This is a genomic window from Rummeliibacillus pycnus (assembly GCF_044359855.1).
GTDB lineage: Bacteria > Bacillota > Bacilli > Bacillales_A > Planococcaceae > Rummeliibacillus > Rummeliibacillus pycnus_A.
In genome coordinates this window covers 2,941,246-3,056,588 of sequence record NZ_CP132291.1, presented here as the reverse complement: position 1 = coordinate 3,056,588, position 115,343 = coordinate 2,941,246, and the positions used below count along the sequence as shown (strand labels likewise).

General features: G+C 36.8%; 111 protein-coding genes, 2 pseudogenes and 3 riboswitches (1 of these 116 running past the window's edge). Of the genes and pseudogenes, 20 read left to right on the top strand and 93 right to left on the bottom strand.

Annotated features, from left to right (window positions below):
- Together Q8X41_RS15040 and Q8X41_RS15035 are read right to left on the bottom strand one after the other, a co-directional pair.
- Window positions 1-1,032: the 5' portion of a S8 family serine peptidase gene (locus tag Q8X41_RS15040; RefSeq protein WP_397537076.1), read on the bottom strand. 3,390 nt of this gene lie to the left of the window's left edge; the window shows 1,032 of its 4,422 coding nt (coding positions 1-1,032); it begins with the start codon at window positions 1,030-1,032; the stop codon falls past the left edge of the window.
- 1,499 nt (window positions 1,033-2,531) lie between these two features.
- Window positions 2,532-2,999, bottom strand: coding sequence for an IDEAL domain-containing protein (locus tag Q8X41_RS15035; protein WP_397537075.1), 468 nt, complete (start codon window positions 2,997-2,999; stop codon window positions 2,532-2,534).
- Window positions 3,000-3,224: 225 nt separating this feature from the next.
- On the opposite strand from Q8X41_RS15035, the gene Q8X41_RS15030 reads away from it, so the two are divergent.
- Complete coding sequence (locus Q8X41_RS15030) at window positions 3,225-4,796, top strand: hypothetical protein (protein ID WP_397537074.1); 1,572 nt, start codon at window positions 3,225-3,227, stop codon at window positions 4,794-4,796.
- Window positions 4,793-7,567, top strand: coding sequence for a DEAD/DEAH box helicase (locus Q8X41_RS15025; RefSeq protein WP_397537073.1), 2,775 nt, complete (start codon window positions 4,793-4,795; stop codon window positions 7,565-7,567). Before Q8X41_RS15030 ends, Q8X41_RS15025 begins: the two co-directional genes overlap by 4 nt.
- A gap of 552 nt (window positions 7,568-8,119) precedes the next feature.
- Here the strand turns inward: Q8X41_RS15025 and Q8X41_RS15020 are convergent.
- A complete protein-coding gene (locus Q8X41_RS15020; RefSeq protein ID WP_397537072.1) occupies window positions 8,120-8,584 on the bottom strand; it encodes a single-stranded DNA-binding protein in 465 nt (154 codons plus the stop codon).
- A 250-nt stretch (window positions 8,585-8,834) separates the two neighbouring features.
- Here Q8X41_RS15020 and Q8X41_RS15015 point away from each other — a divergent pair, with 250 nt between their 5' ends.
- Window positions 8,835-9,287, top strand: coding sequence for a YwpF family protein (locus Q8X41_RS15015; protein WP_397537071.1), 453 nt, complete (start codon window positions 8,835-8,837; stop codon window positions 9,285-9,287).
- Window positions 9,288-9,340: 53 nt separating this feature from the next.
- Here Q8X41_RS15015 and Q8X41_RS15010 read toward each other — a convergent pair whose 3' ends face one another.
- From Q8X41_RS15010 to Q8X41_RS14810, 41 genes are all read right to left on the bottom strand, one after another.
- The gene (locus Q8X41_RS15010) at window positions 9,341-9,724 is read right to left on the bottom strand and encodes a hypothetical protein (protein WP_397537070.1); all 384 of its coding nucleotides are present in this window, start codon (window positions 9,722-9,724) and stop codon (window positions 9,341-9,343) included.
- Between the two features lie 210 nt (window positions 9,725-9,934).
- Window positions 9,935-10,381, bottom strand: a complete 447-nt coding sequence (gene fabZ / locus Q8X41_RS15005) for a 3-hydroxyacyl-ACP dehydratase FabZ (protein ID WP_397537069.1) — start codon at window positions 10,379-10,381, stop codon at window positions 9,935-9,937.
- A 33-nt stretch (window positions 10,382-10,414) separates the two neighbouring features.
- Window positions 10,415-10,714 (bottom strand): DNA-directed RNA polymerase subunit beta, encoded by a 300-nt coding sequence (locus Q8X41_RS15000; protein ID WP_397537068.1) that lies wholly within the window; start codon window positions 10,712-10,714, stop codon window positions 10,415-10,417.
- A 27-nt stretch (window positions 10,715-10,741) separates the two neighbouring features.
- On the bottom strand, window positions 10,742-11,581 hold the full coding sequence (locus Q8X41_RS14995; RefSeq protein ID WP_397537067.1) for a flagellar hook-basal body protein: 840 nt from the start codon (window positions 11,579-11,581) through the stop codon (window positions 10,742-10,744).
- Between the two features lie 281 nt (window positions 11,582-11,862).
- Window positions 11,863-12,702, bottom strand: coding sequence for a flagellar hook-basal body protein (locus Q8X41_RS14990; protein WP_397537066.1), 840 nt, complete (start codon window positions 12,700-12,702; stop codon window positions 11,863-11,865).
- Window positions 12,703-12,829: 127 nt separating this feature from the next.
- Window positions 12,830-13,828 carry a rod shape-determining protein gene (locus tag Q8X41_RS14985; RefSeq protein ID WP_397537065.1) on the bottom strand — a complete coding sequence of 333 codons (999 nt, stop codon included), beginning with the start codon at window positions 13,826-13,828 and terminating at the stop codon, window positions 12,830-12,832.
- Between the two features lie 267 nt (window positions 13,829-14,095).
- A complete protein-coding gene (locus Q8X41_RS14980; protein ID WP_397537064.1) occupies window positions 14,096-14,377 on the bottom strand; it encodes a sporulation transcriptional regulator SpoIIID in 282 nt (93 codons plus the stop codon).
- Between the two features lie 83 nt (window positions 14,378-14,460).
- A complete protein-coding gene (locus Q8X41_RS14975) occupies window positions 14,461-15,123 on the bottom strand; it encodes a peptidoglycan DD-metalloendopeptidase family protein (RefSeq protein WP_397537063.1) in 663 nt (220 codons plus the stop codon).
- 10 nt (window positions 15,124-15,133) lie between these two features.
- Entirely contained in the window at window positions 15,134-16,141 is a 1,008-nt protein-coding gene (gene spoIID / locus Q8X41_RS14970; RefSeq protein WP_397537062.1) for a stage II sporulation protein D, read from the bottom strand.
- A 145-nt stretch (window positions 16,142-16,286) separates the two neighbouring features.
- Window positions 16,287-17,585 (bottom strand): UDP-N-acetylglucosamine 1-carboxyvinyltransferase, encoded by a 1,299-nt coding sequence (gene murA / locus Q8X41_RS14965; RefSeq protein ID WP_397537061.1) that lies wholly within the window; start codon window positions 17,583-17,585, stop codon window positions 16,287-16,289.
- A 473-nt stretch (window positions 17,586-18,058) separates the two neighbouring features.
- Window positions 18,059-18,304 (bottom strand): DUF1146 family protein, encoded by a 246-nt coding sequence (locus Q8X41_RS14960; protein ID WP_397537060.1) that lies wholly within the window; start codon window positions 18,302-18,304, stop codon window positions 18,059-18,061.
- A gap of 73 nt (window positions 18,305-18,377) precedes the next feature.
- Window positions 18,378-18,785, bottom strand: coding sequence for a F0F1 ATP synthase subunit epsilon (locus Q8X41_RS14955; protein ID WP_397537059.1), 408 nt, complete (start codon window positions 18,783-18,785; stop codon window positions 18,378-18,380).
- Between the two features lie 24 nt (window positions 18,786-18,809).
- Window positions 18,810-20,225 (bottom strand): F0F1 ATP synthase subunit beta, encoded by a 1,416-nt coding sequence (gene atpD, locus Q8X41_RS14950; protein ID WP_397537058.1) that lies wholly within the window; start codon window positions 20,223-20,225, stop codon window positions 18,810-18,812.
- Window positions 20,226-20,275: 50 nt separating this feature from the next.
- Window positions 20,276-21,136, bottom strand: a complete 861-nt coding sequence (gene atpG, locus Q8X41_RS14945; RefSeq protein WP_397537057.1) for an ATP synthase F1 subunit gamma — start codon at window positions 21,134-21,136, stop codon at window positions 20,276-20,278.
- A gap of 53 nt (window positions 21,137-21,189) precedes the next feature.
- A complete protein-coding gene (atpA, locus tag Q8X41_RS14940) occupies window positions 21,190-22,710 on the bottom strand; it encodes a F0F1 ATP synthase subunit alpha (RefSeq protein ID WP_397537056.1) in 1,521 nt (506 codons plus the stop codon).
- 28 nt (window positions 22,711-22,738) lie between these two features.
- Complete coding sequence (locus tag Q8X41_RS14935; RefSeq protein ID WP_397537055.1) at window positions 22,739-23,275, bottom strand: F0F1 ATP synthase subunit delta; 537 nt, start codon at window positions 23,273-23,275, stop codon at window positions 22,739-22,741.
- On the bottom strand, window positions 23,272-23,796 hold the full coding sequence (gene atpF, locus Q8X41_RS14930; RefSeq protein ID WP_397537054.1) for a F0F1 ATP synthase subunit B: 525 nt from the start codon (window positions 23,794-23,796) through the stop codon (window positions 23,272-23,274). Before atpF ends, Q8X41_RS14935 begins: the two co-directional genes overlap by 4 nt.
- Window positions 23,797-23,968: 172 nt before the next feature.
- Entirely contained in the window at window positions 23,969-24,181 is a 213-nt protein-coding gene (gene atpE / locus Q8X41_RS14925; RefSeq protein ID WP_397537053.1) for a F0F1 ATP synthase subunit C, read from the bottom strand.
- A 78-nt stretch (window positions 24,182-24,259) separates the two neighbouring features.
- Window positions 24,260-24,973, bottom strand: coding sequence for a F0F1 ATP synthase subunit A (atpB, locus tag Q8X41_RS14920; RefSeq protein ID WP_397537052.1), 714 nt, complete (start codon window positions 24,971-24,973; stop codon window positions 24,260-24,262).
- 18 nt (window positions 24,974-24,991) lie between these two features.
- On the bottom strand, window positions 24,992-25,372 hold the full coding sequence (locus Q8X41_RS14915) for an ATP synthase subunit I (protein ID WP_397537051.1): 381 nt from the start codon (window positions 25,370-25,372) through the stop codon (window positions 24,992-24,994).
- 651 nt (window positions 25,373-26,023) lie between these two features.
- Window positions 26,024-27,142 carry a non-hydrolyzing UDP-N-acetylglucosamine 2-epimerase gene (gene wecB, locus Q8X41_RS14910; protein ID WP_397537050.1) on the bottom strand — a complete coding sequence of 373 codons (1,119 nt, stop codon included), beginning with the start codon at window positions 27,140-27,142 and terminating at the stop codon, window positions 26,024-26,026.
- A gap of 25 nt (window positions 27,143-27,167) precedes the next feature.
- A complete protein-coding gene (upp, locus tag Q8X41_RS14905; RefSeq protein ID WP_397537049.1) occupies window positions 27,168-27,797 on the bottom strand; it encodes a uracil phosphoribosyltransferase in 630 nt (209 codons plus the stop codon).
- Between the two features lie 205 nt (window positions 27,798-28,002).
- The gene (gene glyA / locus Q8X41_RS14900; protein ID WP_397537048.1) at window positions 28,003-29,265 is read right to left on the bottom strand and encodes a serine hydroxymethyltransferase; all 1,263 of its coding nucleotides are present in this window, start codon (window positions 29,263-29,265) and stop codon (window positions 28,003-28,005) included.
- A 20-nt stretch (window positions 29,266-29,285) separates the two neighbouring features.
- Window positions 29,286-29,834: a TIGR01440 family protein gene (locus Q8X41_RS14895; RefSeq protein ID WP_397537047.1), complete on the bottom strand. Its 549-nt coding sequence runs from the start codon at window positions 29,832-29,834 to the stop codon at window positions 29,286-29,288.
- A 24-nt stretch (window positions 29,835-29,858) separates the two neighbouring features.
- Window positions 29,859-30,302 carry a ribose 5-phosphate isomerase B gene (rpiB, locus tag Q8X41_RS14890; RefSeq protein ID WP_397537046.1) on the bottom strand — a complete coding sequence of 148 codons (444 nt, stop codon included), beginning with the start codon at window positions 30,300-30,302 and terminating at the stop codon, window positions 29,859-29,861.
- Window positions 30,303-30,625: 323 nt separating this feature from the next.
- Window positions 30,626-31,776, bottom strand: a protein-coding gene (locus Q8X41_RS14885; RefSeq protein WP_397537045.1) for an IS3 family transposase whose coding sequence is annotated in 2 segments (ribosomal slippage) — window positions 30,626-31,503 and window positions 31,503-31,776 — 1,152 coding nt in all. Because the reading frame shifts where the segments join, the coding sequence is not laid out codon by codon here.
- A gap of 119 nt (window positions 31,777-31,895) precedes the next feature.
- Window positions 31,896-33,188, bottom strand: coding sequence for a methyl-accepting chemotaxis protein (locus Q8X41_RS14880; protein WP_397537044.1), 1,293 nt, complete (start codon window positions 33,186-33,188; stop codon window positions 31,896-31,898).
- Window positions 33,189-33,190: 2 nt separating this feature from the next.
- Complete coding sequence (locus Q8X41_RS14875; RefSeq protein ID WP_397537043.1) at window positions 33,191-33,631, bottom strand: low molecular weight protein arginine phosphatase; 441 nt, start codon at window positions 33,629-33,631, stop codon at window positions 33,191-33,193.
- Between the two features lie 55 nt (window positions 33,632-33,686).
- Complete coding sequence (locus Q8X41_RS14870; RefSeq protein WP_397537042.1) at window positions 33,687-34,184, bottom strand: manganese efflux pump; 498 nt, start codon at window positions 34,182-34,184, stop codon at window positions 33,687-33,689.
- Between the two features lie 154 nt (window positions 34,185-34,338).
- Complete coding sequence (locus Q8X41_RS14865; protein ID WP_397537041.1) at window positions 34,339-35,379, bottom strand: L-threonylcarbamoyladenylate synthase; 1,041 nt, start codon at window positions 35,377-35,379, stop codon at window positions 34,339-34,341.
- Between the two features lie 101 nt (window positions 35,380-35,480).
- Window positions 35,481-36,092, bottom strand: a complete 612-nt coding sequence (locus Q8X41_RS14860) for a stage II sporulation protein R (protein WP_397537040.1) — start codon at window positions 36,090-36,092, stop codon at window positions 35,481-35,483.
- A 45-nt stretch (window positions 36,093-36,137) separates the two neighbouring features.
- Window positions 36,138-37,004: a peptide chain release factor N(5)-glutamine methyltransferase gene (prmC, locus tag Q8X41_RS14855; protein WP_397537039.1), complete on the bottom strand. Its 867-nt coding sequence runs from the start codon at window positions 37,002-37,004 to the stop codon at window positions 36,138-36,140.
- Window positions 36,988-38,067, bottom strand: coding sequence for a peptide chain release factor 1 (gene prfA / locus Q8X41_RS14850; protein ID WP_397537038.1), 1,080 nt, complete (start codon window positions 38,065-38,067; stop codon window positions 36,988-36,990). The genes prmC and prfA overlap by 17 nt, the downstream gene beginning before the upstream one ends.
- Before the next feature lie 541 nt (window positions 38,068-38,608).
- Window positions 38,609-39,205 carry a thymidine kinase gene (locus Q8X41_RS14845; RefSeq protein WP_397537037.1) on the bottom strand — a complete coding sequence of 199 codons (597 nt, stop codon included), beginning with the start codon at window positions 39,203-39,205 and terminating at the stop codon, window positions 38,609-38,611.
- A 211-nt stretch (window positions 39,206-39,416) separates the two neighbouring features.
- Window positions 39,417-39,617: a 50S ribosomal protein L31 gene (gene rpmE / locus Q8X41_RS14840; protein ID WP_397537036.1), complete on the bottom strand. Its 201-nt coding sequence runs from the start codon at window positions 39,615-39,617 to the stop codon at window positions 39,417-39,419.
- 226 nt (window positions 39,618-39,843) lie between these two features.
- On the bottom strand, window positions 39,844-41,127 hold the full coding sequence (gene rho, locus Q8X41_RS14835) for a transcription termination factor Rho (RefSeq protein WP_397537035.1): 1,284 nt from the start codon (window positions 41,125-41,127) through the stop codon (window positions 39,844-39,846).
- 135 nt (window positions 41,128-41,262) lie between these two features.
- Entirely contained in the window at window positions 41,263-42,231 is a 969-nt protein-coding gene (glpX, locus tag Q8X41_RS14830; protein WP_397537034.1) for a class II fructose-bisphosphatase, read from the bottom strand.
- 94 nt (window positions 42,232-42,325) lie between these two features.
- Window positions 42,326-43,618, bottom strand: a complete 1,293-nt coding sequence (locus tag Q8X41_RS14825) for a UDP-N-acetylglucosamine 1-carboxyvinyltransferase (protein ID WP_397537033.1) — start codon at window positions 43,616-43,618, stop codon at window positions 42,326-42,328.
- Between the two features lie 14 nt (window positions 43,619-43,632).
- On the bottom strand, window positions 43,633-44,280 hold the full coding sequence (fsa, locus tag Q8X41_RS14820) for a fructose-6-phosphate aldolase (RefSeq protein WP_397537032.1): 648 nt from the start codon (window positions 44,278-44,280) through the stop codon (window positions 43,633-43,635).
- Between the two features lie 89 nt (window positions 44,281-44,369).
- Complete coding sequence (locus Q8X41_RS14815) at window positions 44,370-45,224, bottom strand: class II fructose-bisphosphate aldolase (RefSeq protein WP_397537031.1); 855 nt, start codon at window positions 45,222-45,224, stop codon at window positions 44,370-44,372.
- A gap of 97 nt (window positions 45,225-45,321) precedes the next feature.
- Window positions 45,322-45,681, bottom strand: a complete 360-nt coding sequence (locus Q8X41_RS14810) for a response regulator (RefSeq protein WP_397537030.1) — start codon at window positions 45,679-45,681, stop codon at window positions 45,322-45,324.
- 144 nt (window positions 45,682-45,825) lie between these two features.
- Here Q8X41_RS14810 and Q8X41_RS14805 point away from each other — a divergent pair, with 144 nt between their 5' ends.
- Complete coding sequence (locus Q8X41_RS14805) at window positions 45,826-46,344, top strand: DUF2529 family protein (protein WP_397537029.1); 519 nt, start codon at window positions 45,826-45,828, stop codon at window positions 46,342-46,344.
- A gap of 121 nt (window positions 46,345-46,465) precedes the next feature.
- Here Q8X41_RS14805 and Q8X41_RS14800 read toward each other — a convergent pair whose 3' ends face one another.
- From Q8X41_RS14800 to Q8X41_RS14695, 22 genes are all read right to left on the bottom strand, one after another.
- On the bottom strand, window positions 46,466-48,058 hold the full coding sequence (locus Q8X41_RS14800; RefSeq protein WP_397537028.1) for a CTP synthase: 1,593 nt from the start codon (window positions 48,056-48,058) through the stop codon (window positions 46,466-46,468).
- 167 nt (window positions 48,059-48,225) lie between these two features.
- Window positions 48,226-48,789, bottom strand: a complete 564-nt coding sequence (rpoE, locus tag Q8X41_RS14795; protein ID WP_397537027.1) for a DNA-directed RNA polymerase subunit delta — start codon at window positions 48,787-48,789, stop codon at window positions 48,226-48,228.
- Between the two features lie 697 nt (window positions 48,790-49,486).
- Complete coding sequence (gene icmF / locus Q8X41_RS14790; RefSeq protein WP_397537026.1) at window positions 49,487-52,735, bottom strand: fused isobutyryl-CoA mutase/GTPase IcmF; 3,249 nt, start codon at window positions 52,733-52,735, stop codon at window positions 49,487-49,489.
- Between the two features lie 112 nt (window positions 52,736-52,847).
- Window positions 52,848-53,474 (bottom strand): TetR/AcrR family transcriptional regulator, encoded by a 627-nt coding sequence (locus Q8X41_RS14785; protein WP_397537025.1) that lies wholly within the window; start codon window positions 53,472-53,474, stop codon window positions 52,848-52,850.
- Between the two features lie 3 nt (window positions 53,475-53,477).
- On the bottom strand, window positions 53,478-54,614 hold the full coding sequence (locus Q8X41_RS14780; RefSeq protein ID WP_397537024.1) for an acyl-CoA dehydrogenase: 1,137 nt from the start codon (window positions 54,612-54,614) through the stop codon (window positions 53,478-53,480).
- Between the two features lie 256 nt (window positions 54,615-54,870).
- Window positions 54,871-56,001 (bottom strand): acyl-CoA dehydrogenase, encoded by a 1,131-nt coding sequence (locus Q8X41_RS14775; protein ID WP_397537023.1) that lies wholly within the window; start codon window positions 55,999-56,001, stop codon window positions 54,871-54,873.
- A 91-nt stretch (window positions 56,002-56,092) separates the two neighbouring features.
- On the bottom strand, window positions 56,093-56,944 hold the full coding sequence (locus tag Q8X41_RS14770; RefSeq protein WP_397537022.1) for a 3-hydroxybutyryl-CoA dehydrogenase: 852 nt from the start codon (window positions 56,942-56,944) through the stop codon (window positions 56,093-56,095).
- The gene (locus tag Q8X41_RS14765) at window positions 56,941-58,149 is read right to left on the bottom strand and encodes an acetyl-CoA C-acetyltransferase (RefSeq protein WP_397537021.1); all 1,209 of its coding nucleotides are present in this window, start codon (window positions 58,147-58,149) and stop codon (window positions 56,941-56,943) included. Before Q8X41_RS14765 ends, Q8X41_RS14770 begins: the two co-directional genes overlap by 4 nt.
- A 202-nt stretch (window positions 58,150-58,351) precedes the next feature.
- On the bottom strand, window positions 58,352-60,496 hold the full coding sequence (locus Q8X41_RS14760; RefSeq protein ID WP_397537020.1) for a (Fe-S)-binding protein: 2,145 nt from the start codon (window positions 60,494-60,496) through the stop codon (window positions 58,352-58,354).
- 295 nt (window positions 60,497-60,791) lie between these two features.
- Entirely contained in the window at window positions 60,792-61,472 is a 681-nt protein-coding gene (locus tag Q8X41_RS14755) for a hypothetical protein (RefSeq protein WP_397537019.1), read from the bottom strand.
- Window positions 61,473-61,955 carry an ECF transporter S component gene (locus Q8X41_RS14750; protein ID WP_397537018.1) on the bottom strand — a complete coding sequence of 161 codons (483 nt, stop codon included), beginning with the start codon at window positions 61,953-61,955 and terminating at the stop codon, window positions 61,473-61,475.
- A 7-nt stretch (window positions 61,956-61,962) separates the two neighbouring features.
- Complete coding sequence (locus Q8X41_RS14745; RefSeq protein WP_397537017.1) at window positions 61,963-62,559, bottom strand: cob(I)yrinic acid a,c-diamide adenosyltransferase; 597 nt, start codon at window positions 62,557-62,559, stop codon at window positions 61,963-61,965.
- A gap of 15 nt (window positions 62,560-62,574) precedes the next feature.
- The gene (locus Q8X41_RS14740) at window positions 62,575-62,973 is read right to left on the bottom strand and encodes a bifunctional adenosylcobinamide kinase/adenosylcobinamide-phosphate guanylyltransferase (protein WP_397537016.1); all 399 of its coding nucleotides are present in this window, start codon (window positions 62,971-62,973) and stop codon (window positions 62,575-62,577) included.
- Complete coding sequence (locus tag Q8X41_RS14735) at window positions 62,925-63,524, bottom strand: histidine phosphatase family protein (protein WP_397537015.1); 600 nt, start codon at window positions 63,522-63,524, stop codon at window positions 62,925-62,927. The genes Q8X41_RS14740 and Q8X41_RS14735 overlap by 49 nt, the downstream gene beginning before the upstream one ends.
- Window positions 63,497-64,273 (bottom strand): adenosylcobinamide-GDP ribazoletransferase, encoded by a 777-nt coding sequence (cobS, locus tag Q8X41_RS14730; RefSeq protein ID WP_397537014.1) that lies wholly within the window; start codon window positions 64,271-64,273, stop codon window positions 63,497-63,499. Before cobS ends, Q8X41_RS14735 begins: the two co-directional genes overlap by 28 nt.
- Window positions 64,274-64,289: 16 nt before the next feature.
- On the bottom strand, window positions 64,290-64,868 hold the full coding sequence (locus Q8X41_RS14725) for a bifunctional adenosylcobinamide kinase/adenosylcobinamide-phosphate guanylyltransferase (protein WP_397537013.1): 579 nt from the start codon (window positions 64,866-64,868) through the stop codon (window positions 64,290-64,292).
- Window positions 64,841-65,929, bottom strand: a complete 1,089-nt coding sequence (locus Q8X41_RS14720) for a pyridoxal phosphate-dependent aminotransferase (protein ID WP_397537012.1) — start codon at window positions 65,927-65,929, stop codon at window positions 64,841-64,843. The genes Q8X41_RS14725 and Q8X41_RS14720 overlap by 28 nt, the downstream gene beginning before the upstream one ends.
- Window positions 65,916-66,872 carry an adenosylcobinamide-phosphate synthase CbiB gene (cbiB, locus tag Q8X41_RS14715; RefSeq protein ID WP_397537011.1) on the bottom strand — a complete coding sequence of 319 codons (957 nt, stop codon included), beginning with the start codon at window positions 66,870-66,872 and terminating at the stop codon, window positions 65,916-65,918. Before cbiB ends, Q8X41_RS14720 begins: the two co-directional genes overlap by 14 nt.
- A 1-nt stretch (window position 66,873) precedes the next feature.
- Entirely contained in the window at window positions 66,874-68,349 is a 1,476-nt protein-coding gene (locus Q8X41_RS14710; RefSeq protein WP_397537010.1) for an adenosylcobinamide amidohydrolase, read from the bottom strand.
- Between the two features lie 4 nt (window positions 68,350-68,353).
- Window positions 68,354-69,349, bottom strand: a complete 996-nt coding sequence (locus Q8X41_RS14705; RefSeq protein WP_397537009.1) for a FecCD family ABC transporter permease — start codon at window positions 69,347-69,349, stop codon at window positions 68,354-68,356.
- Entirely contained in the window at window positions 69,346-70,317 is a 972-nt protein-coding gene (locus Q8X41_RS14700; RefSeq protein WP_397537008.1) for an ABC transporter substrate-binding protein, read from the bottom strand. The genes Q8X41_RS14705 and Q8X41_RS14700 overlap by 4 nt, the downstream gene beginning before the upstream one ends.
- A 100-nt stretch (window positions 70,318-70,417) precedes the next feature.
- Window positions 70,418-70,613, bottom strand: a riboswitch (cobalamin riboswitch).
- A 160-nt stretch (window positions 70,614-70,773) separates the two neighbouring features.
- Window positions 70,774-71,313 (bottom strand): NADPH-dependent FMN reductase, encoded by a 540-nt coding sequence (locus tag Q8X41_RS14695; protein WP_397537007.1) that lies wholly within the window; start codon window positions 71,311-71,313, stop codon window positions 70,774-70,776.
- 773 nt (window positions 71,314-72,086) lie between these two features.
- On the opposite strand from Q8X41_RS14695, the pseudogene Q8X41_RS14690 reads away from it, so the two are divergent.
- Window positions 72,087-72,464 (top strand): annotated as a pseudogene (locus Q8X41_RS14690) (DUF4822 domain-containing protein); the annotation flags it as partial.
- Between the two features lie 447 nt (window positions 72,465-72,911).
- Here the strand turns inward: Q8X41_RS14690 and argS are convergent.
- Both argS and Q8X41_RS14680 read right to left on the bottom strand, forming a co-directional pair.
- On the bottom strand, window positions 72,912-74,579 hold the full coding sequence (gene argS, locus Q8X41_RS14685; RefSeq protein ID WP_397537006.1) for an arginine--tRNA ligase: 1,668 nt from the start codon (window positions 74,577-74,579) through the stop codon (window positions 72,912-72,914).
- On the bottom strand, window positions 74,576-75,016 hold the full coding sequence (locus tag Q8X41_RS14680) for a DUF1934 domain-containing protein (protein ID WP_397537005.1): 441 nt from the start codon (window positions 75,014-75,016) through the stop codon (window positions 74,576-74,578). Before Q8X41_RS14680 ends, argS begins: the two co-directional genes overlap by 4 nt.
- Window positions 75,017-75,320: 304 nt before the next feature.
- Between Q8X41_RS14680 and Q8X41_RS14675 the strand changes: the two genes are divergently transcribed.
- Together Q8X41_RS14675 and Q8X41_RS14670 are read left to right on the top strand one after the other, a co-directional pair.
- Complete coding sequence (locus Q8X41_RS14675) at window positions 75,321-76,322, top strand: GGDEF domain-containing protein (RefSeq protein WP_397537004.1); 1,002 nt, start codon at window positions 75,321-75,323, stop codon at window positions 76,320-76,322.
- Window positions 76,323-76,600: 278 nt separating this feature from the next.
- On the top strand, window positions 76,601-78,655 hold the full coding sequence (locus tag Q8X41_RS14670; protein WP_397537003.1) for a transglycosylase domain-containing protein: 2,055 nt from the start codon (window positions 76,601-76,603) through the stop codon (window positions 78,653-78,655).
- Between the two features lie 356 nt (window positions 78,656-79,011).
- On the opposite strand, the gene Q8X41_RS14665 is transcribed toward Q8X41_RS14670, so the two are convergent.
- Window positions 79,012-79,524, bottom strand: coding sequence for a YwhD family protein (locus Q8X41_RS14665; RefSeq protein WP_397537002.1), 513 nt, complete (start codon window positions 79,522-79,524; stop codon window positions 79,012-79,014).
- 67 nt (window positions 79,525-79,591) lie between these two features.
- On the opposite strand from Q8X41_RS14665, the gene Q8X41_RS14660 reads away from it, so the two are divergent.
- Entirely contained in the window at window positions 79,592-79,777 is a 186-nt protein-coding gene (locus tag Q8X41_RS14660; protein ID WP_397537001.1) for a 2-hydroxymuconate tautomerase, read from the top strand.
- A 144-nt stretch (window positions 79,778-79,921) separates the two neighbouring features.
- On the opposite strand, the gene Q8X41_RS14655 is transcribed toward Q8X41_RS14660, so the two are convergent.
- The 3 genes from Q8X41_RS14655 to Q8X41_RS14645 all read right to left on the bottom strand — a co-directional run bounded on the left by Q8X41_RS14655 (window position 79,922) and on the right by Q8X41_RS14645 (window position 82,264).
- Window positions 79,922-80,428, bottom strand: a complete 507-nt coding sequence (locus Q8X41_RS14655) for a YwgA family protein (protein ID WP_397537000.1) — start codon at window positions 80,426-80,428, stop codon at window positions 79,922-79,924.
- A gap of 24 nt (window positions 80,429-80,452) precedes the next feature.
- On the bottom strand, window positions 80,453-81,751 hold the full coding sequence (locus tag Q8X41_RS14650; RefSeq protein WP_397536999.1) for an HD domain-containing protein: 1,299 nt from the start codon (window positions 81,749-81,751) through the stop codon (window positions 80,453-80,455).
- A gap of 252 nt (window positions 81,752-82,003) precedes the next feature.
- Complete coding sequence (locus tag Q8X41_RS14645; protein WP_397536998.1) at window positions 82,004-82,264, bottom strand: DUF1450 domain-containing protein; 261 nt, start codon at window positions 82,262-82,264, stop codon at window positions 82,004-82,006.
- Window positions 82,265-82,430: 166 nt separating this feature from the next.
- Between Q8X41_RS14645 and Q8X41_RS14640 the strand changes: the two genes are divergently transcribed.
- The gene (locus tag Q8X41_RS14640) at window positions 82,431-83,075 is read left to right on the top strand and encodes an RsfA family transcriptional regulator (RefSeq protein ID WP_397540280.1); all 645 of its coding nucleotides are present in this window, start codon (window positions 82,431-82,433) and stop codon (window positions 83,073-83,075) included.
- Between the two features lie 236 nt (window positions 83,076-83,311).
- Here the strand turns inward: Q8X41_RS14640 and Q8X41_RS14635 are convergent, their stop codons facing one another.
- Window positions 83,312-84,145: a biotin/lipoate A/B protein ligase family protein gene (locus tag Q8X41_RS14635; protein ID WP_397536997.1), complete on the bottom strand. Its 834-nt coding sequence runs from the start codon at window positions 84,143-84,145 to the stop codon at window positions 83,312-83,314.
- 165 nt (window positions 84,146-84,310) lie between these two features.
- On the opposite strand from Q8X41_RS14635, the gene hemQ reads away from it, so the two are divergent.
- Entirely contained in the window at window positions 84,311-85,078 is a 768-nt protein-coding gene (gene hemQ, locus Q8X41_RS14630; RefSeq protein ID WP_397536996.1) for a hydrogen peroxide-dependent heme synthase, read from the top strand.
- 47 nt (window positions 85,079-85,125) lie between these two features.
- Here the strand turns inward: hemQ and Q8X41_RS14625 are convergent, their stop codons facing one another.
- The gene (locus Q8X41_RS14625) at window positions 85,126-85,890 is read right to left on the bottom strand and encodes an HAD-IIB family hydrolase (protein ID WP_397536995.1); all 765 of its coding nucleotides are present in this window, start codon (window positions 85,888-85,890) and stop codon (window positions 85,126-85,128) included.
- Window positions 85,891-86,166: 276 nt separating this feature from the next.
- Here Q8X41_RS14625 and Q8X41_RS14620 point away from each other — a divergent pair.
- Together Q8X41_RS14620 and Q8X41_RS14615 are read left to right on the top strand one after the other, a co-directional pair.
- Window positions 86,167-86,409 (top strand): annotated as a pseudogene (locus tag Q8X41_RS14620) (cell wall hydrolase); the annotation flags it as partial.
- 20 nt (window positions 86,410-86,429) lie between these two features.
- Window positions 86,430-86,810 carry a spore coat protein GerQ gene (locus Q8X41_RS14615; protein WP_397536994.1) on the top strand — a complete coding sequence of 127 codons (381 nt, stop codon included), beginning with the start codon at window positions 86,430-86,432 and terminating at the stop codon, window positions 86,808-86,810.
- 112 nt (window positions 86,811-86,922) lie between these two features.
- Here the strand turns inward: Q8X41_RS14615 and Q8X41_RS14610 are convergent, their stop codons facing one another.
- The 4 genes from Q8X41_RS14610 to Q8X41_RS14595 form a co-directional block, all read right to left on the bottom strand.
- Window positions 86,923-87,303 carry a DUF423 domain-containing protein gene (locus Q8X41_RS14610; protein ID WP_397540279.1) on the bottom strand — a complete coding sequence of 127 codons (381 nt, stop codon included), beginning with the start codon at window positions 87,301-87,303 and terminating at the stop codon, window positions 86,923-86,925.
- 17 nt (window positions 87,304-87,320) lie between these two features.
- The gene (locus tag Q8X41_RS14605; RefSeq protein WP_397536993.1) at window positions 87,321-87,611 is read right to left on the bottom strand and encodes a YwdI family protein; all 291 of its coding nucleotides are present in this window, start codon (window positions 87,609-87,611) and stop codon (window positions 87,321-87,323) included.
- 306 nt (window positions 87,612-87,917) lie between these two features.
- A complete protein-coding gene (locus Q8X41_RS14600) occupies window positions 87,918-88,595 on the bottom strand; it encodes a uracil-DNA glycosylase (protein WP_397536992.1) in 678 nt (225 codons plus the stop codon).
- Window positions 88,596-88,601: 6 nt separating this feature from the next.
- Complete coding sequence (locus Q8X41_RS14595; protein ID WP_397536991.1) at window positions 88,602-89,345, bottom strand: DUF4230 domain-containing protein; 744 nt, start codon at window positions 89,343-89,345, stop codon at window positions 88,602-88,604.
- Between the two features lie 155 nt (window positions 89,346-89,500).
- Here Q8X41_RS14595 and Q8X41_RS14590 point away from each other — a divergent pair, with 155 nt between their 5' ends.
- Together Q8X41_RS14590 and thiD are read left to right on the top strand one after the other, a co-directional pair.
- Complete coding sequence (locus Q8X41_RS14590) at window positions 89,501-89,770, top strand: hypothetical protein (protein WP_397536990.1); 270 nt, start codon at window positions 89,501-89,503, stop codon at window positions 89,768-89,770.
- Window positions 89,771-89,939: 169 nt separating this feature from the next.
- The gene (thiD, locus tag Q8X41_RS14585; RefSeq protein WP_397536989.1) at window positions 89,940-90,773 is read left to right on the top strand and encodes a bifunctional hydroxymethylpyrimidine kinase/phosphomethylpyrimidine kinase; all 834 of its coding nucleotides are present in this window, start codon (window positions 89,940-89,942) and stop codon (window positions 90,771-90,773) included.
- A gap of 119 nt (window positions 90,774-90,892) precedes the next feature.
- On the opposite strand, the gene Q8X41_RS14580 is transcribed toward thiD, so the two are convergent.
- Window positions 90,893-92,338 carry a hypothetical protein gene (locus Q8X41_RS14580; protein WP_397536988.1) on the bottom strand — a complete coding sequence of 482 codons (1,446 nt, stop codon included), beginning with the start codon at window positions 92,336-92,338 and terminating at the stop codon, window positions 90,893-90,895.
- Between the two features lie 486 nt (window positions 92,339-92,824).
- Here Q8X41_RS14580 and Q8X41_RS14575 point away from each other — a divergent pair, with 486 nt between their 5' ends.
- Complete coding sequence (locus tag Q8X41_RS14575) at window positions 92,825-93,178, top strand: YojF family protein (RefSeq protein WP_397536987.1); 354 nt, start codon at window positions 92,825-92,827, stop codon at window positions 93,176-93,178.
- A gap of 15 nt (window positions 93,179-93,193) precedes the next feature.
- Window positions 93,194-93,886: a bacillithiol biosynthesis deacetylase BshB2 gene (gene bshB2 / locus Q8X41_RS14570; protein WP_397536986.1), complete on the top strand. Its 693-nt coding sequence runs from the start codon at window positions 93,194-93,196 to the stop codon at window positions 93,884-93,886.
- A gap of 164 nt (window positions 93,887-94,050) precedes the next feature.
- Here bshB2 and Q8X41_RS14565 read toward each other — a convergent pair whose 3' ends face one another.
- Window positions 94,051-95,229, bottom strand: coding sequence for a M20 family metallopeptidase (locus Q8X41_RS14565; RefSeq protein WP_397536985.1), 1,179 nt, complete (start codon window positions 95,227-95,229; stop codon window positions 94,051-94,053).
- A gap of 280 nt (window positions 95,230-95,509) precedes the next feature.
- Window positions 95,510-97,672 carry an ATP-dependent helicase gene (locus Q8X41_RS14560; protein ID WP_397536984.1) on the bottom strand — a complete coding sequence of 721 codons (2,163 nt, stop codon included), beginning with the start codon at window positions 97,670-97,672 and terminating at the stop codon, window positions 95,510-95,512.
- A gap of 181 nt (window positions 97,673-97,853) precedes the next feature.
- On the opposite strand from Q8X41_RS14560, the gene ilvA reads away from it, so the two are divergent.
- Entirely contained in the window at window positions 97,854-99,116 is a 1,263-nt protein-coding gene (gene ilvA / locus Q8X41_RS14555) for a threonine ammonia-lyase IlvA (RefSeq protein ID WP_397536983.1), read from the top strand.
- 305 nt (window positions 99,117-99,421) lie between these two features.
- Here the strand turns inward: ilvA and Q8X41_RS14550 are convergent, their stop codons facing one another.
- The 4 genes from Q8X41_RS14550 to Q8X41_RS14535 form a co-directional block, all read right to left on the bottom strand.
- The gene (locus Q8X41_RS14550) at window positions 99,422-99,928 is read right to left on the bottom strand and encodes a hypothetical protein (protein ID WP_397536982.1); all 507 of its coding nucleotides are present in this window, start codon (window positions 99,926-99,928) and stop codon (window positions 99,422-99,424) included.
- A 413-nt stretch (window positions 99,929-100,341) separates the two neighbouring features.
- On the bottom strand, window positions 100,342-101,139 hold the full coding sequence (locus tag Q8X41_RS14545) for an ABC transporter ATP-binding protein (protein WP_397536981.1): 798 nt from the start codon (window positions 101,137-101,139) through the stop codon (window positions 100,342-100,344).
- Window positions 101,132-102,157: an ABC transporter permease gene (locus tag Q8X41_RS14540; RefSeq protein WP_397540278.1), complete on the bottom strand. Its 1,026-nt coding sequence runs from the start codon at window positions 102,155-102,157 to the stop codon at window positions 101,132-101,134. Before Q8X41_RS14540 ends, Q8X41_RS14545 begins: the two co-directional genes overlap by 8 nt.
- A gap of 29 nt (window positions 102,158-102,186) precedes the next feature.
- On the bottom strand, window positions 102,187-103,194 hold the full coding sequence (locus Q8X41_RS14535) for an ABC transporter substrate binding protein (RefSeq protein ID WP_397536980.1): 1,008 nt from the start codon (window positions 103,192-103,194) through the stop codon (window positions 102,187-102,189).
- A 539-nt stretch (window positions 103,195-103,733) separates the two neighbouring features.
- Window positions 103,734-103,778, top strand: a riboswitch (PreQ1 riboswitch).
- Window positions 103,779-103,785: 7 nt separating this feature from the next.
- Between Q8X41_RS14535 and Q8X41_RS14530 the strand changes: the two genes are divergently transcribed.
- Entirely contained in the window at window positions 103,786-104,274 is a 489-nt protein-coding gene (locus tag Q8X41_RS14530) for a QueT transporter family protein (protein ID WP_397536979.1), read from the top strand.
- Between the two features lie 286 nt (window positions 104,275-104,560).
- Here the strand turns inward: Q8X41_RS14530 and Q8X41_RS14525 are convergent, their stop codons facing one another.
- On the bottom strand, window positions 104,561-106,168 hold the full coding sequence (locus tag Q8X41_RS14525; RefSeq protein WP_397536978.1) for a long-chain fatty acid--CoA ligase: 1,608 nt from the start codon (window positions 106,166-106,168) through the stop codon (window positions 104,561-104,563).
- 288 nt (window positions 106,169-106,456) lie between these two features.
- Here Q8X41_RS14525 and Q8X41_RS14520 point away from each other — a divergent pair, with 288 nt between their 5' ends.
- Window positions 106,457-106,783, top strand: a complete 327-nt coding sequence (locus Q8X41_RS14520; RefSeq protein ID WP_397536977.1) for a general stress protein — start codon at window positions 106,457-106,459, stop codon at window positions 106,781-106,783.
- A gap of 133 nt (window positions 106,784-106,916) precedes the next feature.
- On the opposite strand, the gene Q8X41_RS14515 is transcribed toward Q8X41_RS14520, so the two are convergent.
- On the bottom strand, window positions 106,917-107,864 hold the full coding sequence (locus tag Q8X41_RS14515) for an L-threonine 3-dehydrogenase (RefSeq protein WP_397536976.1): 948 nt from the start codon (window positions 107,862-107,864) through the stop codon (window positions 106,917-106,919).
- Window positions 107,865-108,109: 245 nt separating this feature from the next.
- Between Q8X41_RS14515 and Q8X41_RS14510 the strand changes: the two genes are divergently transcribed.
- Window positions 108,110-108,745 carry a hypothetical protein gene (locus Q8X41_RS14510; protein ID WP_397536975.1) on the top strand — a complete coding sequence of 212 codons (636 nt, stop codon included), beginning with the start codon at window positions 108,110-108,112 and terminating at the stop codon, window positions 108,743-108,745.
- A 121-nt stretch (window positions 108,746-108,866) separates the two neighbouring features.
- Here Q8X41_RS14510 and Q8X41_RS14505 read toward each other — a convergent pair whose 3' ends face one another.
- The 6 genes from Q8X41_RS14505 to Q8X41_RS14480 all read right to left on the bottom strand — a co-directional run bounded on the left by Q8X41_RS14505 (window position 108,867) and on the right by Q8X41_RS14480 (window position 115,272).
- The gene (locus Q8X41_RS14505) at window positions 108,867-109,706 is read right to left on the bottom strand and encodes a MetQ/NlpA family ABC transporter substrate-binding protein (RefSeq protein ID WP_397536974.1); all 840 of its coding nucleotides are present in this window, start codon (window positions 109,704-109,706) and stop codon (window positions 108,867-108,869) included.
- Between the two features lie 15 nt (window positions 109,707-109,721).
- Window positions 109,722-110,414 carry a methionine ABC transporter permease gene (locus Q8X41_RS14500; protein WP_397536973.1) on the bottom strand — a complete coding sequence of 231 codons (693 nt, stop codon included), beginning with the start codon at window positions 110,412-110,414 and terminating at the stop codon, window positions 109,722-109,724.
- Window positions 110,404-111,417 carry a methionine ABC transporter ATP-binding protein gene (locus Q8X41_RS14495; protein ID WP_397536972.1) on the bottom strand — a complete coding sequence of 338 codons (1,014 nt, stop codon included), beginning with the start codon at window positions 111,415-111,417 and terminating at the stop codon, window positions 110,404-110,406. Before Q8X41_RS14495 ends, Q8X41_RS14500 begins: the two co-directional genes overlap by 11 nt.
- 128 nt (window positions 111,418-111,545) lie before the next feature.
- A riboswitch (SAM riboswitch) is annotated at window positions 111,546-111,645 on the bottom strand.
- Window positions 111,646-112,326: 681 nt separating this feature from the next.
- Window positions 112,327-112,662, bottom strand: a complete 336-nt coding sequence (locus Q8X41_RS14490) for a YolD-like family protein (protein WP_397536971.1) — start codon at window positions 112,660-112,662, stop codon at window positions 112,327-112,329.
- A 191-nt stretch (window positions 112,663-112,853) separates the two neighbouring features.
- The gene (locus Q8X41_RS14485; protein WP_397536970.1) at window positions 112,854-114,080 is read right to left on the bottom strand and encodes a DNA polymerase thumb domain-containing protein; all 1,227 of its coding nucleotides are present in this window, start codon (window positions 114,078-114,080) and stop codon (window positions 112,854-112,856) included.
- Between the two features lie 403 nt (window positions 114,081-114,483).
- On the bottom strand, window positions 114,484-115,272 hold the full coding sequence (locus tag Q8X41_RS14480; protein WP_397536969.1) for a carbon-nitrogen family hydrolase: 789 nt from the start codon (window positions 115,270-115,272) through the stop codon (window positions 114,484-114,486).
- Window positions 115,273-115,343: the final 71 nt, after the last annotated feature.

The following is a 115,343-nucleotide window of genomic DNA, read 5'->3' as shown; positions in this document are numbered from 1 at the left end:
CCATTGAGCCGCTTCTAAAAGATCAGCGTCAGTTCCACCGTTTGAGGTAAATGCTTTTACAGAGATGAACTTTGCACCTGGAGCAACACCAATTTGGTTAGATCCATTTGGTTCGCTCCCTACCATTGTTCCCGTTACATGTGTTCCATGTCCAATATCGTCATATGGTGTAGCTCGTCCTGCTGATGTGGCATCATACCAGTTGAAATCATTCGATACTTGTCCAGTCGATGCATTATAGCCACGATATTTTGCTTTTAGTGCTGGGTGATCCCATTGAACACCTGTATCAATACTTGCGACAACGGTTCCTGTTCCATCAATTCCCATACCCCAAACTTCTGGGGCTTTCACTCGTTCAACATTCCATTCGATACTTGAAGTTTTAGCCTTTTCCTCAACTGCATTTTTTGCTTTGTTGTTACCGGCAGATTGAGTTTTAGGCTCAACAACAGTTTTTATTTTTGATTCATCTTCAGTACTTGTCTTTGTTGTATAGAGTTGACGGGTTTCATTTGGCAAAACTTTTTCTACTTCATCAAATGTTGCAACCTTTTCAGCCACTTCTTTAGTAGCTGTAACAGCCATACCATTTACGATAAAGTATGATTCAATGTCTTTTGCATTACCCTTATCTTCTTCTTTTTCGAGGTATTGTTTTACAGATTCCTGTGATTCAAGGGATGTTGCCTTTAAATCTGATACCACTGCAGAACGCTGAACAAATTTCGTTTGCTGTGCTGATAACTTGTCCTTCTCTGCACTTTTTCTAGCTTCTGCTGCGACTTTATTTGCAGATGCCTTTTCTTTGAATTTGATCAAGAAAGTTAATTTTTCGTCCTTTTTAAAATCTTCAAGTAGACTACTGCTCACTTTGTCCTTCACAACAATTGCATTTTGGCTAGAATCTCTAAAAGACTGGTGGAGATCACTTGCTTTTGCCCCAGCGATATTCGGAGAAATCAGTGAAATCGCCATAAGTGCAGATGTCGCAATGCTAAATGCTTTGACAGTGCCTTCTTTCTTTCTCATTTACATTCCTCCCTCTTCATTTTTTTAGATGTTCCTACTTTGCTTGCAGCTAGCAATTTTTTAGATAAAGTTAATAAGTCCAAAGAAAAACACCTTTCCCCCTTTCCCAAAATGACATTTGGCAACAGAATCAAAGGTGCTAAAGAAAATCTCTAGTTGTTATAATTACTATAAATTAGCAGAATTAAAAACTTTGCTACATTGTGTCGAAAATTTTTTGCTCTTTTCAAATTAATCGTTATTTCCTAATAATGCCAAGGACTTTAGTATTTAAAAATGCACTCTAAGATTCATTGCAAAATATATTAATATAGCCAGAACCCTTGATATTAGTAGGATTATGCGGAAGATGAAAAAATAATGGTAAAATTACCTTCTATTCCATTTGTTTGAAAATGCATATATACACCCATAAAATGAAAAAGGAGGTAATTTGTCTATTGAAATTATTGTTTGTGAATAAGGTCAATAGAACTAACATAGATTTCTCTTTTTTAAGTAAACGGATTGATTTAAATTGGCGCTCTTATTATCTAAAATTCATATTTACTAGGTTGAATGCAAAAACATCCTATGTATTCATAAGAAAAAAGGCAATGACACTACTTCATACGTGTATAGGTAAAATTGAATATTGGTATTTTTAGATTAATAGGATTAATTATCTATTCGGATATTTTCATGGGGATTCGTATCTATTCAACCCAAAAAATACTCTAGTTCATTTTTATTTTAAATTTGAATTTAAGAATGAGATTTTAGAGGTGTGGCGATTAGTTAATGATAGTTCTTGGGGCTTTGTTGCGCGATTTTGTTCGCTTGTTAAATGGGTGCTTGTTTTATGTTGAGGGAATAAAAAATAATAAGCCTTTGCTTGAGTACAGGCTTAAGGGATGATTGTTGAGAAGTGGCCTTCATCTTTAGCTAAATTTATGATCAAAAAGGTTTATCTCTGCATATCTTTGGGTAAAGTTGAATATGAGATGATGGGAGGGTCGCGATGAGAGGACTCTGGAAGCGAATAGGATTGGACTTTTTTGATGCAGTGATTTGGATTTATGGGAGTTGTATTGCCTTATTGCTGATCGTGCTGTTTGCGTTTTTCTGGGGTAAATAAACCTGACTATGAATACAAAGGTATTATCCCGCATTAACGGGCAGTAATATCCCCACCTCTAGATTGAGAGAGCAGCAAAGAAGATAGGTGGGGGATAACTGCCCGTAAAAGCCCGATTGGTTCAACTAACCATCAGTGGGATGAAGAAAACCCACACTGATGGAAGTTTCACTTTATTGTGTATTTACTCATTCGTTCTGTGTAGTTAGTCATATTTTTTTATTTTTTGTGATAAATTGCTTGGTACTGAGCATATTATTTTTATTGTCTTATATGGAATTTCTGAGAAGGTGTCATGATTGTGCTATATCTTTTTGGTTGTGGATACACCGAAAGCACCTAGTCATATTCGCGATGAATAGGTGCTTTCTATAGGTATTGCTTATTCAACTTGTGGGTCCTCCGTAGGTTTCAACTCTTTTGCTAGTTTGTAGAATAAATCTTCGTCACGGGCAGCTAATGCGTGATCGATTAGGCGTAAGCGATTCCAATCTTCTAGTTCTTCAATCAGTACATCGATTTCTGAAGGTGCACTCAATAACCGTTCGCCTCGTTTCAATTCAAGTTCGTCTAGGATGAGTTCAAGATGATCGTGAATATTTGAAACTAGGAGCAATTGATATAATGGTAGGCGGATAAAACGACTGCCTTTTTGGAATACAAACACTTCAGATAAGTTTTCAATTTGTAATGATGATAGATTTATCACAATTTCTTTTCCTTCTACAGGGATGAAATGGAATAGTTCTTCGTCCTTTATAATGGAGAAGTATTGATAGGCAAAAACCATTTTAAGTCGCCCTCCATCTCGTTTCGTGTAGAATGGTTCCATTCTTTTCACTTCTAACATTAAAGCCCCCTCCTTTGAAGGAATATTCTGATTATTAATATAATATCACGAAATACCGTTTATTGACACAAAAATATTTGTCGCCTTTTCTGAACTCTTCCCCAATATTCATCAAATTAGCTCAATGTAAAAAGGCTTTCTAGCGAAATATTTCCTTATACATTTACGGATGGTATCAAAAAGTTTTATAATGAAAGGAAAGTTTTTTTTGCAGGAGAGAATGTTATGAATACGAATATTTCTGATATCGCCAAAAGTTACGAGGATTTTATTCGTAATCAAATGGCTCAAATTGGTTTAGATCTTCATGCTTCAAATCCTGAAGATGAAGAGTTGGTACGGCGTGCTGCATTTTTGGCTCGTCACAACTATGTGAAAATTAGTGCTTATAGTGAAGAACGGAATGTCATTTCGTTTGTTGTACAAGATGCGACTCCTACGAATGTTACATTTCATATAAATGCTGGCAATCTTTCTTGTGATTGCCCAAAAGAACATTGGTGCCGTCATAAGCTGGCGGCTTTGTTTGTTCTATATCAATATATTGATTCTTTAGCAACATGGCTTGAAAGTTTTCGTTCGAAAAAGGCTACGCAGATGAATTTGTTGAAAGATGAGCGCTCACCAGAAGCATGGTTGCGTCTTGTGCAAAATGTCTATAAAACCAATTTATACAATCAGCCTGTGTTAAATCCATATCTGGTTGAAAGCATTTTCGCAGATATGGAACGGCAAATTTTCCAACATACACCTCTTGAGCGTGAATGGCAAAGTTTGTATAAACTATTTACTCATTTAGCGCTACTATCTCATACATGGAAGCATTTGAAGCCGACAACGGAATCTTATAAGACCTATTTCAATAATTTTATCGAACATGAAGCCGAGAAAGTGAAAGAACATATTCGATTAACCTCTTCGAAATCACGTCTTTTTGCGACAGATCCTTTTTATGATACATTGCAAAAAATGGTTAATTATTTTCTTTTGCACCAAAGCGGCTATTTTGAGCAACGTTTATACATTTACACATTTTTCTGGGAATCAATGTTCAATGAAAAGTCTCGCCGTGAATCAGAACTAGCTTCAATCAAAAATGATCGTCATATTGCAGATGATGTTAAAATTGCAAGCATCGAATCCATGTTTTTTATTATGCTGAAAAAATATGATGAACTTGAACAAGAGTTAGCTGATATCAATGACCCAGATATGTTAATTTGGATGGATTTGGCGCATTTTGCAGATCGAAATGAAGATGACAAGGCTCTTTCAATGATTATCCGTGCAATGCTACCTTGTTTAGATTCTTTTATCAACACATGGCTATCCACTCGATATCGTTCAGCCTTTGTGAGCGCTTTCAATAAACTATGTTCGAAAATCGATCTTAATGACGAGGAAGCGGAAGTTTTATTTTCATCCTCCGGTATGTATGGCATGCAACCTTATTCACTGTTTTTAATAGAAAGAGGACGTTATATGGAATGGACTGCCCTTCACCATCGCTTCCCTTCTTCACTCGCCTATTTAGAGCTTTGTGGATTAAAAACCGTATTAGAAGAAAAACCGGATGCCCTTTTACCGTTATATCATGCACTTGCTATGTCCGAACTCAATCAAAAATCAAGACAGCATTATAAACAAGCTGTACGTGTTTGGAAAAAAATGAAGACGGCTGCTAAAAAGAGTGGGAAAAATGAATTTTGGAATAATTATGTCGATCAAACTCGGCAACAATATAAACGTCTTCGTGCATTACAAGAAGAAATTGAGAAAGGAAACTTGATGCTATGACAATCAATGCAAAAGTACCCGACACCTTTTTGAAGTCAATCCTACTCGATATCGAAACTGAAACGGGACAATCCTTTTCTTTGCAAGCACATGAGCAAAGTGGCGAACCCATGCTTGTGAATGAATGGCTCTCATTTCTCTTCTTTCAATATGAGCCAGCTTTTTATGGTTTAACGGCAAATCATTCGTCTCACCATATTTCTCTAACTCCACTTGAAATGGTCGAGTTGTTTTCAAAGGATCAAAAGCATCCATTTATTACTTATGTGGGAATAGATGAAAATTCAAGCCATTGGCTAGAGGCTGCTTCAAATGCTTCTACATATTGGTATAGTGAAGATTTATGGAATGATATTACTGTTGGTAAAGATGATTTTACGCTAGACTTGCCAATTGATGATCAAACAAAAAAACTTCTTCAAATGGCATTAACACAAAAGTTAATTGAAGCAGGCTTAACAATTAGTGACCTTCCTTCATTACTACCTTTCTTCCGCAATGGCGGATGGCCAATTAAATCAAAAACAGTAGATGATGAAATTTACGTTGGATTACGCCTTCGGGAACCAGCAGAAGATAGCGATGAATGGATTCTTGAAACAGTAATCCGAAATAAGAAAAGCGTAAACTTTTGGGCTCCTCCTATGCGAAAACGTACACTACAAATTGAACATGCACTACCAGATAAATGGAAGCACCATTCCACTGGTATTAAAAATTTACAACAACAAATGGTTGAATTATTGCATACACAAGATTATATGCAAAATATCGATTCAAATAACTTCCTTTCAATGCATTTAAAAGATCCAGATGTACGTGAATTTTTGCGTGCAGATTTTGCACGTTTGCAAGCGCTTGGCTTTGAAATTGTCCTTCCTGCATGGCTTAAGGATTTAAAAGATTCTCGCATAAAAGTTCGTGCTAGTGCGGGTACAGCATCAAATTATAAATCTGCAGCGGGGCTCCAAGAAATTTTGACATTCGACTGGAAGCTTTCTTTAAATGGACAAGATATTCCTATTGAAGAATTCCAAAAAATGGTCAATGATAATCGTGAATTTATCCGTGCAGGTACGGAATGGGTACGTGTAGATGCTGCATGGATGCAAGAAATCCGCAAATTAATGGATAAAGCAGAAAATGAAAATTGGACCGTTCGTGATTTATTATTCCAAGAGTTGCCGGAAGAACTAATTATCCCTGACGAAGAAGAGGATGACGAAAATCGTGATGATCCATTCTTCCAATTTGAGATGCAAAAATCATTGCGTGATTATGTACAAAAATTGGTCGATAAAAAAGGGCTGCCCCCTGTACAAGTTTCTGATCGCTTACAAGCAACTTTGCGCCCTTATCAACAAGAGGGGTTTGAATGGCTTGTCTTTATGCGTGAACAAAACTTTGGAGCTTGTCTGGCCGACGATATGGGGCTTGGGAAAACAGTTCAGCTAATTTCTTATTTACTACATGTTTATGATCAAGAAACAGATGCACAACCAACTTTAATCATCTGCCCAACTTCTGTACTTGGTAACTGGCAAAAAGAATTAGAACGTTTTGCCCCGTCTTTAAAAGTTTATTTGCACTATGGTTCTAATCGTTTAAAAGATTCAGCTTTTGATGCTTACATCGATAAGGAAAAACCTCAAGTTATGTTGTCTACTTATGGAACGATTACGCAAGATGTTGAAATGCTTGAAAATCGCAATTGGGCAAATATTACACTTGATGAAGCACAAAATATTAAAAACATGCATACGAAGCAATCGAAAGCGATTCGTAAATTACATGGCGGGCATCATATTGCGTTAACCGGTACACCTGTAGAAAATCGTTTATCTGAGTTATGGGCAATTTTTGACTTTAGCTATAGAGGCTATCTTGGTAGTTTCTCTCGTTTTCAAGAAGAATTTATCGCACCAATTGAACGTGATGAATCAGAAAATCATAAGAACCGTCTACGTAAGAAGATTCAACCTTTCTTATTGCGTCGTACGAAGCAAGACCCTGCGCTTATGCTTAATCTTCCCGATAAACTGGAGCAACGCGAATATTGCCCGCTTACAGAGGAACAAGCTGTTTTATATGAAAGCTTTATCCAAGAAACAATGCATAAACTAGAGACATTATCTGGCTTTGAGCGAAAAGGTCTGATTTTGAAAATGCTTAGTAAGTTAAAACAACTGTGTAATCACCCTGCCCTTTATTTGAAGGAACCATTTGAAAATGCTGAAGATATGTTAAGTCGTTCTGAAAAGCTAGATCGTATCGTGACACTTGCTGCTGATATTGCGAATAATCAGGAGCAATGCTTAATCTTCACACAATATATTGGCATGGGGCATCTATTACAACACTGCCTATCTGAGCTATATGATATTGATGTGCCATTTTTAACAGGTAGTATGCCAAAGCAACAGCGTGACTATTTCGTGGAGTCTTTCCAAAATGGAGAGTTTCCGATTTTCATCCTGTCTTTAAAAGCCGGAGGTACCGGTCTGAATTTAACAGCAGCAAATCATGTTCTTCATGCTGATCGTTGGTGGAATCCGGCTGTTGAAAACCAAGCTACAGACCGTGCGTATCGAATTGGTCAAACACAATTTGTACATGTTCATAAGTTCATCACAACCGGTACCGTAGAGGAGAAGATTGATACATTACTTACTGAAAAACAAGCATTGTCTGAAGACCTAATACAATCTAGTCAATGGATTACTGAATTAAAAGACGAAGAAATTATGGATTTACTGTCATTTAGTTTTTAGTTTGAGTTGAAAAACAATCTACTATTTTTCTGCTAAGCACCCCTGCTAAACGTGAAGGCCGGGGTGCTAATTTTATCGCTTCAACTATTTTTAAGGACTTATTAGGAGACCCTTTATCTATTTTTTGATTCTGTGAGCGCCCCTATATGATGGACGCCTATATGTACAGATAAAGCCATGCTACGATGACTTCATCCGCTGTCTTCCCCATTGACAGTTTTTAAAACGCTTTTCAAACTTCGTATAGAAATTCCCCACAAATTTCTATTCTCTTTTACAATTTAACAACCTTAACTATTTAATTATTTTCTTCGTTATGTATGCTGTACACAACGAATCTTATTCATACAGCTATTTTGAATTGTTCCAATGGATGATCGTTTGGTTGATTTTATTTGGATCAATTCATCAAACCTATTGGTGCGGTCTTTCCAATAGGACTGCTGTTATCAACTAAATTTCGGCGTAATTGCGTCTGGATTTTGAATTAATTACTTTCAAAATCTGTGACGTTTGCCTGAGGCTTTAACTTCTTTCAACTGCGGAAAGAAATTAAACCATTGGTAATCCTTCTGTTTCTTCTTTCGGTAGTACAAAGCCTGTTGGTACTGCTTGCGTTTGCCCTGACGCTGTTTGAGCAATTGGCGGATTCATTTTTTCTGATTGATTTGATTGTCTTTGGAACGTTTTTCCTTCGCGCTCTTTTAGAGCTAAGAAACGTACTTCATCTGCAACCACTTCAACAACATAAACTCTTTTTCCGTCATCACGTTCATAGGATCTTGATTGCAGTCGGCCACCAACCCCAATTAATGAGCCTTTACCACAATATTTCACCACATTTGTAGCGAGTTTGCCCCAAACAGAACATGATACAAAATCTGCATCTACGTCACCATTTGCATTTTTAAAATTCCGATTGATCGCAATGATAAAATTTGTTTGTACTCTCCCTTCTGAAAGTTGTCGTAATTCAGGATCTTTTGTAATCCTCCCTACAAGAGCAACTTGATTCAAGCCTTCACCTCCTCCCATTTGAATTATCCATATCATAATGGGATTCCAAATTTTGTGCAAAACAGCGAAATGAAGGTTTTAAGCTTGTTTGTATGTACGAAATTCAATTTTGAAAACACTCAATTTTGTACAAATAGCGTCACTGTGCATTTCCTTATTTTTTAAAAATCATGCGAAATATTTTTTTAGCTGATTTTTTAATGTTATAATTACCGTACGAAATTCGTCGAAAGATAGGTGATAAATTTCCGTGAAAACATTCAAAATGTTGTCGTTGGAATTATTGAAAGATGAACAATTAACATCATATCCGCTTACAGATGGAATTATTATTAATCAAGAAAACAGCCATAAATCCTGGATTTTAGAAATGTATATGGATCGACAATATGCATCAGATTTTGCTCCTTATTTAGGTACCGATACGATATTAACTGTCCGTGCTGTGATTTCTTATCCAGATAATGAGCCTGCTTCTTTCCGAGTCGTTGTGCAAGATATTGTACAGATGCCTGAAGAGAATTATGTTTCAGTATTATTAAAAGGCACATTAAATTCTGGTCGCCGACAGTATGCTGAACAATTGCTTTTAGAGCTTGTTGAAGAAGGATTAACTGGTAATGCATTGCTTGAAAAGTTTAAAGCAGATATGCGTACTAGACCACGCTTAAAAAATTCTGCTAATCAGAATAATTCCATCTAACTTCAGTTCAGCAATAAAAAAACGGCATACCCTAAAGGATATGCCGAGCTTTGTTATTTATTGTCATCTCTATCGTGAGGAACATAGTGACCGTTTCCTACATTATTATCTATGACTGTGTTATCAGTTGTCTGTTTGCTGGTTCCTGGCGTAATATTATTGATACCTTCTTCAACGGCTCCTGTAGCCTTGTTTACGCCACGTTCTACGGCATTAATACCACTGTTTACGCCTCTTTCAACATCAGTAACGCCATTATTAGCAGCATTATTAACACCATCGTTTGTAATACCGTTGTCAGTTACACCAGTATTGACGTTTCTATTCACGTCCTCCATTGGTGTTTCAGTACGAGTTGGTTCGATTGCCTTATTGGTATTACAACCAACTAATACAAGTGCTGAAAAAAGTAAGATCGCAGCTGACTGCTTCCACATTTTTTTATTTCCTCCTTCCACCATTAATTTAACCATCACACTGTGTGCGATTTAAAAGTAGGATGCACTGAAAAAGTGAATCTATCCTTTGATTTAAAAAATGATTTCGATTGATTTTTATGAATGTGGAGATAATAACTTTGAGTAATAAGACAACAAAAAAAGCACTCCTATCGCAGTGATTTGGAGTGCCTTATTCATTTATGCTACTTATTCTTCTTCGCTTTTTTGGTTTGGTCCAATAGCAAATAAAATATCTGCTTCGCTGACAAGTTCGCCGTCTACTGTTACTTTTCCGTGTCCTTTGCCCATTACGCCACGAAGTTTTGTGAATTCAACTTCGATTTTAAGTTGGTCACCAGGGATGACTTGACGTTTAAAACGAGCATTATCAACACCTGTTAGAAAAGCTAAGTGACCTTTGAATTTTTCGGATTTTAGCAGCGCTACACCGCCTACTTGTGCCATTGCTTCAATAATTAGTACACCTGGCATTACAGGGTAACCTGGAAAATGACCCGTGAAGAATGGTTCGTTAATGGAGACGTTTTTTAAGCCTACAGCACGTTTACCTTCTTCTACTTCTGTAATACGATCCACTAAAAGAAATGGATAACGATGTGGTAATATTTGTTGAATTTGATCTGCAGTTAACATACTATATCCCCCTATTGTAAATGTGTGAAAACCCTATTTGGATTCTACTCCATTCATAATATCCAATACATGATTCCATGTTGATGGATTTAGAACTCCAAGTGGATTTCCATCACCGATTACGCCGTACCCAATCATTGAGCCTGCGATTGCTGCAACGACAAGTAAAACAACAACAATGATGATTCTGAGCCCGATTGAAAATGAACCTGTAGAATTCCACTTTCTTTCTACGCGATCATTTGCTGTTTCTCTATTTTGTTTTGCTTCCTTACGAGTAGTTGGCTGCGGAGTCGGGTTATCAGTTCTCTGATTAGTTGAATTATTTGCCATTACTTGTTCTCCTCTACTAACAATTACTTATCTTATACCATTAACTAGCCCCATCATTTGATCGGCTAAAGTTATTGTTCTCGCATTAAATTGATATGAACGCTGTGTGCTAATAAGATCTGTCATTTCTTTTGAAATATCAACATTCGATAATTCAAGTCCACCATTTTGCATAGCCACTTGGTTTCTGTTTGCACCTTGTAAGTTTTGTAAAACTGCACCTTGTGCTACACCAAGCTGATTGAAATTTTTAGGTAAACCAATGTACGTATCTGATATATGTTCCATTAGTTGCGGCTTTTGAATCTCTGTAACACCCATTTCAATTTTAGCGCTCGTATTATCATTATACTTAACATTTAATGTTCCGTCTGCTGTCACTGAAAAGTCTTTTGCACCATCTTTTAATAAAATGGCATTACCATTGGCATCTGCAACTGGATATCCATCTGTATTCACTAGCATTGTATTGCCGTTTTTCATAGGTGAAAGGTAGAAGTCCCCTTGACGTGTATATGCTGTTTTCGTGCCGTTCTTACCATCTGGCATTAAGATATTAAAGTACTGTTTTGGTTTGGTGAATGTGAAATCCAGTGAGCGATTCGTTTGTTGAATGCCACCTTGTTTCCAGTTTGTTTGTGCCTGTGCTAGACGAGCACCTACACCAATGCGTATACCAACTGGCGATTGACGTTTTACTTTGTCTTGTTTGTCATTTTCAAATTGTTGATAGAGTAACTCGTTGAAATTCGCTTCTTTTGTTTTGTAACCATGTGTATTACTATTCGCCATGTTATTACTTATAATATCTAACTGATCTTGAAGTTGAGACATCGTATTGGCTGCAGAAATCATAGTTCGTATCATCTAGTATACCTCCTAAGTATCCAAAAAATACCTAAATCAATTACATCTCGGCATAATTGCGTCCAGATTTTGTTTTATTTTGGCCTGGGTAAAACAGGTCAGTTAGACTTAGTTGCATGGTTGTGACGTACTAGTCTTCTTTTTTTACTTTTTTAAAATCTATGACATCTGCCGAAGGTTTTACCTTCTTTCAGTGAGTGTTTGGATTCCAGCTTAACGTAAACCAAAATCTTTATTCATCTCACCACCTAAAAGAGGTGGTAGACTTCTACTGAAAGAAATTATACTTTTCCAATTTCATTTACAGCCTTGTCCATGCTTCTGTCGTATGCTTGAAGTATTTTTTGATTGGCTTCAAAGGCTCTGTAAGCTGTCATCATATCTGTCATTGTACGAGCTGCGTCGACATTTGAACGTTCGATATAACCTTGTTTCATTGAAAAGCTAACGTTGTTTACATTGTATGCAGATGGTAGGTCTTTACCATCACTTGTGTAATATAAGCCCGTATCACGTTTAGCTAGTGTATCTGGCTGTGCTGAGTAAGAAACGCCTAAACGTGCCACTTGTTTACCATTCTCGATAATAGCGCCATCTTCAGTAAGTTGGAAATCATCACTTTGTAATGTAATTTTCTTACCTTGATCTGAAAGAACATAAAATCCTTGGGCATTCACTAAGTTTCCTGCTGCATCTAATGTAAAGTTTCCATTACGAGTGTATGCTTCTCCACCTGTCGGATTTTGCAGACGATAGAAGATAGCTCCTGGTTTTCCCGTTCCCTTATCAATCGGCAGATTGCCATCTACTAAGGCAATATCTGTGGGCAACTCAGTTGCAGTAATTTGACCTTGTGAATAGTCAGGTAAAGTTTCTTGCATGTAAACACCTGTGCCAAGTGTTCCTATTTGCTTTGCTGAACTTCCTTCAAAACCATTTTGAACATCAGGAAAACCACTTTTTGTAATACGCGACATTAGCATATCTGGAAATGAGCGAATCGTCGATTGATCTGCTTTATATCCAGGTGTATTTGCATTTGCAATATTGTTTGATAAAAGTTCTGTGCGACGTTGTTCAGTAATCATGCCTGAAGCAACTGTATAAAATCCACGAAACATCGATTTCACCCTTTCAATAAAAAATGTAATTAGTTTTTGATAAAGTAACTTTTTATTAATTTTTAGATAGAGAATTGGTTGCAAAAAGTATTTTTCAAAATTTTTATTACTTATTTTATTTCGGCTATTATTTCCGACGTTTTGGTACTCTATCGATATTTTCTAGCATAATGCCAGTTCCTTCAGCTACACAGTTCATTGGATTTTCTGCGATAAATACAGGTACTTTTAGTTCTTCTGTTAATAAATGATCTAAGCCATGTAATAACGCGCCGCCACCTGTAACCATTACTCCACGATCAATAATATCTGCAGATAGCTCTGGTGGCGTTTTTTCAAGTACGTTTTTAGCAGATTGTACGATTAAAGAAACAGATTCATGTAATGCTTTTTCTATTTCGTGAGAATGAATTTCGATTGTTCTTGGTAGACCAGACACTAAATCACGACCACGAATTTCCATTCCCTCATCTCTGCCTTCAGGATATACTGTACCAATTGTAGTTTTAATATTTTCAGAAGTACGTTCCCCAATTAATAGCTTGTACTCTTTTTTTATATATTGGAGGATATCATTATCAAAAACATCTCCAGCAACTTTAATGGATTCAGATGTTACGATATCGCCCATTGAAAGTACAGCAACATCGGTTGTTCCACCACCGATATCAATCACCATATTCCCGCTTGGTTGGAAAATATCCATACCTGCGCCAATTGCTGCTACTTTTGGTTCTTCTTCTAAGTATACATTGCGACCACCTGATTTTTCGGCTGCTTCACGAATCGCTTTTTGTTCAACACTTGTAATATTTGTAGGACAACAAATCAAAATTCGAGGCTTAGCCATAAAACCTGATATATTTAACTTATTGATAAAATAACTTAACATTGATTCTGTTACGTCAAAATCAGCGATTACGCCATCTTTTAATGGACGAATAGCAATAATATTACCGGGTGTTCTACCGACCATTTTGCGTGCTTCTTCACCAACGGCTAATACTTTCTTCGTATTTTTGTCGATTGCAACAACGGATGGCTCGTTTAATACGATGCCTTTGCCCTTTAAATGAATAAGTACATTCGCTGTTCCTAAATCGATTCCTATATCTTTAGAAAACATGTTGTTTCCCCTTTCCTCATATCTCAATAATCGTCATAAAATATATATATGTATCTAGAATATTTTAACATAGCAACGAGTTAATTACATCTAATTATTTCAATGAGACCTAGGCAAATTAGGTCATTAAACGTGACTTTACACACAATACTTTTATCATTATTATTCCTTATTATTTACTCTTATTTGCTCTTTTAAACTAAGGATTTGAGTTATTAATCTTTCAATTCATTCTTTTAAAATAAAAGATAGAAAAAGACACCCTCGCTAATCATAATGCGAAGGTGTCTTTTTTTCTGCATTGCGTGTTAGCCATTTCTGGCGCGTTGCTTCTCCACCTCGAATATGACGGATGGATTTGTGATAAGCTAAAATTTCGCTTACCTCTTTCGCTAATTCCTCATTTACCTGAGATAACCTCTCGGTGAGATCCTTATGAATGGTACTCTTAGAGTAACCTGTCTTTTGAGCTAAGGCTCTCACAGTTTGTTGCGAATCTTTAAGCATAAAACCAAGTTTTAGACATCGATTGCGAATATGTTCGTGCACATTCTCTTCCTTTCCACAATGTACGAACGTTTCTTCACATTATGTCTAAAACCTTTTGCTTAGAACCTTGATGCGAGAATTATCTAAAATGCAAGTAAACTTTTTGGATTGATGTGTTTACCTTCTTGCATTACTTCAAAATAAAGATGTGTACCAGCTGTTGGATTAAATTCATTTGAGATAGCTTTTCCAAGTTTTTGACCTTGGTCTACTTTATCCCCTTTTTTAACAGTAATTTCACCAACAGAGCTGTATTTCGTTGTCATACCATTAGCATGAGATATAGTAATCTCGTTCCCAACGAATGGATCATTCTTTACTTCTTCAACTGTTCCACTAAGTGCAGCAAGAACATCGAAACTTTCACCTTTTACTGCAATGGCAATGCCATCACTTGTAGTGAAGGTTTGGTTGAATACGAGTAATGCACCTTCTCTAGATTCTTCACTCGCTTCAACATCATAATAGTCCTGTAATACTTTTGCATCTTTTAAGAGTGCTTCTTTAAATGGATACTTCAATGATTCTGCAGTTGCGTTTGTTTCAACAGACGGACTGGTTGGACTATTAGTAGCTGTTAAATTACTAGTACCTGTCTCTTTAGGCGAGTTCGTAAATGCCGAGTATCCCCAAACACCTGCAACTAAAAGAATTGAAAAACTTGCGTAAATTACTGGCCAGAACCAGCGTTGTTTTGTAACATTTGATTTTTGTGGAGTAGGTTTTTGTTTATTTTCCTCTCTCATTTTCATCACCTCATTTGCTATTGTTGTCAATAGCTTGAGAGTTTAAACATAGAGAAGAAGATTTTTTTAATTTTTCTATTTTTACTTGTTGATAGAAATGTTGTAAGATTTCTTTCGCATTAGCCCCCTTTTCTGCGAGTGCCGTTGCACCGTATTGGCTCATTCCTACACCATGACCATATCCTGTTGTTTTTACTTGTATTATTTTCTTTTTAGCATCCCATATAATAGTGAAATCTGTAGATGCTAGTTGAAGCTTTTCTCGTACTTCTCTACCTGACCAATGAAAGTCTCCTGTTTTAATTGTTTCAACTCTTCCTGAATTATTACGATAGATTTTAACATTTTGTATTTGTGCTATTGTCCATTGTTGATTGAATATTGCATTCCACTGTTGTAACGTAAAGCTGTAGCTCGTGTGATATCTTGGAGATTTTTTTTCATTCGATGGGACAGAAACAGATTGTAGATATGGAATTGTTTGTCCACTATAGCTTTTTGCACTTTCAGTTTGTCCATTACTCGTTGAAAAGAACATAGCTGTGATAAGTTCATCTTTGTAAACTAATACTTGTCCTTTTGTTGCTTGTACAGCTTTACGAATTTTATTTTCATTTTTCTTAAAGCTTATACCCCAGTCTTTTTTTCTTTGTTCCTCGTCCGCAAAGGCCTGAGCCGAAACATTTGGCTCTATGGCATTTTCGCCAAAATTCGTACGTTTTAAGGCGAATGTACGTGAAGCAATAGATTGTGCTTTAAGAGCTTCTAAATCGAAGGAAACGGGCATTTCAGCAGCGACAACCCCAACAATATACTCTTCAAGCGGGTACTTTTTATCTTCTCCTTGAATTGAAATTTGGATATCACACTCTTCATCCTTTGACTTTTTTTCCTGTGGCTGTTTTACTGCGGTATCTGAAGTGGGCACTACTTTTGATTCCTTGTACTTCGTAACAAATGTTGGCAATGTGAATAAGACGACAATAATAAGTAGAATATAGAGATGTATTTTTTTCATATTCAAGAATATGTAAGGAAATCGGTATTTATGCTTTATAGGAACAGTCCTTTTCTATAAATTTTAAAAATTTTTGTAAATAAAAACCCATTGCATACATAAGTATGTAATGGGTTAAATTTATTATAAACATTAAAGTTTATCATTAGTTTGTTTGAAGCTCTTTTTCGAATACTTCTTCAGAAGAGATACGTTCGATATCAGCACCTAAAGCTGCTAATTTATTATGGAAATTGACATATCCTCTGTCTAGATGTTTAAGTTCAGAAACGCGTGTAATTCCCTCTGCAACTAATCCAGCAAGAATTAGTGCAGCTGCTGCACGTAAATCAGTTGCAGCGACTTCTGCACCTTGCAATTTGCAAGGGCCATCAATAATAACAGAGCGTCCATCGATTTTTGCATTGGCATTCATGCGTCGAAACTCTTCAACATGCATAAAACGATTTTCAAACACTGTCTCTGTTATCACACTTGCACCCTGAGCTACAAGCATTAAAGACATCATTTGAGATTGCATATCGGTCGGGAATCCGGGATGTGGCATTGTTTTGACGTCTACTGCTTTTAAAGGATGAGTTGCACGAATACGTAAGCCGGCATCTTCTTCTTCGATCTCAACACCCATTTCACGCATTTTAGCAATAAGAGCTGTCATATGTTCAGGTACAGCATTTTCAATTAAGACATTTCCACCTGTAATTGCCGCTGCAACCATAAATGTCCCCGCTTCAATTCGATCAGGAATAATTGAATGTGTTGTGCCATATAATTTCTCAACACCTTCAACACGAATGGTATCAGTTCCAGCACCAACAACTTTACCGCCCATTTCGTTAATGAAGTTTGCTAAATCCACAATTTCAGGTTCTTTTGCAGCATTTTCAATAATTGTTGTACCTTCTGCCAGAGCAGCACCTGTAAGAATGTTTTCTGTAGCTCCAACACTTGGGAAATCCAGATAAATTTTAGCACCTTTCAATCGACCTTCAGTTGATGCTTCTACATAACCATGGCCTGTAGAAATTTTCGCTCCCATTAACTCAAAGCCTTTTAAATGTTGGTCAATTGGTCTAGAGCCAATTGCACACCCACCAGGCATGGCAACACGTGCATAACCATTTCGTGCTAAAAGTGGCCCCATTACTAAAATGGATGCACGCATTTTACGTACATATTCAAATTGAGCTTCAGATGATAATTGTCCAGATGCATCAATTTCGACAATATTTTCTTCAGCGGAGAATGTTAAATGTACGTTTAAACTTTTTAACACCTCGTCTATCGTATATACATCTGCCAAGTTCGGCACGTTTTTTATTGTATTTTTTCCTTCAGACGCTAATAATGATGCTGCAAGAACTGGTAGAACTGCATTTTTTGCTCCTTCTACTTTTACATTTCCGTGTAAAACCTTGCCGCCTTTTACAACAATTTTCTCCACAATATGTCCCTCCGAACTTATTCTAAATTAAATCTTTTATATTTCAGTCCATAAAATTCATGTATTTATTCATTCAATGCCAATAATTAGTAACAAAGCAACTTACATAATACCTTTTTTTCATGATGTTGACAAGAACCGATTACACTATTTTAGTTTTCTACGAATAAATAACTATAGTAATACTATATTACGTCAAAATGCTAGAAATGTGTTATAAAATTTCCATTTCTATTCGCTAACATAGGTACCCAAGCTTTGAGGAAAATAAACAAGTTTCAACAAATTATTTCCTGGGTAATGGTTACTCTATATGCAAAAGAAATAATGTAAAACATTTAATGCAAATGATTTAAATAATGACTAAAAGCACATATCTCTATTGTAATATAAATCGTGCTTAAGTGCTGAACAATATACTAACGTTTGTACAATAAGTTTGTGCCATTATTTCTTTTGCATACAGAATACATTTAATTAAATAAAAATGGTAATTGTCTTGACCAAGTTGAAATTGTAATAAAGAAATTTGACACCGTTGATCCAATTGCAATACTCAATAAAATAAATAAAAGTTGAATTTGAAAAACATGGTTTTTCTTGAAAACCTTTTCATAAATTAATGACTGTAAAGCATAAAACGTTATTCCTATGAAGAAAATATGAGAAATAATACCAATCAGTGCGTTTTGTCCAATTAAAGATGATACTGAATCCATGCTTTCCCTCCATTTTCACTTTTAAAAAGCGAGCAGAAAAACAATTCTGCTCGCTTTAAAATTAACCTATTGCTTAGATGTTACCCTCTTTAACGTTGATACGATTCATCGCGCGTTTTAAAGATAATTCAGCACGTTTGAAATCAATGTCATCTTGCTTATTTTGAAGTCTTTGTTCAGCACGCTTAACAGCTTCTTTTGCACGAGCAAGATCGATTGAATCAGCTCGTTCTGCTGAAGGAGTTAAGATTGTAACTTTGTCAGAACGAATTTCAACAAAGCCACCACTTACTGCAACTATATCAGTTTTGTTGTTGTCTTTTTTAAGACGAACAGCGCTTACTGTTAAAGGAGCAACTGTTGGAATATGACCAGGCAGAATACCCATTTCACCAGTTACAGTTTTTACAATAACCATGCTAACTTCTGAATCGTATACTGGACCGTCAGGAGTGACAATGTTGACTACAGTTGTCTTCATATTTTTTCCTCCTAGTCCTTAGTATTAAAGTTCTACGCCCATTTCTTTTGCTTTAGCAACAACTTCTTCGATTGTACCTACAAGACGGAATGCATCTTCTGGTAATTTATCGTATTTACCTTCAAGGATTTCTTTGAAGCCACGTACTGTATCTTTTACATGAACATAAGAACCTTTTTGACCAGTAAATTGTTCAGCAACATGGAAGTTTTGTGATAAGTAGAATTGGACACGACGAGCACGACCTACTACCAATTTATCTTCATCAGATAATTCATCCATACCTAAGATAGCGATGATATCTTGTAATTCGTGGTAGCGTTGTAATGTAGCTTGTACTTGACGAGCAACTTCGTAGTGTTCTTTACCCACGATTTCAGGTGATAAAGCACGAGAAGTTGAAGCCAATGGGTCAACTGCTGGGTAGATACCCATTTCAGAAAGTTTACGTTCAAGGTTAGTTGTAGCGTCTAAGTGAGCAAACGTTGTAGCCGGAGCCGGGTCAGTGTAGTCATCGGCTGGTACATAAACTGCTTGGATAGATGTTACAGAACCTTTGTTTGTTGAAGTGATACGTTCTTGTAATTTACCCATTTCAGTAGCAAGTGTTGGTTGGTAACCTACGGCAGAAGGCATACGACCTAGTAACGCAGATACTTCAGAACCTGCTTGAGTGAAACGGAAAATGTTATCGATGAATAATAGAACGTCTTGTCCCATTTCATCACGGAAGTATTCAGCCATTGTAAGACCAGATAATGCTACACGCATACGAGCACCTGGTGGCTCATTCATTTGACCGAATACCATTGCTGTTTTTGCAATAACGCCTGAATCGCTCATTTCATAGAATAGGTCGTTACCTTCACGAGTACGTTCACCTACACCAGAGAATACGGAAATACCACCGTGTCCTTGAGCGATGTTGTTGATTAATTCTTGGATTAAAACGGTTTTACCTACACCGGCACCACCGAATAGTCCGACTTTACCACCTTTGATATATGGTGCTAATAAGTCTACTACTTTAATACCAGTTTCAAGTACTTCAACATTTGTTGAAAGTTCTTCGAAAGTAGGAGCTTCACGGTGAATTGGGTCACGGCGAGCTTCTGCTGGGATTGGATCTGCTAAGTCGATTGTATCACCTAATACGTTGAATACACGACCTAATGTTACTTCACCGACTGGTACTGAGATTGCAGCACCTTTGTCAGTTACTACTGAGCCACGTTGTAAGCCATCTGTTGATGACATTGCGATGGTACGAACAGCGTTATCGCCTAAGTGAAGAGCTACTTCTAAAGTAAGTGTTACAGCGTCTTCGTTAGGACGTTTGATTTCTACAGTTAGCGCGTTGTTGATTTCTGGTAATGTGTTGTTATCGAACTGTACATCGACAACTGGACCCATTACTTGAAGAACGTGTCCTGTGTTCATACTTGTATTTCCCTCCTATCAAACTAATTACGGAAAGGTTAGGGAGAGGCCTATTCTAAGGCCGCAGCTCCACCAACGATTTCGGTAATTTCTTGTGTAATAGCCGCTTGACGTGCACGGTTATACAGAATTGTTAAATCATTAATTAAGTCATGAGCGTTATCTGTAGCGCTCTTCATTGCTGTCATACGCGCAGCATGTTCACTCGCTTTACCGTCTAGTAACGCACCATAAATCAAGCTTTCCGCATATTGTGGTAACAATACTTCTAGAATTTCTTCGCCTGATGGCTCGAATTCATAAGAAGCAGTTGTAGCGCTTGTCGGAGTAATATCAGTAATTGGAAGTACTTTTTTCTCCGTTGGTTCGTTAGAAATTGCACTGATAAAGTGACTATAGTACATATAAAGTTCATCATAAGTACCGTCTGTGAACATACCAACAGCTTTACGAGCAATTTGTTTAATATCTGCAAATGAAGGTTGGTCAGGTAAACCAATTTCTTCTTCAACTACGTTATAGCCTTGTTTTTTAAAGAAATCACGAACGACACGACCAACTGCAAAAATAACGACGTCATCTTTTGTTTGGTTGCGACTTGCTATTGCATCTAGTGCTGTACGAATAACATTAGAATTGTATGCACCTGCTAAACCACGATCAGAAGCGATTACTAGGTAAGCAGATTTTTTTACAGGACGAGAGATTAACATCGGATGTGCACCGTCTGGAGTTCCTGCTGCGATTGCTGCAACAACATCTTGAATTTTACTCATATATGGAACGTATGCTTTAGCGTTAGCTTCTGCACGTGCCATTTTCGAAGATGACACGAGCTGCATTGCGTTCGTAATTTTACTAGTACTAGTTGTAGATTTAATACGTTGTTTTACTTCGCGTAATGATGCCACTGGTATTTCACCACCTTACCGTTTTATTTTAAAATTCACAAAACTATGCAATCTTACTCAGCTGAAGCTGCGAAAGTTTTTTTGAATGCATTGATTGTTGAAGCCATATCTTCATCAGATGGAAGGCCTTTAGTAGTGCGAATTTGATTTAAAACGCCGGCGCCTTTTTCGTCGTTAGCATCTAACCAAGCATATAATTCTAGTTCGAAACGAACGATGTCTTGAACTGGAATATCATCTAAGAATCCTTTAGTCAATGCATAAAGAATTACAACTTGTTTTTCAACTTTAATTGGCTTATTAAGATCTTGTTTAAGTACTTCTACAGTACGTTTACCACGTTCAAGTTTTGCTTTAGTAGCAGCATCAAGGTCAGAACCGAATGCAGCGAATGCTTCAAGTTCACGGTATGCAGCTAAGTCAAGACGTAGTGTACCTGCAACTTTTTTCATTGCTTTGATTTGAGCTGAACCACCAACACGTGATACAGAAAGACCTGCGTTGATCGCTGGACGAACACCTGAGTTGAATAAGTCAGATTGTAAGAAGATTTGTCCATCAGTGATTGAAATTACGTTTGTTGGAATGTAAGCACCGATATCGCCTGCTTGAGTTTCAACGAAAGGAAGAGCAGTGATTGAACCGCCACCGTAAGATTCGTTCAATTTAGCAGCACGTTCAAGTAAACGACTGTGTAGGTAGAATACATCACCAGGGTAAGCTTCACGACCTGGAGGACGGCGTAATAATAATGAAAGTTCACGATAAGCTGCTGCTTGTTTAGAAAGATCATCATATACGATTAATACGTCTTTACCTTGTAGCATTAATTCTTCACCCATTGATACACCAGCATAAGGAGCTAAGTATAATAATGGAGCTGGAGAAGATGCAGATGCAGTAATAACGATTGTGTATTCTAAAGCACCGTGTTTACGTAAAGTTTCAACTAAACTACGTACAGTTGATTCTTTTTGACCGATTGCAACATAGATACATGTTACGTTTTGGTCAGCTTGGTTTAAGATTGTATCGACTGCAACAGATGTTTTACCTGTTTGACGGTCACCGATGATTAATTCACGTTGACCACGACCGATTGGAACTAAAGCATCAATTGCTTTAATACCTGTTTGTAGTGGTTCGTCAACTGATTTACGAGCCATTACACCGAAAGCAGGACTTTCGATAGGACGAGTTTTAGTAGTATTGATTGGACCTAGTCCATCAACAGGTAAACCTAGTGGGTTTACAACACGACCAATTAGTTCTTCACCAACTGGAACTTCCATAATACGACCTGTACGACGAACTTCATCGCCTTCTTTGATGCCTTTAGCTGGGCCTAGGATAACGATACCAACGTTATTTTCTTCTAGGTTTTGAGCCATACCAAGAACACCAGTAGAGAATTCTAATAATTCTCCAGCCATGACGTTGTTCAGGCCGTGAGCACGAGCGATACCATCACCAACAGTGATGATTGTACCAACTTCGCTAACTTGCATTTCAGACTGGTAATTTTCCATCTGTTTTTTAATAAGTCCACTGATTTCTTCAGCTTTGATGCCCACGTTTGTCACCTCTCAAATGATTATTGGATTAACCGATTAATTCACGTTTTAAGCCAGCAAGTTTTGTTGCGACAGAGTTATCGTAAATTTGGTTTCCGATTTGAACTCGAATACCACCAAGTAGCGATGCATCGATTTCGTTAGTAATATGAAGCGCATTTTTTCCTACTTTTTGAGCAAATGCAGTAGAAATGCGTTGTTTTTCTTCCTCAGCAAGTGTACGAGTTGAGAATACAACTGCATCTGCAACACCTTGAGCATCGTTAGCTTGAGCTACGAACGCATCAATTACACTTACCACTTCGTGAATACGTTTTTTATCAACTAAAAGTTTTAAAGCGTTCACGATGATTGGTTGTACAGAAGTAAATAACTCAGAAAGCATTTCTTTCTTTTTGTCAGTTTCGATTTTTGGAGAATCAAGTAATTGGAATAATTCATTGGTTTCTTCAAAAGCGATTTTTACTTCACGTAAATCTTCTGTTACTTCTTTTAGAAGATTATGTTCTTGTGCTAATTGAAACAATGCCTTAGCATAGCGATTCGCTGCAGTCGATTGACTCATCGAGTTTCCCCTGCCTTCGCAATCGTTTCTTCAATTAGAGTACGATTATCTTCTTCTGAGACTTCTTTGTTAAGTACTTTAGAAGCTGCAAGGATAGATAGTGAAACCACTTCTTCACGAACAGCGGCAATTGCTTTTTCTTTTTCAGTCTCGATATCACGTTTAGCAGATTCTTGTAAACGTACAGCTTCGTTACGAGCTGCTGAAACAATCTCTTCTTTTTGAAGATCAGCTTGTTTCTTAGCGTTTTCAACAATCGCTTGCGCTTCAACACGAGCTTCTTTAAGAAGGCTACGTTGTTCTTCTAATAATTGTTTAGTTTCTTGACGGCTTTGTTCAGCTGCGTCTAAGTCACTAGCAACTTGTTCTTCACGTTGTTGCATAATTCCCATCAAAGGACCCCATGCGAACTTTTTCAAAAGAAGCATTAGGACGATGAAAACTATTAAAGTAACAAGGATATCTCCCCAGTTTACTCCAGTGTGAACTGCTTCACCTAGTGATAGATAGTCTAAAAACACGATTGTTTCACTCCCTTCAAGAGCTTAGAGTTCAAATCATTTATGATTGGAATCTTAGTAAGATATAAATTCTAAAGGAATTTTGCCCCTAAATTTTAAAGGCAATAAAGGAATGGCGAAGGATTCCTTAGATGAAATTTTCTTCGCCATTTTCATAAAACAATTAAGACGATTATTTGTTCATTACGATGAACGCAATAACTACTGCGATGATTGGAAGGGCTTCAACTAAAGCTACCCCTACGAACATAGTTGTTTGTAAAAGACCTTTTAATTCTGGTTGACGAGCGATCCCTTCTACAGTACGACCTACGATAAGACCGTTACCAATACCTGCACCCAGTGCACCTAAACCAACTGCGATTGCTGCTGCTATTAAACCCATTTGAAATTTTCCTCCTTAGAAATTGTAATTTTGTTTGGTTGTCAGTTGTCTTGCATAATATACTAGACAAATTTATACTTAATGGTCATCGCTCACTTTGTGAGACATGTAAACCATTGTTAACATAACGAAAATAAATGCTTGGATTGACCCAACAAAGATCGAGAATCCTTGCCATAGCAATGCTGGAATAAATGCTGCTACGAAGCCTAATCCAGCCCACTTAGTACCTAAACCTGCAAGTAAACCTAAAAGAATTTCACCTGCAAAAATATTACCATATAGTCGTAGACCTAAAGTTAATGTATTTGCAAACTCTTCGATGATTTTAATCGGGAATAAAAACGCCATTGGTTGTCCAAATCCACGGAAATAATTTTTGAAACCACGTTGTTTTACACCGTAATAGTTAGTTAATACTAAAATCATAACTGCAAGAGTCATTGTAATGGTAGGATCTGCTGTTGGTGATTTCCACCATAGTTCTCCATTCACTTGAACAGATAACGGAAGACCAAGCATGTTCGCAACGAAGATGAACATGATAAGTGTAATTCCAAGTACATGGAATTTACCTCCTGTTTTCCAATCCATATTGTTCCCTATGATTCCCTTTACGAAGTCCATAACCCACTCCATAAAGTTTTGCATACCTGTTGGTTTTAACTTCATATTTCTAGTTGAAATGAAAGCAATTAAGAAAACAATAACAGCTGTAACCAGCAATACTAGAATAGTTGCCGGGTTAAATCCTAAGCCCAAAAACTCAAAATGCGGATTTTCATGTTGCACTGTGCATTCACCTCACTTTCAAATGTGCTTATTGGTTTTTACATGAAATACAATCCTGTCTACTAAAAGCAGAACGTACGGAATCATTAGCCCAATGACCACACTCACTAAGTGAAAATACTTTGGCCAAGTAATTGCTACTGCTACAGCAGCAACACCGGATGCAAAGCGAAAGCCCGATCCCATTGATGGTGCTTTTTTCCCTTCACTTAATGCTTGATCAAAACGTTCCAATCTTCGGACGAGAATCCAAAAGTTATAATGACCAAAAAGCACACCTACTGCAAGACCAGCAAATACAGTTCTAAACGATGTAAATCCCCAGCCTAACGCAAAAAATGCGAGCAAAAAAAATAGGACTTTCTTCTGCCTAGCAAAAATCTGATGCAATTCTAGCATTGGTCTTTAATCTCCTGAATCTTATTTTCGAATGATGGAAGTAATAGCTGACCACCGAATGGATGTCGGATAAGTAGTACAACACTACACGCGGGGTGGAAGCCGTTTAAACTCTCATTTGAGTTGAATCGGATCCAAATGTTGAGAGATAAGCTTTAATGATAAACCACCGCCTCATATGGACATCAAATAGACGTACAAAAACCGCTAAAATTTTACAAGAATTGACATCCACTGCAAAATTAGTAGAAACTTGATATCTAAAGAGTTTCCATTATGATTTTGAGCCATGAAACCCTTATCATTCTTACCCTTTGTAAGCATACAATAGTGAATATTTCATGTCAATTGGTTAGAGTGAAAAAGTTCACAAGTGGTACTACTTTGTCAAATTGTAGACAAATTTTGAACAAAAAAATTGAAATTGACACATTTTTGTCTAATAGACATAAAAAACTACTCTACATTTTCTCTTAATAGAATTTGTAAAGTAGTTTTTTATTTTTATCCCGCATTAACGGGCAGTAATACCTCAATCTCAAGATTGAGAGAGAAACAAAGAAGATAGGTTGGGGATAACTGCCCGTAAAAGCCCGATTGGTTCAACTAACCATCAGTGAGGGATGAAGCCCTACTGACGGAAGTTTCACTTTATATTGTTGGTAGAAATGCAAGTAAAGATTCTACGATTCTTTCAGAAGCATGTCCATCTCCATACGGATTGGAGGCATGTGCCATTTTTTCGTAAGCTTGTTTATCTTCTAGTAATTCTTTAGCAAGTTTATATATCGTGTCCTCATTCGTACCTGCTAATTTCAACGTACCAGCTTCAATGCCTTCTGGTCTTTCTGTCGTGTCTCGCAAGACAAGAACAGGTTTTCCAAGTGAAGGTGCTTCCTCTTGTACACCACCTGAATCTGTCAAAATCATATAGGATTTTGAAGCGAAATTATGGAAGTCAAATACTTCAAGTGGCTCGATTAAATGAACCTTTGTTTCGTCGCCAAGAATTTCACCCGCAATTTCACGTACAACTGGATTCAAATGTACTGGATAGACAACTTGGATATCGTCGAATTCTGCTAATAAGCGTTTAATAGCACTGAACATATGGCGCATTGGATCACCTAAGTTTTCACGTCGATGTGCTGTTAGTAAAATCATTCGATCTTGACCGATTTGGTTTAATACAGGATGTTCATAATTATCACTAACCGTAGTTTTCAATGCATCTATTGCCGTATTACCAGTGACGACGATACCCTTCTCCGCCTTATTTTCAAGAAGCAGATTTTGTTTAGCTTGTTCAGTGGGTGCAAAATGAATATCTGCCATTATCCCTGTAAGCTGACGATTCATTTCTTCTGGATAAGGTGAATACTTATTACCAGTTCGTAATCCAGCTTCTACATGTCCAATAGCAATTTGGTTGTAAAATGCAGCTAAACTTGCAACAAATGTTGTCGTCGTATCACCGTGAACAAGAATAATATCAGGTTTTGCTTCTTTTATGACAGCATCTAAGCCTTCAAGTCCTCTTGTAGTAACATCGATTAGTGTTTGACGATTCTTCATAATGTTCAAATCAAAATCAGGTGTGATTTGAAATGTTTCGAGTACTTGATCTAACATTTGTCGATGTTGCGCTGTTACTGTAACAATTGTTTCAATTTCCTCTGGATGCTTTTTAAGTTCTAATACAAGCGGAGCCATTTTAATAGCTTCAGGTCGAGTTCCGAAAACCGTCATTACTTTCCACTTTTTAGACAATTTCTACGCACCACCTAAGATTGTATTATTTTGTTCCGAATAAACGGTCACCAGCATCGCCAAGACCTGGAACAATATAACCGTGATCATTTAGTTTTTCGTCTAAAGATGCAATGAAAATATCGATATCAGGATGTTGTTCTTGAATTGCTTTTACACCTTCTGGAGCAGCAATTAAGCACATGAATTTAATATTCTTTGCACCACGTTTTTTAAGTGAGTTTATAGCTTCAATTGCTGAACCACCAGTTGCTAACATTGGGTCAACAATGATAAAATCACGTTCTTCTAAATCTGCTGGGAATTTTGCATAATATTCTACTGGTTTTAATGTTTCTGGATCACGGTATAAGCCAATATGAGCTACTTTTGCAGCAGGGATTAATTTTAATACCCCATCAACCATACCTAAACCAGCACGAAGAATTGGCACAATTGCAATCTTCTTACCACTTAATACTTTCGTTTTTGTTTTTGTAACAGGTGTTTCAATTTCGATTTCTTCAGTTGGTAAATCACGAGTGATTTCAAATGCCATAAGTGTTGCTACTTCGTCTACTAGTTCGCGAAATTCTTTTGTACCAGTGTTTATATCACGAATATATGTTAGTTTGTGTTGAATTAATGGATGGTCGAATACGTATACTTTACCCAAGGTAATCTCTCCCTATTTAATATTATCTTGCTTATTATAACAGAAAAAAAACAGACTTATGTAATTTGATTTTGCTTTTTTAAAATTACCTTAATTCGCTTCATAATTTGTTTGCTCAATTTGATATTGCGTGAGATTATTTTAAACTAATATATTACAAAAAAGCTACCTTTGCATAATTGCAAAGGTAGCTAGTCATTTGTGATTATTTTGAATAAATTGGGTGATTATCTGTTAAAACTTTCACTCGTTTAATCGCATCTTGTTTTACCGCTTCATCTTCTGGGTTTTTCAATACAGAAGAGATAATTGAAGCAACTTCTTTCATGTCTTCTTCTTTAAAGCCACGAGAAGTAATTGCTGGTGTGCCAACGCGAACACCTGAAGTGACAAATGGACTTTCTGGATCAAATGGAATAGTATTTTTATTTGCAGTAATATTCACATCATCTAATAGTTTTTCAGCAACTTTACCAGTTAGACTTAGAGAACGTACATCTAAAAGTAATAGGTGGTTATCTGTACCACCTGATACAAGTTTAATACCTTCTGCTTGTAATGCTTCGCCGAAAACTTTTGCATTTTTTACAACTTGCCCGATGTATTCTTTGAATTCAGGTTGTTGTGCTTCACCAAATGCAACAGCTTTACCTGCGATTACATGCATCAATGGACCACCTTGAATTCCAGGGAAGATAGATTTGTCAATTTTCTTACCCCATTCTTCTTTGCAAAGAATAAGACCACCACGTGGACCACGTAATGTTTTGTGAGTAGTTGATGTCACAAAGTCTGCATATGGTACAGGATTTGGATGTTCACCTGCAGCTACAAGACCAGCAATATGTGCCATATCCACCATGAAATAAGCGCCTACTTCATCAGCGATTTCGCGGAATTTAGCAAAATCAATTTTACGAGGATAAGCAGATGCACCCGCAACGATTAGTTTTGGTTTGTGCTCAATTGCTTTTTGGCGAACATCTTCGTAATCGATTACGTTGGTATCTTCTGTTACACCATATTCCACAAAGTTATATTGAACACCAGAGAAGTTTACTGGGCTACCATGTGTTAAGTGGCCACCATGAGATAGGTTCATACCTAAAACGGTATCGCCTTGTTCTAATATTGTGAAGTACACAGCCATATTTGCTTGTGCACCAGAGTGTGGTTGAACGTTTGCATATTCAGCACCAAAGATTTCTTTTAGACGATCACGTGCAATATTTTCCACAACGTCTACATGCTCGCAACCACCATAGTAACGTTTGCCAGGATAGCCTTCAGCATATTTGTTAGTTAATACAGAGCCTTGAGCTTCCAATACCGCTTTAGAAACGATATTTTCGGATGCGATTAACTCAATATTTGATTGTTGACGAGCAAATTCTTTTTCCATTGCTTCAAATACTGCTTTGTCTTGTGACGCAATGATTGACTTTTCTTGTGCTGCAAGATTTTCCATTACACCTATTCCCCCTATTTTCACTCTTTGTTATATATAGCTCTCTCGCCGCCTATTAATTTAGGGCGAGTTTTCGCAACTGTCACGACTGCATCTCCAATTTGTGAGATTGAAGTACGGACAGGAACTGCCACTTTCTTTAAATGCATACCAATCAATGTTTGACCTATGTCAATGCCTGCATGCGCTACAATTTCTTCTACTACTACTGGGTCTTTGAATTGACTATACGCATAAGTAGACATCGAGCCGCCAGCAGTTCGAACTGGAATGACAGAGACAGGCTCTAGTCGATATTGCTCTGCTACAGCTCTTTCTATAGTTAAGGCGCGATTTAAATGTTCGCAACCTTGAAACGCTAAATATATTTCATGTTTATCAGCAAAAGCTTTTAAAGGCTTATATAATGCTTCTGCAATTTCTAAGCCACCTGCTGTGCCAATTTTTTCGCCTTTTACTTCTGAAGTTGAGCAACCTACGACAAATATTTGGCCATTTCGAAAGGTAACTTGTTGTTCAAATTCTAATAGCAGCGTTTGTAGCTGTTCTTCAATTTGTTTTAAGTTCATCTCTTAAGACCTCAAATCTGATTATTATTCTTGTTCTTCTAAAGCTGTGATTTTGCTGATACGACGTTCATGACGTCCACCTTCAAAATCAGTTGATAGCCAAGTTTGAACGATTTCACGTGCTAATCCAGGACCGATTACTCGTTCCCCCATTGCTATCACATTTGAGTTATTGTGACAACGTGTTGCTTTTGCACTGAATACATCATGTACTAATGCACAACGGATACCTTTTACTTTGTTTGCAGTAATAGACATACCAATACCTGTACCGCAAATTAATATGCCACGGTCAAATTCGCCACTAGCAACTCCATTTGCAACTGGTAGTGCATAGTCTGGGTAATCTACTGAATCAGATGATTTTGGACCGAAGTCTTCATAGCTAATACCTAGTTCTTCCAATAAAGCTATAATTTCTTTTCGTAAGTTGTTACCGCCATGATCTGATGAAATTGCAATTTTCAATGGTTTCCCTCTTTTCAATTGTTCTATTCATCATCAGTTTACCACTTCTATATGTATAATGACATATTTTTCACTTAATTGCGATAGGGAAGTTTTTAAAATACGAATAATTTGTAATTTTATAGTATGATTCAGGCTTAAAACATCCAAAAACACGAATATATTTCCTCATGTACGTTTAATTAATTCGCTTTTTAATGTTTTTCGTTGTATGGATGTTAAAGAGAGAAAAGAGACTTATAGTAATTGAAGTGATGTTTACGCACTAAAAAAGTGTGGAGAATGGGACTGAACCCTTTAAATGAGACAGTCTCAAAAAAGCATCATCCAACCAGTTGTCGATAATGAATCGGCGACTGGTTGTTTAGTTTTATTTGGATTCGAGTATTGTTATAATAGGTTATATATTCTCGTACGGTTTGCTCTACAATGGCGGTTGTAGTGCGAGTTAATCCATCGAGATAGAACGTTTCTGACTTAAGCGTCGCATGAAACGATTCAATTGGGGCATTATCAGCGGGCGTTCCTTTACGGGACATGCTCATGGTAATGCCTTTTGCTTTTACTGCTCTTTGATACGTATAGGACGTATAAACCGATCCTTGATCGCTATGAAGAATACATCCTTCGGGTAAATTATCGATTTGAGACAGTGTATCCAGTACAAATGTTGTGTCCTGACAATCTCCAATCGAATACGCTACAATCTCACTGTTAAATACATCTAAAATACTTGAAAGATATAATTGTTTGCCACCAAAAGGCAAGTAAGTAATATCGGTTACTAGTTTTTGAAGTGGCTGCGTTGCTGTAAATTCTCTGTTCATTAAGTTTTCAGCTACATGATAGGGCTGTCCAGTAGCTTTACGTTTTTTCACTTTCACACGACATTGCCAATTATATTTTTGCATAACACGTTGAACAACTTTATGATTTACTAGTCGATCTTTTCGTAGAAGTGCTGTAATTTTTCGATAACCATATCTGAATTTATTTGATTTACATAAATCACCTATCTTTTGTTCAAGAGCTGTTTTTGATTTTTCATCGGTTGATAATTTCTTCCAACGATAATAAGTAGATCTTGGAACACCTAAATGAGCACAAATTGTTTGTATTGTTACTTTCCCTTTGTATGAATCGATTAAATCGACAGCTACTTGTCCAACCACTTCCTCTCCAATTCTGCGTACTTTTTTAACACTTCAATCTGTTGTTTCAAATAGCGATTCTCCTTTTCTAATCTTGACTGTTCGCTTTCATATTCAGGACCTTTACCGAAGGTATATTGTTTGCCAACTGGTTGTTCAAAGCGATGAATTTCTCCATTTCTATACCATCGCATCCATGTTTCTACTTGTGTTTTATTTCGAATGTTCAAAGTTTCCATTACTTTTCGTACTGGCACCCCCGCTAATCTCATCTCAATTGCTTTCATTTTTACTTCATACGGATAACTTACTCTTGTCCCCATTAGAAAAAGCACCTCCAAAGAAATAGTTAGGTAACTAATACCCGAATTCCTTTAAAGATGCTTTTTTGTTTTGTCTAACCCAATGGGGTCAGTTCAAATAGATCTCCACACTCTTTTACCTAGCGTTCAAATTGTTGAATCATTTGGTATAGTTCTTCGGATTGTTTCTTTAACATTTGTGATAGATGATCGATTTGTTCGATTGACCGTACCTGTTCATCGGTTGCACTTTGAACTTCTACTGCACCTGCAGAAGTTTGTTCTGCTATTGCCGCTACTTCTTGAGATTGATGAGCTGTTTTTTCGATGTTATGTAATTGCTTACCCACAAATTCAGAGATTTCTACAATTGAGTCTGCCATATTGCTAACCATTTCGGCCATATCATCGACTGCTGATGTTGTTTCAGAAATACGAGCTACTTCACCTTCTGCAAAATCAACTTGTTCTGTCATTTTACCAACAACTGTTTGAACATCTAGTTGGATGGTTTGGATCAGTTGTGTAATGCCCTTAACAGCTTCAGCACTTTCGTCTGCAAGTTTGCGAACCTCTTCGGCTACGACAGCAAAACCTTTACCGTGTTCTCCTGCTCTCGCTGCTTCTATAGACGCGTTCAGAGCGAGTAAGTTAGTTTGTTCTGCAATATCACCGACAAGTTGAATTATCTGTTCTACTTTTAATGCATTTTGTTCAAGTTGGTGTATATCTTGAAGAGCTAATTGATTGCCCGATGCAATTTTTTCAATACCTTCAACCAGTTGGTTAATTGCATTTGTTGTGTGTTTTAACCCTGACATCATTTGTGCTGATTGATTGGATGACGTCATAGCGCGTTGATTTACTTCTTCTGCTAACAACCGGACATCCTCTAGCGCTTCTGCCGTTTCTTGTATGGCGATAGCTGAACTCGAAGCACCTTCAGAAATATTTGATATTGTTTCTGCAATTGATTCTGTTTGTTTTGATGCTTGTCCTGTTTCTTCTGATAGATTCAGGACGGTTGTGTTCGTTGTTTGGAAGTTTTGATTAATACTTGAAACCATTTGACGTAGACTCACAAGCATTGTTTGGAAAGCTTCTGATAGTGAACGAATTTCATCTGAGCTATTCGGCATTTCTATATCTTTGCCAATTTTGCCTTCAGCAGCTTCGATTGCAACATTTTCAAGCTTTTGTAATGGTTTTACCAATAAAGAACTAAAGACACCCGCTAATATACCGGACCATATGATTCCTAGTATATATGTAATTATTTCAAAAACTGTTTTCTTTATATTTGGGAAAAATTGAGGTTGCAAATACTCGATAAAGAAGAAGCTTACACTATATGTAATCACTGCTAAAATCGTTACAAATAGAATGAGTTTCTTTTTTAAACCAAAAGAATGTCGCTCACGTTTTTTTTCCATGGTTATTCCTCCAATAAATTCTTTTCAAGTGCATCCATTAATCTACTAAGTTCTTGGAAAGTGTCACGATATGTTGACATATCTCCTCCATACGGATCAAATACATCCAGATCATTATTTTCAGTTACGTATTCTTTAAATGTGAACGTTTTATCTGCTACTTGTGGGAATACTTGTAAAAGCGCTTCCTTATGCCCATGGGTCATTGTTAATATTAAATTTGCCCATTTTAGATCTTCTAGGTTAACTGTTTGCGCAGTATGCTCATAGTCAATGCGCTGTTCTTTTAAGACAGACTTTGTGTTCTGTGACATAGGACTTCCAGGCATAGCGTATACCCCAGCAGATTTCACTTCAATTTTTTGTATATTTCTTGATTTTAATATGGCCTCTGCCATTGGACTTCTACATGTATTTCCTGTACATACAAAATAAATATTCATCGTGCACCTTCACCCTTCATTATATATTAAAATACAGTCAAAATGTTCTATTTTTTTATAAATTAAATGAAAAAACACCCATCAAAAGTAACGCAATTCCAGCAATTATTTGTAAGTAAGTTCCTATTCTTATTGGGATTTTTTTGTTTAATACTAATGCTATATATGAAAATAGAAAAGCAAATACTCCCATACCACAAATGAGTAATGTTTCTTGTAATTGAAGCATACCAAAAGATACACTGACTGAAAAGGTATCTAAACTTGTGGTAACAGCTAATATTATTACTGGGATTTGTGCAGGTTTACTATTTTTCGCTGCTAATAATAGATGTACGCCAATCATACTTAATAATAAACCTGAAATATTTTGAGCGAGGTTTGATATATATGTAGCTAACCATTCACCTACATGGAAACCAATGAAGGGAAAAATCATATGAAGGGCACCTGTCCATAAAGAAAGCCAAAAGCGATATTTTATTTGTGGCAACAGTAAATAAATCGTCAAAACATCAATCGCGGTAATAATAGCAGCAAGAATTTCTGGCACAATTTCCCTCCGTCCTATAGGAATCTCTTTTATCCTATGTATCGAAGTTCATTAGTTATACCGTATATATATCGTAAATTAAAAAGCCCCTTTATGAATATTCATAAAGAAGCTTTGAAATAAATGTGCTATTTAGCCATCAATAGAAATCATTTTATTGCTCTTGAAAATCTTTTGTATACCATTTGCTACCTGCTGATTTTTCTAGGCGATTCATAATGGCAGCACCTACTCCGTCTGTTGAAGTAACAGTTGCTAACACAATATCCGCAGCTGTCAAATCACATGCGCGTAATGCATGGAAAAGATTTGCTGCCATATCTTGTTTAGAGTCTCCAAATGTAAAGAACCAATCTGAATTCAGATGTTCAAAACTTTGTGGTGCAAGCAACGCTACTTTATGACCTTGTTGTTGCAATTCTTTAATAGCTTCTGAAACTTGTTGTTCATCTTGTTCTATTAAATATACAGGTGCATTTGGTGCATAATGTGTATATTTCATCCCTGGAGCGCGAGGTGCACCTGCTTTTTGCTCGATATGGGTCGGTTGTTTAACTTGACCAATTACACTTTCAAACATTTCCTTTGTAATAGCGCCCGGACGTAAAATAACAGGTGTTTCTAATGTAAGATCAATGACGGTTGATTCTACACCGATACCAGTTGCTCCTCCATCTAGGATCATTGGGATTTTACCTGCTAAATCTTGTTCAACATGAATACCTTCTGTAGGACTAGGCTTCCCACTACGGTTGGCACTTGGAGCAGCTACAGGCTTTCCTAGCTTTTGTAAAAGTTTCAATGCGACTGGATGATTAGGCATGCGAATACCAACTGTATCAAGACCTGCCGTTACACTAGCCGCTAGTACATTGGGTTTTACTTTGAAAATCATCGTTAAAGGACCTGGCCAAAACGCACCCATACATTTTCTTGCTTTATCTGAAATATTATCCACATAATTTTCAAGTTCATCGAAAGTACCAATATGGACAATAAGCGGATTATCTGATGGTCTTCCTTTTGCAGCATAGATTTTTTTGACTGCTGTTTCATTTGTAGCTACGGCACCTAGTCCATAAACTGTTTCTGTTGGAAAAGCAACTAGCTCTCCACGATTTAACAAATCCACAGCTTGTGAATAACTTTTTTTGGAATCCACATTGTTATCCACAATGAGACGTTGTGTTTCCATGTCATTTCCTCCCTATATATAAGAGTTTTCAGAAAGTTATGCACAATTTGTTGATAACATTGTGAATAATGTGGACAATTTACCAAATATTGTGGGTAACTCTAATCTTCAAAAAAGCTCTTAAACCATTCGATAATAAAAAATTTCGGCTTTTCTTCTTCTTCTGCTGCTTTTTCCTTTGGTTCTTCATCACGATAGCAAACCTTTGGAAATAAGCCGCACCACCAATTATCTCCCTTACCAGCACCAATTGTCACGACAATTGCTTGATACTTATCTTGTGCATACATTTTGTAATCATCGCGTTTTGGTGGAAATAATGCATTCGTTGTTGTGATTTTTATCTGTTCATTTCCCATTTCTGGGGATAACTTATTTTTAATTTGATTTTCAATTGTTGATAAGTTCAGTTCTGTGGATGAATTTTGTACGGCCTTTTCTAAAATCGGTTTAATCTTTTCCACTAATTGATGTTTATATTGCTGATCCGATGCAGAATTACTATTGGCAATGATGCGAAATCTCGGCTGCTCTAGTTCTGTGCTATATTGCTGAGTTAAAAAGCCTTGTATAATAAGAAGTACCAATTGTATAAGTAAAAGCGAAGTTATAAATTGTAAAAGTATATTCACTTGTGATTGTTTTTTTGGTTGTTTAATAGTGTAGTAAGATAATTCTTGCGGTTGTTTAATAGCGTTATAATCTTCTATCATATTGTATCCCCTCCATGACTCTAGCATGGGCAAAGAGATTACTATTTATTCACCTAATTCACAAAAAACCATACGATTTTTTCCATTTATATCTTGTAAAATATCAATTTTCGCCTGTGGAAAACTTTCTTTAAACAATGTAGCCACTGCTGGTCCCTGTGCATAACCTATTTCTACACCTATAAAACTAGGTTTCGTCATTAAGTTTGGTAGATTCTTTGCTAGTCTTTTATAAAGTGCTAGTCCCTCTTCTTCTGCAAAAAGTGCTGTGTGAGGTTCATGATCAAGCACCACTTCTGACATTTCTTTTGCCTCATCGTATGCAATGTATGGAGGATTGGAAAGTACGACTTGCCATTTCTGCTGTTCAATTGGCGCTGTTAAATCTCCCTCTTCAAAATGAATAGTCGCCTTCAGCGTCTCTGCATTCTTCATAGCTACGTTTAAAGCAGCTGTTGAAATATCTGTTGCTGTTACATTTAAACTTGGTATTTCCTTTTTCATCGTGATCGCAATCGCACCACTTCCAGTACCAATATCCGCTAATTGAATAGTAGGCTTGTCTCCAAAAATAAGTTTTATACGCTTCGTAGCTTCTACGATTAGTTCCTCTGTTTCAGGTCTAGGAATTAGAACAGATTCATTAACCTTAAACGGTCGACCATAAAATTCTTCTTCACCTATAATGTACTGAATTGGCATCCCTTTTGCGTGAGATTCAAGCATTTTCCAAAAAGCTTCACAATCATTTTCTGTAATTTCATCACGCATGCTTGTTAGTAAATCCGTGTACGATTTTTTTAATACATGTTGTAAAAGCAATCTTGCAGCTACTTCTTCTCGACCATTATCCCTTAAAAAAGAAGAAGCCCCATTCAGGGCCTCATAAACAAAATTAAATTGTTGTGTCATTTAATGCATCCAATTTTTTGGCTTGTTCTTCTAAAATCAAAGCATCGATAACGTCATCTAGTTTACCTTCAATAATTTGGTCGAGTTTTTGAATTGTTAAGCCAATGCGGTGATCTGTCACACGGTTTTGTGGATAGTTATAAGTACGGATACGTTCTGAACGATCCCCAGTACCTACAGCTGATTTACGTTCTGCATCGTATTCGCTTTGTGCATCTTGTTGTAATTTATCATAAACACGAGCACGAAGTACTTTCATCGCTTTTTCACGGTTTTTCAATTGGGAACGTTCATCCTGCATGGCAACAACGATACCTGTTGGAATATGTGTCATACGAACTGCAGATGCTGTTTTGTTGACGTGCTGACCACCAGCACCTGATGCGTGATAAATATCTACGCGAATATCTTTTTCTTGAAGATCTAATTCCACTTCTTCAGCTTCTGGCATAACAACAACAGTTGATGTTGATGTATGAACACGTCCTTGTGATTCAGTTTCTGGTACACGTTGTACACGGTGTGCACCACTTTCAAATTTGAATTTAGAATAAGCACCTTGACCGTTAATCAAAAAGACGATTTCTTTATATCCACCAAGTTCTGTTGGGTTTGCGTTCATGATTTCAATCTTCCAGCCTTGTGTTTCAGCATATTTGCTATACATACGGAATAGAGAGTTTGCGAATAATGCAGCTTCATCACCGCCAGCAGCACCGCGAATTTCCATAATAACGTTTTTGCTATCGTTCGGATCTTTTGGAATTAATAAAATACGAAGGCGTTCTTCGAAATTTACGATTTGTTTTTCTAAACCGTTCACTTCTTCCTTCACCATTTCTTTCATTTCTGCATCTAATTTATCTTCCAGCATTTCTTTTGCATCTGCTAATTGTTCTTTTGCTGATTTATATTCACGATACACTTCTACAGTTTCTTGAATATCAGATTGTTCCTTTGAATACTTTGCTAATTTTTTCGAATCAGATACGACATCTGGATCGCTTAGAAGTTCGTTTAGTTTATCATAACGATCTTCAACAGCTTGTAGGCGATCAAACATTATTTTTCACCTGTACCTTTCTTTAATCAATTTATTAATTTGTATTTCTTATATGTGCTGACACGTGCTAATACATAAGTTCTTATTTATTTCTATCCAGCTAAGGAGAATAGAGCCTCGTGTATTCACATTAAGTGAACCTGATAGATGTTGTTCCTGTGGTTACTATTCCCAGAAAACATTTACAACTGGACGTGGCGACTTTAGGATATCCATCTCTAAACAGCCACTTAGTCAAGACCAAAGATGTTTTGGATTTGCAATAGCTTATCTTCTGGATAAGTCGCTTCCACTTTTATATGCTCCTTAAATAGTATAATGAAAAAAAGTTGCTATCGCTACTCTTTTAGAACATCAAGACTGCTATTTTGTGTTTTTCTTGATATTTTGAGTCTTTTTATGTATAGCAATATAAAGCAATTAATTCAATTTTTAATTTTTATACTCTAGTTAAGCGCATACTCAAAGTTCTATTAGCACTACTCAGCTGATATAAGATAAAAGAGGGGTAGCAATTTGCCACTCCTCTTCTTCCTTTGCATTACTCAGCCATATTTGTTTGACCTGTTGGTACTGCATGGTGATGGCGGCAACGAGGTTCATATGCTTCTGCAGCCCCAACCAGAATAACAGGATCATCAGCTTTTGCAGGTTGTCCATTAATCAGTCTTTGTGTTCTACTTGCTGGTGAACCACAAACACTACAAACAGCTTGTAGTTTTGTCACTTGCTCAGCAATCGCCATTAATTCTGGCATTGGACCAAAAGGAACACCTTTGAAATCTTGATCAAGTCCAGCTAGTATTACACGATAGCCGTGATTAGCCAACTTTTGAACAGTTTCAATAATATCTTCTTCAAAGAATTGTGCTTCATCAATTGCAACAACATCAAAATCATCTGTAAGATAATTCCACATTTCAGTAGACTTTTCAATTGGATGGGCAATTACCGTTGCTCCATTGTGACTAACAACTGCTTCTTCGCTATATCGATTATCAATTTTCGGCTTAAAAACGGCAATCTTTTGTTTTGCAAATTGTGCTCTGCGCACACGTCGAATCAATTCTTCGGACTTTCCTGAAAACATACTGCCGCAGATTACTTCAATCCAGCCATTTTGAGTCATAACGTACATTGACTAGACTCCTTTCGAAACGTATATCCATCATCATACCGAAAAAAACACTTGATTTCCGCTCTTTTTTTTCGGTAAATAATATGTTATGTGTGATGTATTTATTATTTAAAACAACGTGCTTTATACTACACGAAAATACTTTTTGTCGCAAGAAAAATACCTGCCTTGCAATGAATTGCTAGGCAGGTATTTTAGTGTTCTAGATAAATTATTTAAGACCGTATTTTTTGTTGAAACGATCCACACGTCCATCAGCAGACGCGAATTTTTGACGGCCAGTATAGAATGGGTGGCATTCGCTGCAAAATTCAACAACGATGTCGCCTTTTACTGAACCTGTTTTGAAAGAATTACCACAAGAGCAAGTTACTGTAGCTTCTTTGTATTCTGGGTGAATTCCTGGTTTCATGTTTGGTATCTCCTCTCGCCCTGAACCATCTGGAACAGAGTATTATCGAACTGTTGCCTTACACGACCCAGATTAGTTTGTCGCATATGCAACGCGTATGAAATGCATTATCCGTAGTATAACAAGAATCCTAAAAAGGTGCAACTACTAAATATTAAAAAATCGCCATTACTAATAAAAACATTTTATTATGAATGCATTAATACTAATGTATGTGAGATTTCACTTAAATTAAGCCTTTACCATTTCGTGCAGCTTTCATATCTGTGTTCAATGTTTCAAAGAATTCTTCGTTCGTTTTTGTATTACGCAATTTTTTTAGGAAGCGTTCTGCAAAATCTGGTGAGTCTGAGAATGTTTTACGAATTGCCCAAAGTTTATCAAGTTGTTCTTTTGGAATTAACAATTCTTCTTTACGAGTACCTGAGCGTCGAATATCGATTGCTGGGAAAATACGACGTTCTGCTAGACTACGATCTAGATGTAGTTCTAAGTTACCAGTACCTTTGAATTCTTCATAGATTACTTCGTCCATACGTGATCCAGTATCGATAAGAGCTGTTGCTAAAATCGTTAAGCTACCGCCTTCTTCAATATTTCGTGCAGCACCAAAGAAGCGTTTTGGTCTATGGAATGCCGCTGGATCAATACCACCTGATAATGTACGTCCACTTGGTGGGATTACTAGATTATATGCACGTGCAAGTCTTGTAATCGAATCCATCAGAATAATAACATCGCGTTTATGCTCTACAAGTCGCATTGCTCGCTCTAAAACAAGTTCTGCTACTTTTACATGATTTTCTGGTAATTCATCGAATGTTGAACTAACAACATCCGCTTTTACTGAACGCTCAATATCCGTTACTTCTTCTGGTCGTTCATCGATTAATAGAACGATTAATTCAGATTCTGGATATTTCTCTGTAATTGCATTGGCGATCTCTTTTAAAAGTAATGTTTTACCTGCTTTTGGTGGTGCTACGATTAAACCTCGTTGTCCAAAACCAACTGGTGCAACTAAATCCATAATACGTGTAGATAGTTTTGCAGGTGTTGTTTCTAGTTTGACATGTCGATCTGGATATAGTGGCGTAAGCGCTGGGAAATGCACACGTTCTTTCGCTGTTTCAGGATCTTCACCATTTACTGCTTCCACATGCAAAAGACCGTAGTAGCGTTCATTTTCTTTCGGCGGGCGGACTTTCCCCGTTACTTTATCGCCATTTCTAAGGCTGAAACGGCGAATTTGGGATGCTGAAATATAGATATCTTCTGAACTTGGTGAATAGTTAATAGGGCGCAAGAAACCAAAGCCCTCTTGTTGGATAATTTCTAAAACACCTTCCATGAAGAAGTATCCTTCACTTTCAGCACGTGATTTTAGAATTGCAAAAATTAATTCTTTTTTAGTCAACTTTCCATAATATGAAATTTTGTATTCTCGCGCAAGCGCATACAAATCCTTTAATTTCATATCTTCTAGTTGAGAAATTGTCATCGTCGTCATAGGCATAACACCACTCTTAATATAATATTGTTAAGAAAAATAATTCGAAATATGGTATGTGAGTTTTACGAGTTTTTGAATGGAATGAACATTAAGAAGAAGCCCGGCTGATGCCGGGCAAGTAAAAATTGAAGTTTAGTCTTGCATAAATAGTTTTGGTTTTTTAGTCAAACTATGTCTGCCTTCGATAAAACGAACAGTTCCTGATTTTGCACGCATTACGACTGATTCAGTTGTACAGTGACCGCCTTTAAATTGGACACCTTTCAATAGTTCGCCGTCTGTTACTCCAGTTGCAGCAAAGATTGCGTCGTCGCCTTTAACTAAATCATCCATTTTTAACACTGTATTGACTTCGATGCCCATTTTACGGCAACGTTCTACTTCTTCATCATTTGAAGGAATAAGTCTGCCTTGGAATTCTCCCCCAAGACATTTTAATGCTACAGCTGCGATTACGCCTTCTGGTGCACCACCTGTACCAAATAGGATATCAACACCTGTTTCATCAAATGCAGTGTTTATAGCTGCTGCTACGTCACCATCAGAGATGAATTTAATACGAGCACCAGCTGCACGAATTTGATCAACGATTGGTTGGTGACGTTCACGATTTAATAATGTGGCCACAACGTCTTCGATATTTTTATTTTTTGCTTCTGCTACTGCACGTAAATTGTCAATAACAGGTGCTTCAATATCGATTTTACCTGCTGCTTCTGGACCAACTGCGATTTTTTCCATATACATATCAGGTGCATGGAGTAAGTTACCGCGATCGGCAATTGCTAATACTGTTAAAGCATTACCACTTCCTGCTGCTACGATGTTAGTACCTTCTAGTGGATCAACTGCGATGTCAACTTGAGGGCCTTCTGGATCAGAGCCAAGTTTTTCACCGATGTAAAGCATTGGCGCTTCATCCATTTCGCCTTCACCAATTACAACAACTGCATCCATTGGAATTGAATCAAATACTTGGCGCATTGCTGTAGTTGCTGCGTCATCTGCTTCCATTTTTAATCCACGGCCCATCCATCTTGCTGAGGCGATTGCTGCCGCTTCTGTTACACGTACTACTTCCATTGATAAACTGCGTTTCATTTTTTACTGTTCCTCCCGTTTTCCTGTCTTTTTGACTGGAATCGTTTCAAACTAAACCTATTATAGCACACAGAACTTTGTCTGCGGATTTTTTTCAGTTTGATCTATTGGTCACACTGTTTTTGGAGTCTGGTTCGATTGTTTCTCTATTAATATCTGCACCTAAAGCCTGTAATTTAGCGATAATATCGCTATAACCACGCTCGATGTGATAGATATCGTGAATTTCTGTTTCACCTTTTGCAAGTAATCCAGCAATAATTAAAGCAGCTCCTGCACGTAAATCTGTTGCAGTAACTGTAGCAGCCTCTAACTTGCTAGGGCCTGTAATAATAGCTGAACGTCCTTCTACTTTTGCATTTGCATTCATTCTGATAATTTCATCGATATGTTTGAAACGAGCAGAGTAAACTGTATCTGTAACAATAGAAGAACCATTTGCTTGTGTTAATAGAACAGTAAATGGTTGTTGTAAATCGGTTGGAAATCCTGGGTAAACCAATGTTTTAATATCAACTGATTTTAAAGCATCTGTTTTCGGAATGATAATTCGTTCTTCCTCTTCGATTACCTTTACGCCCATTTCACGTAGTTTTGCTGTTACCGCTTCTAAATGTAGTGGAATCACATTATCAATAATCACACCATCACCTACTGCAGCAGCCATAATCATATATGTTCCTGCTTCGATACGATCTGGAATGATTGTATGATTAGTACCATGCAATTCTTCTACACCTTCGATACGAATAACATTCGTACCTGCACCTTTGATCTTTGCACCCATATTCGTTAATAATGTAGCAACATCAATAATCTCAGGTTCTTTTGCAGCATTTTCAATTACCGTTTTACCTTTTGCTAGTACAGCTGCAAGCATAATGTTAATCGTAGCACCTACGCTACTCACATCTAAGTAAATTTTGGCACCGTGCAGTTCTTCTGCGCGTAAATAAATAGCTCCGTGCTCATTTGTAACTTGTGCACCTAAAGCTTCAAATCCTTTGATATGTTGGTCAATTGGTCGTGGTCCTAAATGACATCCTCCTGGTAGGCCAATTACTGCTTTTTTAAAACGGCCTAGCATAGCACCCATTAAGTAATATGAAGCACGTAGTTTTTTGACATTACCATTTGGTAATGGCATATCAATCATTGGACGAGGATCAATTACCATGTGACCGTCTTTAAATTCAACTTCTCCGCCAATTTCTTCAAGTAAGGCCTTCAATGTCCAAACATCTAAAATTTCTGGTAATCCTTCAATAGTTACAGGAGAATTAGCCAAAATAGAAGCTGGTATTAGAGCAACTGCACTGTTTTTAGCGCCACTAACTTTAATCGTGCCTTTTAAATGTTTTTCTCCTGCAATTTTATATACGTCCATTTGAATCTCCTTATTTATTTATCTTTATTTGCCCAATCTTTCATGAAACCTTCAATCCCTTTATCAGTCAAAGGATGATTAAATAATTGTTTTAATACTTTAAATGGTGTAGTTGCAATGTGTGCACCTGCAAGAGCAGCTTCTGTGATATGTTGTGGATGACGAATTGAAGCAGCGATGATTTGAGTTGGAAGTTCATGAATTGCAAAGATTTCAGCAATTTCGCGTACTAATTCTGTACCCTCTTGACCGATGTCGTCTAAGCGGCCTAAGAATGGAGAAACATAAGTTGCGCCTGCACGTGCTGCAAGTAATGCTTGGTTTGCACTAAAGATTAAAGTTACGTTCGTTTTGATACCTTCTTTAGAAAGTGTTGAACATGCTGTTAAACCCGCTGGTGTCATTGGTAATTTAACTGTGATGTTTGGAGCAATTTTAGCTAGTTCATGACCTTCTTCAATCATTCCTTCAGCATCTAAGGAAATAACTTCCCCACTTACTGAGCCATCTACTAATTCAGCAATTTCTTTTAAACGATCATGAAATGACACGTTTTTTTCTTTTGCTACTAAAGATGGGTTTGTTGTAACACCTGAGATAATGCCCCAAGAGTGTGCTTCTTTAATTTCTTCAAAATTTGCTGTATCGATGAAAAATTTCAATTTATATTCCTCCTGAATGATGGAAAAATGGAGAAGAACCGACTTCACAATCGATATCTTCTCCCACTTCTCTCTACTAAAATATATGCTTAAGCTTTTTGTGAGCTACCGAATTCGCGAATTTTACCAACAACAGTCGCTTTAATAGCTTCACGAGCTGGTGCTAAGAATTTACGTGGATCGTAAACTTCTTTGTCTTTGTCCAAAATTTCACGAATCACTTTTGTAGCAGCAATTTGATTTTCAGTGTTAACATTAATTTTCGCAGTTCCTAAAGAAATAGAACGTTGAATGTCTTTTGTTGGGATACCAGTACCACCATGTAGTACTAATGGAAGCCCAGCTAGTCCTGAGATTTCTTCCATTTCTTTGAAGCCTAAGTTTGGTTCACCGTGGTATGGACCATGAACTGAGCCAAGTGCTGGTGCTAAGCAATCAATTGAAGTTGCTTCAACCATTTTACGGCATTCTTCTGGATCGGCATACATGATACCACCAATAACACCATCTTCATCTCCACCTACTGTACCAAGTTCTGCTTCAACTGATACGCCATGTGCATGCGCATACTCAACAACTTTTGAAGTGATTTCAATGTTTTCTTCGAACGGATGATGAGAAGCGTCGATCATTACAGATGTGAAACCTGCATCTACTGCTTCTTTACATTTTTCGAAGCTAGAACCGTGATCTAAGTGAATTGCTACTGGTACAGTTGTCTTGTAACTTTCCATTAGCCCTTTAACCATTTGAACTACAGCTACAAAGCCGCCCATATATTTTCCGGCGCCTTCAGATACACCAAGAATTACTGGTGATTTTTCTTCTTCTGCTGCTTGTAGAATTGCTTGAGTCCATTCAAGATTATTAATGTTGAATTGACCAACAGCATATCCATTTTCTTTTGCTGTAATTAACATTTCTTTCATTGAAACCAAAGCCATTAGTAAATCCTCCTTTAGGATGTAGCATGGTATTATTAAATTGAATAATATCACTATCATAATAACAAAAAGAATAAGTATTGACCACCGTCTATACTTATTCTTTCAACAATTTGTTAATCGTATCCCTTACCTCAAAAATATCAAATGGCTTCGTAAAAAAATGATTGGCTCCGAGTTCCTTTGCATTGCTAATAACATCCATATCACTATTCCCTGTCATCATGACAACCGGTAGTGATGCAAATAGGTTTTTAATATGTTTTAAAATTTCTAATCCGTTCATACCTGGAATTTTCATATCTAGTAAAACACAATCCAACCCAGTGTTTTCTATATATTGAAGTGCCTCTGTTCCATTTGAAGCTAAAAATGTTTCATATCCCTCATTTTTAAAGACTTCATTTAGCAGTAATAGTATGCCTTGTTGATCATCGACGATTAATATTTTTTTCACTATACTCTACTCCTTATTGTGCCATCCATATATAGTATTCGTGTCTACCTTTTTTTCTCCTGCATGAACTACAAAAAATCTACATTTTCCAATTTTGCAATTAAAATCATCCATCTCTATAATTAACTTCATGAGGTGAATAGAATGTTAAAAATGTTATCTACTCAAGTTGGTGGATTACTTCAACGAGTTGCTACTAATCAAGAAGAAGCAATAGAAGAATCTGCACGCTTACTAGCTCAAGCTGGTATTGGTGATGGCGTCGTTTACTTTGCTTGCTTTGATGAATTACAAGCAATTGAGATTAACGCTTTAAATGCGGCTGAGCCTTTTAAAAAATTACGTCCTTGGACAAAAGATGTGGAAATTGCAGATTTAGATCGTGTATGCATCTTCACTCGTCATGCCAATCATCCAGATGCTTTGGCATTAGCACATACTTTATATGATAATTTTATTCCTTTCACTGTTGTTACAAGTGAAAAGGAAGAAAACGCAGGTGAAATGGCTGATTTGGCATACACATATATTTCATTAGGTATTAATAAAGGTTTGTTACCAAATGAGTTAGGCGAACGTATTGTATTACCACATACGATGGCAGCATTATTTATCTACGAAGCAATTAAAATGTCCTATGATGAAATGCTATCAGGTTTATAGTTGAATAATAATAGATGAACCCACTCTTTTTGGTAGTGTGTTTTGGTTTTAAGACTGTAGATAGTGGCTGTTATAAAGAAAAAACCAGGCTCCTTTAGGGCCTGGTTTTTTCATGCGTTTTTTATTTTACCGATGCGCCTATAAAGTCACGGAATAATGGTTGTGGACGATTTGGACGAGATGTGAATTCTGGGTGGAATTGAGATGCCACGAAGAATTTATTCTCTGGAAATTCGATAATTTCAACTAAGCGTCCGTCTGGTGAAGTACCTGAGAAGACTAGTCCTTCTGCTTCCATTGCTTCACGGTATTCGTTATTAAATTCATAACGGTGGCGGTGACGTTCATATACTAACTCATCATCATAGATCTTTGCTGCAATAGAATTGTCTTTTAATTTACATGGATATAAACCAAGACGAAGTGTACCACCTAGATCTTCGACGTCTTTTTGTTCCGGAAGTAAGTCGATGATTGGGTATTTTGTATCTGGTTTTAATTCTGTAGAATGTGCACCCTCAAGACCAAGTACGTTACGTGCAAATTCAATAGTTGCAAGTTGCATACCTAGGCAAATACCTAAGAATGGTACGTTGTTTTCGCGAGCATATTGAGTAGCAAGGATTTTACCCTCAACGCCACGGTCTCCGAAACCACCTGGTACTAGTATACCATCGGCATCTCCAAGTAATTCTTTTACATTTTCAGATGTAACGTGTTCTGCATTGATTGCATTTACTTCAATATCAGTGTCAAATACATAACCAGCATGTTTAAGTGCTTCAACAACAGAAATATAAGCATCTTGTAATTCTACATATTTACCAACAAGCGCAATTTTTGTTGATTTCTTAAGGTTTTTCACTTTATCTACAAGAGCTTTCCAATCTTCCATATCAGCTTCTGGAGCTTGAATTCCGAAGTGGTCAAGTACAATATCATCTAAGTCTTGAGCTTGTAGAGCTAAAGGAATTTCATATAAATGATCTGCGTCTACGCATTCAATTACTTCATGTGGTTTAACGTCGCAGAATAACGCTAATTTTTCTTTCATTTCTTGAGGTACTGGACGATCTGTACGTACAACAAGAATGTTTGGTTGGATACCTAAAGAGCGTAATTCTTTTACAGAGTGTTGAGTTGGTTTTGTTTTTAACTCACCTGCTGCTGCAATATAAGGAATTAGTGTACAGTGTAAATAAAGTACATTTTCATTTCCTAAATCACGTTTCATTTGGCGAATTGCTTCAAGGAATGGTAATGATTCAATGTCACCTACTGTACCACCAACTTCAGTGATCACGATATCTGCATTAGTTTCACGACCAGCGCGTTGAATACGGTCTTTAATTTCGTTTGTGATGTGTGGAATTACTTGTACTGTTCCCCCATTGTAGTCACCACGACGTTCTTTTTTCAATACAGTTGAGTACACTTTACCTGAAGTAACAGTTGAATGTTTGCCTAGGTTGATATCGATAAAACGTTCATAGTGTCCAAGGTCTAAGTCTGTTTCTGCACCATCATCCGTTACGAATACTTCGCCATGTTGATATGGGCTCATTGTTCCCGGGTCAATGTTGATATATGGATCGAATTTTTGGATTGTTACTTCTAATCCACGATTCTTTAATAATCGTCCTAGTGATGCTGCTGTAATACCTTTACCGAGTGATGAAACTACGCCGCCGGTTACAAAAATATATTTGGTCAATGCAAATTCCTCCTTGATGGTAGTGTTTCTTAAACACTTATAAAAAATACAAAAAACGCTCCTCCCGCAAATAAATTGCAGGGGGAGCGTATTACTTATACGGCCATTCTCCTTATTTAAGGAGCCCAAGTAAAAGGGTATATGATATTACCTAAGTTGTCAAGATGTTATTCTTTTTCTTTGTCTTCTAATTCTTCATCATCTAGTTCTTCATCATCGTCATCGATTTCAAATTCTTCATCTTCGATTTCGATTTCTTCATCTAAATCATCGTCATCAATTTCATCGATATCAGCAGAATCGAAGTCTTCTTCGCCATCAATTTCTTCGTCATCATCGACAAATTCATCGAAGTCTTCTTCAAATTCGATTTCATCATCATCTTCTTCAAGCTCGTCATCAACAAGTGCAGCTTTTGCTTTCTTCTTACGAACCTTAACAGTTGGTGCAGTTTCTTCTTCTACTTGATCGATTGCATACCATTCGCGGATTCCCCAGCGATTTTCTCCTAATACGATAAAACGACCATCAATATTGATGTCTGTATAGAATTGGATGGCTGCTTTTTTCATTTCTTCATCTGTACGAGCACCTAGGTCTTGAATAGCTTGCATAATTTCAGCAAATGCCAATGGTTGGTGTTTTTCTTCTAAGATAGCGTATGCTAATTTGATTAATGATTCCTCTACTAACTGTTCTTGATTTAACTCACGAAGGTTCAATTCGTGCACGTCCTTTCTTCTTCATAAACATAATATCCATTATAAACAATTATACTTAATTTTCGCTACAATCAATTCTTCTTTTTTTCGATTTGCAAACGATAAAACCCGTAGACAAACAAATATATTGCAAGAAGAAGGAATGAAATCGCTCCTAATTGTTTATCATATATATAATAAGTCAGTACTAAGCACAATATAATAATCATGAAGTGGATCACGATTTTCACTGTACCTTCACTCCTTCAAAATAGTCTAATCAAAATATTACTTAAAAAGCGAAAAAGAAGGCCTAATCTATCGACTAGACACTTCATAATTATATCAATTAAATCTAAAGCTCATATTTTCTTATTTACTCTGTTGAATAAGCATACTCCTCAATTGCTTATTCGTAAAGTGGGAGAACAAGAAAACTGAATAATGACTATTGAAGGAATGGATTTTTTAGCTTTTTGATATTGAAGGTTGATTCTATTATACATATTAAACCTTATTATGGACTAATTTTGCTTAATCTACTCAAGGATTCGGTATTAATTGTTGCTATTTGTTGTTTCATTGGTACTACTTGACTTCTGTCTTGCACTACTAAGGAGATGTTATATTTTATTGGCACCACTCATGGAATCATCTGCAAGCTTCGCTTAGTTGAAAACTTGATGCTTTCAACTAAGCGGGAAAGTTATTATTTTAGCTAAACTCGTTACATATTCCTTCTATATTGTCCGCCAACTTCGTATAGTGCATTAGTGATTTGGCCGAGGCTTGCTACTTTTACAGTTTGCATGAGTTCTTCGAAGATATTGCCACCTTGTTTGGCCGTTTCTCTTAGGCTTTGTAGTGCGATTGCTGCTTCTCCCCCATGTTGTTGTTGGAAGTTACGCAAATTTTGAATTTGTGCATCTTTCTCTTCTTTTGATGCCCGTGCGATCTCCATACTGTTGATTGCCTCTTCTGATGGCGGATTTGGATTCAAGTAAGTATTCACCCCAATAATCGGTAGTTCACCTGAATGCTTCAATGATTCATAATACATGGACTCTTCTTGGATTTTACCTCGTTGATACTGAGTTTCCATTGCCCCTAATACGCCACCTCTGTCATTCATTCGATCAAACTCAGCAAGTACCGCTTCTTCCACAAGCTCTGTTAATTCTTCAATAATAAACGATCCTTGTAATGGGTTTTCATTTTTTGTTAAACCATGTTCTTTCGTAATAATCATTTGAATGGCCATTGCGCGACGAACAGATTCTTCTGTTGGTGTTGTAATCGCTTCATCATAAGCGTTTGTATGCAACGAGTTACAGTTATCGTGTAATGCCATCAACGCTTGCAATGTTGTGCGGATATCATTGAAGTCGATTTCTTGTGCGTGTAAACTTCTTCCTGATGTTTGGATATGATATTTTAATTTTTGGCTACGGTCATTTGCTCCATATAGATCACGCATTGTCACTGCCCAAATACGGCGTGCCACTCGACCAATAACGCTATATTCCGGATCAAGTCCATTTGAGAAGAAAAATGAAAGATTTGGTGCAAAATCATCGATATTCATACCTCGACTCAAATAATATTCAACATACGTAAAGCCATTTGCTAGTGTGAAAGCAAGTTGTGAAATCGGGTTAGCTCCTGCTTCTGCAATATGATAACCAGAGATTGAAACAGAATAATAATTGCGAACTTTTTCATCTATAAAATATTGCTGGATATCTCCCATCATTCGAAGTGCAAATTCAGTTGAGAAGATACATGTGTTTTGCCCTTGGTCCTCTTTTAAAATATCTGCTTGCACTGTACCACGGACTACGTTTAATGTTTGCGATCTTGTTTCAGTAAATTCTTCTATTGTTAAATTACGACCAAGCTCTTGTTCACGTAACTGCACTTGTTGATCAATTGCCGTATTCATAAACATAGCTAAAATAATTGGAGCAGGTCCATTGATTGTCATCGAAACAGATGTGGATGCTGCACATAAATCAAATCCTGCATAGAGTTTCTTCATATCTTCTAGTGTGCAAATACTAACACCAGATTCACCTACTTTTCCGTAGATATCTGGTCGCTCGTCGGGATCTTCTCCATATAATGTCACAGAGTCAAATGCCGTTGATAAACGTTTTGCATCGTCATCTTTTGATAAATAGTGGAAGCGGCGATTTGTACGTTCCGGCGTACCTTCGCCAGCAAATTGACGTTTTGGATCTTCACCTTGTCGTTTGAATGGGAACACGCCTCCCGTATAAGGGAATGAGCCCGGCACATTTTCTGCATAAACCCAGCGAAGAATTTCTCCGTAATCCACAAATTTCGGTAATACAACCTTTGGAATCTTCAATCCAGATAAGCTCGTAGTTGTTAATAATGTACGAATTTCTTTATCTCGAACTTTTGTTATGAGTTCGTCGCCACTGTAACTTTCTTTTAGCGTCTGCCAATTCTCTAAAATCTGTTTTGATTGTATTGTTAGCTGATCTTTTACGCCATCAATTAGTTGCTGTAATGATTGTACAAGAGCATCTTCTGGTGATTTCTCTTGTACCAACTTAAGTGAGCCTTCTAATTGGAATAGTTTTCTTGCTAGTTCTACTTGTTGTTCAGATTTTTTATGATATCCACGAACTGTTTCTGAAATTTCTCGTAAATAGTAGCGGCGTTCATTTGGTATAATGACGTTTTGCTTTTGTGTTTTAACAAATTGCTCGTAAGTTGTTTGCCAATCATAGTCACATTTTTCATTAATAGTTTGTATTAATGCTGCGAATAAGGAGTTCGTTCCTTTGTCATTGAATTGGCTCGCGATCGTTCCAAAAACAGGCATAGTATCAAGGTCTTGATGCCATAATTCATGGCTACGTTGATACTGTTTCTGTACTTGACGCAATGCATCTTCTGAACCTTTTCTTTCGAATTTATTGATCACGATTAGATCTGCAAAATCGATCATATCGATTTTCTCTAATTGGGTAGGTGCTCCAAACTCGCTCGTCATAACATACATTGACAGATCAGAAACACTTGTAATTGCAGCATCTCCTTGCCCAATACCACTCGTTTCAACCACAATTAAATCAAATCCTGCAACTTTCACAATTTCTAAAACATCACCAAGTGCCGCGGATAATTCTGTATGTGAATTACGTGTTGCTAAACTTCGCATATACACACGATTATTGAAGATTGCATTCATACGGATTCGGTCACCGAGTAAGGCCCCGCCTGTTTTCTGTTTTGTAGGATCAATAGAGATAATCGCGATTTTCTTTTCCGGAAATTCGTGTAAGAATCGGCGAATTAATTCATCTGTTAACGAACTTTTCCCTGCTCCCCCTGTACCTGTAATCCCTAATACAGGCGTCTTTTTAGATAATTCTCTTGCCAGTTTTAGCAGCTCATCAATTTCAGCTTGCTTTCCTTCTTCAACTGCTGTTATAAGCTGTGCAAGTAGTTCAGGTTTTTCGGTATTTAGCTGCTGTAATTTATCAATCAAGTCATCTTTTACCGTTGAGAAATCACTTTTTTCTATCATTTTATTGATCATACCTTGTAATCCCAGTGATAGGCCATCTTCAGGGGAAAATAGATTTTTTACACCATAATCTTGTAGTTCTTTAATTTCCTTCGGTAATATAACACCGCCACCACCGCCAAAAATACCGATATGTGGTGCCCCTTTTTCATTTAAAAGATCGTACATATATTTAAAGTATTCAATATGACCACCTTGATAGGAAGAAATAGCAATACCTTGTGCATCTTCTTGAATAGCAGCGTTTACTACTTCCTCTACAGATCGATTGTGCCCTAGATGGATTACCTCAACACCGCTTGCTTGTAAAATACGACGCATTATATTAATAGATGCATCATGACCATCAAATAGGCTGGATGCAGTAACAAAACGGACATGCTGCAGTGGTTTATAAATTTCTAGCTTTGTCATATTAAATTCCCCCTCATTTTAAATGAACAATTTCTCCACAGATAGAAAATGCAAGTAAAGAAAACAACAAGCATCCCCTGTTTGTGTTTTTCTCCCTCGCATCCCTAAACCTCTATGCCTGAATACCGTTTACTAGTATTTTTGTCTGCATTTTAATATAGTCTTCTATTTTAAAATCCTTGCGCCATGCCCATCGACGGAAGGACCATGCCTGACCTTGAAGTACGATTTGGTGTGCAAGGAGTTTAATTTCCTTTTTAGGCATCTCTAGCTCTCCTGATTTCACACAGCCTGCTAATAGATTTTCAAAAAGTCCAACCATCTCAATTTCTTTAGATAATACATATTCAAGAGCATCTTTTGGTAAAGATTTCGATTCTTGATACATGACAAGCATTTCGTCTTGCATATCATCAACAAGTAAATAATATTGATTAATAGCCGATATTAAACCTTCCACAGTAGCTTCATGTTGTTGAATAGGTTCTAATCTTTTTCGAACTTCTAGATAAATGTTGTTACAAACGAGATAGAGTATATCTTCTTTCGTGCGAATATATTCATAGAGTGTGCCTATACTGAAGCCCGATTCTTTGGCGATTTCCCTTGTCGTCGTTCGATGAAAGCCTTTTTCCTTAAAGAGACGAACTGCAGCTTGAATCATTTCCGTCCGTCTCTTTTCTATTAAGCTTTCATCTTTGATAGATGTTTGAATCTGCCTTTTACTTTCTTTTGCCATATATTATTTTAGAAGCATACGAGAGATCACGAGACGTTGAATTTCTTGCGTACCCTCGTAAATTTGAGTAATTTTCGCATCACGCATGAAGCGTTCTACTGGATATTCTTTCGTATAACCGTAACCGCCAAAGACTTGAACTGCTTCAGTTGTCACTTTCATTGAAGTATCACCAGCCATTAATTTTGCCATTGCTGATTGCTTACCATATGGTAGATTATTTGATTCTAACCATGCAGCTTGGTAGGTTAATAATCTTGAAGCTTCTGTAGCAGTTGCCATATCAGCTAATTTAAATGACACCCCTTGGTTTGCAGAAATAGGTTTGCCAAATTGAACGCGTTCTTTTGAGTAAGCGACTGCAGCATCTAATGCGCCTTGTGCGATTCCAACTGCTTGAGCTGCAATACCGTTGCGACCTCCATCTAATGTTTTCATCGCAATCTTGAAACCGTCCCCTTCTGCACCAAGTAAATTTCCCTTTGGTACACGGCAGTTATCAAAAATGATTTCTGTAGTAGGTGATGAACGAATACCCATTTTCTTTTCTTTTTTCCCCACTGAGAAGCCCTCAAAATCTGCTTCTACAATAAATGCTGAAGTACCATTTCTATCTTCAGGATCTGTTACCGCAAAAACAACGTAAATATCTGCAATCCCACCGTTTGTGATAAAGATTTTAGAACCATTTAAAACGTAGTGATCCCCATCTAGTTTTGCTGTTGTTTTCATACCGCCAGCATCTGAACCTGAGCCTGGTTCTGTTAAACCATAAGCACCGATTTTCTTCCCTTCAGCCATTGGACGTAAATATTTTTGTTTTTGCTCTTCCGTACCAAATTTGTAAACTGGCCATCCCGCAAGTGAAGTATGTGCTGAAAGCGTTACACCTGTAGATGCACATACACGCGATAATTCTTCAACTGCAATAACGTAGGCTAAATAATCTGAGCCGATACCGCCGTACTCTTCTGGCCAAGGAATCCCTGTTAAGCCTAGCTCAGCCATTTGGTCGAAAATAGCGCGATCGAATGTTTCATTTTCATCACGTTCTGCAGCAGTAGGTGCTACTTCGTTTTCCGCAAAATCTCTTACCATTTTTCGAATCATTTCATGTTCTTCAGATAGTGTAAAATTCATCCCGTATTTCCCCTTTGTATTTTAAATTTATATATACTGCCACTTTTTCTTTATGCATGTTATTGCCCAATTTTTTATCCAAAGCGCCAGTACGATAAGCACACAAACTGCAGTCAACTCTGTTGTCTCACAAAGTTCGGTACTCTTGACGCTTCACTTTCATCCCAAAGCAAAACTTTCTCGCTCTTTATGTAAGGCATTTTGGAACAATCAGTATTCTTTTCAAATATCAACAAGCAAATGTATTAGTGCATTCTTATAAACATCTCGAAATGACCATTCTCTGAATCTCACTTGTTCCCTCGTAGATTTCTGTTACTTTCGCATCGCGGAAGTAGCGTTCTACTGGATAATCCTCGGTATAACCATAGCCTCCAAAAATTTGGATGGCTTCCGTAGTTACATCAACAGCTGTTTTGGAAGCGAAAAGCTTTGCCATTGATGCTTCCTTTCGGCATGGTTTCCCCGTTGCTCGTAAGTTTGCTGCTTTATAGACAAGCAATTTAGCTGCTTCAATTGCTGTTGCCATATCTGCTAGCTTAAATGAAACTCCTTGATTTGCTGCAATTGGTTTGCCAAATTGTTTACGTTCAGCTGCATATCTTGTCGCTTCTTCTAAAGCTGCTTCTGCAATCCCCAAGCTTTGCGCAGCAATACCGATGCGACCGACATCTAAATTTGCCATTGCAATTTTAAAGCCGTCCCCTTCTGCACCGAGTAAATTGTGAGCTGGGACCTTCATTTGATCGAATGTAAGCTGTACCGTTCTCGAGCCATGTAGTCCCATTTTCTTTTCATCTTTGCCAACGATTAAACCAGGAGTATCCTTTTCAACGATAAATGCTGAGATTCCTCTTACACCTTTTGACGGATCAGTAGAGGCAAAGACAATATACACATCTGCCTCTCCACCATTGGTAATAAAAACTTTAGAACCATTCAGTTCGTAATCATCTCCAGCTTTTACTGCCCTCGTTTTCAAAGACCCCGCATCAGATCCTGACGATGGTTCTGTTAAGCAAAATGCACCTAAGTATTCTCCAGAGGCAAGTTTTGGAACGTAACGCTTTTTTTGTTCTTCATTGCCAAAATAGAGAATAGGATTTGTTCCGACCGATGTATGCACAGACAAAATCACCCCGATGACTGCACTTACCTTTGATAATTCGTTAATGGCAATAATATAGGATGTGAAATCCATTTCTGAACCGCCATATTTTGCTGGTGCTGTTATGCCCATAAGTCCTAGCTCTCCCATTTTGGCTAGAATATCACGTGGAAAACCCCCATTTTCCATATAACTGACTTGCGGTGCAATAACATCCTTCGCAAAATCCCGAACCATATTGCGCATCATCAATTGTTCTTCCGTGAACTGTAAATTCATGATGAATCTCCCCTTTATCCCGCTTTAACGGGCATTAAGATCCCACTTCTTTGAGTGAAGGTTCACTTTATTGCTAGTTCAACTTCCGATTTTATTCGTAAGTATAGAACCCACGCCCAGTTTTCTTCCCTAGCCAGCCTGCCTTGACGTATTTTCGTAATAACGGGCAAGGACGATATTTACTATCACCAAATCCTTCATACAATGTTTCCATAATATAAAGACATGTATCAAGGCCGATGAAATCTGCTAAAGTTAATGGCCCCATTGGATGGTTCATGCCAAGTTTCATGACTTCATCAATTGCTTCTTTCGTTGCTACACCTTCATAAAGTGTATAAATTGCTTCGTTGATCATTGGCATTAACACACGATTTGCTACAAAGCCCGGGAAATCATTTACTTCCACTGGTACCTTTTCGAGTTTTTCCGTTAGCTCTTCAATCATGTTGTACACTTCATCTGACGTAGCTAGACCTCGAATAATCTCTACAAGTTTCATGACTGGTACTGGATTCATAAAATGCATACCAATTACTTGTTCTGGACGTTTTGTCACTGCAGCAATTTCTGTTATTGGTAGTGACGAAGTGTTGGAAGCTAAAATTGCATGTTTTGGCGCAACTTCATCTAGTTGTTTAAAAATAGATTGCTTAATCTCCATATTTTCAACAGCTGCTTCTATTACTAAATCAACATCATGTGCATCATTAATAGATAAAGATTTTGTGAATCTTTGCAAAATTGAATCTTTTTCATCTTCTGTCATACGGCCTTTTACAACGTTTCTAGAAAGGTTTTGAGCAATCGTTTGAATACCTCTTGCAAAAGATTCTTCACTAATGTCATTAAGTTTGACGTTTAATCCTGCTTGAGCACAAACTTGGGCTATCCCCGAACCCATTTGTCCTGCACCTATTACCATTACTTTTTGAATTGTCATTTCTCCACTCCCTTTTGTGTTGGGACTTCAATCATGATGGCATCCCCTTGACCACCACCTGAACAGATAGCTGCAATTCCTAGTCCCCCACCACGACGTTTTAACTCATATGCTAGAGTTAAAATTATTCTTGCTCCTGATGCACCTATCGGATGACCTAATGCTACAGCTCCCCCATTGACGTTTACTTTTTCAGCGTCAAGTTCAGCAATTTTACTACTTGCAAGTGCTACTGCTGCAAAGGCTTCATTGATTTCAAACAAATCAATATCCTCTAATTTCTTTCCTGTCTTATCTAAAATTTTGTTGATTACGAGACCTGGTGTTTGTGGAAAATCATTCGGTTCTACACCAACTTCAGCATGACCAACAATGTAAGCAAGTGGTGACAACTGATGTTCTTCCGCATATTCCTCACTTGTGACAACAACTGCACATGCACCATCATTCACCCCAGGAGCATTACCAGCTGTAATCGTACCATCCTTGCTAAAAGCTGATTTCAATTTCGTAAGAACTTCTAGCGATGTGTCTTTACGAGGTGCTTCATCAGTATCGACTATAATGTCATCACCTTTTCTTTGAGAAATTGACACTGCTACAATTTCTTCAGCGAATTTCCCCTCTTTAATTGCACGCGTTGCTCTTTGGTGACTTCGTAATGCCCATTCATCTTGCGTTTCTCTAGTCAGTTCGAATTTCTCTGCTGTCTCGTCTCCATATGTGCCCATATGTACGCGCTGTGGATGAAATGAACATGAAAGACCGTCATAAATCATACCATCGACTAGTGTTGCGTCTCCCATTCGCAAACCAAATCGACCCTTTGGTAAATAATACGGTGCATTAGACATGGACTCCATCCCACCAGCCACAATTACTCTTTCCTCACCAAGTCTGATTAGTTGATCTGCCAGAGTTACACTTCGCAAACCTGAAGCACAGACTTTGTTGATGGTTTCTGTTTTTACAGAGTATGGAATTCCTGCTTTTGAAGCTGCTTGACGCGAAGGAATTTGCCCTTGCCCTGCTTGTAAAACTGTTCCCATAATGACTTCATCTACTTGCGTCTCTCCTATATTGGATCGCTTTAATGCTTCTTTTATTGCTACACCACCTAAGTCACTAGCAGTTAAAGGACTAAGTTTTCCGCCAAGTTTTCCGAAGGCTGTTCGTGCTCCATCAATAATTACCGCTTTTTGCAAGTTTGACACCCCTTTTAAATTGTCATTGGATACGCTTACACAGACTGAATAAATAAAACGAGTGCTCGAAATTCCAGACTGACTGAACGCTCGCTCAATAAAATTTTAGAAAAAAAGAGAGGGCACTTGCTCTCTCTTTTTCACTTGTAAATATTGTATAAAAATTTTGACTTTTATGCAATATGTTATTTTTTTCTGCTTATTACACTGTTTCTTCTAAAGGCTCTGTTGAAACTTGAACTTCACCACACACCGATTTTTCTAGTAACTCAGCAATATCGTATGTGCCTACTTGTTCTTCCACCTCTTTTGCCTTTGTGCCATCTGATAGCATCGTTAAGCAATAAGGACAGCCAGAAGAAATAATTGTTGGACTTACTGCTAATGCTTGTTCTGTACGTGCTACATTAATTCGGTTACCAACATGTTCTTCCATCCACATTAGCCCACCACCTGCACCACAGCACATAGCCGTTTCTCGATTACGTTCCATTTCCACTAGCTTGACACCAGGAATCGACTTTAAAATTTCACGTGGTGCATCATACACATCGTTGTAACGACCTAAGTAACAAGAATCATGGAAAGTAATAGTTTCATTCACTTCATACTGTGGTTTAAGTCGACCTTGTTGAACAAGCTCAAACAACAACTCTGTATGGTGATACACTTCTCCACTCCACCCAAAGTCACTATATTCATTCTTGAAAATATTATATGCATGTGGATCGATCGTTACGATTTTCGTAATACCTGCTTTTTCAAATTCTTTAATATTCGCTTCAGCAAGCTCTTGGAATAAAAACTCATTTCCTAAACGGCGTGGTGTATCACCAGAGTTCTTTTCTTTATTTCCTAAAATTGCAAATTTTACACCTGCTTCGTTCATCAAGTGAGCAAATGCTAAGGCAATTTTTTGTGAACGGTTATCAAAAGAACCCATAGAACCTACCCAGAATAGGTACTCGATTTCTTCACCTGCTTTTGAAGCTTCTTTTATTGTTGGAATATGAACATCTGGACGAGCATCTCTCCAATTTTCTTTTTCTTTACGGTTAATCCCCCAAGGATTTCCTTGGCGTTCGATATTCGTCATTGCACGCTGAGCATCAGGATTTACACGTCCTTCTGTCATTGTTAAATAACGACGAAGATCAATAATTTTCTCAACATGCTCATTCATAACTGGACATTGATCCTCACAGTTACGACAAGTAGTACACGCCCAAATCTCTTCTTCTGTAATAACATCACCAATTAATGATGGACTGTAGACATCTTCAATCGTTACACCTTCTGCACCTGCAGCAACAGCAAGCTGATTCCCTTGTGTATTTTTGAAGAATATTTTCGGTACCCATGGTTGTTGATGTGTTTGGACAGCACCAGTAAATGTTAGATGGTCACGAAGTTTTGTCATTAAATCCATTGGCGAAAGCATTTTACCTGTCCCACTTGCAGGACACATATTCGTACAACGTCCACACTCTACGCAAGCATAGAGATCAATCAGTTGAAGTTGTGTAAAATCTTCTATTTTCCCAACACCAAATGAAGGTACTTCCTCTGATTCTTCATCTTCATTTTCTAATGCTTCAAAATCAATCGGCGTTAATTTTCCAACAGGTGTTAAACGATTGAAGTAAACGTTTACAGGGCCTGCGATTAAATGTGCGTGTTTAGATTGTGGAACATACACTAAGAATGTTAAAAGAATTAGTAGATGAATCCACCACATGATAAAGAAAACAGTAGTGGCTGCAGCTGTTGGTAGGAATCCAAACACTGTGCCGATGAGGGAAGCTACTGGCTCTGACCAAGTTGCTTCTTCACCATGCCAAATCATGCCCATTCCATTACCTACAAGTACAGAAACCATTAAACCACCGATAAAAATCAATACAAGCCCAGATTTTAATCCGCGTTTTAGTCGAACAAGCTTTTCAATATAACGACGGTAATAAGCCCATACAACTGCAACCAAAATAACAAGTGACACTATTTCTTGGAAGAATGTAAAATACGGATAAACAGGTCCAAGTGGTAAATGTGACCCTGGGTTTAAACCTTTCCAGATAAAATCAATGGCACCAAGTTGTACTAATATGAATCCATAGAAGAACATGACATGAATAGCACCACTCTTTTTATCCTTTAGTAATTTTTTTTGTCCAAAAACATACACCCAAATGTTTTGTAATCTTGCTTTGACATCATTATCAAATTCAACCTTTTTCCCCATTTTGATGAATTGATAGCGTGTCTTTACCAAGTAAGCGAATAACCCTAATCCATATGCGACTACAGCTAAAAATAAAATCCAATTAATGATTAATAGTGGATTCATTTTCCTTCCCCCCTAAGTTGCTTCTTGTCTTAACGTCATCTACCTAATAGGTAGATTTTAGAAATTATATTATTATAAACATTGTAAAATATGAATGAGCATTCAGTCAACAGAATTTCAATGCACCATTCAATAATTTCTCTAAAATAATCATTATTTCTCTCTTAATTAATAATATCTAAGTTAATTCAATATTCTATCATATCTAGATACAAATATACTATGTTATTTTTCACAATAAAATTATAAAAAAACATCAAAAAGTCTATTGTAAATAGATTTTTCGATGTTTTGATTATGCATGTACTACAATCGGTTGCAATAATTCTCCCAAAAGTTGTTGTGCTTGTTGTATTTTTTCCTCATAAATACCAACTAAAACGACTGTTGATGGACCTGCAGATTCATGGATATCCCATGCACATTCAAATGATACTTCACCAAACAGATTGTGAACTTCTTTAGAAATCCCTTTAGATCCTACCGGCCAAATACGTCCGATTATATCTTGCTGGATTGCTTTATAAATACATTTCATATCAGCGATTTTTTCTGGTTCAGCCACTAATTTATCCCCAACTAATGGTTTGCCATATGTAAACCATTTTAGACATTGTACAGGCGGTATATCTTTGACAGATTCACCGATCATCGTAATAGCTATCCCTGATTGCAATGTTTCCATATTGGATTCTGTACTACCTGTAATTCTAGGTAACCCTATACCAATTTCGCGAAATAATCTGCTGATACCAGTTATATAACGATTCCAAGCATCTTCATCACTGAAATTGTGCAAAATGATTGCTTCAGGTACAGCGCCCTCTACCCATTGTTCTAGCAATGTCACACGAGCAGAAAAATAGCTTGTAACATCATCTGGAACGTGTACAACATCTAACTTCTTCTGTCCAATAGCTCCAGAATTGTCGGTAGTTACGATAAAGCCATTCGACAATTGTAATGCATTTCTCATCTATGAATGAGCCTCTTTTCTTGCAAAAGCTTTTGATAAAAACGGCATACATATACCTGCTATAACTACATTTACTAATGTTGTGATGAAAATTTCAGGAGTTACAGCATAGAACATCTTCGGAGAAATCAACCAATAAAATGGTAGCGGAGATAAAATACCATTAGCAATAATAGCAAATACCCACTTTAAAATTGAGTGATTCTTTTGATGTAGTTTCGCAAAACCCCATACAACAAGAAACATTTCAAAAGCAATTAAAATATGAAATGGCCCTAACTGAAAACCGCCTACACCAGCTGAAACAATATGTCCAAATGCCGCAGCAACCCCTGCTACTGGTGCGGGTAAAATGATAGCTCCTAAAAATGCTGGAGCAGAATCAAGAGCTGCTGAACTGATTCCTACAGGAACTTTGAACATTGCTCCTACTGCACATAATGCTGATACCATTGCTGTTAACGTAATCAATCGTAATTTCATCTTTTATCTAATCCTTCTCTTTGTCTTTTCTTCCACCATTTCTAAACACCTTTGCGCCTCGGATATATTCAATATCCGCAACATTTAAGCGTGAATTTGCCACACGTGCAGCCGCAAATAAATAATCAGATAAACGATTTAAATAACGTTGTACAACTGTAGGGACATCTCCCTCTTTTGCGTTTTTCAATAATGTTACCGTTTGACGTTCAGCACGTCTTGCGATTGTACGAGCAATATGCAATGTAGCTGCTGCAGGAGATCCACCAGGTAAGATGAATTTTTCTAGTAAAGGGGGTTCATCCATTAAGACATCAATGCGTTTTTCCATTTCTTCAATCGGTTCATCCGTCATTTTATAATGACGTTCCTTCATCACATTTGCCAAATCGCCACCACAATCAAACAATTCATTTTGAATATTTTCTAGGTCTTGCAATATATCTTGGAAATTCCCCTGATCAAGCTCTGTCATTGCCTTACCGATGAATGAATTCAATTCATCTATCGTACCATATGCCTCAACTCGTAAATCGTCTTTATCTACTCTTCCTCCGATAATACTTGTTTTCCCTTTGTCGCCTGTACGTGTGTATAAATTCATCTCTCATCCTTCTTTCTATTTTATTTTTTCAGCTAAGCCGTACCAAATTCTTGTTACATGTTCACTTACTGCAAATAATTGTTGATATAATCGCCCACAAGTATCTCTAAGTTGCCGGTCTTGTTGATCAATTGGTACGATGCCTCTCCCCATCTCAGTTGCAATTATAATGACTCGATGCTTCTTATCAAATGATTGTAGCTGTTCCGTAATCTGGGTAGCTAACTTTCTTTCATCTTGCTCAAGTAGTGGTTTGATTACACGTTCAAGTCCTGAAACAACAATTGTTTCGCTTGTGGGGTTTTGTGGTAATTGCCCAATATACCATTCGACATCAAATAAATCTTGCTCTTTTAACCAATTTATCACATATTCATGTTTGCCGTTATAGGCACCACCGATAAAGATGTGCATCGTTTCCCCTCCTCAAAAGCTTCTTTAGTAGTCCACTGAAGCTTATACATATCGTCATGTGAAACATGCCAATCCCAAAATTCACTTGATTCTGGAGCAAAGTTAACAAGCAATATCCGAATTGTTCCACCATGTAAAATGAGAGGATATCTAGTAAAGCCTTTTGGTAATCGAGCAATAGCCTCCATACAACGCTTCGTAACTTCTTCTAATGTTTCACCGGACGGTGGTGCTAAACGCTGTGGATTATCAATCCAGTTTCGATATTGCTGGATCTCTTTTAACTCTTCATAAGTTTTGCCTTCGAATTCGCCAAAATTGCTTTCTCTAAACCCTACATCTCCAAGATATGAAGCTATCGGAAAATAGTATGCTGCCGTTTGTTTACAACGTTTTAAATCGCTACCAAAAATCGTTTCACATCTGCTATCTAATACAGGCAGGTTTTGATTCGGCAAAATGTCTTCATCTGCCCATCCTAAATACCGTCTTTCATTATTACTCTTCGTTCTTGCGTGGCGTATTAAGTAAACAGTAACAGCGTAATCCATAATACTGCCTCCATTCCTTCAATAAACGCTCCAAGTAAATCGCCAGAACTACCACGGAAATTGCGAATAGTCCACAATTTATAGAGCAATGCAGCTACCACTACTACTCCAAGTAATACCATTGCTACAGTCCATTCACTACTTATCCAAATAATTATTGTTGTACCAATAATAGTAGAAATAATTGTGCTAATTAGCCACGATGACGTATGTAAATGTTGCTTAAAAAAATAGCCTAACCCTTTTTCCTTAGAACTTTTTGTCTGGATGAAATAAATGGACATCCCTAATCGGGATAAAAATGGTACCACTATTAACCAGATCCAATTGAACTGTTGTTGCCCAACTAATTCTGATAGGAAAAAAATTTTCGTTAATACCAGAAATAGTAACGACATCGCACCAAAAGCTCCAATACGTGGATCGTCTAATATTTCGATACGTTTTTCTATATCACGATATGAAAAATAAGCGTCTCCCATATCTACAAAACCATCTAAATGTAACCCGCCAGTCCAAATTATATAACCAAATATAAGGATAAACCCTGTTAGCATTGGACTTATTTCGGTATATGTTTGGATCATATAAAATATTGCCGCCATAACAGCCCCCATTAGGGCACCTAACCACGGTAAAAAGGAGAACATTGCAGTAACTGTTTTCTTCGTTAATGGTAATTCTTTATGAATCGGAACAACGGTGAAAAATTGAAATGCCAATAATATTCCTTTCACCACAGTACTCATAGTCTCACCTCCTTTTCTATTTCCATTGATGAACATGGCCATACTCAATTTCAATGGCTTGTGTTGCTTGTTTTATAAACCATTGATGGAGATTTCCTAAATGTCTTTGATACAGTTGTACTTCCTGGTTACTTGATATGGGTTCATCAAGCACTTCATTGGAAACAATGACAATCGGAATTTGCAAAGAATGTAATTGTAAAATAGTATTCTTCATATCATGAATACGTTGCTCCAGCTTCTCGGGCCGTTGCCAATTACAAATGCCTGTTTCAAAGCCTTCATAAAATTCATTAGTTAACCAAGTTGTGACACAATCCCATAGCATCACGTCTCCAGGTTGAATAAGAGGTAGCAATTTTCTCAGATTCGTTGGTTGTTCAAACGTAACCCAATTTAGTTGTTGTTTTTGTCTATCAAATTGATGTCTCGCTATTCGCTTTTTCATTTCATCATCAAACCCTACCCCGGTCGCAACATAAACAAGTCGTTTCGCGTGGTTCATATCGGCTAATTGTCGTAATTGTTGTTCAGCATAAGCACTTTTGCCACTTCGTACGCCACCAGTTATAAAGATGAGCTGTGTTTCAGCCATGAAGTCATCCCCTTCTGTAAAGCCTTCATTGCTTGTTCCTTCTTCATCCCTACTCTAAACCATTCACCATTCATACCACGAAAATTTTCCGTATGACGAAGGACAAATCCTTTTTGGAGCATCGCATGAAAGAATTCTTTTGAATATTGTGGTATCGGTATTTGAAAACTAACATAGTTCGTAACACTGTTTGTTGTCTTACAGCCTAGTTGTTGTAAAAAAGCAGTGAATTCTTCTCTACTTTTCTGTGCATAACGAATAGCTTGATCTCGATATTCATTTTCTTCCAAACATCCTGCACCAATAACAGCTGCTAATCCGTTAATATGCCAATGGGATGTTTTTCTTTGTAAATTTTCAATAATGCTTGGTGATGCAATCATATAGCCTAATCTCACACCGGCAATAGCGTACATTTTTGTCATAGAACGTACAATGATAACATGTGGATTGTCTTCTAAATAGGGAATCATCGATGCGTCTTCATCAATCCAATCGATAAATGCTTCATCTAAAACAATATGACAATTTGCCTTTTTCCCTTCTGTTATGAGCAAAAGAAGCTGTTCTATTGGCGGCAATACACCTGTTGGATTATTTGGCGTACATAAATACAAGACATCCGCCTGTTGCATCTCTTCAATTATTTGGTTGATTGGGAGTTGCCACGTTACGATCTCTTCAACTTCAAGATGAATAATTTCTACATCGTTTGCTGATAAAGTAGCTTCATACTCTGAAAAAGTCGGGTGAATAAGAATAGCACGCTTTTTTTGAAACATTGAAGCAAGTAATGAAAAAATTTCCGCAGCCCCGTTACCAAGCAAAACTTGATTAACGCGAACGCCATGGTATTTTGCTACAGCTGACAAAAATGGTTGCCCCTGTGGATCTGGATACTGTGCAACAAGATGCTGTAAATCATCCCAATTCTGCCTAATAAATTCCGGCGGTCCTGCAGGGTTAACATTTTCACTAAAATCAATGATTTGTCCGGGTTTTTCAATAGAAAGCTTTTCATATAAAAGATGCGGATTGGCACCATGATTAGGTAACGACAATGAGAATTCCTCCTATGATTACGCCTGTAAGCCAAAACAATGTTGTTACAGCATGCATTTGTTCAATGGCTATTTTAATATGTCTTGGTGCAAGCTCTGTTTCTGGCTCTCCCATTTTTGCTCGTTCAGAAATTACACCTTTATAGCTATTCGTACCACCTAATTGAATGCCAAGTTGGTAAGCCGTTGCTGCTTCTAAAAATCCACTATTCGGGCTTGGATGCTTTTTAGCGTCTCTTAACCAACCTTTCAAACGATGAGAAAATGGCTGTGTCGATTCTTTTTTCGTCCCAATCAACATGAGAAAGCCTGTTATTCTACTTGGTATGTAATTAAAAATGTCATCTGTATGTGCAGCAACAAATCCAAAGTCCCCGTATTTTTCATTTTTATAAGCAACCATGGAGTCGAGTGTATTCACTGCTTTGTACATCCAGATTCCTGTCGCCCCAAAGAGAAATGCCCAAAACAAAGGTGCTGTTACACCATCACTCGTATTCTCAGAAACTGTTTCGACAACACCTCTCGTTACTTCTGGTACAGAGAGCTTTTCGGTATCTCGGCCAACAATCCAAGATAGCTTCTCACGTGCCTCGTTCAAATTTCCTTCTACAAGCGGGGTATAAACATCCGTTGCTGCTTGTTGTAAGCTCTTTTGTGCAAGCGCCACAGCAATCATCACACTTTCAACTAGAATGCCGAAAATTGTTCCTACTGTATATGCAGCAATAACAATTAAATAAGCTACAATTGTTGTGATACCAACAACTACTATAACAAGTAGAAGTCCCTTCATCCTACGAAACTTTCCAATGTTTAATCGTTTTGTTAACCACTGAATTGTATTACCAATCCATCTTATAGGATGAGGCATTTTAGGTGGATCTCCAATTAATCGATCAAGAATTACCCCAAGTGAGCAAGCAATTAAATGTGCTAACATGTTATAGTATTCCTTTCGCACGTTTGTACTCTTGTAATGCAATACGTGTTGTTTCAAATACACCGTGGCCAATGAGCTTTCCAATTCCTGTTATGGTTCCTGCATATTCAAAGAACGGTTCTTTTTGTGTAGCAGCAATGAGCACACTATCTGTTGACGTTCCAGTAGCAACCGTATTTGAAATAGTATCTCTTATATCTTCGATTACTAATGCTTTCGTTTTTGCTTCTGTTGCCGTAATCATCGCTTGCATAAAGGATTCATCCGTAAGAGTACCATTAATGAAAACCCATGTATTGATTGTTCCTATATGTGGTTTTTCCGGACGTTCATAGGCTTTTGATACATCAACCGCATTTCCAACACCTGCGGTTACTGCAACAACAATACTACCTATAGTAGAAGAAAACTCCCGAATAACTACATACTTCGCGGCAACTGCTGTCATCATTGCAACTGTGTTAGAAGGTGAAAAACCGTGTTTCTCTAAATATTGCTTTAATTCTTCATGCGCATCTTCACACATATATTTGATATCTACGGCACGATTAATAAAAGCCTGGAACCATCCAAATCCAGCATTATGAACTGCAGATGATACAGTTTTTAATGGAAATGATGTTTGTAACTCAACAAATTCATCACGCACTTTAATTTGCTCGGCTGTAATAGAAATCGCCTTTTGTATATCCTTATGTGGTTTCGGTATTAACGTAATTTGTGGTTTCGGTAACACTGGATGTGGATAATTTGACACTTCCGTACGATAAACATCCCTAATATGTTTTTCCTTTAATACTTCATGTGGTTCACCTTCTGAATAAATTTGCCCGTCCTCAAGTAAGATCAACTGATCACAATAGAGTGAGGCTAAATTTATATCATGAAAAATAGAAACAACCGTCAGACCATTATGTACAACTTCATGCCGAATCATATCCATCAATCTTCTTTGATGTTCGATATCTAAATGATTTGTTGGTTCGTCTAATAGTAACAAATCTGAGCGCTGTGCTAATGCTTGTGCAACAAAGGTTCGTTGCTGCTCTCCACCAGAAAGAAACTCTAAATTTTGATTTTCATATTGAGCAATACCTGTTTGTTGCATTGCTTCTGTGACTGCTTCTTCATCCTCTTTTGACCATGTTGAAAACCAGCTACTTTGATGTGGGTAACGACCAATTGATACTGTTTCACGAACAGAATGTGAAAAAGCATGAGCATGCAATTGCGGCAACACCGCCATTTTACGCGCTAATTCCTTTGTGGAATAATCTTCTAGGTTTATACCATCAATTTGAACAGTTCCAGAAGTAGCAGGCAAAATCCCGCTTATCACTTTGATCAGAGTGGACTTTCCACTACCATTCGGTCCTAGAATCCCGATAAACTTCCCCTTATCAACTGTAAACGAAATATCTTTTACAATTGGCTTCTTGGAATCATAACCACCACTAAGTTGTTTTACAGCAAGCATACTATTACGCCCCCTTCATTCTGCGTTGACGGAAGAAAATATAAGCAAAAACTGGTGCTCCAATAAACGATGTAATCACACCGATTGGTAATTCTGTAGGTGCAATAACTGTTCGTGCTATCAAATCACATAGAATAAGTAACGATGCACCATTAATAAAAGATAATGGAATTAAATGACGATGATCTGTTCCAAATAAAAGTCGTGTTATATGTGGCACAACTAAACCAACAAAACCAATCGTGCCAGATACTGCTACAGCAGAGCCCGTTAACATGGAACCACCGAGTAATAGCATCCACTTACTTCTCTTCACATTTACACCTAAATATTTTGCTCGTTCTTCACCAAACAACATGGCATTCAGTTCACGTCGATTAAGCCATAATAGAATTGTTCCGAATGTAATAAACGGCCAGATCATTTTGACATATGGCCATCCTCTCATCGATACACTACCCATTAACCAATTAATAATTTGGCGAAGTTCTTCTCCTGTTAAGGCAATCATCAATGATATCACGGAACTTAAAAAAGAACTCACAATAATCCCTGTTAAGATAAGAGTTTCCATTTTCATCGTACGATCGACTAATTTAGCAAAACCTAAAACAACAAACATTGCAAAGAGAGCCCCTATCATGCTGAAAGTTGGTAATGTGAAAATACCTAAAATAGGGGTTGAAATACTGAAAAAGAGCGTCATCACGGCGCCTACTGAGGCACCTGATGACACTCCTAACGTGTATGGATCTGCAAGTGGATTTTTTAACAATCCTTGAAAAGCTGCTCCTGCAACGGCTAATGCTGCTCCAACAAGTCCTGCTAAAACTACTCTAGGCATTCGAATGTTCCATAAAATATTCGTTGCTGTTTCATCCACTCCAATATTCCATAACGTACTGATCGGCACCTTTACGGAACCAACGGAAATACCGAGCACAATGCTTACCAAAAGAATGGCAATGGCTACGATATATCCGACTATGATCTTTTTCACTTAAATGCCTCTGGGTAAACAGCCTTCGCTACTTCCTCTAACCCTTCAGCAAGGCGAGGACCTGTACGAGCTGTTAAATTTTGATCTACTTTCACAACTGCGTTATTTTTAACAGCTGTAATACTGTCAAAGCCTTGACGTTGTTTTACTTTCTCTACGATATTCGGAAAATATTTTTCATCTTCCATTACAATAATAGTATCTGGATTACGTTTGACAATTTGTTCTGGATCGATTTTGAACCAACCTGATTGATCATCCACAACATTTTTGATATTTGCTAGGTCAAAGATTTCTTGCATAAATGTACCCTTACCAGCTGTGTAAATTTCTGGTTCACCGGATGTTTCTACAAAAGCAGTACGTTGTTTAACATTCGCTACTTTATCTTGTACTTCTTTTACTTTCACTTTCATACCAGCAACGATTTGATCCGCTTTTTGTGGTTGATTTGTAATTTGTCCCAATTGTTTAATCGTATCATATGTTTCTTCAAAACTTGCCGCATTTTTTACTACAAAAACGGTAATTCCTGCATCTTTCAATTGTTGTAATCCTGATTCAACCATTTTTGCACTCGATTCATGTGCAAATACGACATCTGGTTTTAAACTTAAAACTTTTTCAACATTGAACTCCATATCGCCGACTTTTTCTTTTTTAGTAGCAGCTTTTGGATAATCATCGTTATCACTTACACCAACGATTTTGTCGTCTAAACCTAGTGCGAATAAGATTTCTGTATTACTTGGGATCAGTGATACGATTTTTTTCGGTTCTTCTTTAAATTCTACCTCATTCCCAAGCGCATCTTTTACTGTCATAGGGTATGTAGCTGTTTTGTCTGTAGTTTGAGTAGTCTTTTCACTTTTTCCAGTTGATAATTTTTGAGTTTCGCTTTGATTGCATCCAACAAGTAGAACAAACGCCATTGTTAGTAAGAAACCCAGTTGCCAAATTTTTTTCACAAAAATTCCTCCTCCATAAAAAATGCCTCTCGTATTTTTCGAGAGGCATCATGATTCCAGTATATTCAAGTACACTAGCACCCACTCTATCCTCGTAGTTATTTGGTGATCTGAGTTCGGCAGGTATCCTGGCTTGTGTTCATCGCGCATCGTGCCTTCCCAAAAAATCATTTCTTTTTAGTGGCCGTTTACGAGTTGCTCACACTTACAGTGGCGGGACCGCATCGGATTTTCACCGATTTCCCTTTTCACTCAACATTTGGTATATGTCGAGAACCGTACTTCTTTTATATTGAATTGTTTATCATTATACCGAATATTTGGTTTTTGTGAAAGATAAGTTTGGGCAATTGTTTTTTCTCTAGCATTTGAAATAAAAATTTACCATATAAAATAAACAGCAGTAAGCTTCTCTTCTAGGAGATTTTACTGCTGTTCACGATTATCATGTATAAATTAATAGTGTTTCATCCACTCTAAAAAGCTACCAGCTATTTTATCTAAAAATTGAACCGTTCCTTCTTCTGTTATATTTCCTGAATCATCAAATTTCGTGTGCGCAGCCCCAATATATACATCATTGCCTATTAGTATTGGAGATGATAATCCTATTGAAAATAAAATGTCGCGTAAATGCATTTGTGCTTTCGCAGTTCCCAATACTCCCATCGAAGCCCCCATAATCCAAGAAGGTTTGCCAATCATGACTTGATCTACTCGTGATAGCCAATCGATTGCATTACCCAACACCCCCGGAATGGACCCATTATACTCTGGTGTTACCCAAAGTACCGCATCGGCAGCTTTTACCTTCGCTTTAAAATCTACAACAGATTGCGGTGGATCATTTTCGTTATCTTGATTGTACATAGGTAAATCATTTAAAGTTAAGACTTCCATGTCAAATTTATCTGCATTATGTTTTTTTACAAATTCAGCTAGTTTTTTGTTATATGAGTCTTTTCGGATACTACCTACAATTGCAACAACTTTCATAATGATTCCTCCCAAAATAGAATTCACCATATCATTCTCTTTTTTATATTTTTTATACCTCGTTCATGATTGATCATTTTGGAGTTACTTTTTGGAAGGTAGCACTTTAATCAATTTCATGGGTGCTTTTCTAGTTAAAAAATACGAATATTTTCTAAATAAACAATTCAATAATTAGGATAATATTTCATTTTTAGTATTTACTTATAACTCCGCTTCAGATCGCGCTTTCCGCGGGCGAGCGTTGAGCCTCCTCGGAAGCCCGTACCGTGCTTCACTGCGGGGTCTCACCTGTCTCGCTTTCCCGCAGGACATTGAATGAGCTTCCCTGTATTCGCACCGCACGAAGGAAATGCGAATGCATTTTCGAGGACTCGCCATCTTCCGCTCATAGGCAATGTTCTAATAGATATGGCATATAACAAAGGCTCATATAATGTTCATTTTTTATCAGCTCTTTGAATGATGAAATTGATTCTATATTGATATTTTCAATTCATTACAACTCAGGCTGGGATTATCACCGCCTGATCAAAGAGGTTGAATGAGAAGTATTAAAAGTCTATAAATTGGTAACATTGGTACTAGTAGTAAATTAAGGAGGATGAAATATGAAAAAAGTATTGATGGTGCTTGTCCTAGTAAATATGTTAATTTTATCTGCTTGTCAATGGCAAGGATTCGGTAAACAAGATCTTACTACAGGTAGTGAAAATGGAACAAAAATACCCGTTAATTCAGAAGTAAGGGGTAATGAAGAATCATCGTTAAATAAAGGCGTAAAAATTGCAAAGATTCTCGGAAGTACAACTTGGCAAGGAACAAAAGTATATGATAAAAATGGTAATGATTTAACACAACAGAATCCAAACTTTATAGCCCTTGCAAAATATGACGATAAAACGTCGAGATACGAATTCTATGATAAAACATCAAAAGAGAGTCGCGATAACGGAAATTTCTTTATCACGAATAGTGGGAAATTTCGTATTCTCAAATCTAAATCTAAAGGAACACAAAGCGTTGTAGAGTTAACAGAAGTAACTGAGGAGAAATACACTTATAAAAGAATGGGGAAAGATGCAAACGGAAATGATGTAGAAGTTTTCGTGGAACATATACCTTATACTGAAGGTAAACTTGCTTTTTCTGATTCAGAATAAACATTTGAGGAAATTATATTATCCAAAATAAAAGGACATTACATAACTAAATATGTAATGTCCTTTCTTATATTTCCGGAACAGTTGCTTCGCAGGGATGCGGGAGCGGTCGACGTTGCCACAGGAAGTGGCGAAATTAGCCGAACTTCCCTTCATAAGCTGAACGAGCGTCCTCATCACTTAGCTTATCCGGCTTCGGACGCTAGCTTTTCGGACCAGATAACCCTCCTCGGACGGGGCAAAAAGCGCCCCTCTGTCGGAGGAACATTTGGCCGATAAAGCTGATTGAGCGTCCTCATCACTTACAACGATATCCAGCTTCTCACACCAGCCCCTCGAGGTCGCTTCAGTCCTTCGGTCGAAAGCTGAAAAGCGCTTTCGATTCAGGCCTTCCAGCGCTTGTCGGGGCTAAACCGGCGCGTTCAGCATTTAAGTTTACATTTTTTCTGGTGCAGAAACTCCGATTAGTTTTAGTGCATTTGCGATTGTTGTACGGACAGCTGTGATTAGAGCAAGGCGTGCTTCAGAGCGGTCTTTGTTGTCTGCATCTAGAACTTTTTCTGCGTTGTAGAAGCTGTGGAATGTTGCTGCTAATTCTTGGATGTAGTTTGCAATACGGTGTGGTGCGCGTACGCGTGCTGCATCTGCTACGACTTGTGGGAAGTCACCGACTTTTTTCAATACTTCAATATCTTTTTCTGATGATAATGTGTCAAGATGTTCAGTTGAAGGTGCAAGCCCTTTTTCTGATGCTTGACGTAAGATTGAACTAATACGTGCGTGTGCATATTGTGCATAGTATACTGGGTTTTCATTTGATTGTTTAACAGCCAAATCTAAATCGAAATCTAAGTGCGAATCGCCAGCACGCATTGCAAAATTGTAGCGTACTGCATCTAATCCTACTTCTTCTACCAGTTCACGTAATGTTACTGCATTGCCTGTACGTTTAGACATTTTGACCTTTTCACCATCACGAAGAAGGTTAACCATTTGGATTACTTCTACTTCTAATGTGTCGCGGTCATATCCAAGTGCTTCGATAGCTGCTTTCATACGTGGGATGTAACCGTGGTGGTCTGCTCCCCAAATATTGATTAGTTTATCAAAGCCACGACGTAATTTATCTTCATGGTATGCGATATCTGGTGTTAGATAAGTGTAAGAACCATCTGATTTGATGAGTACGCGGTCTTTATCATCACCAAATGTAGTAGAACGGAACCAAGTTGCACCATCTAGTTCAAACACATGACCGTTGTCTTTTAGTTTTTGAAGTGCAATTTGTACCTTGCCTTCTTTATATAAAGAAGTTTCAGAGAACCATACATCGAAATCTACACGGAAGTCTTTTAAGTCTTTTTGAAGTTTACCGAATTCGTGTTTTAAACCATGTTCACGGAAGAATTCAAAACGTTCTTCATCCGATTTTTCTAATACATCTTTGCCAAATTCTTTAGATAATTCTTGTGCAATTACGATGATATCTTTGCCATGGTAGCCGTCTTCAGGCATATTAGATTCTAAACCTAGTGCTTCACGGTAGCGTGCTTCTAGTGATTTTGCCAATTTTGTAATTTGGTTACCAGCATCATTGATATAGTATTCACGAGATACATTGTAACCTGCAAAATCTAAAACATTACATAGAGAATCACCAACAGATGCCCCACGCGCATGACCTAAATGTAGATCGCCAGTAGGGTTTGCAGATACGAATTCAACTTGGACTTTTTCTTCTTTACCAGCATTGGTACGGCCATAATCTAAGCCTTGATTAAGAACAGTTGTTACGACTTCAGCTAAATAATCCTTGCGTAAAGTGATATTCATGAATCCTGGGCCTGCGATTTCTATTTTTTCAATATTTGTACCTTCTGTATCAAGGCTTTCTAAAATAGCTTCTGCGATAGCACGCGGTGGTTTTTTTGCTAATTTTGTAAGTTGCATCGCAATATTTGTTGCGTAGTCACCGTTTTCTTTATTTCTTGGTGTTTCTAAGTGAATGTTCAATGCACTTGTATCTTCTACAAGTTCTGCTTTTTGAATCGCTGCAACAAGCGCTTCTTTAACGACTTGTTGAACTTGTTCTACTGCATTCATTTATTTCCCTCCGTATAGTTCAGTTCTAAAGCATAGTCTCCGACAGATTGTCCGCCGATTAGTAGTTCATATTGCAAATAAAATCGACCGCTTTGTAAAGATTCGGACGGTTCGAATTTCATCTCTTTCGTTAGAGTAACGATTGGTAATTGTCCATATTCACTATTGTAGTGACCCTTTTGTGCTTGTCCAAGTACAAATGGCATGCGCATTTTAATATCTCCATTGCGGATGATAATGGCATCTTCTTGACCAAATCGTAGAGTCGTTTGCATGTGCTTTCCTTCTTGTACTTCTTCATATCGCAGATAAATTTGATTACGTTTTTGCATAATCGTACCCTCAGACCATAGTTCATACTGCTCGGGCTTTGTATCTTGTTGTGTAATGGTAGTTATTATTTTTAATTTTACGGGTGCTGTAAGTGCATCTGACATTTTACGACGCCTCCGTTTTCTTCTTAATATAACCTTTTTATTATAGGATAGGATTACACTTATTTTCAAGATACAACATTCTATTAGATGCTTATTATTTCTATAAATTATAGATAATAATACGTTTAATATTGTTTTTTTGCCAAAAGATGGGTTATTTTCTAAGAGCGTTGTTTAATGAATGCTATAATATATGTATTAATTGGTGGTGGTTTCGATTATTCTTGATTATATTATCAATTTCTCGCTTTTATTTACTTTTGTCATCTTTTTTCATTTTGTATATGAATACCTTGAACAATACATGGACGAATATACAAATTTACACCCTTGGGTTGTTGGGGTAGCATCTGCTATCACTGGTTTACTGTTAATGGAAACTTCAATTCATTTTAGCAATGGTGTGATAGACGATGTACGAAACGTTATTATTTTAATTTCCGGATTAGTAGGTGGCCCTATTTCAATGGTCGTTTCCTCTTTTCTTATCGGTTTATTTCGAATATATGTATTGGGTATTTCAACGACTTCCATTATCGCCGGCTTAAACACAATGCTTATGGGTCTAATCCTTTTTTTATTAACTAGATGGAAACCTATTTCGTATCGTAATATGCATTATTATTTAGCTTATACTATTGTGCAATTCGGTATAGGAATTGCTTTTTTAAGCACGGATCCGGATAGTCGACTTCTTGGGATTATCACATTAGTCGTTACTTCAATCCCTGCCTTCTATATAACCGTTTTTGTTCTAAACCTATTTAGAAAACAATTTGAAAGAATTCGTTTAATAGAAAAGTTAGCAGATACTGATTATTTAACAGATTTACCTAATAGTCGAAAGTTTAAAAGTATACTAGAGGAATTTATTGAAAACGATGAAAATTTCACTTTGCTTTTAATCGATATTGACCATTTTCGAAATGTTAACTTGACTTATGGACATCTTGTAGGGGACGAGATTTTAAAACAAATTGGACAGTATTTAAAACAATTTGTTCGGGAACATGAAGGTGCGGATACTGCACGAATTAGTGGTGAAGAATTTTATGTAACTTGTAAGCAAGCTGCTCCCGCTTTTGGTTTGCATTATGCTCATGAAATAAGCAAACTTATTTCTCAAAATCCCTACTTCATTTCTGACGGACATAAAATTCCAATTACCGTATCTATCGGCATTGCTAACTTCCCTGATAACGGGAAAAGTATTTCAGAACTTGTAACAGCAACAGACCAGGCTTTGATGCAAGCAACCTCACAAGGTAAAAACCAAATTATTCATTATAATAATATTCACACTTAGATTTAATGATAGATGTCGATTACCAAATGGTAATTGGCATCTTTTTTATTTTATTTAAGCTTGATTATGGTCATTTCATCATCTCCCGCTTGGAGTCCAAGCACTCACTTCGCGTGAAGAACATTTGACCGACAAAGTTAACGGGCGTGTTTAGCTTTTATTCTATCCAACTTCACACGTGTTCCGCTTTTATTTGTCAAATTTCGTTTTTTTCTTCCGTTTAGTTTATCCAAACACTTCACATACTAGATTCTAGCAATAAGAAAGGAAGCGATTGAATGAACCGAGCTGAATATCATCGGCAGCGGAAAAAGAAGCTAAGACTACGGCAAATAATAGTTTGGGTTATTGTGTGCGGCTCAGCATTTGCAACCGCTCTGTTCTCACTCCGCATATATGCTCAAATTACAGGAGCTCCTTCCTTAACTGTCCCGAAAGCAACTATTTTCTTAGATGCAAATGGAGATCAAATAGGAGATAAGTTTTCACAGCAAAGACGCTACTGGGTAGGGCTTGATGAAATTTCTCCCTTCGTAACCGAAGCACTTATCGCTACGGAGGACCAGAATTTTTATAATCATCATGGGTTTGACTACACTCGTATTGCGGGAGCTTTACTAAAAGACTTAAAAGCTATGGGAAAAGTAGAAGGTGCCAGTACAATTACACAACAGTATGCAAGGAACTTGTATCTTTCACATGATAAAACATGGCTAAGAAAAGTAAATGAAGCCCTATATGCCTATCGTTTAGAAACTTTTTACGATAAAGATAAAATACTTGAAGGTTACTTAAATACGGTTTACTTTGGGCATGGGATGTATGGAGTTGAGGCAGCAAGCAGGTATTACTTTGCTAAATCTGCAAAAGATTTAACGCTTGGAGAAGCAGCCTCATTAATTGCAATACCAAAAGGCCCTAGTATTTACTCGCCACTTGCTAATGAAGAAAAAAATCATGGAAGACAACAACTTATATTATCAATAATGCAAAAACAAAATATGATATCAAAAGATGCAAAGGAACGCGCACAACAAGAAAAACTAACTTTCAAATATGATGAATGGGACAATGAAAAATCGAATGCACCATACTTTATCGATACAGTATGGGCAGAAGCTCAAAAAATATTAGAGAAGAGTGGCCGAAGAATTGAAGAAGGTGGATGGACCATTCAAACAACTTTAAATCCTTATCATCAACAAGCAGCTGAAGCAGCAATTGAAAAAAATCTACCTAAATCAGGACTTGAGGTTGGTTTTGTCAGCATGGATCCGAAAACTGGTTATATTACAGCATTAGTTGGCGGAAGTCAGTATGTTAAAAGTCCATTTAATCGTGCTATACAAGCTAAAAGACAACCTGGTTCAGCTATTAAACCATTCTTGTATGCTACTGCTTTAGAAAATAATTTCTCACCTTTAACATTTATGAATACAGAACAAACCATCTTCACATATGATGGTGGACGCTCTGAATACGAGCCCAAAAATGTAAATGGAAAATTTGCAAATCATCCATTATCAATGGCACAAGCTATTGCGATTTCAGACAATATTTATGCAGTTAAAACGTTTGAAGAAGTTGGCTATCGTAAATTCAAACAAATGTTAGATCGTTTTGGTATAGGCCAAACTGTACAAAATACACCATCGGTAGCTTTAGGCACAACGGAAGTTTCCTTAAAAGATATTACTTCTGCATATAATACTATCGCTGCAGGTGGGGTTAAGAGAACTCCTATTACCGTTTTATCTATCAAAGATGTAGATGGCAAAGTTATTTACAAATTAGATAAACATAAAGAATCAAAAAGAATATTGAAAAAAGACGATGCATTCATTTTGACACAATTAATGACAGGCATGTTCGACCCTGTATTTAATGATTATGCTCCTGCAACGGGCATTAGCCTTCGAAACAAACAAACAAGACCGTATGCTGCAAAATCTGGAACAACTCTTACAGATCAAATGATGATTGGGTTCTCTCCTTCATTAACAGCTGGTGTTTGGAATGGTTACGATCAAGGAAAACAAATGACAAGCGATGCAGATAGTCGTGCTACGAAGCAAATTTGGATTGACTTTATGGAAAAAGCGCAAAAAGATATGGCTAGTGAACCTTTTATCGCGCCAAATGGAGTTGAAGCAGCAATCGTCGATGTAGAAACAGGTGGTATTGCAACAAAAAGCTGTAGTAGACAACGAGTTGTTTATCTAAAGAAAAAAGATGTTCCAAAGAAAAAATGTACAGATCCAACCATATTAAAAGATTTAACGAAAGATACTGATGAATCGTGGAGTCTATTTCCGTTTTCGTTCTTTGAATAATTTTTAACAAATTAAAGCTTTGCCTTCAGTGTGTTTGACTGTTGGCAAAGCCTTTTATATTAACCCTATTTACTAATGAGCATCATAACATCACACCCTAAATAAAAAGCTTCCAATCCAACAGAGTCCGTTATCCGTTGGAGTGAAAGCTTTTTTGCTTACTGAAATGTGAGAATCATGGAGCATTAGGCTTGGTCCTTTACAAAATGCCACATAACACTTCTGCAAATTCTATAAGCATTTGTCCTAGCTCACTTTTGTAAGCTTTATTTCAAGTTTACTTCCTTTCCATGATAGTTTCAACTATGTATTGAAAAGGCTTAGAAAATGTCACAGATAATTCAAGGAATTAAGTTCTAAAAACCTAATTCTGTACGTAGTTTAGCATCACTTTGTTGCCACATATCTTGGTTAAAGTTCGTTAAAAATTCCCCTAACACCTGTTTGGAAGAGGCATCCATGTGATCTACGATAATGTGTCGTTTCATCGATTTATCCATTTTATTAACATGGTCTGCCAAAATTTTATAACCACGACGCTTTTCTCGATTAACTACCATTTCACATGCTGTAACGCCAGCATAGTATGCACCCTCTGGCTTTTGTTCAATTGTAACCCATACTAACCAATAAGGTTTTCCGCCTTCTGAATCAGCACGATCCGTTGTGAATTTAATACCACGTTCTACTGCACTACGAGCATGCATAGCGCCGATATCAACTTCTGCTGTCTTTTCTTCAATATCGATAATAACCGGTGAAACATTTTCAAGTGATAGTGAACCGATACCAAATCCTTTGTGACCATCTGTCGGATTGTTTTTTATAATTGTAAATTCCATTTTTTTAGGTTTTTCTTCATTTGCCATTCGCTAAATCCCTCCGTTCTGTTATTATAACGAATATACACTATATTTTACACGAGGAGGACTTAGAATGCCTGTAGTTACTATTAAAATGATTGAAGGTCGTACAGACGAACAAAAACATAATCTAGTTGAAAAAGTAACAGAAGCCATTTCAGAAACTGTCAATGCTCCAAAAGAAAATGTAACAATTATCATTGAAGAAATGAAAAAAGAACACTATGCTATCGGTGGCGTTCGAAAAAGCGAACAATAATAAAAGCATTTTGGATTTATATCGTATACAAAAAGCCACATATAAGTATGTGGCTTAGCCTGTAGATGAACTAGAAAAATTATAGTTTGTCTACAGGTTATTTTATTTTAAGATGATCAAACTACACTTTTATTGATCAAAAAATCAGTTGACTTTAAATTGGGAAAGTGTGCCGATTATTTCAAAAGCGTCATCCATTTCTTGTTCTGTAAAATTTAATTTCCCTTTTACGACATGTATCTTTTCAATTTGTTCATTTTTAGGTAATTCATCAAAGTACAACAATGTTGATACAAGCTCTAAGAATCTTGCACTTTTATTATTCAATATGTCAACAATTTGACCTAAATTTTGTTGCTCCTCGCACAAAGCATTGGAAAAGTCTTCCCCTTTATCTGTTACCTTATAACAATATTGAACATATGAACCCTTGTCCTCCATTTGCTCTGTTAAAAAGCCCATCGTACATAGTTCTTCCACGCGTAATGTTAACTCTTCTGAATAAGGACCATAGATGTGAAAATGATATTTTTCATGGAATGGAAATTGCATTTTCTTTGCAATATAAACCATCTTTTGTAATTTTTTACGACCAGTGACTTGTTTTGCTAACGACACAAATTGTACAACTTTTGCGTGTTCTTCTAGCACATTTTTTCTCCTCCCTGAGAAGATTTATCCTCTCAACACATTTAGTATTTGTTTTCGTAATGTTTTTTGTTTTCCGTTTTGTAGTAATGCATCTTCTGGAAAATATAATTTATGATCTGATCGACGTTTACCTGAGACCGCATCAACAATTTCAGAACAACGAGATAATTCTTTAATGTCTCCATTAGGCATTAATAATTGTATAGGCACACGTTCTTCCTCTTCACCCGGACGATAGAAATCATACGGTAAATCAGATATTGAATCATGCACTAAATAATATTTAGGATTCATCCCCGCTTGGATAAATAAATCTTCCAAATCCCTTAGCTTTTCATATTCATTTGCCGGATCGAATTCAATGTATTTAAATAGCTTTCTATTGATAAAACGGCGACTTAAATCACTTAATATCGGATCATTTTCTTTTGTCCACATTTGGAAATAGGTCAATAGAATACTTTCATCTAGTGAAATATAATCTTCCAACTCAATTTCGTTATTAAAAAATGCCTTAAAATGAGTAGGTTCTTGGATAAATTTATAATTCTCTTTGCTTAATTCTTTTGCACGGTGAAGGATTTTGGTTAAAATTACTTCTGCACTTCGAGATACAGGGTGGAAATAAACTTGCCAGTACATTTGATAGCGACTCATAATATAATCTTCAACAGCATGCATACCACTCGATTTAATCACTACTTGTTCTTCTTGCGGACGCATAACACGCAGTATTCTTTCCATATCAAAGTGACCATAGCTAACGCCTGTAAAATACGCATCTCTTTGTAAATAATCCATGCGGTCTGCATCAATTTGACTGGATATCATACTGACAACTTGTTTGTTTGCATATGTTTTGGCAACGACATCTGAAACCTTTTGCGGGAAATCAGGTGCAACACGAGTTAATACTTCATTTACCTCTGTGTTCCCCTTGATAATCGCTCTTGTAAATTCTTCATGGTCTAGGTCAAAAACATGTTCAAATGCATGCGAAAATGGACCATGACCTAAATCATGTAATAAAGCTGCACATAGTACGACTAAACGTTCGCTTTCATCCCATTCTGTTCTACCCTTGAACACATCATCCACCATTCGACGTACAATTTCATAAACTCCTAAAGAATGACTAAACCGACTGTGTTCTGCTCCATGGAAAACTAAATAAGTTGTCCCAAGTTGTTTAATACGACGCAAACGTTGAAATTCTCTTGTACTGATCAAATCCCAAATTACTTGGTCTCGGACATGTATATAGCGATGGACTGGATCTTTAAACACTTTTTCTTCTGCTAATTTTTTTGTCGCATAACTCAAATTTGGCACCTCCGCTCACTCTCTTAAAAAGTTTCATGATGTACTATATTTTTTCATTATAAATGAAAAAACCACCTTATTAAAAGGTGGAAAAAGTCGTGTTATGAAGAATTTTTTGATACGTTTCTATTAATCCAGATTTAGACGCTAGTACTTCGAATCATTTCAGTTCCTCGTTTGAAACCGGAAAAACGTTTTGATTCGGGACTTCTAATGATTTTCTAGTCTCAATGAGCATTCTCCACTTTTAGATTAAATTTTTTCTTGATAACTCTCAGGTAATTTGTGTTGTGATTTCAATTTGGCGATAATTTTAGGCATTAACTCTTCTTCTGTATGTGCTGCACATGGACGATTATTGACGATTGTGAATGTTTTACGAAGTCCAGGACCACAATAAGATTGGCATTTAATATCTATCGTTGCATCAGGATCTATTGCCTTCAGCTTTGGAATTAATGTTTTTAAATTAACGGCCTGACATTCATCGCAAACACGAAATTCGTTTGCCATCTTGTCTACAACCCTTTCTATATCTCAGTTTAAAGTCTATGTAATAGTGTATCGTATTTTCTATCTTTCATTCAAGACATAATACTCACAAAACTATTATAAGTTTATGAATAAAAAAGATAAAAACTGTCTACGCTAATCCTATGAATCATATAGGAGGTTTAAAATAATGAAAACAAGACAAGATGCTTGGTTACATGAAAACGATGAATTATTAGCTGAAGCTGTATTACGTCATGTTAAAGAAGGGAGTACACAACTTACCGCTTTTGAAGAAGCAGGTGATGCGTTGAATCGTACTGCTGCTGCTTGCGGTTTCCGTTGGAATGCAGTGGTTCGTAAAAACTATGAGAAAGAACTTTCTCTTGCAAAAAAAGAGCGTAAGGAAAGAATGCGTATTTACGGTACGTCAGCTCGTAGAAGAACAGCTGGACTCTATTTACTACCAAATGAAAAACATCCTGAAGTAACGCGTACGATTCCACTTTCTGCAATGTCAATTGATCTTGTAATAGCATACTTAATGCGTTTACAACAAAGTGATTTTCACGATGAAGAAGTGACAAGATGGCGTCATTTAGCAAATATAGCAAACGACAAAGCATCAAGATTAGAAAAAGAAGTACTCCGTTTAGAGAAAGAACATCGTAATATGAAAAAAGATTACGATCAATTTATGCACGTAATGAACCGCGCAAGACGTTTAATGACACTTGGCACAGAAGATGAACATATTGCACCTGTTTTTACAATGGAGCGAAATGGAAATCTTGTTAAAAAAGATGATGCATCTGTAGGTGTTGAGGAATGAATGAAAAAACCTGATTGCTAAACTTAAAGGTTTAGCAATCAGGTTTTTTTGCGTTCTCCGGTTACTCTTCACAAAAAGGTTTCCAAAAGAAGCTTTTGAACAATCTCTTTAGAATGCTATTTTAATGGGTACTGTTTTTTCAATATTAACAATCATATATTAACAGCGCATTATAAAAAATTAAATAGCAAATTTCCCGGGAAATCGACAGCATGAGAGAAATAATACCGAAGGAATTAATCTTTTGACAGCATAGATTGATTTCTGTCGAGAACTCTTTTTAAATAAAATGTATATAAATCCAATTCATCTGCTTGCAATGTACCTATTTTTAGTTCATCACATAGAGTTGCTAATAATTGTTGTAATTCTATTACGGTTTGCTGCACAGTTAGTTGCTCATCAAGCAGTTCACATAGTGAAGCCATTACTTCTGGGTGAATATCAGGATATTTAAACTTCGTTTCTTCTCCCTGCAAACTAACCTTATAGAAATCTCGTACAAGTTCTGCTCTTTCTACTCCGCTTCCCTCAATACAAAGATAGATTTGTACCGCAATTCCTTGACGCAAACGTCGTTGTGAAATCCCTGCAAACTTCCTTCCACCAATACTTAAATCATACGAACCTGGGCAATATGAACCCACAATTTCATATGCTTCAATTTTATCCGCAGCTTGAGGAAATAATCGCTTAATTAACTCAACCATAATATCGTAACCTGCATTAATATCAACTTTATTCTCTCGTTCAGATAAAACAATTGAAATGTTCAATACCCCTGGGTCTAATACGACAGCTAGCCCCCCTGAATTACGTACAATGGGTGTAAACCCTCTCTTTGTTAATAATTCCATCCCTTCTTGTATATGTGGTAAACGGTGATCTTGAATACCAAGAACAACCGATTCATCATGAACCCACGTTCTAATGGTGGATGGTGATTGACCTTGACCTACTAATTGGCATAGTGTATCATCTGCCGCAAATGATTCTAATGGCGAATGACCTTTTCCACTTACAGATTGATCCCAAAAACGCCAAACTGATTGTTGTAAATAATCCTTCATCGTTCATTCTCCTGAATTAATTTTATGTTGGTATGATAAGCATACATGATTTAGCCAAATATCTCATGTCAAATTCATGAAACTAAAGCGTTCTAGATACTTCTACTACGCATTTATGTTAAAATCAAAGTGAATGATTCTCAATAAAAGGGAGTGTCCACACTTATGATCGAAGCAGCACAAACACTAGATGGCTGGTACGTATTACATGATTTCCGTTCAATCGATTGGGCTTCTTGGAAATTAGTTTCTGAAGAAGAACGTCAAGCAGCAGTTGATGAATTTATCAATTATCTAGAAAAAATTAACGAAGCTGATATTGCGAAAACTGGTAGTCATGCTTTCTACTCTATTCTGGGTCAAAAAGCAGACTTCATGTTAATGACGATGCGCGAAACAATGGAAGAACTACAAGATCTTGAAAACGAATTCAACAAATTAGCTATTGCTGATTTTACAATTCCTACTTATTCTTATGTATCTGTAGTTGAACTTTCTAACTACTTAGCCGGAAAGCAATCTGGTGATGAACCGGCAGAAGATCCATATCAAAACCCACATATTCGTGCACGTTTATATCCTGAACTACCACGTTGGGAACATATTTGCTTCTACCCTATGGATAAACGTCGTCAAAAAGGCGCTAACTGGTACATGATGGAAATGGATGCACGTCGTGAATTAATGCGTTCTCACGGTTTAATTGGCCGCAGTTATGCAGGTAAAGTAAAGCAAATCATCTCAGGTTCTATCGGTTTTGATGATCATGAATGGGGCGTTACATTATTTGCCCATGACGTATTAGAATTTAAAAAATTAATCTACGAAATGCGCTTTGATGAAGTTTCAGCTCGCTACGCTGACTTCGGTGAATTCTTCGTTGGCAACATTATGGATAACGAAAAATTAGTAAAATTCTTAGCTGTTAAATAATGAATGAAAAAGTCCAGCACCCTTTTAACAAGGGGAGCTGGATTTTTTTAATACGCAAATCGCTTATCTAATTCCGCAAGCTTTTCAATAATATTTTCTTCTATTAATGTATCATCTTCAATACTTTCATCCGCATAGTGTGATAACAGGGGATGTTGTCCAATCATAACACTATGTTGAGCATTTTCGAACATCGTTACATCATTCGCATCATTGCCGAAAGCAATATATTTTCCTTTTCGGACCCCTAGTTTTTGTAGAGCACTCCATTTATGAATTCCACATGGGCTAATATCTAACATACCCTCTTGATGATGAGTATGTATAATAACATCTAATTTCTCCAATTTTTTTCGTAAACCCATCATATTATATGAAGTCAGAATAGCTATCTTAACGATATGTTCTAACTTATCTAATGGTCTATTGACTGCCAGTTTTTTGGTGTCTAAATTTTTTAAAATAGAGTGATCTGCTGATCCTGTATAGGAATAATCCCATTCACTATCGATTAAATATGTGGCATGGTATTCTGCCATTAGTCTTTTTATGTGCTCTAGGGTAATAACATCAAACTCGGCATTTTGCTTCACATTTCCATTCTTACATATTAAAGACCCATTGCCACCTATCATCTTATAGCCATGGAATCTTTTATGTAATACTGGCAGCATATCGCGAATCGGACGAGCAGAAGCAAAAATCACCTCATGACCTTTTTCTGTTAAGTGCTCTAAACTATATAAAATAGACTCAGCAACAGGCTTACCACCAAAACAAATCGTACCATCTAAATCAAAAACAAACTGCATATGAACGAACACTTCTTTCTGTATTATTACATCGATTACATTCTGACCCTACTTGAAAGTATACAAAAAAATCCATCTTTTTTCTTTCTAGTCACATTTGAAGGGACGTTTCATTTTTAAAATTATTTCCCTAGTCCCGACAAATTTATACACATATTATGGTTCTTATTTTCTTGAATTTTCATATATAAAGAAGAGGAGGTTATGTGATGCCTGTTGTGAAATTAACTCCAAGAGAACTGGATCTATTAGCTAGACTCATTGGGAAGAGGCTGAATGGTCTTTCAAAGTCCTGGTAGCTTTGAAGCAACTACCAAGGGTTACTTTTACCAACGAGCGAGGGATTCAGATTGGAAATTGCCCAGCGTGTGATTAATGGTGAACGTTTCCACCCCTCTACCCTAGCTTTTCTGCCTTGAAGGTGATTGCCCAGATAACTGGTATGGTCAATTGAACACAGGCCGCTTTATAGCCCATTGCTTCTTTACCCCATCAGTAGAGGATAGCCCACAAGTATAATAATTTGAAAGGAAGATGTTATGGTTCAATATTATTGGACACCCAATTATCCTACTGTTACACCGTCTTATCCTAGTGGTACACCATTTCCAACTGGTACTACACAAGTGCCTCCTGGGCAACCTGGAACAAATCCAGCCTTCCCGGCAAGAGAGCAATCATTCATTGAAAATATTTTACGTTTAAATCGCGGAAAACCAGGGAATTTCCACTTTTCTTTCGAACATGCAGTATCTCCTTCTGGAAACACCCTTACTGTAAGAGGCGTTGTTGAAGCTGCAGGACGAGATCATGTTATTTTACGAGAACTCAAAACGAATCATCGATTTCTCTTCCCAATGATTTACTTTGACTATGCAGAATATGACGAGCAAATGAATTACTTCCCCCAAACCCCATAAACTTAAAAATGCCCTGTGTTTATCAAAAAACACAAGGCATTTTTAAGTTTTCTATCAAGTTTCATGCTCCAGTGTTTAGTTTTTTCTTTAGAGCGAGTTTTACTTTAATAATTTATTTACCAATTTTTAGAGCAGCTATAATAACCAATACCCAAGCGATTAAAAATAATACGCCTCCAATTGGTGTAATAGCACCTAATACTTTAATTTGAGTAATAGCTAACACATAAAGACTACCTGAGAACAAAATAACACCTATGAACATCAGAATACCTGCACGTGACAATAGTGAGCTTGGACCAATTAAACCTTTACTCATTAAAATACCTATTACAATTAATCCAATGGCGTGGAACATTTGATATTGGACACCTGTCTCCCAAACCTTAGCATAATGTTCTGTTAATACATTTTTTAATGCATGTGCACCGAATGCACCAAATGCAACTGCTAGAAATGCGTATACAGCGCCTGCAATAATATTAAATTTCATCACTTTCACTTTCCCTTCTAGAAGTCAAAAATAGAATCCCCATTTGCATCCTCTTCTTCAAGCTTGTTTGGTGTTAAAGTGTGAGCCAACTGTGTTGAAGTTTGCTGTGGTAGCTCATGTACCGTATTTGTCATCTTTTTTGGGATACTATGATTAGAGGATGATTGTTGTGCTTTGTTATGTAGTGCCACATCACATAACGCACGTATGGCTGAAAGTTCTTCACGCATTTGTGCCTCATTTCTTACTGTTTGTGCTCGTGATACGTGTTTTGCTAATTCCGCTATAACCGTTTCATACGAAATCATTGTCTATCCCCTCTCTTTCTGCTCAAACTTCAAACAATCCATTCCTGATGAATTTTTTACGATAACCGATGGAACCGCTTTGCTTTTGAATTGATAGGCACGACACCCTCTAGGATTTTGCTGATCCCAAGTTACAAAAAAATGTTTGCATTTAAAACAACTCTGTTGCATGTTATGTTACGTCCCCTCGTCTAATCCTATTCAACTATAACGCCTGAACAAACGGGCTCCACTTTTAATACAACTTTACCATGCTTAAAAGATGACGTGAAGTGTTAAAGCTTAAACGTTTATCGTGGTATTCTCCTATTTTGTCAAATCAAAATCAATTGTTTGCTCTCCCCATTCGATAAGCTGACTGTTAATTTTAGAATAAGGACCGCTACCAAAGAACCCACGATAAGCACTTAGAGGGCTTGGATGCGGCGCTTTAATAATTGCATGGCGACTTGCATCAATAAGACGTTCTTTTTGCTGAGCAGGTCTTCCCCATAGCACAAAAACTATCGGTTCCTTTCGTTCTGATAGTTTTTGTATAACTGTATCTGTAAATACTTCCCAACCATGATCTTTATGTGAATGGGCTTGGTGAGCACGAACTGTTAGTACCGTGTTTAATAACAGCACTCCTTGCTCGGCCCATTTGATTAATGTACCATCGAGTGGGATATCGTATCCTAAATCATCATGTAATTCTTTGAACATATTTTGCAGACTTGGGGGATGTGGTACGCCTGGCTTCACTGAAAAACTCATCCCATGTGCCTGGCCTGGTCCATGATAAGGATCCTGTCCTAATATGACCACCTTCACTTTATGGTAAGGCGTATAGCGAAATGCACTCCACATATCTTCCATCGCCGGATAAACGGTTTCCTTAAAATATTCCTGCTTCAAAAACTCTCGTAACTGTAAATAATATGGTTTATTAAATTCTGCACCAAGTACATCTTGCCAATCATTATCAAAAATAATCTTCGTCAATCTAAACTACTCCTTAAATTTAACTGTTACATCATATCCTACTAAAGAAAACATATTCGCTACTGAATTTTCAGCATTTTTCTCTGCTGTTTTAAGTACACCTTGAGTTGTTGCTTCCTCAATCATTTGTTTTTTTGCATCTGCTGCTAGACTATAAGCTTCTTTTATATCTGGTTTACTCCGAAAAAGTCCTTCGCTAGAGAAAACTTGTACCTTATTAAAGTTAATTTCTGGTTGACCTAAAATTTTAGCGGCGGGTAAAGTAATCGTAGCTGTTTTATGCTTCTCATTAATATCAATGTTTTTTTCGGTTACACCTGAAAAGTCAACTCCAGCCTTTACCCCACCTGGAATAACGACCAATAGCTCACGTTTTGTTCCTGGAATATCCACGCCAATTTCTTTCCCAAATAACTCATTATTTTCACGTTCAATCATGACCTTCGTATAAGCCTCTGCAGTTGTTAGTTCATTGAGATTTTGAATTCGTTCAACGAGTGAACCCTTTTGTTCTGCGAAACTATTCCCCTGTAATAGTTTCCATGTGACAAAAGGTAAGATCAAAACCGCTAATATAATAATAATCGCTGCCCATGTATACCAATTCTTAAATAGACCGATTAATAAATTATTTCTAAAACGTATACGAGAGCGAGAGCCTGTTGCAGCTTCCATGATTGTCGCTGCTTGCTGTTCCTCCATATGAAAGTCTTTTAGCACTTTTTCTAGATCCTTGTTTTTTCTTGTCATAGACTTCCCTCTTTTCCTTCTAACATTATACCTTTCTATTACACTACTTAAAGATATTGTAGCGATAAAATAGACCTTTTGTCGAAATGTAAGGTTACACAAAAATATTTCTTTTTATGACCAAAATCATTTACGATACTACTGGAGGGATTCAAATGGCAAACTTACAGTTGAAAGAAAAATTAAAAAAAGTTATGGAAACAACGGAAAGTGGAAAATACGTACCTGACAAAGCAAAGTCAGTAGGTATGTGCTTCTTTTATTTATTTTTTGCAATTACCATTGTTGTGCTACTATTTTTTGTGATTGGTATGTTCCAACAAAATCATTATGTTGCTGCTAGTTTTCTAGCCATCATCAGTATCGGTTGCCTACTCTTTTTGTGGAAAGTTATTCGTGCAGATTCTCTTGAAAACAAAAACTGACCACATTAATTTTATGATTTTTGACTATTTTATTCTAGCCAGTTCAGTACATATAATAAAAGTTAATCGAAATATAAAAATGTGGCTTATTATTAAGCCTTAAATGGATAACCTATATCAATCGTTGTCCGAAAAGTTTGATAACTATTTTTAAAAAGGAGTCTTCACTATGTCATTGAAAAAAACTTTAACAATTGCTGGTTCTGACGCATCAGGTGGTGCTGGTTTAGAAGCAGATTTAAAAACTTTCCAAGAGCACGGCACATACGGTATGGCAGCTGTCACTGTTATCGCTACAATGGATCCAGACAACAACTGGTCTCATGGAGTTTATACATTACCAACTGATACATTAAAAGCACAATTAAAAACAACTTTCTCTACAGGTATTGATGCTTTAAAAACAGGTATGTTATCAACAGAAGAAGTGATCCAAACTTCTGGTGAAGCTATTAAAGCTTCTGGTGTAAAAAATGTAGTGATTGATCCTGTAATGGTATGTAAAGGTGAAGATGAAGTACTAAATCCAGGAAATGTTGATGCAATGATCACATACTTACTTCCTCTTGCTTTAGTAACAACTCCAAACTTATTTGAAGCTGGACAATTAGCAGGTATGAAAACGCCTAAGAACATTGAAGAAATGAAAGCAGCCGCTGAAAAAATTCATGAACTTGGTGCAAAAAATATTGTTATCAAAGGCGGCCGTTCAATCGATCCTACTAAAGCATTCGATTTATACTTCGATGGTGAAAAACATTATTTATTAGAAACAGCTAAAATCGATACAACTTATAATCATGGTGCTGGTTGTACTTTCGCTGCCGCTGTTACAGCAAACCTTGCAAACGGGCTTGATGTTAAAGAAGCCGTTGTTGAAGCAAAAGAATTTGTTGCTGCTGCCATCACACACGGTTGGAAATTGAACCAATTCGTTGGACCTGTTATGCACGGTGCAAAAGGCGTTTACGGAGCTCCAGAAATTACAGTAACTGAAATTTAATTGGCATCCGTATATTTACATTCGTTTTACAAAATAGAGCTTCCACTCCATATCAAGAGTGGAAGCTTCTTTGCATTTTATGATAGGACAAAATTCATTTATGCTTTATTTAATCATTTTCAGTACCATTTTTTAAATTGAATCTTACGTCTTCCCCATGTATAGATCGTACTCAGCAATAATCCAGCAGACATCAAAATCCCTGCTACTGCTGTTATCAAACAGATCCATTCGTATATCGAATAACCGAAAATCTTCGACCAATCATATCCATCATTCCACTCAATAACAACCAGATTCATACCGAAAATACCTGATATAACCGAGAACATCGTTAAGATAAATAGTAATTGGTTTTGCCTTTGATCGGCAGTCTTTTCTTGATTTACATAAAGTGCGTCAAGAGTTTTGGCTACATCACCAAATAATTCATCGATTCGAAAGATACTCCGCAATCTCTTTGCAGTTTCACGGCTAGATGAACGGCTACTGACTTCTTGAAAATAAAATTTAGAAGAAAACAATGTAATTTGTTTCATTAATCTTTCAACATATATCTCGTCTTTTTTCCATGACAACTCGCTATATCTGAAGGATAGCTCCAATAGTGTCAATTTATAAAAATAATGTAGTAAGACATTATAATAATGTATACCCATAAATCGAATTCTTGCTTTTTCTTTCAAAACGTCATCCGCTTGTCGAAAAGCAATAGTAATTTGAACATGTTCTGTCGTAATATCGCATAATTTTGGCATATACCGATTATTCATCTTTGTCTTTAAATACTCTTCCATATGTTCGGTATTTCCTGCAGAAATCAATGGAATGTTATCTTCCGTATAACCATCTAATTGACTAGCTCTGTACAGCTGTTCAATCGACAAATCATCCTCGTCTACCTCAATATAAGTGGCTACAAGCATTCTCTCATCTTCAAAAAAGGGCAAACTACCATAATATCCATTTCTAATTTCATCATGAATGATGTACGGTTGAATTTCTGGACATAGATAAATCATGATGAGATCGTTAATGTTATAAAAAGTAAAGGACGATACATAAAGTCGGACACCTTTTTCATCCATTGTTTTAGGTTCAAGTATGCGAAAATGATTCATAAAATCGAGCGTTTCAGATAGCGAATAGCCCTTTTCTAATTCGATTCTCACTGTGACAAAGCCTACTCCAAAAGGACAAAGGACCACATCCACACTTAATAGTTGAAAAAAATAATGCCGATCATAAATAACCAACTCTCCTTTTTTAGGGACAGCTTTTGAAAAACGATGAAATGCATCGTCTTCAATGCTATTCGGAAAAAGACGTCGTTCTATGTAAGGCAAAAAATGCTGATTTAAAGCAATGTTTGAAATATGGATATCTCCGTAATATGCAGACTGCTGTGATTCATCTTGTAAATCAAAAAATTTAAATCCATTAGATAATAGCTCTTCCGCCAACGCTTTATCCTTCTTCGCGATAAATAAAAACGGCATCATAGACGTCATCCATGCTCTAGAAATTTTACTTTCCTCATCAACATTTGGTATTGTTAACTTCATCCGAATCATCTCCTAAAACCAGTATTCCCATTGAAGCTTTATTTATAAACATCAATTAGGGATTGAAGTAATTTCTGTCTTTTTTCAATCAATCGAAGAGATATACGAATCAATTTCATTATTGATTTTAATGATAAAATTTTGTGATTTAATTTGGAATTAAATCATTTTTCAGTGCCTCCACTACATTCCTACGGGGCTTTCAATCAAGCTTCCCCATATGACTATGAGTGAACATCGCACGAAGGAAATGCATTTTCGAGAACTCGCCGTCGAAAGCGTTGTAATGAACAAAATCAGATATCATTAATGCTCGTATATTTTATATAAATTTTGCATTATGAAATTGATTCCTACAGGTGTAAAACTAACTTGTTCATTCCATACATTCAATTTCTATAAATCTAAAGAATGCTTAGCAATCGCATTTATAAAAAGAATTCTCTATACTATAGAATAGATTCTATCTTTGGAAGGAGCTTTTAGATGGAAATAGTAGATACACAAAAACTACAAGAACTTCTTAATTCCTTTGCGAATAAAGATGTCTATATACACTTAGAAACAACAAATGGTGCATATGCAAGTCACTTCGACGAAAAAATGTTTAACGCTGGTGCGTTTATACGCAATGTGAAATTACGTTATGAATTAGGGAAGGTGACATCTGATGCACCTCATCGTGTTGGATTGAAATTGCATGGGGAAGGTTGGGTATATGCGCAAGGTATTACTCACTACGAATTAGATGAACATAATCGCTTATTGATGGCTGGGCATGGCTATGATGGCAAACTTGCAGTCGCATTAGAAATTAGCGAAACACCATTTGCTTATTAAAAGGAGTTGAAAAAGATGCTACAACCTGAACGTCAAATTCTTGTCGTGTTCCCCCATCCTGATGATGAAGCATTCGGAGTATCTGGAACATTGGCACAATACGCACAAGCTGGTACACCGATTACATATGCTTGTCTTACTTTAGGAGAAATGGGCCGTAATCTTGGAAACCCTCCTTTCACAACACGTGAAGGACTACCGCTTATCCGTAAAGAAGAATTAAAAGCTTCCTGTGAAGCCATCGGTATTAAGGATTTGCGTATGATGGGCTTACGTGATAAAACAGTTGAATTTGAAGATGATGAGAAAATGGTTCAAATGATGACGAACTTGATCGATGAAATAAATCCTTCATTAATCATCACTTTCTATCCAAACTATGCCGTACACCCTGATCATGAAGCAACAGCAAGAGCAGTTGTCCGAGCAGTTCGCAGAATTCCTGAAACAAATCGCCCACGTCTTTATGGAGTGGCTTTTGCAAATGACACAGAACAAGGTCTTGGTGAACCAGATATCGTAAATGATATCCGTGATGTAAAAGAAGCCAAATGGAATTCAATGAGTGCCCATATCTCACAAACAGGATGGATGCTACAAGAAGAAACAAAGCGTAGAGAAGAAGGCGCAACAGAAGAAAATAACTGGTTCGCAATTGAACGCATGTATTCTTATCGTTGGCATGAAGATTTTGAAGAAAAATTTTAATAAATAGATAGAAGGGCTTATCCAATAGATGGTTTATTACCACCTTTCGGATAGCCCTTCTCTTTTATACTCATTACAATTCATTTACAACCTATAATTATGACTTTCACTTGCTAATATGTTCTAAATAGAAATGACATTTTGAATAGAGTGTCTTTATCATTTTATTTTAATAACTTAAATGCTGCATTGACAAAAATATTAACCCCATATTGCAATGCATCATCATCTACATCAAATTTGGGATGATGATGTGGGTAGATGATTCCTTTTTCTTCATTACGTGAACCAATCATGAAAAACGTACCTGGTTTTTCATTTAAGAAAGCTGAGAAGTCTTCGCCGCCCATTCTAGGTGCTTGTATTAATATTGAGTCATCTCCATAAAGCTCTCTTACTGAATCTTCTACTATCTTTGTAATTTCGTGATCTGTGACTACGGGATCATAACCATACATATAATCTAATTCATACGTAGCGCCATGAGCTTCGGTCACCCCTTTAATAACACGCTCAATACGCTCTTTCGCTTTGGCTCTTAGGTCTCCTCCAAAACTTCTGACAGTGGCACTGAGTTCCACTGAATCAGGAATCACATTAGATGCTTCTCCACCAGTAATTTTACCTACTGTAATGACAAAGCTTTCTAATGGGTCAATATTACGTGATACGATATGCTGTAAATTTGTAATCACTTGTGCAGCAATAGCTATACTATCCACTGTTTGATGCGGAGACGCACCATGACCTCCAAACCCTTGAATTTTCAAATTAAATCCATCTGGAGATGCCATCATTGGTCCATATACAAAACCAATTTTACCAACTGGCGTATCCGACATTACATGGGCACCAATCACTACATCGACACCTTCCATTACACCAGCTTCGACCATTTCTTTAGCACCACCTGGTAGTAACTCTTCAGCATGTTGGAAGAAAAATCGAATTTCGCCTTTAATTTGATCTTGCATCGAAGTCAAGATTTTCACAGCTCCCAATAACATGGCTGTATGTGCATCATGGCCACAAGCATGCATAACACCAGGATTTTCAGATGCAAAGTCTAATCCTGTTTGTTCTTGTATTGGTAAAGCATCCATATCAGCACGAATCCCTAAAACTTTACCTGGTTGTGCACCAATTAAACGAGCCATCACACTTGTTTTTGTTGGTCTAGTAATCTTTAGATTTTCAAATTCAGATAATTTATCATAGATGAATTGAGACGTATTCACTTCTTGAAAAGATAACTCTGGATGTTGATGTAAATAATGTCTCCATGCAATTACTTCCTTTACAATCTCTTGGAAATTCACCTTTGTTTGATGGAATACATTCATTGATTTTCGCCCTCCAATTGAATTATTTTTAAAAATCCATTCGTTAATGAATGTAGGTAGAATTTAACTTGTCCTCAAATGTTTTTACATCTATTAATATATGTTTAGTGGTAAAGAGAATACCACATATCTATAATTTCTCTTAATAGATTGTTATTCCTTTTTTATCTATCTTTAAATTGAAAATTATTAGAATAGTATCATCTTTTGTTAATAACACTCTTTTCTTCATGCACAACAAAAAACATCGATGAAAATATCCTTTTCATCGATGTTGGCATTATACTTTTTTTAGATATCCATGTATTAAGCAAAAATCAAGCATGAATTTTTTAGAACCCACCGATTCAAAATCAATCTCAATAGAATCTGGAAGTAAACTTGTGATTTGCCCAGTTCCATATAAATGATGCTCCACTTGCATACCTAGATTTAGTTCAGCTTCATCTGTGATGGCATGATCCTGCATAGGTCTGAATTTTGGTTGCTTGTTTTTTTTCTTTACAATTGGTTCCTGGTTCTCTTCAGGTGCTATGATCTTCCGCACATTTTGCACAAAGCGAGATTCTTTCACATGAGCACCACTGCGAGTATTGTAAGTTAACAATTCTAAATGGTGACGCGCTCGTGTCATTCCAACATAAAAGAGGCGTGTTGCTTCTTCCATTTCTTCGATATTCCCTACTTCATACTCTTTTATATCTTCGTTATTTGGGAGGATTCCTTCAATTAGATCAATCATATAAACACGGTCATATTCCAATCCTTTTGCACTATGCAAAGTAGAGAGTGTAATGACATTTCGTCCTTTATACTTTTTGGAAGTGCGCATAAGTTGTTCAATTTCTTTTAAACGATATGCAAAAGCTTCAAGAGTTGGTAGTTCTTTTGCAATTTGTTCTAAAGTATTTAATATATCAAACAGATTTTCTTCATTCATGCGTAAATGTTCCGCTGAATTTTGAAGAGATTTGTCATACCCTAAATCTTGGCGAATCGTTTGGATTGCTTCATACGGTTCCTGCATTTGAAGCTTGCGAATGGTTTGCTTTACTCGCTTCAACACTTGCTCTTGATAAGGTGCATGGATCATTTCTTGTAAACGGTCGAATGCCGATTCTTTACTCAAATGTTTTTGCAATTGCAGGATTTGATTTTTCTTTATATAGGCATTGATCTTCGGATATACCTTTTCTAAAATATCCACTCGTGAGTCGTTATAAGAAAGTCGCATAATATTCAAGATATCGTCGACGATCCAATGATGGAAAAATTTCAATTCAACATCTTTCATATAAAAAGGAATACCTTCTTCAAAAAATTTGTTGACTAAAAGAATGGCTGAATTATTATTACGATACAAAATGGCAACCTCACATGGATTGTCAGCTTTTTGTATTTCCTCCACAACATAATTCAATTGCAAATCATAGCGTTTTACATTACGAATCTCAATTGACTCTCCCGATGCATTTTCTGTGAACATTTTCTTTGGATATCGATTACGATTGCGTTTGATAAATTCATTTGCTGTATCCACAATCTCCGGCGTCGATCGATAGTTCTGTGCCATTGTGACCGTTTTAGCATTCGGATAGATTTTTTTAAAATCAAGCAGCTTTCGTACATCTGCTCCTCGCCACATGAAGATTGATTGGTCATCATCCGCCACGACACAAATATTAAATTGGGGAGATGCTAATAGATAGATGATTTCATGCTGTATTACCGAGTTATCTTGACTTTCATCTGTTAAAATATATTCAAACCTTTGTTGATATTTATTTCGCAAATAAGCATCTTCATATAAAGCTTTGTAACAATAGGACAACATATCGTCAAAATCTAATAGGACTAAACCCGGATTTTGAACTTTATAAGCTTCATATTGCTTATACATTTCTACCAGCCCAGGCATCATCATTTTCTTCTGAACCAGTTCCTCATCAGGAATCATTTTATTTTTCACAAAACTACTGTAAGAAAATAGTTCGTCCATTTCATCTTCAGAAGGGATAGTATTGCGGTTCTGTATGAAGATATTCCGAAGAATCGTCTTCTTATCAAAATCACGGTTACTATTCCCCTCAATAATTTCGAAGTTTTGGTGATGCATTGAGAAATACTCGCGTACAATTTGAAAAGCGATACTATGAATTGTCGAAAAGTGAACTCGATCCTTTAAAATAGTAGAAAAAAATTGGTCAAAACGTGCAGCCATATCTACAGCAGAAGCTTTACTAAATGTAATGGCTAAGATTTTATGTGCCGGTACTTTTTTCACCAATAGTAAATAACCAATTTTCATATTTAATGTAGTTGTTTTCCCTGATCCTGGGGATGCAAGTAATAATAAGGGGCCCTTTGCATAGCGCACAGCTTTTTGCTGCACCTCATTTAAGCATACACCCGTCAATTCTTGCATCTTATCAAAAAAGTTCATACTGCACTGACCTTTCTATTGTTTCTATGTTATCTATTATAACGGAAACGTCACTATGTTATCTTTTTCTTGAATTTTATATTTATTGAACAAAAATTTAGAATTTACTTAAAATTTAGCAATTTTAGCGCTATAATAAATTAAACTATATTGATGTTTACAGAAAGTAGGAGGTTTTAATATGACTGTGCAAGAGGGAAAAACTGTACAGGTGGAAAACGTACTAATCGCCTATCAATTTTTAAAAGACGTCGTCGTACACACACCTTTACAAAAGAATGACTATTTATCCGAAAAATATGACTGTAATATTTACTTAAAACGTGAGGATTTACAGCATGTTCGCTCTTTTAAATTACGAGGAGCTTACTATAAAATCAAAACAATTGAAGAGGAAGCACGTGAAAAAGGCGTTGTTTGTGCTAGTGCTGGTAATCATGCTCAAGGTGTTGCTTATGCTTGTGCTCATTTAGGTATTCACGGCCATATCTTCATGCCTACAACTACGCCAAAACAAAAAATCGATCAAGTTCGTATGTTTGGTCGTGAATTCGTCGAAATTATTTTAGCTGGAGATACTTTCGATGATTCCGCGAAAAGTGCAATGGAATTCTCAGATGCGGATGGTCATATTTTTATCCACCCATTCGATGATGCAGATATTATTGCCGGTCAAGGAACGGTCGCTGTCGAAATTATGAACGACATTGAAGTACCAGTAGACTACGTTTTCGCTAGTATCGGCGGTGGTGGATTAATTTCTGGTATCTCTACGTATGTGAAAAATCTTTCACCACAATCCTCTATTATCGGTGTTGAGCCTGCTGGTGCTGCTAGTATGAAGGAAGCACTCGCTCAAGATCATCCTGTTGAATTAGCCCACATTGATAAATTCGTAGACGGAGCTGCCGTTCAATGTGTCGGTCAAAAAACGTTTGAATTATGCAAAAAATATGTAGATGATATCGTTGTAGTGCCAGAAGGCAAAGATTGTACAACCATCTTAGATTTATACAATAAACATGCCATCATTGCAGAGCCTGCTGGTGCTCTATCTGTAGCGGCACTTGATTATTACAAAGATCAAATCAAAGGAAAATCTGTAGTCTGCATCATAAGCGGAGGTAACAATGATATCGGCCGTATGCAAGAAATTAAAGAGAAATCATTGATTCATGAAGGATTACTTTACTATTTCCTAGTCAACTTCCCACAACGTGCCGGTGCTCTTCGCCAATTCCTTACTGATGTACTGGGCCCTGAAGATGATATTACAACATTCGAATACACAAAGAAAAACAACAAAGAAAGTGGTCCTGCATTAGTCGGAATTGAATTAAAATACCCTGAAGATTACGCAGGATTACTTCATCGCATGAAGCATAATGGCTTCTCATTCAAAGAAGTGAATAACGATAGTACGTTGTTTGCCTTGTTAGTATAAAATAGATGGATCTTCACCAAAAGTTGGGGTTACTATTTTATAATGTAGTGTAAATTGACTGGAGCGGAGCCAGTGTACTCCTAGGGGATTAGCGTCCAGATGAGACCCTGGAGCGAACGCAGTGAGTGAAGCGGCTCATCGGACGCCCCCTGGAAAGCACACTGGCAGAGCGCAAGTCATCCCTAAGTTACGGTGATGAGCCAAATAGATATAAAAAAACTAAAATCTTCCATAGCTAATATAAATTTAAAAGCCTCCAAAGAAGCCATGATCTTTGGAGGCTTTTTTTATTAGATAGCTATTATTTAGGCTGTAGCATTACTCTTTTTATATTGTTCAAACTCATGAAATAGCTGTTCATGCATCACTTTTGATTTTTGCACACTAATCCAGAAAATATCGAAAGAGTATCCTGAGGAGGTTGATTTCCATTTATCGAGACGATTTTGAATGTCTTGTCCGTATTCTACTGATGTAGAAATGACTGTTGCCTTGCCGATTCCAGGATAGTTCATGCGATGTATATCCTCAATTTCATACCAATATATTTTGTGATTACTAAAGTCGACATACACACCTTCTTTATCCCAACAAATCCCGCGTTTCTTCATGCGAGCGATTAAATAATAAAACCCTAAAAATGAAAATGTAAAGTAAACGAAAATACCGACTACAAGCATAATGAATTGACGCCATGTCCAACTATCTAAATTGGGATTGCTAGCAATTTGTGCAATGACACCAACAATTGTTAAAAAACCTAGAATCAATAATAAAAATGTACTCCATAAATTCGGCAAAAATTTATTCATATAATTGCTCCTTTATTGCAAAAAGGTTTGTTTTATCGGTGATACTTAATTTGTTTTTGAAAAGATACATGTTATAAAGATGGTCATTAAACAATTCCGAAATTTACTCTCTAGGATGTAGAGTAATAAACCTTTTTTGTATTGTAACTAATTTGATTCTATTATAACGGAAATTTTATCGCAGAACCGTTATTGTATATTAAGTTTAAAAATTTTATATCTTTTGCGCTATTATAAGTAATTTTTAATAGTAGTTATTTTTTAGTTTTAATTTTCACACCGGACAATGATAACTATTTAAGAACTAAGCTTCTCTATTCAAATCTTGAACTATGTATAATCTAATATATACGTTAACTCTCTTCCGAATCTATAAAGAAAAACCTGCACAATTACCATGCAGGTTTTCCATATTAAACACTTAACAATGTACGATCCGACACCATTTTTTCTCCACGAATGCGTTGGAATTGGTTCATTAAGTCGTCTATTTGTAAGTCTTTTTTCGTTGAAGGTTCTACCTCTAGAATAATTTGCCCTTTATCCATCATAATGAGACGATTACCTAAATCAATTGCTTGTTGCATATTGTGTGTCACCATCAATGTTGTCAGCTTATCTTTTTCAACCAATTGCTTTGTTAAATTGGTAATTAACTCTGCTCTTGATGGATCCAGTGCAGCGGTATGTTCATCTAATAAAAGAATATTCGGCTTGGTGAAAGTGGCCATTAACAGTGATAATGCTTGGCGTTCACCACCAGATAATAGACCTACTTTTGCATTTAAGCGATTTTCTAAATTAAGATTTAATGTTTCTAGGGATTCTTTGAAAAATTCACGGCGTTTTTTATCTACACCGCTACGTAAAGATCGTTTTTGATTACGAGAAAAAGCGATTGCTAGATTTTCTTCAATCGTCATCGTTGGTGCTGTACCAGCCATTGGATCTTGGAACACACGGCCGATAAAGCGTGAACGTTTATATTCTGGAAGACGTGTTACATCGTTTCCGTCAATTCTTATTTGACCAAGGTCGGGCATTAAAGCGCCGGAAATCATATTCATCATAGTAGATTTACCAGCACCATTACTGCCGATTACAGTGACGAAATCTCCTGCTTTTAAATCCAAATTAATAGTATCTAACGCGATTTTCTCATCGGGCGTTGCTTCGTTGAAGATTTTATTGATTCCTTCTAGTTTAAGCAATCGTCTTCCCCTCCTGTTTCACTACTCCGGCAACACGTTCTGCTCGACGTTTAGCTATACGGGATTTTTCCTTTTGCTTAGCTCTTAATGTTGGGACAACTAACGCTATTACTACTATCACTGCTGTAATTAATTTCATATCGCCTGTATCCAAAAACTCAACTTGTAGTGCTAATGCCAGAACAATTCGATAAATGATTGCCCCAAAAATAACAGCTAATGTTGTGCGTACAATTGTTTTAGTACCAAAAATAGCCTCACCAATAATAACAGAGGCTAAGCCAATCACTATCATACCAATCCCCATACCAACATCAGCAAACTTACCGTATTGAGCGATGAGCGCACCTGATAATGCAACCAATCCATTTGATAAACCTAACCCCAAGATGATTAGTGTATCTGTACTTGCAGAAAAGCTACGAATCATTTTGTTATTATCACCTGTTGCACGAATAGCTAAACCAACTTCTGTTTTTAAGAACCAGTCAAAGATAAACTTAATGGCAAATGTCAAAATGAACATGATGAATATCGTCCCCCAAGTATTGGGGACATGTTCTATTCCCATGCTTGTTAACATACCATTTAAAGCTTTATCTATCCCGAGCTTTTCCCAAAACCCAAAGAACAATGTGAATAGTGAATCAGAATTTGCGAGTGGAATATTCGGACGTCCAACAGCTGTATCTATCGTCATCCCCATAATTCGCAAGTTAATGGAGTATAAAGCAATCATCATTAAAATCCCTGCTAACAGTGAGTTAATCTTTGCTTTTGTGTGTAGAAGGCCAGTAATGGAACCGGCAACAAAGCCTGCTAATGTTGCACATAGTGTGGAGATAATTGGGTTGTATCCTAGTGTAATCATCGTTGCTGCTGTTGCGGCACCTGTCACGAAGCTACCGTCCACTGTTAAATCAGGAAAATCTAACACTCGGAATGTTAAATACACTCCGAGTGCCATTATTGCATAGATGATCCCTTGCTCCACTGAGCCAAAAATTGCTGTAAACATCGCTGTAAACATATAGAATCATCTCCTATCTATTTGACTACTTCTGCTTTCCAATCCTCTTTGATGTCTACGCCGATTTTATCTGCTGTAGTTTTGTTGATTTCTAGTTTTAAGTTTGCTGGGTATGCTACCGGGATATCTGCGGGCTTCTTACCGTCTTTTAAGATTTCAACAGCTTTTTGACCTGCTTCATAACCGATATCATAATAGCTGAAGCCATATGCCCCAAGACCACCGCGTTTTACGGAGTCAAGCTCCCCTACCATAACAGGGATTTTCTTTTCATTTGCTACATCTAATACAGACTCAAGAGCTGAAACTACTGTATTATCTGTGATGATGTAAATTGCGTCTACTTTACCTACTAATGATTCCGTTGCTTGTTTTACTTCCGCAGAAGTTGATGCAGAAGCTTCAACGATTGTAATACCTGCTTTTTTCGCTTCTTTCTTCACGCCATCCACTTGAGCACGAGAATTTTGTTCACCTGAGTTGAACACCATCCCTACTTTTTTAGCACTTAATTGTTCTGATAAGAATTTTATTGTATTTGGAATAGCATCTGGGTGAGTATCAACGGTACCTGTTACGTTACCACCTGGTTTTTCCATTGATTTTACAAGTTCAGCACCAACTGCATCTGTTACAGAAGTAAATACAATCGGAATATCTGTAGTTGCGGCAGCTACTGCTTGAGCACTTGGTGTAGAGTTAGCAAAAATTAAGTCCACTCCACTACCTACTAAGTTATTAGCAGCTGTTGTATTAACACTTTGATCTCCTTGGGCGATTTTAGTTTGATAGTCAACTTTTAAGCCAGCATCTTTAAGTGCCGCTTTGAAACCTTTTGTTGCCTCATTTAATGATGGATGTTCAACAATTTGCGTGATTCCAACTTTATACGTTTTTCCGTCTGTCGCTGCATTCTTATCTTTTGTACCAGATGAAGATGATTCATCTTTACTACCACATGCAGCCAGCGCTAATATGATGATTACTGACATTAATAGTAATGCATACTTTTTCATTTTTTTCATGAAGTTCCCTCCTCAATTTCTTGTTATCTCTTATTTTTCTTTACTGAAAGCAACTAATTATCGTTATATTACAAAAGGCTTATACAATAGTCAATAATATTATGAATTTTTAGACTATTTTAGTAGAATGAACTTCAACGCTTCAACGCGATAAACTTGTTATATATAAGGTTTTTTCGCACCTCCACATACTTGTGTCTATTTTGTGAACTTTTTAAAGTTAGATTTAATTTAACAATATGATCATGAATCTTCTTGAGCGACAGGCGGCAAACTCCTCGAAAACGCATTCGCAGTTCCTTTGTGTGATGTTAATTCAGAGAAGCTCATTCATAGTCCTGCTGGAAAGCAAGCCAAACGTGACCCCGCAAGTGAGCGGTAGCAGAAATGTTTCTGCGACGAGTAATCGTAGTAGCAATACGATTACTCGTCGGTTTGCCCGCAGAAAGCGTCCGACGTAGCGAAACGGATAAAATATTAGTAAAATGCAATTTGACATATTTGCTTAAAGTATTTAAAATATTATTTTGTTTCTTAATAATAACGTGGTTCGAAACCATCCCACGTAAAAAAACTAGGGGGAACTAAATAATGAAGACAAAATCTTTAGCTGTCAGCGCAATTATTGCTGCTCTTTACATTGCGGTTTCAATACTTACTGCACCTTTTGGCTATAATAATGTGCAATTTCGTATATCAGAAATGTTCAATCACCTTGTTGTTTTCAACAAAAAATATATGATTGGCATCGTAATTGGTGTATTCATCACGAATTTGTTCTCACCACTTGGTACGTATGATTTAGTATTTGGTGTAGGGCAATCCATTCTCGCACTTGGACTTACCATCTTTTCTGCTCGCTTTATTAAAGGACAGCTAGCACGTATGATTTTCAATACGATCGTATTTACTTTTACGATGTTCTTAGTAGCTATCGAACTACATCTTGCAATAAAATTACCATTCTTATTTACATGGTTAACTGTAGCTGCTTGCGAATTTGCAGTTATGGCTGTAGGTATTCCTGTGATGACTGCATTAAATAAGCGCATTAATTTCAAGAAATTAATTGAGGATTAATTTTTTCTGTAAAATTCAAGAAAAGTATTTTTATGTTGAAATTAACATGAAAATGCTTTTTTCTTTATCTGATATAAATTGCATTGAAAGCTTGGAGACATTTAATGGAAAGTAATAATTGGTCAGGTATAGGATTAATCATTGGTGGTCCGATTCTTGCACTTGGCTATAACGCTACTTTTTCATATTTATATCCGAAACATTCTTCTCATTTCCTTTTCCGAGGGTTCGAGAGTATTGGTAAGGTAACCCTACTAATCCAGATGACTGCTTTATTTAAAATAAGTTATAATTTTTGTTCCTTTATATCTTCGCGAAGTTTTGCTTTCAAGAATTTACCGACAGACGTCTTTGGAATTTCTTTGAGAAATACAACGTCGTCTGGTACCCACCATTTTGCAAATTGACCTTCCAAATAAGTAAGCAATTCTTCTTTCGTGGCTCTGCTTCCTTCTTTCAAAACAACACAAGCTAGTGGCCTTTCTTGCCACTTTTCATCTGGCACTGCAATGACCGCTGCTTCGAACACACCTTCATGTGTCATTAATGCATTTTCTAAATCAACAGAAGAGATCCATTCTCCACCACTTTTAATCAAATCCTTTACTCGGTCAGTTATTTTAATATAGCCCTCTGGCGTCATCACGGCGATATCGCCTGTATATAGCCATCCATCTTTGAATGCTTCTGCCGTTCTTTCATCTTTATAATATTCATCTGCAATCCAAGGTCCTTTGATTGTTAACTCTCCCATTGTTTTGCCATCCCAAGGAACTTCCCCATTCTCATTCACAATTCTTGTTTCAACTAAGGATACTGTTAAACCTTGTGTTGCACGAATATCCAACTTTTTCTCTTTTGACCATTGCTCCATTTCAGAAGTATAGGTTGATAAACTCACAATTGGTGTTGTTTCCGTCATTCCATAACCAACAATAAAAGGAACTTTATATTTTTCTTCAAAAGCTTGAATTAAACCTTTCGGTGATGCAGATCCGCCACAAATAATTGCACGCAATGAAGAAAGATCTCTTGGTTTTTCTTCTTGTTCTTTTAAAGTTCCTAGCCAAATGGTTGGTACACCTGCTGTCAATGTTACTTTTTCCTGTTCAATTAAATCGAGTAACAATGCAGGTGTAAACATTGGTCCCGGTAACACTTGCGTTGCCCCAAAATTAACTGCTGCAAAAGGCATTCCCCATGCATTGACATGGAACATTGGCACAACAGGCATTGCTACATCATTTTCACGAAGCCCAAGCGAATCTGCTAACCCAAGCGCTATACTATGAAGCACTAAACTACGATGAGTATAAACAACTCCTTTTGGGAATCCTGTAGTTGCACTTGTATAGCACATCCCAGCTGGCATATTCTCATCTAAATCTTCTGGAAACTCGTAATCCTCTCCTGCCTCCTCTAGTAATTGCTCATATGAATGAACATTTTCTAATTCTGTTTCAGGTAGTTCCAGTCCATCCTGCATTACAACAATATGTTTAACAGATTTCAACAATGGAATTGCTTTCTCTACTAATGGGAATAAATCTCCATCAATCAATAGAATTTCATCTTCTGCATGATTGATAATATAAATAATATGTTCAGGTGATAGTCGAATATTAATCATATGCAAGACAGCTCCTGCACAAGGAACAGCAAAATAGGCCTCTAGATGTCGATGATGATTCCATGCAAAAGATCCTACTTTTGTTCCTCGCTTCATACCAAGTTTCGTTAAAGCTGCGGCTAACTTTCTAGTACGTTGCCCAAACTCTTTGTAAGTTATACGATGGATCGTATTTTCAGCCGTTCTTGAGATAATTAATTTCTTTGGAAAATAACGCTCTGCTCTCTTTATAAAATCTGTTAATACTAATGGTGTTTGCATCATACTTAACCAACTCCCTTTGTTTGTATAAGCACTACTTCAAAGCATTCAAGCTACCTACTGTAATACGAAACTTCACTCAGCAGAGACTCCTTCATTAATACTGATTTTTCGTCAGACCAAATATTGCTATAAAAGGTTCTATCAATCTAATTATTATTTATGATTTTTAGTTCAATATTATGAATGATTGCTATAAAAAGGCATTACTTTTTACACAAAGAAATATGAATGTTTAATCTTTTTATTTTTGGGAATACCATAAGTAGAATCCAAAAGGAGGAGATTGAAATGTTGAACAATATCCCTGTGGAAAATGCAGTACAAGCAAGAGATCAAATTGCAAAATTAGAGTCACAAGGTTACAACCGGGATAATATTTATATTTTCGCTCATTATCAAGAAAGAGAAGAAGATATTACAGATGCATTAAATACAGCAGAAGTCAGTATGGGAGATCAAGGATTTTTTAATACGATGAAAAATTATGTAGTTTCTCGTGGTGATGAACTCCGTAGTCAAATGCAAGCTATTGGTTTAAGTAAAGAAGAAGCTGCTGCTGCGGAGAAGGAATTAGACAAAGGAAAGCTTATTATAATTGCTAAAGGTTTACAATAAATAGATTTATTCCCCCTTAACAAAAAAATAAGAGCGCTCTGTAAGCCTTTAAATTAGGCTTATAGAGTGCTCTTTTTAATTGTAGAATCTAGTATCCATGAGTTATATGGCTCTTACTAATTGAATTTTTGCTTTATGCTGAATGACTAATTTTTTTTTCTAACTTTTTTAACATATCGATCGTCATAGCATCTAAATCGTATTTTGCTTTAAATCCCCATTCTTCTTTTGCGGCACTTGCATCAATTGAATCTGGCCAGCTGTCCGCAATAGCTTGGCGAACTGGATCTACATCATAATCCATTTGGAAGTCTGGCATTTGTTTTCGAATAGATGCTGCAATTTCTTCAGGTTCAAAGCTCATTGCTGTTAAGTTAAATGCATTACGATGGATTAATTTTTCTGGGTTTGCTTCCATTAAATCGACAATTGCTTGCAAAGCATCTGGCATATACATCATATCCATATATGAATCTTTCGCAATATAAGATGTATATTTTCTTTCCTGTACAGCCTTGTAATAAATATCCACTGCATAGTCTGTCGTACCACCACCTGGAGGTGTAACGTTTGAGATTAATCCTGGGAAACGAACGCCACGGGTATCTAATCCAAAACGTGTGTGGTAGTAATCACATAATAACTCACCAGCTACTTTGTTCACACCGTACATCGTTGTTGGGCGTTGTAATGTATCTTGTGGTGTATTGTGTTTTGGAGTTGATGGCCCAAATGCACCGATAGAACTTGGAGTAAAGAATTGCAAGCCTAATTCACGAGAGACTTCTAATGCATTGACAAGACCACCCATGTTTAAATTCCAAGCAAATAGTGGTTTTGCTTCAGCAGTTGCTGATAACAATGCTGCCATATGCATCATTGTATCTGCACCAAAGTCTTTAGCAATATCGTGCATACGCTGTGCATCCATGACATCAAGTACTTCAAAAGGTCCTGCTTGCATTGAAACTTCTCTTATATCTGTTGCTAATACATTTTCTTTGCCATATTCATCGCGCAGTTTCGCTACTAACTCTGAACCAATTTGACCGCACGCACCAGTAATCATGATTTTCTTCATTTTATTTCCTCCTCTAGTCAGCTACATATGTGTTTTTGGAGTGTACATATTTTATATAAATACAATTGTATTTATGGAAAGTACATTTATAAGCCTATTTTTTAACGTTTTATCAGTGTTTTCCGTTAGAAAGATTATATAATGTATTTTTTAAAAACACAATATTTGTTTTCTATCAATGTACATATGTCAAAAAAGACTTTTCTGAAAATTTTGTTTATAATAGGCAAAAAGGAGTGAAATTGATGCAGTTATGGAAATTAACGCTCATTTATTTATTCGCAATTATTGCTTGCACCTTTTTATTGTTGATGGATATTCCTAAATGGCAAATTTTTATCTTACTTTTTCTTTATGTTTTTTTATTCACCATGTATCCTCACTTCAACGCATTATTATGGACCAATAATCTAAAAAAAGTAGAACGCTTCCTTGAGGTAAATAAACACAAAGCCTTGTATGCCTATCCATATGCCATCGCCAATCAATCCGTAGCCGAGCAAAAAGCAGCTCTAGACAAAATTATCACCACCTATAAGCAGCCTTATGTAAAACATAACTATGCATCCATACTCGCTATCCTTGAGAATAATTATGATCAAGCTTTATCTGAAGCAAAGCAAATTGCAAAAGAACCTTTCCATAGTTACATGGTCGCTCACAGCGAAGCATACTTAGGAAATTTTGAACAAGCAGAAGCTCTACTACCAAAGCTAACGCAAAAATGGATGTCATCTTCTATTGAAAGTTTGATCTTTTTTAAGAGGCAGGATAAGGAAAATTTCAAACACTACTCCACAAAAGCCATTAAACAAGCGCGCGGTATTCAAAAATATTTACTCACCCATAGTTTTCAGGAGATGGAGGAAAAACTGAAGTAGAGATATTTCGATATTTATGTATACAAAAAGGACCGCCTCCAGTTTGAGGTGGTCCTTTACATTTGTAGAAAAAAGCTTGTTGATAATACTTTTATAGTAACTAATTGTATTCCCCTGAATTTTATTTATTTTTCATCCAGTCAGGCTTGCCGAATCCTTTGAAGTCAGAGTCGATTGTTTTTTCAAATTCAGCAGATTTTACTACTTCGATTATATCTTTAGACAATTGAGATTTTTCATCTGCTTCACGTACTGCTACAACATTACGGAATTGATCTGGCATGTTTTCAAGGAATACAGCATCTTGTAAATTCATACCCGCCGCTAATGCGAAGTTACCTGGTACGCCAACAAGATCTGCACTTTCAACAGCACGTGGCAAACCAGCTGCTTCAATTTCTTGGAATTTTAAGTTTTTAGGGTTTTCTTTAATGTCTTTTGTTGAAGCTTTTAATTGATCGATTTTATCGTTAATTTTAATTAGACCTTGCTCTTGTAAAGACTTTAATGTACGCGCTTCATTTGATGGATCATTTGCAATCGCTACTGTTGAACCATCTTTGATGGCATCTACTGTCTTGTATTTTTTAGAGAAGAAGCCCATTGGTGCAGTTGGTACGATGATTAATGGTTTTAATTTTGTACCGTTCTCTTTGTTAAAGTTTTCTAAGTATACGGAGTGTTGGAATAAATTCGCATTAATATCTCCTGAATCTAAAGCTTTGTTCGGTTGAATATAATCACTGAATTCTTTTACTTCAACTTTATAACCTTTCTTCTCAAGTCCAGGAACAATTGCTTTTTTCAACATATCGCTGTATGGGCCTGCTGTTGCACCAATTATAATATCTTTGGTTTCTGTAGCTTTGTCTGTGTCTTTTTTTGCTTTATCTCCACCACCACATGCAGCTAGAGCTGTTGCTAATACTAAAGTTAATAATCCAAGTAAAATTTTCTTCATTATAAAACCTCCTATTTATCTTTTATCTACTGCTTTTGCTATTGCATCGCCGGCTAATTGAACGATTTGAACGATTACAATTAAAATAACAACTGTTGCAATCATGATCGTGTTGTCATAACGGTAATAACCAAAGCGGATTGCCAAATCACCGATACCACCACCGCCGATAATTCCGGCCATCGCTGAGTATGCAACTAAACTAATAATCGTCATGGTAATTCCTTGTATAACACCTGATTTTGCTTCAGGCAGTAATACATCTTTAATAATCATCCAGCGTGTTGCTCCAACAGCAATGGACGCTTCGATGACGCCTTTATCAATTTCACGAAGAGATGTTTCTACTAGTCTTGCGAAAAATGGTATCGCTGCAACAGATAGAGAAACACTTGCTGCGATTGGACCAATCGTATCGCCAACAATTATTTTTGTGAGTGGGAATAGTGCTACTAAAAGGATAATGTATGGAATCGAACGAATAAGGTTGACGATAAAGCCAACAACTATATTAACGAACCGATTGCCTAGTAACCCTGGCTTGCTTGTAGAAAATAACCCTTTACTTGTAATGAATAATAGCAAACCGAGTGGCAAACCAATGATTAGCGCAATCGCTAAAGAAATTCCCACCATTTGAAGTGTTTGACCAAATGCCCTCCAAATATCTGGTAACATATCAGCAAAATGACTTGGATCAAATATCATAGTCTAACACCTCCACTGTTACTCCACGACTTTCCATATAGGAAATCGAACGGTTAATGTCTTCTACTCGTCCATTCAGCTCCATGAGGAAAATACCAAGTGGTCTTTCTTGAATATATTCAATTGTGCCATGAAGGAAGTTCCCTTGTACCTCAAATTGCTGAAGCGTATCTGAAATAACCCCCTCACCCGCCACATCACCTTTGAATAAGATCTTTACAACATTTCCCTTGACGTTTTGCATGATTGCCTGTGGAATATCAAATGATACAACACTACTAATAAATTCTTGCGTTAATGGCTTTTCTGGATTTGCGAAGATATCATAAACAGAGCCTTCTTCAATCACTTTACCGTCCTGCATAATCGCCATACGATCGCAAATTTCTTTCACAACATCCATTTCATGCGTTATAAGAATAATCGTAATGCCAAGCTCACGGTTAATTTTCTTCAATAATCGTAAAATGGATGTTGTTGTTGTTGGGTCAAGCGCTGATGTTGCTTCATCACAAAGCAATACAGATGGATTATTCGCCAGTGCTCTTGCGATACCTACACGTTGCTTTTGCCCTCCACTTAGCTGCGCTGGAAATACATCTTTTTTATCTTCCAAGCCAACCATATTAAGTAATTCTTCAACTCGTTTATTTCGTTCTTCCTTCGGTGTTTTAGCAGCTTTCAATGCAAATTCAATGTTTTCTCCAACTGTTTTTTGGCTAATTAAATAGAAATGTTGAAAGATCATCCCTATTTTCAAACGCGTTTGGCGAAGCTGTTCACCTTTTAACTTTGTTAAATCTTGTCCATCGATTAATATCCGACCATCCGTTGGTTGTTCCAACAAATTAATACAGCGTAATAAGGAACTTTTGCCTGCCCCAGAATAACCAACAATACCAAATATCTCTCCATCTCCAATTGTCAAAGAGACATGATTTACACCGGTTACCATTTTCTTTTTTGCTTTGTAAACCTTCGATACATTTTGTATTTCCAGCATATACATCCCTCTAATCCTCGTTTAATTACTATTGCGGAAAATTTCAATGATTCCTATCGACAAACTATGTATTTTTACTAAAAAAAGATACATCTCTCAACTGAAAGATGTATCTTATAATCGACGTTCATTTATCTTTCAGAAATAAATTCTGTAGGAATTAGCACCTTCCCTAGCGGGGGTTGCTGGACTTCACAGGGCCTATCCCTCAGTCACTCTTGATAAATTCCATTTATTAAGTTGTAAGTTTATGATAATCATATTATTTCCTTTTACGTCATTTGTCAATGAATTTTTTGAAAAAATCAACTATTTTAAAATATCTTTATTTTTTTATGGCTATGCGAATCAATTTCATAAACTCATGTTTAGTTTTTAAATACGAGCATTTCAACACATTAACTTTTCACTATGGATGTTCCGCTACAGACGGCGCTTTCCTCGGGCTTGACTTCGATCTCTGCCACTACGTTTAGGGTACTGAAAAAGTGTTTATATACAAATATTAATAGTATTAATCTGGTTTCAGCGTGATGTGGAATTAGCTTTGCTTTCCGCGGGCGAGCGTTGAGCCTCCTCGGAAGCCCGTACCGTGCTTCACTGCGGGGTCTCACCTGTCTCGCTTTCCCGCAGGAGTCTTCGCTAATTCCACATTAACAAAGATAGCTATAACAGATTTTTATAATAAATTTTCATCTTTTTTACTTTTTCAGTGTCACTAAGTTCCTACGGGGCTTTCAACTCAATCTTTTCCTATAGGACTATGAATAAGCCTCACTGAATGAACATCACACGAAGGAAATGCGAATGCATTTTCGAGGACTCGCCGTCGAAAGCGTTGCAATGAACAAAATTAGATATCATGATATGTTCGTATATTTTATATGAGTTTTGAATTATAAAATTAATTCACTCAAGTACCTTTATACAGAGAATGAATTCTATCTCAATCCAATTATTCACAAGTTGTTTGGCATCGTATAAACAAATCTTTTTTTCTTCGCTTTTGAGTTTCGTAATGACACCTCTATATTGAGTACTTAATCGCTGATGCCAAACTTCTAGTAATACTTCTTTCTTGCCGTAATAAGCTTGCATCAGTTCTTCTTCTAATGCTTGTAATGTCCATTCATCAAATGCAGGTTTTGCAATTTGTTGTGTCTCCTGTTGCCAAGTTCTTAGCCTTTGTACATGTTCTGGTAGCATCATCGCAGTCCATTTTATATTTCCTCGATCACGTATCAAGCTAAATACCTCCTTTGTACATTCATTCGACCCGCATAATTCTATGCTAAAGATGATTTTTCTATAAACTTCTTTTCACTGTTTTTAGTTATCCACACTCAAGTTATCCACAATCAACTTTCCTTTTTTTGCATAACGTATTCACTCGGATGCATAAACCAATTGGTTTTAAAATGTATAAATATACATTTTTATTTTTTATGTCCACCGAGTAATTTGGAGCGCTTAATCGCAGTGCCTGCATCCGTATAAGATACTGCCCGTAATACTGCTGAAGAACCATAGTGAGTGCGAAGCTGATCCATCGTGGCACCCAGTTTGCGACGCCTCCAACGAGTTGTATCAAAAAAGCTGAGCTGCATGGAATGTTCTGATTCTAATTTTGTAATACTGACACTAATTTGCCGTACAGGACGTTCATTGTATTGCTCATTTAATATTTGCTGGCAAACACGATAAATGACCATTGTATCATTGGTTGCTTCATCAATTGTGCGCGAACGATTGAAACCTCCTCCGAAGGCATTTTTGCTATAAGAAATTCCCAAAGTAATGGTACGTCCTACTTTATAAGCTTCTCGTGCTCTTCTTGCCACATCCTCACACATTTCAAGGAGGACAGCCAACACTTCCTTTTTGGTGTTGTAATCTCTCATCAATATTTGGCTTTTGCCATTACTAATTTGCCCTTCTATCAGTGGTGCTTCACCTACTTCTGATAAATCGATGCCACGAGCATGATAGTATAGCTGATTGCCCATAATACCGAAATGATTTTCTAATGTGGCTAAATCAGCATGAGCTAAATCACCAACAGAGAAAATCCCCATATTATTAAGCGTTCGTTCTGTTCGATGACCGATTCCCCACATCTTCGATAAAGGTGTAACTGGCCACAGTTTTTTTTCCACATCTTCATAATCCCATTTGGCAAAGCCTGTTTTTTTCGCATCTAAATCGAGTGCAAGTTTTGCTAACAACATATTTGGTCCCATGCCAACTGTGCTTCGAATTTCAAATTGTCGATAAAGTTCATCTTGAATTTGGTGTGCTGTTTCTACTGGATCTCCCCACAGTTTTTCGGTACCAGTAAGGTCGACAAAGCTTTCATCAATGCTATATACATGAATAGCTTCCTTTGGTACATAACTATTCAATAGCTTGGTAATTTCAACCGACATACGAACAAAATATTCCATCTTCGGTTCAAATAAATGAATATCTGGATGCTTCGGTATTTCATATAGTCTCGTTCCTGTTTTCACTTGAAATCGTTGCTTCATAATCGGAGAAGCAGCCAGAACAATACTCCCTTTTTGCTGAAAGTTTCCCACAACTGCAATCGCCTCTTTTTCAACATCTAAATGAGCCCATGATGCCATACAGCTAGCATAAAAACATTTCATATCTACACACATAACCGACCTTCTCGGCAGATTTTCATACAGCACAGCACACCTCCAACAAGAACATTTGTTCCTATTTTAAAATGAGATAAGTGAGATGACAAGTAGGAAGTAGTACTTTACCAATAAACGACAACTTTTTTGCTATAAGTATCCTGTGAAGTAATTTTTTATATAGCCTATGTTATATATATGTTGCTTAGAGAAGGTTATTAGAATGGCTTTATTGCTATGGTGTAGCTTTTTATAGGGGCTATCCACGTTTTTGGGAAGTCAATCCACGAAATTTTAAATTCTATCCACGTCCTGTGAAATTGACGTCTCCAATTTAGGAAGCTTTATCTTCTTTCTTGATGTGACTTCGTTAAAAATAAAAACCCACTCTACTAAGATATAGTAAAATGGGTCAATGAATTTATTTCAAAATATCCTTATACAATTCTGGACGTCGATCATCATACACTGGAATCTTCTTACGTACCTCATCCACTTTCGAGAAATCAACATCGACTATGGAAAGTTCTTCATCTTCTTTACCTGTCCACAGTACTTCGCCCCATGGTTCAATCACCATCGATTGACCATTAAAGTTTTCTACTTTATTGCTAATACGGTTAATTGCAACGATGAAGCATTGATTCTCAATGGCACGTGCCTGCAATAATACTTTCCAGTGATCAATCCTTGGGGTTGGCCATTGGGCCGATACAAATATAACTTTCGCGCCGTTTAACGCATGAAGACGAAGCCATTCTGGGAAACGAATATCATAACAAATCACTCCAGCAGCTTGCAAATCTCCCAATTCAAAATTATTTTGTCCCTCACCCGCAGATAGATGTAAGTGTTCATCCATTAAGCGGAATAAATGTGCTTTATCATACTCGCCAACTATTTCGCCATGGAGATTCACTGTATACATTGTATTGAAGAATCCATCTCCTTTTTTCGTCGCTACTGAACCACCTACAATATGAATGTGTAGCTCTGAAGCTAATGCTTGAAGGAATTTCTTCGTTCTTTCACCATTCACATCTGCTAATTCCTCTAATTTTTCTAATGCATAGCCCGTATTCCACATTTCAGGCAAAATAACGAGCTCTGCTCCTTTACTAGCAGCTTCTCGAATAAATATTTCTGCCCTTGTAAAATTTTTTTCAACATCTCCAAAAGCTACGTTTAATTGAATACATCCTATCTTCATTTTCGCACCACCTATAGACATTTTCTTAAAAAGGTTATACTATTTTCACTAAATCGTTTTTTAATTCAGAA

Bases quoted from the DNA above. Each gene is read 5' to 3' on its own strand.
- Q8X41_RS15035 (WP_397537075.1), bottom strand. From the start codon at position 2,999: ATGTTAGAAGTGAAAAGAATGGAACCATTCTACACGAAACGAGATGGA.
- Q8X41_RS15030 (WP_397537074.1), top strand. From the start codon at position 3,225: ATGAATACGAATATTTCTGATATCGCCAAAAGTTACGAGGATTTTATT.
- Q8X41_RS15025 (WP_397537073.1), top strand. From the start codon at position 4,793: ATGACAATCAATGCAAAAGTACCCGACACCTTTTTGAAGTCAATCCTA.
- Q8X41_RS15010 (WP_397537070.1), bottom strand. From the start codon at position 9,724: ATGTGGAAGCAGTCAGCTGCGATCTTACTTTTTTCAGCACTTGTATTA.
- fabZ (WP_397537069.1), bottom strand. From the start codon at position 10,381: ATGTTAACTGCAGATCAAATTCAACAAATATTACCACATCGTTATCCA.
- Q8X41_RS15000 (WP_397537068.1), bottom strand. From the start codon at position 10,714: ATGGCAAATAATTCAACTAATCAGAGAACTGATAACCCGACTCCGCAG.
- Q8X41_RS14995 (WP_397537067.1), bottom strand. From the start codon at position 11,581: ATGATACGAACTATGATTTCTGCAGCCAATACGATGTCTCAACTTCAA.
- Q8X41_RS14990 (WP_397537066.1), bottom strand. From the start codon at position 12,702: ATGTTTCGTGGATTTTATACAGTTGCTTCAGGCATGATTACTGAACAA.
- Q8X41_RS14985 (WP_397537065.1), bottom strand. From the start codon at position 13,828: ATGTTTTCTAAAGATATAGGAATCGATTTAGGAACAGCGAATGTACTT.
- Q8X41_RS14975 (WP_397537063.1), bottom strand. From the start codon at position 15,123: ATGAGAGAGGAAAATAAACAAAAACCTACTCCACAAAAATCAAATGTT.
- spoIID (WP_397537062.1), bottom strand. From the start codon at position 16,141: ATGAAAAAAATACATCTCTATATTCTACTTATTATTGTCGTCTTATTC.
- Q8X41_RS14960 (WP_397537060.1), bottom strand. From the start codon at position 18,304: ATGGATTCAGTATCATCTTTAATTGGACAAAACGCACTGATTGGTATT.
- Q8X41_RS14955 (WP_397537059.1), bottom strand. From the start codon at position 18,785: ATGAAGACAACTGTAGTCAACATTGTCACTCCTGACGGTCCAGTATAC.
- atpD (WP_397537058.1), bottom strand. From the start codon at position 20,225: ATGAACACAGGACACGTTCTTCAAGTAATGGGTCCAGTTGTCGATGTA.
- Q8X41_RS14935 (WP_397537055.1), bottom strand. From the start codon at position 23,275: ATGAGTCAATCGACTGCAGCGAATCGCTATGCTAAGGCATTGTTTCAA.
- atpE (WP_397537053.1), bottom strand. From the start codon at position 24,181: ATGGGTTTAATAGCAGCAGCAATCGCAGTTGGTTTAGGTGCACTGGGT.
- Q8X41_RS14915 (WP_397537051.1), bottom strand. From the start codon at position 25,372: ATGCTAGAATTGCATCAGATTTTTGCTAGGCAGAAGAAAGTCCTATTT.
- glyA (WP_397537048.1), bottom strand. From the start codon at position 29,265: ATGGAAAATCTTGCAGCACAAGAAAAGTCAATCATTGCGTCACAAGAC.
- Q8X41_RS14895 (WP_397537047.1), bottom strand. From the start codon at position 29,834: ATGAACTTAAAACAAATTGAAGAACAGCTACAAACGCTGCTATTAGAA.
- Q8X41_RS14880 (WP_397537044.1), bottom strand. From the start codon at position 33,188: ATGGAAAAAAAACGTGAGCGACATTCTTTTGGTTTAAAAAAGAAACTC.
- Q8X41_RS14875 (WP_397537043.1), bottom strand. From the start codon at position 33,631: ATGAATATTTATTTTGTATGTACAGGAAATACATGTAGAAGTCCAATG.
- Q8X41_RS14865 (WP_397537041.1), bottom strand. From the start codon at position 35,379: ATGGAAACACAACGTCTCATTGTGGATAACAATGTGGATTCCAAAAAA.
- Q8X41_RS14860 (WP_397537040.1), bottom strand. From the start codon at position 36,092: ATGATAGAAGATTATAACGCTATTAAACAACCGCAAGAATTATCTTAC.
- prmC (WP_397537039.1), bottom strand. From the start codon at position 37,004: ATGACACAACAATTTAATTTTGTTTATGAGGCCCTGAATGGGGCTTCT.
- prfA (WP_397537038.1), bottom strand. From the start codon at position 38,067: ATGTTTGATCGCCTACAAGCTGTTGAAGATCGTTATGATAAACTAAAC.
- Q8X41_RS14845 (WP_397537037.1), bottom strand. From the start codon at position 39,205: ATGTACGTTATGACTCAAAATGGCTGGATTGAAGTAATCTGCGGCAGT.
- rpmE (WP_397537036.1), bottom strand. From the start codon at position 39,617: ATGAAACCAGGAATTCACCCAGAATACAAAGAAGCTACAGTAACTTGC.
- rho (WP_397537035.1), bottom strand. From the start codon at position 41,127: ATGACGACGATGACAATTTCTCAACTAGAAGATATGAAATTAAAGGAT.
- glpX (WP_397537034.1), bottom strand. From the start codon at position 42,231: ATGAAACGCAGTTTATCAATGGAAGTAGTACGTGTAACAGAAGCGGCA.
- Q8X41_RS14825 (WP_397537033.1), bottom strand. From the start codon at position 43,618: ATGGACGTATATAAAATTGCAGGAGAAAAACATTTAAAAGGCACGATT.
- Q8X41_RS14815 (WP_397537031.1), bottom strand. From the start codon at position 45,224: ATGGCTTTGGTTTCAATGAAAGAAATGTTAATTACAGCAAAAGAAAAT.
- Q8X41_RS14805 (WP_397537029.1), top strand. From the start codon at position 45,826: ATGTTAAAAATGTTATCTACTCAAGTTGGTGGATTACTTCAACGAGTT.
- icmF (WP_397537026.1), bottom strand. From the start codon at position 52,735: ATGACAAAGCTAGAAATTTATAAACCACTGCAGCATGTCCGTTTTGTT.
- Q8X41_RS14785 (WP_397537025.1), bottom strand. From the start codon at position 53,474: ATGGCAAAAGAAAGTAAAAGGCAGATTCAAACATCTATCAAAGATGAA.
- Q8X41_RS14780 (WP_397537024.1), bottom strand. From the start codon at position 54,614: ATGAATTTTACACTATCTGAAGAACATGAAATGATTCGAAAAATGGTA.
- Q8X41_RS14775 (WP_397537023.1), bottom strand. From the start codon at position 56,001: ATGAATTTACAGTTCACGGAAGAACAATTGATGATGCGCAATATGGTT.
- Q8X41_RS14770 (WP_397537022.1), bottom strand. From the start codon at position 56,944: ATGACAATTCAAAAAGTAATGGTAATAGGTGCAGGACAAATGGGTTCG.
- Q8X41_RS14760 (WP_397537020.1), bottom strand. From the start codon at position 60,496: ATGAATCCACTATTAATCATTAATTGGATTTTATTTTTAGCTGTAGTC.
- Q8X41_RS14755 (WP_397537019.1), bottom strand. From the start codon at position 61,472: ATGAGAAATGCATTACAATTGTCGAATGGCTTTATCGTAACTACCGAC.
- Q8X41_RS14750 (WP_397537018.1), bottom strand. From the start codon at position 61,955: ATGAAATTACGATTGATTACGTTAACAGCAATGGTATCAGCATTATGT.
- Q8X41_RS14745 (WP_397537017.1), bottom strand. From the start codon at position 62,559: ATGAATTTATACACACGTACAGGCGACAAAGGGAAAACAAGTATTATC.
- Q8X41_RS14740 (WP_397537016.1), bottom strand. From the start codon at position 62,973: ATGCACATCTTTATCGGTGGTGCCTATAACGGCAAACATGAATATGTG.
- Q8X41_RS14735 (WP_397537015.1), bottom strand. From the start codon at position 63,524: ATGGATTACGCTGTTACTGTTTACTTAATACGCCACGCAAGAACGAAG.
- cobS (WP_397537014.1), bottom strand. From the start codon at position 64,273: ATGAGTACTGTGGTGAAAGGAATATTATTGGCATTTCAATTTTTCACC.
- Q8X41_RS14725 (WP_397537013.1), bottom strand. From the start codon at position 64,868: ATGGCTGAAACACAGCTCATCTTTATAACTGGTGGCGTACGAAGTGGC.
- cbiB (WP_397537011.1), bottom strand. From the start codon at position 66,872: ATGTTAGCACATTTAATTGCTTGCTCACTTGGGGTAATTCTTGATCGA.
- Q8X41_RS14710 (WP_397537010.1), bottom strand. From the start codon at position 68,349: ATGCTTGCTGTAAAACAACTTAGTGGTGGTTATGATTCCAAGAAGCCA.
- Q8X41_RS14695 (WP_397537007.1), bottom strand. From the start codon at position 71,313: ATGAAAGTTGTTGCAATTGTAGGTAGTATCCGAAAAGACTCATATAAC.
- argS (WP_397537006.1), bottom strand. From the start codon at position 74,579: ATGAATGCAGTAGAACAAGTTCAACAAGTCGTTAAAGAAGCGCTTGTT.
- Q8X41_RS14680 (WP_397537005.1), bottom strand. From the start codon at position 75,016: ATGTCAGATGCACTTACAGCACCCGTAAAATTAAAAATAATAACTACC.
- Q8X41_RS14675 (WP_397537004.1), top strand. From the start codon at position 75,321: ATGGACGAATATACAAATTTACACCCTTGGGTTGTTGGGGTAGCATCT.
- Q8X41_RS14670 (WP_397537003.1), top strand. From the start codon at position 76,601: ATGAACCGAGCTGAATATCATCGGCAGCGGAAAAAGAAGCTAAGACTA.
- Q8X41_RS14665 (WP_397537002.1), bottom strand. From the start codon at position 79,524: ATGGCAAATGAAGAAAAACCTAAAAAAATGGAATTTACAATTATAAAA.
- Q8X41_RS14660 (WP_397537001.1), top strand. From the start codon at position 79,592: ATGCCTGTAGTTACTATTAAAATGATTGAAGGTCGTACAGACGAACAA.
- Q8X41_RS14645 (WP_397536998.1), bottom strand. From the start codon at position 82,264: ATGGCAAACGAATTTCGTGTTTGCGATGAATGTCAGGCCGTTAATTTA.
- Q8X41_RS14635 (WP_397536997.1), bottom strand. From the start codon at position 84,145: ATGAAGGATTATTTACAACAATCAGTTTGGCGTTTTTGGGATCAATCT.
- hemQ (WP_397536996.1), top strand. From the start codon at position 84,311: ATGATCGAAGCAGCACAAACACTAGATGGCTGGTACGTATTACATGAT.
- Q8X41_RS14625 (WP_397536995.1), bottom strand. From the start codon at position 85,890: ATGCAGTTTGTTTTTGATTTAGATGGTACGATTTGTTTTGGTGGTAAG.
- Q8X41_RS14615 (WP_397536994.1), top strand. From the start codon at position 86,430: ATGGTTCAATATTATTGGACACCCAATTATCCTACTGTTACACCGTCT.
- Q8X41_RS14610 (WP_397540279.1), bottom strand. From the start codon at position 87,303: ATGAAATTTAATATTATTGCAGGCGCTGTATACGCATTTCTAGCAGTT.
- Q8X41_RS14605 (WP_397536993.1), bottom strand. From the start codon at position 87,611: ATGATTTCGTATGAAACGGTTATAGCGGAATTAGCAAAACACGTATCA.
- Q8X41_RS14595 (WP_397536991.1), bottom strand. From the start codon at position 89,345: ATGACAAGAAAAAACAAGGATCTAGAAAAAGTGCTAAAAGACTTTCAT.
- Q8X41_RS14590 (WP_397536990.1), top strand. From the start codon at position 89,501: ATGGCAAACTTACAGTTGAAAGAAAAATTAAAAAAAGTTATGGAAACA.
- thiD (WP_397536989.1), top strand. From the start codon at position 89,940: ATGTCATTGAAAAAAACTTTAACAATTGCTGGTTCTGACGCATCAGGT.
- Q8X41_RS14580 (WP_397536988.1), bottom strand. From the start codon at position 92,338: ATGAAGTTAACAATACCAAATGTTGATGAGGAAAGTAAAATTTCTAGA.
- Q8X41_RS14575 (WP_397536987.1), top strand. From the start codon at position 92,825: ATGGAAATAGTAGATACACAAAAACTACAAGAACTTCTTAATTCCTTT.
- bshB2 (WP_397536986.1), top strand. From the start codon at position 93,194: ATGCTACAACCTGAACGTCAAATTCTTGTCGTGTTCCCCCATCCTGAT.
- Q8X41_RS14565 (WP_397536985.1), bottom strand. From the start codon at position 95,229: ATGAATGTATTCCATCAAACAAAGGTGAATTTCCAAGAGATTGTAAAG.
- Q8X41_RS14560 (WP_397536984.1), bottom strand. From the start codon at position 97,672: ATGAACTTTTTTGATAAGATGCAAGAATTGACGGGTGTATGCTTAAAT.
- ilvA (WP_397536983.1), top strand. From the start codon at position 97,854: ATGACTGTGCAAGAGGGAAAAACTGTACAGGTGGAAAACGTACTAATC.
- Q8X41_RS14550 (WP_397536982.1), bottom strand. From the start codon at position 99,928: ATGAATAAATTTTTGCCGAATTTATGGAGTACATTTTTATTATTGATT.
- Q8X41_RS14540 (WP_397540278.1), bottom strand. From the start codon at position 102,157: ATGTTTACAGCAATTTTTGGCTCAGTGGAGCAAGGGATCATCTATGCA.
- Q8X41_RS14535 (WP_397536980.1), bottom strand. From the start codon at position 103,194: ATGAAAAAAATGAAAAAGTATGCATTACTATTAATGTCAGTAATCATC.
- Q8X41_RS14530 (WP_397536979.1), top strand. From the start codon at position 103,786: ATGAAGACAAAATCTTTAGCTGTCAGCGCAATTATTGCTGCTCTTTAC.
- Q8X41_RS14525 (WP_397536978.1), bottom strand. From the start codon at position 106,168: ATGATGCAAACACCATTAGTATTAACAGATTTTATAAAGAGAGCAGAG.
- Q8X41_RS14520 (WP_397536977.1), top strand. From the start codon at position 106,457: ATGTTGAACAATATCCCTGTGGAAAATGCAGTACAAGCAAGAGATCAA.
- Q8X41_RS14515 (WP_397536976.1), bottom strand. From the start codon at position 107,864: ATGAAGAAAATCATGATTACTGGTGCGTGCGGTCAAATTGGTTCAGAG.
- Q8X41_RS14510 (WP_397536975.1), top strand. From the start codon at position 108,110: ATGCAGTTATGGAAATTAACGCTCATTTATTTATTCGCAATTATTGCT.
- Q8X41_RS14505 (WP_397536974.1), bottom strand. From the start codon at position 109,706: ATGAAGAAAATTTTACTTGGATTATTAACTTTAGTATTAGCAACAGCT.
- Q8X41_RS14500 (WP_397536973.1), bottom strand. From the start codon at position 110,414: ATGATATTTGATCCAAGTCATTTTGCTGATATGTTACCAGATATTTGG.
- Q8X41_RS14495 (WP_397536972.1), bottom strand. From the start codon at position 111,417: ATGCTGGAAATACAAAATGTATCGAAGGTTTACAAAGCAAAAAAGAAA.
- Q8X41_RS14485 (WP_397536970.1), bottom strand. From the start codon at position 114,080: ATGTGTGTAGATATGAAATGTTTTTATGCTAGCTGTATGGCATCATGG.
- Q8X41_RS14480 (WP_397536969.1), bottom strand. From the start codon at position 115,272: ATGAAGATAGGATGTATTCAATTAAACGTAGCTTTTGGAGATGTTGAA.